107 protein-coding genes, 17 tRNA genes, 3 rRNA genes and 1 pseudogene (2 of these 128 cut by a window edge) are annotated in these 115343 nt (G+C 40.8%); 37 read left to right on the top strand and 91 right to left on the bottom strand.

Going from position 1 to position 115343, the window contains the following annotated elements; translation table 11 throughout:
• From AC0VYC_RS04915 to AC0VYC_RS04900, 4 genes are all read right to left on the bottom strand, one after another.
• A protein-coding gene (locus AC0VYC_RS04915; RefSeq protein ID WP_113767243.1) for a coproporphyrinogen III oxidase crosses the window boundary here: on the bottom strand, nt 1–318 show its beginning. Its footprint begins 1182 nt before the window's first position; only the first 318 of its 1500 coding nucleotides appear in the window; its start codon is at nt 316–318; the stop codon falls past the left edge of the window.
• A gap of 113 nt (nt 319–431) precedes the next feature.
• On the bottom strand, nt 432–1298 hold the full coding sequence (locus AC0VYC_RS04910; protein ID WP_008348923.1) for a Cof-type HAD-IIB family hydrolase: 867 nt from the start codon (nt 1296–1298) through the stop codon (nt 432–434).
• A gap of 446 nt (nt 1299–1744) precedes the next feature.
• Nucleotides 1745–2101 carry a YlbF/YmcA family competence regulator gene (locus AC0VYC_RS04905; protein WP_008348927.1) on the bottom strand — a complete coding sequence of 119 codons (357 nt, stop codon included), beginning with the start codon at nt 2099–2101 and terminating at the stop codon, nt 1745–1747.
• A gap of 122 nt (nt 2102–2223) precedes the next feature.
• Nucleotides 2224–3357, bottom strand: coding sequence for a DUF445 domain-containing protein (locus AC0VYC_RS04900; protein WP_475389575.1), 1134 nt, complete (start codon nt 3355–3357; stop codon nt 2224–2226).
• 213 nt (nt 3358–3570) lie between these two features.
• Between AC0VYC_RS04900 and AC0VYC_RS04895 the strand changes: the two genes are divergently transcribed.
• The 7 genes from AC0VYC_RS04895 to AC0VYC_RS04865 all read left to right on the top strand — a co-directional run bounded on the left by AC0VYC_RS04895 (nt 3571) and on the right by AC0VYC_RS04865 (nt 9819).
• The gene (locus AC0VYC_RS04895) at nt 3571–4677 is read left to right on the top strand and encodes a YheC/YheD family protein (protein ID WP_475389574.1); all 1107 of its coding nucleotides are present in this window, start codon (nt 3571–3573) and stop codon (nt 4675–4677) included.
• Nucleotides 4634–5992 carry a YheC/YheD family endospore coat-associated protein gene (locus AC0VYC_RS04890; RefSeq protein WP_475389572.1) on the top strand — a complete coding sequence of 453 codons (1359 nt, stop codon included), beginning with the start codon at nt 4634–4636 and terminating at the stop codon, nt 5990–5992. Before AC0VYC_RS04895 ends, AC0VYC_RS04890 begins: the two co-directional genes overlap by 44 nt.
• A 145-nt stretch (nt 5993–6137) precedes the next feature.
• Nucleotides 6138–6347, top strand: a complete 210-nt coding sequence (locus tag AC0VYC_RS04885; protein ID WP_008348933.1) for a YheE family protein — start codon at nt 6138–6140, stop codon at nt 6345–6347.
• Nucleotides 6348–6367: 20 nt separating this feature from the next.
• Nucleotides 6368–7243 carry a helix-turn-helix domain-containing protein gene (locus tag AC0VYC_RS04880; RefSeq protein WP_039167591.1) on the top strand — a complete coding sequence of 292 codons (876 nt, stop codon included), beginning with the start codon at nt 6368–6370 and terminating at the stop codon, nt 7241–7243.
• Between the two features lie 137 nt (nt 7244–7380).
• Nucleotides 7381–8487, top strand: coding sequence for an ABC transporter ATP-binding protein (locus tag AC0VYC_RS04875; RefSeq protein WP_024719977.1), 1107 nt, complete (start codon nt 7381–7383; stop codon nt 8485–8487).
• Nucleotides 8488–8713: 226 nt separating this feature from the next.
• Complete coding sequence (locus AC0VYC_RS04870; RefSeq protein WP_008348940.1) at nt 8714–8917, top strand: alpha/beta-type small acid-soluble spore protein; 204 nt, start codon at nt 8714–8716, stop codon at nt 8915–8917.
• 284 nt (nt 8918–9201) lie between these two features.
• Nucleotides 9202–9819: an NAD(P)-dependent oxidoreductase gene (locus AC0VYC_RS04865; protein WP_427243906.1), complete on the top strand. Its 618-nt coding sequence runs from the start codon at nt 9202–9204 to the stop codon at nt 9817–9819.
• A gap of 111 nt (nt 9820–9930) precedes the next feature.
• Here the strand turns inward: AC0VYC_RS04865 and AC0VYC_RS04860 are convergent, their stop codons facing one another.
• The 3 genes from AC0VYC_RS04860 to bmrC form a co-directional block, all read right to left on the bottom strand.
• The gene (locus AC0VYC_RS04860) at nt 9931–10584 is read right to left on the bottom strand and encodes a hypothetical protein (protein WP_274661008.1); all 654 of its coding nucleotides are present in this window, start codon (nt 10582–10584) and stop codon (nt 9931–9933) included.
• A 255-nt stretch (nt 10585–10839) separates the two neighbouring features.
• Nucleotides 10840–12855, bottom strand: a complete 2016-nt coding sequence (locus AC0VYC_RS04855; RefSeq protein WP_335350246.1) for an ABC transporter ATP-binding protein — start codon at nt 12853–12855, stop codon at nt 10840–10842.
• Nucleotides 12852–14609 (bottom strand): multidrug ABC transporter ATP-binding protein BmrC, encoded by a 1758-nt coding sequence (gene bmrC, locus AC0VYC_RS04850; RefSeq protein ID WP_024719974.1) that lies wholly within the window; start codon nt 14607–14609, stop codon nt 12852–12854. The genes AC0VYC_RS04855 and bmrC overlap by 4 nt, the downstream gene beginning before the upstream one ends.
• Before the next feature lie 559 nt (nt 14610–15168).
• On the opposite strand from bmrC, the gene AC0VYC_RS04845 reads away from it, so the two are divergent.
• Nucleotides 15169–15675: a universal stress protein gene (locus AC0VYC_RS04845; RefSeq protein WP_035392544.1), complete on the top strand. Its 507-nt coding sequence runs from the start codon at nt 15169–15171 to the stop codon at nt 15673–15675.
• Nucleotides 15676–15885: 210 nt separating this feature from the next.
• Here the strand turns inward: AC0VYC_RS04845 and dat are convergent, their stop codons facing one another.
• Nucleotides 15886–16740: a D-amino-acid transaminase gene (gene dat, locus AC0VYC_RS04840; protein WP_326113004.1), complete on the bottom strand. Its 855-nt coding sequence runs from the start codon at nt 16738–16740 to the stop codon at nt 15886–15888.
• Between the two features lie 295 nt (nt 16741–17035).
• Between dat and AC0VYC_RS04835 the strand changes: the two genes are divergently transcribed.
• A complete protein-coding gene (locus tag AC0VYC_RS04835; protein WP_138278339.1) occupies nt 17036–17890 on the top strand; it encodes a polysaccharide deacetylase family protein in 855 nt (284 codons plus the stop codon).
• A gap of 38 nt (nt 17891–17928) precedes the next feature.
• Here AC0VYC_RS04835 and AC0VYC_RS04830 read toward each other — a convergent pair whose 3' ends face one another.
• The 3 genes from AC0VYC_RS04830 to AC0VYC_RS04820 all read right to left on the bottom strand — a co-directional run bounded on the left by AC0VYC_RS04830 (nt 17929) and on the right by AC0VYC_RS04820 (nt 20044).
• Nucleotides 17929–18660, bottom strand: a complete 732-nt coding sequence (locus AC0VYC_RS04830) for an NAD-dependent protein deacylase (protein WP_026050067.1) — start codon at nt 18658–18660, stop codon at nt 17929–17931.
• A gap of 29 nt (nt 18661–18689) precedes the next feature.
• On the bottom strand, nt 18690–19778 hold the full coding sequence (locus AC0VYC_RS04825; RefSeq protein ID WP_017360337.1) for a mechanosensitive ion channel family protein: 1089 nt from the start codon (nt 19776–19778) through the stop codon (nt 18690–18692).
• A 164-nt stretch (nt 19779–19942) separates the two neighbouring features.
• On the bottom strand, nt 19943–20044 hold the full coding sequence (locus AC0VYC_RS04820; protein WP_017360338.1) for a YhdX family protein: 102 nt from the start codon (nt 20042–20044) through the stop codon (nt 19943–19945).
• Nucleotides 20045–20350: 306 nt separating this feature from the next.
• On the opposite strand from AC0VYC_RS04820, the gene AC0VYC_RS04815 reads away from it, so the two are divergent.
• Genes AC0VYC_RS04815 through AC0VYC_RS04805 form a run of 3 tightly spaced genes read left to right on the top strand, consistent with a single transcriptional unit; the run spans nt 20351 to nt 21834 of the window.
• Nucleotides 20351–21067, top strand: a complete 717-nt coding sequence (locus tag AC0VYC_RS04815; RefSeq protein ID WP_100325438.1) for a glycerophosphodiester phosphodiesterase — start codon at nt 20351–20353, stop codon at nt 21065–21067.
• Nucleotides 21067–21468: a fluoride efflux transporter CrcB gene (crcB, locus tag AC0VYC_RS04810; protein ID WP_034647784.1), complete on the top strand. Its 402-nt coding sequence runs from the start codon at nt 21067–21069 to the stop codon at nt 21466–21468. Before AC0VYC_RS04815 ends, crcB begins: the two co-directional genes overlap by 1 nt.
• Nucleotides 21469–21834, top strand: a complete 366-nt coding sequence (locus AC0VYC_RS04805) for a CrcB family protein (RefSeq protein ID WP_007497111.1) — start codon at nt 21469–21471, stop codon at nt 21832–21834.
• On the opposite strand, the gene AC0VYC_RS04800 is transcribed toward AC0VYC_RS04805, so the two are convergent.
• On the bottom strand, nt 21831–22223 hold the full coding sequence (locus tag AC0VYC_RS04800) for a hypothetical protein (protein ID WP_017360342.1): 393 nt from the start codon (nt 22221–22223) through the stop codon (nt 21831–21833). The two genes, AC0VYC_RS04805 and AC0VYC_RS04800, sit on opposite strands and share 4 nt — an antisense overlap.
• An 89-nt stretch (nt 22224–22312) precedes the next feature.
• Nucleotides 22313–23695 (bottom strand): hemolysin family protein, encoded by a 1383-nt coding sequence (locus AC0VYC_RS04795; protein WP_025207018.1) that lies wholly within the window; start codon nt 23693–23695, stop codon nt 22313–22315.
• Nucleotides 23696–24030: 335 nt separating this feature from the next.
• Between AC0VYC_RS04795 and AC0VYC_RS04790 the strand changes: the two genes are divergently transcribed.
• Together AC0VYC_RS04790 and AC0VYC_RS04785 are read left to right on the top strand one after the other, a co-directional pair.
• Complete coding sequence (locus AC0VYC_RS04790; protein ID WP_076821966.1) at nt 24031–24471, top strand: MerR family transcriptional regulator; 441 nt, start codon at nt 24031–24033, stop codon at nt 24469–24471.
• 58 nt (nt 24472–24529) lie between these two features.
• Nucleotides 24530–25861 carry a hemolysin family protein gene (locus tag AC0VYC_RS04785; protein WP_007497105.1) on the top strand — a complete coding sequence of 444 codons (1332 nt, stop codon included), beginning with the start codon at nt 24530–24532 and terminating at the stop codon, nt 25859–25861.
• A 39-nt stretch (nt 25862–25900) separates the two neighbouring features.
• Here the strand turns inward: AC0VYC_RS04785 and AC0VYC_RS04780 are convergent, their stop codons facing one another.
• Nucleotides 25901–26503: a lysophospholipid acyltransferase family protein gene (locus tag AC0VYC_RS04780; RefSeq protein WP_017360344.1), complete on the bottom strand. Its 603-nt coding sequence runs from the start codon at nt 26501–26503 to the stop codon at nt 25901–25903.
• Nucleotides 26504–26889: 386 nt separating this feature from the next.
• Here AC0VYC_RS04780 and AC0VYC_RS04775 point away from each other — a divergent pair, with 386 nt between their 5' ends.
• Genes AC0VYC_RS04775 through AC0VYC_RS04765 form a run of 3 tightly spaced genes read left to right on the top strand, consistent with a single transcriptional unit; the run spans nt 26890 to nt 28710 of the window.
• Nucleotides 26890–27381 (top strand): sigma-70 family RNA polymerase sigma factor, encoded by a 492-nt coding sequence (locus AC0VYC_RS04775; RefSeq protein WP_008348979.1) that lies wholly within the window; start codon nt 26890–26892, stop codon nt 27379–27381.
• A complete protein-coding gene (locus AC0VYC_RS04770; protein WP_008348982.1) occupies nt 27374–28432 on the top strand; it encodes an anti-sigma factor in 1059 nt (352 codons plus the stop codon). Before AC0VYC_RS04775 ends, AC0VYC_RS04770 begins: the two co-directional genes overlap by 8 nt.
• Nucleotides 28420–28710 (top strand): hypothetical protein, encoded by a 291-nt coding sequence (locus AC0VYC_RS04765; RefSeq protein WP_008348984.1) that lies wholly within the window; start codon nt 28420–28422, stop codon nt 28708–28710. The genes AC0VYC_RS04770 and AC0VYC_RS04765 overlap by 13 nt, the downstream gene beginning before the upstream one ends.
• A 44-nt stretch (nt 28711–28754) precedes the next feature.
• On the opposite strand, the gene AC0VYC_RS04760 is transcribed toward AC0VYC_RS04765, so the two are convergent.
• Both AC0VYC_RS04760 and AC0VYC_RS04755 read right to left on the bottom strand, forming a co-directional pair.
• A complete protein-coding gene (locus AC0VYC_RS04760) occupies nt 28755–30155 on the bottom strand; it encodes an amino acid permease (protein ID WP_024719963.1) in 1401 nt (466 codons plus the stop codon).
• A gap of 456 nt (nt 30156–30611) precedes the next feature.
• On the bottom strand, nt 30612–31442 hold the full coding sequence (locus AC0VYC_RS04755) for a C40 family peptidase (RefSeq protein ID WP_007497097.1): 831 nt from the start codon (nt 31440–31442) through the stop codon (nt 30612–30614).
• A 354-nt stretch (nt 31443–31796) separates the two neighbouring features.
• On the opposite strand from AC0VYC_RS04755, the gene AC0VYC_RS04750 reads away from it, so the two are divergent.
• Complete coding sequence (locus AC0VYC_RS04750) at nt 31797–33161, top strand: alkaline phosphatase (protein WP_041507529.1); 1365 nt, start codon at nt 31797–31799, stop codon at nt 33159–33161.
• A gap of 50 nt (nt 33162–33211) precedes the next feature.
• Here AC0VYC_RS04750 and AC0VYC_RS04745 read toward each other — a convergent pair whose 3' ends face one another.
• Together AC0VYC_RS04745 and AC0VYC_RS04740 are read right to left on the bottom strand one after the other, a co-directional pair.
• Nucleotides 33212–34636, bottom strand: coding sequence for a SpoVR family protein (locus tag AC0VYC_RS04745; protein WP_007497093.1), 1425 nt, complete (start codon nt 34634–34636; stop codon nt 33212–33214).
• A 67-nt stretch (nt 34637–34703) separates the two neighbouring features.
• Nucleotides 34704–35903, bottom strand: a complete 1200-nt coding sequence (locus tag AC0VYC_RS04740; protein ID WP_335350247.1) for a globin domain-containing protein — start codon at nt 35901–35903, stop codon at nt 34704–34706.
• Between the two features lie 183 nt (nt 35904–36086).
• Between AC0VYC_RS04740 and AC0VYC_RS04735 the strand changes: the two genes are divergently transcribed.
• Together AC0VYC_RS04735 and AC0VYC_RS04730 are read left to right on the top strand one after the other, a co-directional pair.
• A complete protein-coding gene (locus tag AC0VYC_RS04735) occupies nt 36087–36518 on the top strand; it encodes an Rrf2 family transcriptional regulator (protein ID WP_041507532.1) in 432 nt (143 codons plus the stop codon).
• Nucleotides 36519–36678: 160 nt separating this feature from the next.
• Entirely contained in the window at nt 36679–38154 is a 1476-nt protein-coding gene (locus AC0VYC_RS04730) for a catalase (protein WP_024719958.1), read from the top strand.
• Nucleotides 38155–38199: 45 nt separating this feature from the next.
• On the opposite strand, the gene AC0VYC_RS04725 is transcribed toward AC0VYC_RS04730, so the two are convergent.
• Nucleotides 38200–38583, bottom strand: coding sequence for a YqzG/YhdC family protein (locus tag AC0VYC_RS04725; protein WP_135009104.1), 384 nt, complete (start codon nt 38581–38583; stop codon nt 38200–38202).
• A gap of 128 nt (nt 38584–38711) precedes the next feature.
• On the opposite strand from AC0VYC_RS04725, the gene AC0VYC_RS04720 reads away from it, so the two are divergent.
• Nucleotides 38712–38960: a YhdB family protein gene (locus tag AC0VYC_RS04720; protein ID WP_008349000.1), complete on the top strand. Its 249-nt coding sequence runs from the start codon at nt 38712–38714 to the stop codon at nt 38958–38960.
• A gap of 157 nt (nt 38961–39117) precedes the next feature.
• Here the strand turns inward: AC0VYC_RS04720 and AC0VYC_RS04715 are convergent, their stop codons facing one another.
• The 11 genes from AC0VYC_RS04715 to AC0VYC_RS04665 form a co-directional block, all read right to left on the bottom strand.
• Nucleotides 39118–39768 (bottom strand): response regulator, encoded by a 651-nt coding sequence (locus AC0VYC_RS04715; RefSeq protein ID WP_007497084.1) that lies wholly within the window; start codon nt 39766–39768, stop codon nt 39118–39120.
• Nucleotides 39765–40910 carry a GAF domain-containing sensor histidine kinase gene (locus AC0VYC_RS04710; RefSeq protein ID WP_041507534.1) on the bottom strand — a complete coding sequence of 382 codons (1146 nt, stop codon included), beginning with the start codon at nt 40908–40910 and terminating at the stop codon, nt 39765–39767. The genes AC0VYC_RS04715 and AC0VYC_RS04710 overlap by 4 nt, the downstream gene beginning before the upstream one ends.
• Nucleotides 40911–41061: 151 nt before the next feature.
• Nucleotides 41062–42807 (bottom strand): phospho-sugar mutase, encoded by a 1746-nt coding sequence (locus AC0VYC_RS04705; RefSeq protein ID WP_047946630.1) that lies wholly within the window; start codon nt 42805–42807, stop codon nt 41062–41064.
• A 144-nt stretch (nt 42808–42951) separates the two neighbouring features.
• Nucleotides 42952–44613 (bottom strand): glycerol-3-phosphate dehydrogenase, encoded by a 1662-nt coding sequence (gene glpD, locus AC0VYC_RS04700; RefSeq protein WP_475389560.1) that lies wholly within the window; start codon nt 44611–44613, stop codon nt 42952–42954.
• Nucleotides 44614–44752: 139 nt separating this feature from the next.
• Complete coding sequence (gene glpK, locus AC0VYC_RS04695; RefSeq protein WP_268372505.1) at nt 44753–46249, bottom strand: glycerol kinase GlpK; 1497 nt, start codon at nt 46247–46249, stop codon at nt 44753–44755.
• A gap of 15 nt (nt 46250–46264) precedes the next feature.
• Nucleotides 46265–47080, bottom strand: a complete 816-nt coding sequence (locus AC0VYC_RS04690; protein ID WP_475389557.1) for an MIP/aquaporin family protein — start codon at nt 47078–47080, stop codon at nt 46265–46267.
• Nucleotides 47081–47295: 215 nt separating this feature from the next.
• Entirely contained in the window at nt 47296–47853 is a 558-nt protein-coding gene (locus tag AC0VYC_RS04685; protein WP_017360356.1) for a glycerol-3-phosphate responsive antiterminator, read from the bottom strand.
• 163 nt (nt 47854–48016) lie between these two features.
• On the bottom strand, nt 48017–49354 hold the full coding sequence (locus AC0VYC_RS04680; protein ID WP_047946631.1) for an aspartate aminotransferase family protein: 1338 nt from the start codon (nt 49352–49354) through the stop codon (nt 48017–48019).
• A 241-nt stretch (nt 49355–49595) separates the two neighbouring features.
• The gene (locus tag AC0VYC_RS04675; protein WP_047946632.1) at nt 49596–51188 is read right to left on the bottom strand and encodes a PucR family transcriptional regulator; all 1593 of its coding nucleotides are present in this window, start codon (nt 51186–51188) and stop codon (nt 49596–49598) included.
• A 28-nt stretch (nt 51189–51216) separates the two neighbouring features.
• On the bottom strand, nt 51217–52134 hold the full coding sequence (locus AC0VYC_RS04670; RefSeq protein WP_007497064.1) for an AEC family transporter: 918 nt from the start codon (nt 52132–52134) through the stop codon (nt 51217–51219).
• Nucleotides 52135–52217: 83 nt separating this feature from the next.
• Entirely contained in the window at nt 52218–52634 is a 417-nt protein-coding gene (locus AC0VYC_RS04665; protein WP_024719950.1) for a VOC family protein, read from the bottom strand.
• Between the two features lie 166 nt (nt 52635–52800).
• Here AC0VYC_RS04665 and AC0VYC_RS04660 point away from each other — a divergent pair, with 166 nt between their 5' ends.
• On the top strand, nt 52801–53217 hold the full coding sequence (locus AC0VYC_RS04660; RefSeq protein WP_326242517.1) for a hypothetical protein: 417 nt from the start codon (nt 52801–52803) through the stop codon (nt 53215–53217).
• A 45-nt stretch (nt 53218–53262) separates the two neighbouring features.
• Here AC0VYC_RS04660 and AC0VYC_RS04655 read toward each other — a convergent pair whose 3' ends face one another.
• From AC0VYC_RS04655 to AC0VYC_RS04645, 3 genes are all read right to left on the bottom strand, one after another.
• The gene (locus AC0VYC_RS04655) at nt 53263–54801 is read right to left on the bottom strand and encodes a bifunctional GNAT family N-acetyltransferase/carbon-nitrogen hydrolase family protein (RefSeq protein WP_007497061.1); all 1539 of its coding nucleotides are present in this window, start codon (nt 54799–54801) and stop codon (nt 53263–53265) included.
• Between the two features lie 14 nt (nt 54802–54815).
• Nucleotides 54816–55481 (bottom strand): HAD family hydrolase, encoded by a 666-nt coding sequence (locus tag AC0VYC_RS04650; protein WP_326377410.1) that lies wholly within the window; start codon nt 55479–55481, stop codon nt 54816–54818.
• A gap of 307 nt (nt 55482–55788) precedes the next feature.
• Nucleotides 55789–56130 carry a DUF5365 family protein gene (locus AC0VYC_RS04645; protein ID WP_100325448.1) on the bottom strand — a complete coding sequence of 114 codons (342 nt, stop codon included), beginning with the start codon at nt 56128–56130 and terminating at the stop codon, nt 55789–55791.
• 108 nt (nt 56131–56238) lie between these two features.
• Between AC0VYC_RS04645 and AC0VYC_RS04640 the strand changes: the two genes are divergently transcribed.
• Nucleotides 56239–57141, top strand: coding sequence for an RluA family pseudouridine synthase (locus AC0VYC_RS04640; protein WP_047946635.1), 903 nt, complete (start codon nt 56239–56241; stop codon nt 57139–57141).
• A gap of 34 nt (nt 57142–57175) precedes the next feature.
• Here the strand turns inward: AC0VYC_RS04640 and AC0VYC_RS04635 are convergent, their stop codons facing one another.
• From AC0VYC_RS04635 to AC0VYC_RS04625, 3 genes are all read right to left on the bottom strand, one after another.
• The gene (locus AC0VYC_RS04635; RefSeq protein WP_160758337.1) at nt 57176–57742 is read right to left on the bottom strand and encodes a class D sortase; all 567 of its coding nucleotides are present in this window, start codon (nt 57740–57742) and stop codon (nt 57176–57178) included.
• A 32-nt stretch (nt 57743–57774) separates the two neighbouring features.
• The gene (locus AC0VYC_RS04630; RefSeq protein ID WP_475389552.1) at nt 57775–60681 is read right to left on the bottom strand and encodes a 5'-nucleotidase C-terminal domain-containing protein; all 2907 of its coding nucleotides are present in this window, start codon (nt 60679–60681) and stop codon (nt 57775–57777) included.
• A gap of 82 nt (nt 60682–60763) precedes the next feature.
• Nucleotides 60764–64126: a CheR family methyltransferase gene (locus AC0VYC_RS04625; RefSeq protein WP_427243923.1), complete on the bottom strand. Its 3363-nt coding sequence runs from the start codon at nt 64124–64126 to the stop codon at nt 60764–60766.
• Nucleotides 64127–64270: 144 nt separating this feature from the next.
• Here AC0VYC_RS04625 and AC0VYC_RS04620 point away from each other — a divergent pair, with 144 nt between their 5' ends.
• Nucleotides 64271–64915 (top strand): spore coat protein, encoded by a 645-nt coding sequence (locus AC0VYC_RS04620; protein ID WP_039169240.1) that lies wholly within the window; start codon nt 64271–64273, stop codon nt 64913–64915.
• A gap of 29 nt (nt 64916–64944) precedes the next feature.
• Here AC0VYC_RS04620 and AC0VYC_RS04615 read toward each other — a convergent pair whose 3' ends face one another.
• Both AC0VYC_RS04615 and AC0VYC_RS04610 read right to left on the bottom strand, forming a co-directional pair.
• The gene (locus AC0VYC_RS04615) at nt 64945–65820 is read right to left on the bottom strand and encodes a hypothetical protein (protein ID WP_138278319.1); all 876 of its coding nucleotides are present in this window, start codon (nt 65818–65820) and stop codon (nt 64945–64947) included.
• 154 nt (nt 65821–65974) lie between these two features.
• Nucleotides 65975–66481, bottom strand: a complete 507-nt coding sequence (locus AC0VYC_RS04610) for a YhcN/YlaJ family sporulation lipoprotein (protein ID WP_008349054.1) — start codon at nt 66479–66481, stop codon at nt 65975–65977.
• A 153-nt stretch (nt 66482–66634) separates the two neighbouring features.
• Here AC0VYC_RS04610 and AC0VYC_RS04605 point away from each other — a divergent pair, with 153 nt between their 5' ends.
• Nucleotides 66635–67051: a hypothetical protein gene (locus AC0VYC_RS04605; RefSeq protein WP_045034826.1), complete on the top strand. Its 417-nt coding sequence runs from the start codon at nt 66635–66637 to the stop codon at nt 67049–67051.
• Nucleotides 67052–67085: 34 nt separating this feature from the next.
• Here the strand turns inward: AC0VYC_RS04605 and AC0VYC_RS04600 are convergent, their stop codons facing one another.
• Nucleotides 67086–67466: a hypothetical protein gene (locus tag AC0VYC_RS04600; RefSeq protein ID WP_024719939.1), complete on the bottom strand. Its 381-nt coding sequence runs from the start codon at nt 67464–67466 to the stop codon at nt 67086–67088.
• 94 nt (nt 67467–67560) lie between these two features.
• Here AC0VYC_RS04600 and AC0VYC_RS04595 point away from each other — a divergent pair, with 94 nt between their 5' ends.
• Nucleotides 67561–68652: a GGDEF domain-containing protein gene (locus tag AC0VYC_RS04595; protein WP_058337544.1), complete on the top strand. Its 1092-nt coding sequence runs from the start codon at nt 67561–67563 to the stop codon at nt 68650–68652.
• Nucleotides 68653–68863: 211 nt separating this feature from the next.
• Nucleotides 68864–69064: a cold shock-like protein CspB gene (gene cspB / locus AC0VYC_RS04590; protein WP_008349061.1), complete on the top strand. Its 201-nt coding sequence runs from the start codon at nt 68864–68866 to the stop codon at nt 69062–69064.
• Between the two features lie 112 nt (nt 69065–69176).
• On the opposite strand, the gene AC0VYC_RS04585 is transcribed toward cspB, so the two are convergent.
• The 9 genes from AC0VYC_RS04585 to queG form a co-directional block, all read right to left on the bottom strand.
• The gene (locus AC0VYC_RS04585; protein WP_017360371.1) at nt 69177–69536 is read right to left on the bottom strand and encodes a hypothetical protein; all 360 of its coding nucleotides are present in this window, start codon (nt 69534–69536) and stop codon (nt 69177–69179) included.
• A 13-nt stretch (nt 69537–69549) separates the two neighbouring features.
• Complete coding sequence (locus tag AC0VYC_RS04580; RefSeq protein ID WP_135009116.1) at nt 69550–70074, bottom strand: NAD(P)H-dependent oxidoreductase; 525 nt, start codon at nt 70072–70074, stop codon at nt 69550–69552.
• 17 nt (nt 70075–70091) lie between these two features.
• Nucleotides 70092–71711, bottom strand: coding sequence for a DHA2 family efflux MFS transporter permease subunit (locus tag AC0VYC_RS04575; protein ID WP_024719937.1), 1620 nt, complete (start codon nt 71709–71711; stop codon nt 70092–70094).
• A gap of 39 nt (nt 71712–71750) precedes the next feature.
• Nucleotides 71751–72383, bottom strand: coding sequence for a biotin/lipoyl-containing protein (locus AC0VYC_RS04570; RefSeq protein ID WP_007497037.1), 633 nt, complete (start codon nt 72381–72383; stop codon nt 71751–71753).
• 362 nt (nt 72384–72745) lie between these two features.
• Nucleotides 72746–73909 (bottom strand): sporulation protein YhbH, encoded by a 1164-nt coding sequence (gene yhbH / locus AC0VYC_RS04565; protein WP_056705062.1) that lies wholly within the window; start codon nt 73907–73909, stop codon nt 72746–72748.
• A gap of 140 nt (nt 73910–74049) precedes the next feature.
• Entirely contained in the window at nt 74050–75945 is a 1896-nt protein-coding gene (locus AC0VYC_RS04560) for a PrkA family serine protein kinase (protein WP_017360374.1), read from the bottom strand.
• Between the two features lie 443 nt (nt 75946–76388).
• On the bottom strand, nt 76389–76862 hold the full coding sequence (trmL, locus tag AC0VYC_RS04555) for a tRNA (uridine(34)/cytosine(34)/5-carboxymethylaminomethyluridine(34)-2'-O)-methyltransferase TrmL (RefSeq protein ID WP_003211950.1): 474 nt from the start codon (nt 76860–76862) through the stop codon (nt 76389–76391).
• Between the two features lie 43 nt (nt 76863–76905).
• A complete protein-coding gene (locus tag AC0VYC_RS04550) occupies nt 76906–77808 on the bottom strand; it encodes an amidase domain-containing protein (protein WP_056705061.1) in 903 nt (300 codons plus the stop codon).
• A gap of 61 nt (nt 77809–77869) precedes the next feature.
• Nucleotides 77870–79018 (bottom strand): tRNA epoxyqueuosine(34) reductase QueG, encoded by a 1149-nt coding sequence (gene queG / locus AC0VYC_RS04545; RefSeq protein ID WP_041093435.1) that lies wholly within the window; start codon nt 79016–79018, stop codon nt 77870–77872.
• An 83-nt stretch (nt 79019–79101) separates the two neighbouring features.
• On the opposite strand from queG, the gene AC0VYC_RS04540 reads away from it, so the two are divergent.
• Complete coding sequence (locus AC0VYC_RS04540; RefSeq protein WP_082515502.1) at nt 79102–79698, top strand: hypothetical protein; 597 nt, start codon at nt 79102–79104, stop codon at nt 79696–79698.
• Nucleotides 79699–79794: 96 nt separating this feature from the next.
• On the opposite strand, the gene AC0VYC_RS04535 is transcribed toward AC0VYC_RS04540, so the two are convergent.
• The 12 genes and pseudogenes from AC0VYC_RS04535 to AC0VYC_RS04480 all read right to left on the bottom strand — a co-directional run bounded on the left by AC0VYC_RS04535 (nt 79795) and on the right by AC0VYC_RS04480 (nt 89061).
• Nucleotides 79795–79868, bottom strand: a tRNA-Gly gene (locus tag AC0VYC_RS04535).
• Nucleotides 79869–79995: 127 nt separating this feature from the next.
• A complete protein-coding gene (locus AC0VYC_RS04530; protein WP_047947127.1) occupies nt 79996–80676 on the bottom strand; it encodes a hypothetical protein in 681 nt (226 codons plus the stop codon).
• Nucleotides 80677–80755: 79 nt separating this feature from the next.
• Complete coding sequence (locus tag AC0VYC_RS04525) at nt 80756–81037, bottom strand: hypothetical protein (protein ID WP_008349089.1); 282 nt, start codon at nt 81035–81037, stop codon at nt 80756–80758.
• The gene (locus AC0VYC_RS04520; protein WP_138278312.1) at nt 81034–81939 is read right to left on the bottom strand and encodes a PqqD family protein; all 906 of its coding nucleotides are present in this window, start codon (nt 81937–81939) and stop codon (nt 81034–81036) included. The genes AC0VYC_RS04525 and AC0VYC_RS04520 overlap by 4 nt, the downstream gene beginning before the upstream one ends.
• On the bottom strand, nt 81923–83389 hold the full coding sequence (locus AC0VYC_RS04515; protein ID WP_019743966.1) for a hypothetical protein: 1467 nt from the start codon (nt 83387–83389) through the stop codon (nt 81923–81925). Before AC0VYC_RS04515 ends, AC0VYC_RS04520 begins: the two co-directional genes overlap by 17 nt.
• Nucleotides 83367–84113, bottom strand: a complete 747-nt coding sequence (locus AC0VYC_RS04510; RefSeq protein ID WP_008349096.1) for an ABC transporter ATP-binding protein — start codon at nt 84111–84113, stop codon at nt 83367–83369. The genes AC0VYC_RS04515 and AC0VYC_RS04510 overlap by 23 nt, the downstream gene beginning before the upstream one ends.
• Nucleotides 84114–84228: 115 nt before the next feature.
• Nucleotides 84229–84441, bottom strand: coding sequence for a hypothetical protein (locus AC0VYC_RS04505; protein WP_003211695.1), 213 nt, complete (start codon nt 84439–84441; stop codon nt 84229–84231).
• Between the two features lie 541 nt (nt 84442–84982).
• Nucleotides 84983–86125 (bottom strand): FMNH2-dependent alkanesulfonate monooxygenase, encoded by a 1143-nt coding sequence (ssuD, locus tag AC0VYC_RS04500; protein ID WP_047947124.1) that lies wholly within the window; start codon nt 86123–86125, stop codon nt 84983–84985.
• 14 nt (nt 86126–86139) lie between these two features.
• Entirely contained in the window at nt 86140–86928 is a 789-nt protein-coding gene (locus tag AC0VYC_RS04495; RefSeq protein WP_277519285.1) for an ABC transporter permease, read from the bottom strand.
• Nucleotides 86929–86972: 44 nt separating this feature from the next.
• Nucleotides 86973–87961: pseudogene (locus tag AC0VYC_RS04490) on the bottom strand (aliphatic sulfonate ABC transporter substrate-binding protein).
• 14 nt (nt 87962–87975) lie between these two features.
• Entirely contained in the window at nt 87976–88743 is a 768-nt protein-coding gene (locus AC0VYC_RS04485) for an ABC transporter ATP-binding protein (RefSeq protein WP_475389541.1), read from the bottom strand.
• 162 nt (nt 88744–88905) lie between these two features.
• Nucleotides 88906–89061 carry an FbpB family small basic protein gene (locus tag AC0VYC_RS04480; protein WP_096881167.1) on the bottom strand — a complete coding sequence of 52 codons (156 nt, stop codon included), beginning with the start codon at nt 89059–89061 and terminating at the stop codon, nt 88906–88908.
• 265 nt (nt 89062–89326) lie between these two features.
• On the opposite strand from AC0VYC_RS04480, the gene AC0VYC_RS04475 reads away from it, so the two are divergent.
• A complete protein-coding gene (locus tag AC0VYC_RS04475; RefSeq protein WP_019743963.1) occupies nt 89327–90619 on the top strand; it encodes a homocysteine synthase in 1293 nt (430 codons plus the stop codon).
• 42 nt (nt 90620–90661) lie between these two features.
• On the opposite strand, the gene lepB is transcribed toward AC0VYC_RS04475, so the two are convergent.
• Both lepB and ltaS read right to left on the bottom strand, forming a co-directional pair.
• On the bottom strand, nt 90662–91228 hold the full coding sequence (gene lepB, locus AC0VYC_RS04470) for a signal peptidase I (RefSeq protein ID WP_017360387.1): 567 nt from the start codon (nt 91226–91228) through the stop codon (nt 90662–90664).
• A gap of 156 nt (nt 91229–91384) precedes the next feature.
• On the bottom strand, nt 91385–93328 hold the full coding sequence (gene ltaS / locus AC0VYC_RS04465; protein ID WP_007497007.1) for a lipoteichoic acid synthase: 1944 nt from the start codon (nt 93326–93328) through the stop codon (nt 91385–91387).
• 534 nt (nt 93329–93862) lie between these two features.
• Between ltaS and AC0VYC_RS04460 the strand changes: the two genes are divergently transcribed.
• The 5 genes from AC0VYC_RS04460 to AC0VYC_RS04440 all read left to right on the top strand — a co-directional run bounded on the left by AC0VYC_RS04460 (nt 93863) and on the right by AC0VYC_RS04440 (nt 96657).
• Nucleotides 93863–94666: a DUF2262 domain-containing protein gene (locus tag AC0VYC_RS04460; protein ID WP_251211252.1), complete on the top strand. Its 804-nt coding sequence runs from the start codon at nt 93863–93865 to the stop codon at nt 94664–94666.
• A gap of 18 nt (nt 94667–94684) precedes the next feature.
• Complete coding sequence (locus AC0VYC_RS04455; protein ID WP_047947338.1) at nt 94685–95374, top strand: DUF1963 domain-containing protein; 690 nt, start codon at nt 94685–94687, stop codon at nt 95372–95374.
• 64 nt (nt 95375–95438) lie between these two features.
• Nucleotides 95439–95732 carry a hypothetical protein gene (locus AC0VYC_RS04450; protein ID WP_047947339.1) on the top strand — a complete coding sequence of 98 codons (294 nt, stop codon included), beginning with the start codon at nt 95439–95441 and terminating at the stop codon, nt 95730–95732.
• Between the two features lie 117 nt (nt 95733–95849).
• On the top strand, nt 95850–96041 hold the full coding sequence (locus AC0VYC_RS04445) for a hypothetical protein (RefSeq protein WP_008349128.1): 192 nt from the start codon (nt 95850–95852) through the stop codon (nt 96039–96041).
• A 70-nt stretch (nt 96042–96111) separates the two neighbouring features.
• The gene (locus AC0VYC_RS04440) at nt 96112–96657 is read left to right on the top strand and encodes a histidine phosphatase family protein (protein ID WP_178897233.1); all 546 of its coding nucleotides are present in this window, start codon (nt 96112–96114) and stop codon (nt 96655–96657) included.
• Nucleotides 96658–96699: 42 nt separating this feature from the next.
• Here AC0VYC_RS04440 and AC0VYC_RS04435 read toward each other — a convergent pair whose 3' ends face one another.
• The 23 genes from AC0VYC_RS04435 to AC0VYC_RS04325 all read right to left on the bottom strand — a co-directional run bounded on the left by AC0VYC_RS04435 (nt 96700) and on the right by AC0VYC_RS04325 (nt 106955).
• Entirely contained in the window at nt 96700–97404 is a 705-nt protein-coding gene (locus AC0VYC_RS04435) for a hypothetical protein (protein WP_335350450.1), read from the bottom strand.
• A gap of 116 nt (nt 97405–97520) precedes the next feature.
• Nucleotides 97521–98315 carry a phosphotransferase gene (locus tag AC0VYC_RS04430; protein ID WP_047947342.1) on the bottom strand — a complete coding sequence of 265 codons (795 nt, stop codon included), beginning with the start codon at nt 98313–98315 and terminating at the stop codon, nt 97521–97523.
• 415 nt (nt 98316–98730) lie between these two features.
• Nucleotides 98731–99156, bottom strand: coding sequence for a hypothetical protein (locus AC0VYC_RS04425; protein WP_041093294.1), 426 nt, complete (start codon nt 99154–99156; stop codon nt 98731–98733).
• 277 nt (nt 99157–99433) lie between these two features.
• A tRNA-Leu gene (locus tag AC0VYC_RS04420) sits at nt 99434–99515 on the bottom strand.
• A gap of 37 nt (nt 99516–99552) precedes the next feature.
• Nucleotides 99553–99641 (bottom strand) — tRNA-Leu (locus tag AC0VYC_RS04415).
• Nucleotides 99642–99655: 14 nt separating this feature from the next.
• A tRNA-Cys gene (locus AC0VYC_RS04410) sits at nt 99656–99726 on the bottom strand.
• 5 nt (nt 99727–99731) lie between these two features.
• Nucleotides 99732–99806, bottom strand: a tRNA-Gly gene (locus AC0VYC_RS04405).
• A 7-nt stretch (nt 99807–99813) separates the two neighbouring features.
• Nucleotides 99814–99885, bottom strand: a tRNA-Gln gene (locus AC0VYC_RS04400).
• 9 nt (nt 99886–99894) lie between these two features.
• Nucleotides 99895–99970 (bottom strand) — tRNA-His (locus tag AC0VYC_RS04395).
• 24 nt (nt 99971–99994) lie between these two features.
• Nucleotides 99995–100068 (bottom strand) — tRNA-Trp (locus tag AC0VYC_RS04390).
• 13 nt (nt 100069–100081) lie between these two features.
• Nucleotides 100082–100166 (bottom strand) — tRNA-Tyr (locus tag AC0VYC_RS04385).
• A gap of 15 nt (nt 100167–100181) precedes the next feature.
• Nucleotides 100182–100254: transfer RNA gene (locus tag AC0VYC_RS04380), tRNA-Thr, on the bottom strand.
• Nucleotides 100255–100260: 6 nt separating this feature from the next.
• Nucleotides 100261–100336, bottom strand: a tRNA-Phe gene (locus AC0VYC_RS04375).
• A 19-nt stretch (nt 100337–100355) separates the two neighbouring features.
• A tRNA-Asp gene (locus AC0VYC_RS04370) sits at nt 100356–100432 on the bottom strand.
• Nucleotides 100433–100447: 15 nt separating this feature from the next.
• A tRNA-Met gene (locus tag AC0VYC_RS04365) sits at nt 100448–100524 on the bottom strand.
• A 15-nt stretch (nt 100525–100539) separates the two neighbouring features.
• Nucleotides 100540–100615: transfer RNA gene (locus AC0VYC_RS04360), tRNA-Val, on the bottom strand.
• Between the two features lie 32 nt (nt 100616–100647).
• Nucleotides 100648–100722, bottom strand: a tRNA-Glu gene (locus AC0VYC_RS04355).
• A gap of 17 nt (nt 100723–100739) precedes the next feature.
• Nucleotides 100740–100830, bottom strand: a tRNA-Ser gene (locus tag AC0VYC_RS04350).
• A gap of 4 nt (nt 100831–100834) precedes the next feature.
• Nucleotides 100835–100909, bottom strand: a tRNA-Asn gene (locus tag AC0VYC_RS04345).
• 9 nt (nt 100910–100918) lie between these two features.
• Nucleotides 100919–101034: ribosomal RNA gene (gene rrf / locus AC0VYC_RS04340) — 5S ribosomal RNA — on the bottom strand.
• A 109-nt stretch (nt 101035–101143) separates the two neighbouring features.
• Nucleotides 101144–104074, bottom strand: a 23S ribosomal RNA gene (locus AC0VYC_RS04335).
• A gap of 182 nt (nt 104075–104256) precedes the next feature.
• Nucleotides 104257–105805 (bottom strand): 16S ribosomal RNA (locus tag AC0VYC_RS04330).
• Together the 16S, 23S and 5S rRNA genes with 16 tRNA genes alongside form the textbook arrangement of a ribosomal RNA operon.
• A 271-nt stretch (nt 105806–106076) precedes the next feature.
• Entirely contained in the window at nt 106077–106955 is an 879-nt protein-coding gene (locus AC0VYC_RS04325) for a nucleotidyltransferase-like protein (protein ID WP_025206981.1), read from the bottom strand.
• Between the two features lie 189 nt (nt 106956–107144).
• Here AC0VYC_RS04325 and AC0VYC_RS04320 point away from each other — a divergent pair, with 189 nt between their 5' ends.
• A complete protein-coding gene (locus tag AC0VYC_RS04320; RefSeq protein ID WP_007496750.1) occupies nt 107145–107492 on the top strand; it encodes a YgzB family protein in 348 nt (115 codons plus the stop codon).
• Nucleotides 107493–107527: 35 nt separating this feature from the next.
• Here AC0VYC_RS04320 and perR read toward each other — a convergent pair whose 3' ends face one another.
• The gene (gene perR / locus AC0VYC_RS04315) at nt 107528–107965 is read right to left on the bottom strand and encodes a peroxide-responsive transcriptional repressor PerR (protein WP_003217782.1); all 438 of its coding nucleotides are present in this window, start codon (nt 107963–107965) and stop codon (nt 107528–107530) included.
• A gap of 159 nt (nt 107966–108124) precedes the next feature.
• Complete coding sequence (gene bcp / locus AC0VYC_RS04310; protein WP_007496746.1) at nt 108125–108592, bottom strand: thioredoxin-dependent thiol peroxidase; 468 nt, start codon at nt 108590–108592, stop codon at nt 108125–108127.
• 129 nt (nt 108593–108721) lie between these two features.
• Here bcp and AC0VYC_RS04305 point away from each other — a divergent pair, with 129 nt between their 5' ends.
• A complete protein-coding gene (locus AC0VYC_RS04305; RefSeq protein WP_007496744.1) occupies nt 108722–110017 on the top strand; it encodes a glutamate-1-semialdehyde 2,1-aminomutase in 1296 nt (431 codons plus the stop codon).
• A gap of 247 nt (nt 110018–110264) precedes the next feature.
• Entirely contained in the window at nt 110265–111338 is a 1074-nt protein-coding gene (locus tag AC0VYC_RS04300; RefSeq protein ID WP_058336540.1) for an FUSC family protein, read from the top strand.
• Between the two features lie 29 nt (nt 111339–111367).
• On the opposite strand, the gene AC0VYC_RS04295 is transcribed toward AC0VYC_RS04300, so the two are convergent.
• From AC0VYC_RS04295 to AC0VYC_RS04280, 4 genes are all read right to left on the bottom strand, one after another.
• A complete protein-coding gene (locus AC0VYC_RS04295; protein WP_008341942.1) occupies nt 111368–112264 on the bottom strand; it encodes an ABC transporter permease in 897 nt (298 codons plus the stop codon).
• An 18-nt stretch (nt 112265–112282) separates the two neighbouring features.
• A complete protein-coding gene (locus AC0VYC_RS04290; protein ID WP_007496737.1) occupies nt 112283–113284 on the bottom strand; it encodes an ABC transporter permease in 1002 nt (333 codons plus the stop codon).
• 61 nt (nt 113285–113345) lie between these two features.
• Nucleotides 113346–114932 (bottom strand): ABC transporter substrate-binding protein, encoded by a 1587-nt coding sequence (locus tag AC0VYC_RS04285; RefSeq protein ID WP_268383794.1) that lies wholly within the window; start codon nt 114930–114932, stop codon nt 113346–113348.
• Nucleotides 114907–115343, bottom strand: the 3' end of a protein-coding gene (locus AC0VYC_RS04280; RefSeq protein WP_080688153.1) for an ABC transporter ATP-binding protein. It continues 541 nt past the right edge of the window; the window shows 437 of its 978 coding nt (coding positions 542–978); its start codon lies beyond the right edge, outside the window — the gene reads right to left on this strand; its stop codon occupies nt 114907–114909. Before AC0VYC_RS04280 ends, AC0VYC_RS04285 begins: the two co-directional genes overlap by 26 nt.

Below are 115343 nucleotides of genomic sequence, written 5' to 3'. Positions count from 1 at the left end.
TTGCGTCATTCCTGTATATTCCTGAAGCAGATGTAAATAAACAGACAGCACAGTGTTTTTGATTTGCTTCCAGCGCTCTTTATCGTTCAAGCCCTCCGGCATCTCTCTTGTAAAACAACTCGTCATATCTGATCCAGCAATATGGCCAGAAGCCTCCACCATACCGCCAGTTTCTTTCCAATCAAACACCATGACCAGGCCATCGTTCGCTTCACCTGAATCAAACAGCACTTCACTATCTTCCTCGAATAAATTGGCTATATTGACAAGCGGTCGATGAAATCGTTCATTAGACAGCCCTTTAACTAAAATTCGCATCGTATCACCTTTATCTTCAAACTTGTTTCATTTTACAAAATTCATCTAGGAAAAGCAATGAAGAGAACAGATGAAGGCCCTGCCATTTCTTAATAGACAGGGCCTTCACTATATTATCGTTTAATATCAAATTGATGTAAAAAACCTTCCCTTTGCTGCATTCTAAAGTATTCTTTGATCATATAAGCAACACCCTGTTCATCATGAGAACGTGTCACCCAATCGGCTTTACGTTTGACCGAATGAGGTGCATTCCCCATCGCAACGCCTAAGCCAGCTAACTCAAGCATCGGGATGTCGTCTGTCCCGTGACCGATCACGACCGTATCTTCTAATGTAAAACCTAGTGCTGAGGTTAAAAGAGAAAGTCCTGCTTCTTTCGATACCCCTTTGCATACAATGTTCATTTTCTCATCACTGATCTTAATCAGATCAACAGATGGGAATGCTTGTTGAATGGTTGTGTGGATTTCAGGCTGAAGTGCTGCCGTCGAATACACTTCAATGACAGGTGTGCTAACCGGTTCATCCATGAGCATATCACTTAATGATTCAACAAATTGAACGGGATAGAAAATGGGATCAGACGGATGAATCAACGTTTTTCCCATCAGTTGAGACTGTGTTTTTTTCCGATTGCCGATTGAGAATTTTTCATGTAACAAGCGAACATTACAATCAAAGCTTTCAAGGATCTGCACAAGATTAAATGTTTTCTCTTCCGTTAATTTCTTCACATGGAGCGGCTCATCAAGCTTATCAGCGATAAATGCACCACTATGCGTCACAAGAGTTGAAGTTGGTATTTTCAACGCCTTGGCGATTTTTTGTGCAGATCGAAAATGACGGTTGGTGACAATCGTCACGTAAACCCCTTTTTTCTTAACATATTCCACAGCTTCTTTTGTAGCGGAATGGATTTTCCCATTGGAACGAAGCAACGTTCCATCTATATTGAGTGCAAGTAGCTTTTTTGACACTGAGGCATCCCCCTTCTTGATGACTGTACTTACGATGAGGATATGCCCTAGCTTATCGCTTTAGAACATGCAGTTGAAGCAGCCCTTGTTTTATGCCTCAATCGCAAATAAAAAAAGCCTACCCCTAGGCTTTTTTTTATGTATGGTTTGGATGCGTAACAATGGCGTGATGAAGCTCCCCATGATCCCCTCATCTTTCACACACCAAAGCATTGCTTATATCATATCCCCTTATGCTTTGCTTTTCTCCCAGAAGCGCTTCTCTCTCATTTGGCTCATCGCCGTAAATCCAAAGTGGAACGCACCCAATTCATCACGATAGCGCTTTTTGAAAGCACTTTCAATAAGTATTATCGCAGAATTTACGAGCTTCGACAACCCTTTTTTTAAAGATATACAAGCGGCGATATGAATGAAAAAAAGGGCGAATATGATCGCCCTTTCAATTAATTTTCTTCAGTATTTCCATAAAGCTCTTCAAGAGGCTTCATGATAATTTTATTTAATTCACCGATGAGAACACTTACGCGTTGTTCTGCTTCCATCAACTGAGAGATTTTATCGTGCTGCTGCACAAGTGCAACCGTTTTTTGCGCTTGCTCTACTTCTTCTTGTGTAATCTCTTGACCAGTCATTTGTTTTTGTTGAAGGTTTACTTGAATGTCACGGAAGTTCTCAAACATTCTTTTAGAGGATTCATCCCCGTTTACCTCATCATAAAGATTTCTTAACGCTGAATATTCTTCGCTATGACGCAGTGCTTTTTCAAGGTCATATGCAACATCATAAAGATTTACAGACATGTTATGTCTCCTTTCTATCCGTTATCACCGATATGGATCGGCGGACACCACTCCACTATAACAAACTATGGCTTTCGTTTCACATATATACAATAAATTCATCGAAATTTCTCGATCTTGCCTTAGAATAAGGTGACAAAAATCGCTTGGACAGCACCGATCAATCCACCTAAAAGACCGCCTAAAAATGTGATCATCTTCAGCTCCTTATTAGATATGCTGATCACAAGCTCTTCCATTTTTTCAAGCGGGAAAAGTTCAATTTGTTCACGAATAATTTCTTCAAATTGGAGCTTTGCGAGCAGTCCCTCAAGCGCATTAGATGCGGCTTCAATCCCTTTATCAATGAGAGATGGAGCAAATTTGGTCTTAAGATCATCCGCTACTGCACTGATGTAAACTCCTACTGTTCTATCTAACAGCACCTTTGTAGAAAAATGTGAAAGCAATTGCTTTTTCACACTAAATAGAAGCTCCTTCACATTCCATTTTTTATCAAGCTCATGTAAAGAAAATTGCTTTACCTTGTCCCATTCATGAACAAGTAAATCTGATAAAAACCTTTTTGTCTCTGCATTCTTTAAGAACTTCATCATTTCAGGATGCACGCGATCAATTAAGCTTGAATTCCCTAAAAACATTTGGACCATACTGCCAAGCATTCCTCGTTCTTTTAAGAAATCATCTATCATATGACCGAGTCTTGCTTTTCCCTCATCACTTTCAAAATAATGAATGCCTCTCTTTAAAATATAATCTGCGGCATCTGGAATTTTTGATGCAAGCTTATTTTCTACATCCTGTGGCAACAGCTCAGACAACGTTTGCTGATCATACTTTTCAAGCAGTGAGTGGAGCTTATGATCAGTCCACTGATGAAGCCATGCGTCAGCTTTAACGTCAGCCTGTGAAAAACCGTATTTTTCTAACATGGAGAAAACCGTCATTTCCATATCAGCACCTTTATCAATATATCGGTGCACTGTCCGCAATATCTCTTGCTTTGCCTCTGATGATTCAAATCGTTTTTTAATGCCCTCTGGCGTTAGTAAATGCTCCATCACCATGACGCCAACCTGCTTGGCTACTTCATCTCTTCTTTTAGGAATGAGGCCCGGTGTAAATGGGAGCTGCTTCCCAAATAAATAATATGGCTTATACGGACGAAAAAGCATTTTAATCGCGAGATGGTTTGTTGCTGCCCCTATCACTGCACCTATCACAATCATAAAGATAAACGTTGTGAATATATCCAAAGTCGTCATCTACCTTTCAAACAACACCTGAAGTTTATTGTTTTTATCTATACGTATTATAGTTGTTGTCAAGAGTCCAAGCAAATGAAGCATTCAATGTGACATATGAGACAACGATTGTCGTAATGATATAGGAACGCCAAGTTTATGTAAAATCAACAAAAAGTGTTTTTCAGATGTTAAAAAAAGAATTTGAAAAGTAGGTGTTGTTTCATGACGTCAACGCTTGGCATTGTCACTCTTTCTCCGAAGCATGAAGAAGCATTCACACATCAGCTTGCCAAAGCAGCCTCTTCTTTTGATTTAGAATTTGTTCGTTTTTCACCTCTAGATTTAAAGCCTGCTTCAAATGTCATTCACGGTCAAAAATTTAAGACTGGCAAAGGATTTGAAGCGTCAGAATTTCAGATTCCTGACTTGATTTATGATCGTTGTCTTTATCAGCACGACGCACAATCTAAAAAAGCAAAACCTATCATGAATTGGTTAAAAAAGTATCCAAAAACCGTTTTTTTCAATACTGGAATTTCAAATAAAATGCGGCTATTTGAGCAGCTCCGTCTCCTCCCTTCTTTACAACCATACTTACCTGTCTGCTCTCTATTGACAGAGCCTTCAGACCTGCTCAACTTGGTCAGAAAGGGCGGATATTGTAAAATACAGCCGCTTTCTCAACAGCACGCAGTACCCTCTTGCTTCATTTCTTTAAAAGACAAATCACTCATTACTGTGCAGCTAAACGCTAAGCAAATCATCACCTTTTCACATTCAGCAGAGGTTGAACGCTGGTGCAAAAAGTATATCGGCCGATCTTTCCTTCAATTTTTTAACACGAATGATCAAAAAGACGTTATATTCAATGAAATTAGGATTTTTCTTATAAAAAATTCACAAAATCAATGGAATAGCATGGGGATTCATACAAAACCACCAGTAGAAAACAGCCTTTTAAGCAATACACAAAATTCCATTCATGTGGTAGCCTTTGATCACTATTTAAACTCATTAAAGCCACACATCAAGGAGCTGTTGTTAGATGATATTGCCTCCATTCAGTCATCTCTTCCAGCGTTTATAGACAAAACTTTCTCACCGTGTATTGAATTCGCTATAGACTTGCTTCATACAAATGAAGGCAGACTTTTCATCTCAAATGTAAGATCAAAGCCAGGACGATCCTCTTTTTTAAAAGCTTACCCTGAGAGGGAGAATCAATTGATTCAGACCATACTTGAACATGCCAAATCGATGATGGCTGAAGAAAAGGAGGTTCCTTATGAAGAGAAAACGCTACATCATCGCTCCTCATTCAGCAAGTGAAAAAACAGTATATCTCCCTGCTCAGTTTAAAGAGCAGGAGGCAATTTTATCTATTGCTTTAGGTTCTTGTTTAGTAGATGATTTCACCATTTCCTATCATCATCAATCACAAAGGATTTTATTATCAGAAGACCTTTATCGCGCTTTACTCATTCCATACAAAACGAAAGCTGATGTCATATTAGTTCAACATACACTCTATATAGGACCTCTCATCGGCATTTTCACTGCAGGATTCGAACAAAATACAGCACCTTTAGGCGCAAGATCTTCCTATTTTATGAAATTGCTGCAATCTTGCAGGCAGCATGCTGGTTTTGCATATCTTTTTGGTACTCATTCTATCGATTGGGATAAAGGAATAGTAGAAGGTTTGCTTTACCAAGAGGAGCGCTGGGTAAAAAAGCAGATGCCCCTCCCATCCGTTGTGTATGACCGGCTGCCTAATAGAAAGGCTGCTCAGTCGGCATTCATTCAAGAAACAAAACGAAAACTCACTCAAGACTACGATATCCCTTGGTTCAACCCTTATTTTTTTAATAAATGGGACATTCATGAGCAGCTATTAACAGATGAAAAAACAAGCTCTTTCTTACCACATTCTATACGATTAGATCCTGTTGATGCTTTAAATAAAATAGAAACACTCCTTCATATGCATCATGTCATTTATTTAAAACCAACAAACCGCAGTCACGGAGACGGGATTTATCAGTTAAAGAAGACGGAAAACGGGGTCACTGTCTGCTCAAATAAAGGGAAATCCACTTCATATCATTCCGTAGACCATTTCGTGAAAAAACTGCGGGAAGATTGTGCAATTCAAGACTTGATTGCACAACAAGGCATTGAGCTTCTTCAAATAGACAATCAACCACTGGATTTTAGAATTCATACGAATAAAAATAAGTATGGTCATTGGACTGTTACAGCCGCTGCTGGAAAAGTTTCAGGAGATCACACTGTCACAACCCATCAACTGCATGGTGGTTCAGTAAAAACACTATATGATATCTTTCCTGATGCAGAGAAACGTTTGAAGGTTTTGCAAGAGCTCTCTGATACTGCCCTCGCTCTTAGTCGTGTGATAGATGAAAAAATGCCTGGTCTGATTGGGGAAATTGGTTTTGACTTAGGTATTGATCACTTAGGTGCTATCTGGATGTTTGAAGCCAATTCTCGTCCAGGCCGCGAGATTTTTCTGCATGCACCATTGAAAAACTCAGAATGGCTGATTGGGAAAAGAATCGTTGAATACGCATCTTACCTAACACAAATGGCTCTTACTCCTATAGACCATGCAAACGCCTACTGATGTTTTCTTTTCATGTCTCTGAAATCTGTGCTTTCCCTATGCTCTTTTCATCAGATGAGATACAATAAAACCAAGTCCAAGGTTGTTTCCGTATTGTCGTGTGTATTTATTGTTTCATCAATAAAAGCAAGGAGGCAATGATGATATGATTTCTCATTTTCAATGGAAACCTCTCTTTAAAAAAGCGCAATTACCTGGCTGGAAAATATCCTTTTTTCATAATGGTTCACACTATGAAGGCATTTATCACAAAACGGGTGATATTGAATGGGGCTCTCAGCTTCCGCCTCATGAAGTTGAACCAACCTTAAAAGAAGAAATCCACGAATTAATGCTATTCCATGTGTATGATTAAACTGTTTAAGGAGCCTCGCCATGTTAGAAAAACTAAAACTTGTTTACGGACACCATATCATCAGTTCACCAACAAATGATAAACAAATTCTCTGGTATCAAACAGACGAAGGCGAAATTTTCGGAGTAAACAAAACGGAGCTAACAGAAAGGGAAGCGCTTCTTCTCAATTCATTCCTCACACCAATTGATGTACCTCATACGCAGGAAACGGAAGAAGAACAGAAATGGTACAGCTATCTCTTTGAAAACAAATCAATCACCATCGATCAATCCGTCCGTGTTCATTTTTTCAAAATGGATCACCAAGCAGAACAAAGGCAGCAAATAAAAGAGGCTGTGAACAGCAGCCTCGAACATATTCATTTCATATGGACAGGCACTGAAACAGCTATGCTCATTCAAACAAACGCTACATCAGAAAATGGTCAACTTGAACAGCTACATGATTTGTCTCAAGCCATCACAAGTGATTTTTTAACAGACGTTGTCTTCATGCAAGGACAGCTGCATTTGCCGAATGGAAATTTAAAAATGAGATTATTAAATGAACATCAGCTCTTTTTATGGCATCTGAAGCAAGGAAAACTTAGGTCAGGGGTTGCAACATTTTATCAATGTCTACCTGCTTTCATTCGCCATGATACAGACATGGTTTCTGCCGCTATTTCAGATGCATTTATAGAAACAATCTTTGATCGTGACGTTTACCGGACTCTCACGACCTATATGCAGTGTAATTTAAATGCATCGCAGGCAGCAAAAGCGTTATATGTTCATCGAAACAGCCTCCAGTATCGGATTGATAAATTTATTGAACGGACAGGACTAGATATACGGCATTTTCAAGAAGCGTCAGCTGCTTATTTCATGATGAATCTTCTCGATCTTTCTTAAATGATCCTAACATGAGCACCTTGCCTAAAAATGAAGATAAGATGTTGTGCACGTTGTCCATTTACAGACACCCTTCCTTTTTATACACTTCATTTATAAGTAAAGCGCTTTCAAAAAGGACTGGGAGGCTACCACCTATGGCTGAAATGATGCTGAATCAAATTTATAAAGTGTACGATAACAAAGTAACAGCAGTAGATAACTTTAATCTACATATTGAGGATAAAGAATTTATTGTGTTTGTTGGTCCATCTGGGTGCGGAAAATCAACAACCCTCCGCATGATTGCAGGCCTTGAAGAAATTTCACAAGGAGATTTTCTATTAGACGGCAAGCGAATGAATGATGTGGCACCAAAAGATCGGGATATTGCGATGGTTTTCCAAAACTATGCCTTATATCCTCATATGAATGTGTACGATAATATGGCTTTTGGATTAAAGCTTCGAAAATTTCCTAAAGCAGAAATTGATGAGCGGGTACGAAACGCTGCAAAAATATTAGGGCTTGAACAATACTTAGATCGAAAACCTAAGGCATTGTCTGGAGGTCAAAGACAGCGTGTTGCACTTGGAAGGGCCATTGTACGCGATGCAAAAGTCTTTCTTTTGGATGAACCTCTCTCTAACTTAGATGCTAAACTTCGTGTTCAGATGCGTGCCGAAATTTCTAAACTTCATCAGCGGCTGCAGACGACATTCATCTATGTCACACACGATCAAACAGAAGCCATGACAATGGCTACTCGGCTTGTTGTCATGAAAGATGGCTTTATTCAGCAGGTTGGCGCACCAAAGGATGTGTATGAAAACCCAGAGAATGTCTTTGTAGGAGGATTTATTGGCTCTCCAGCGATGAACTTTTTTACAGGAAAACTGTCTGACGGAGCCATTGCCATTGGGAATACGCACATTCGTGTACCAGAAGGAAAAATGAAAGTATTACGCAGTCAGGGCTATATCGGAAAAGATGTGATTCTAGGCATCAGACCAGAAGATTTCCATGATGAGCCTGTGTTTATAGAGGCTTCTGAAGGAACAAAAATTGAAGCAAACGTAGAAGTGGCTGAATTAATGGGAGCGGAAACGATGCTTTATTCTTCTCTCGCTGGTCAAACGTTTATTGCACGTGTTGATTCTCGCACAGATATTCAGGCAGGTCAGACAATCCCTCTTGCCATTGATATGAATAAAGCGCACTTCTTTGATACAGAGACTGAGCTCCGCATCCGCTCAGCTGAATAAGAAGACGTTCCACAAACCATCACCATTGGGTGGTGGTTTTTTGTATATGAAAACAACATTTACCATGTTCTTTTTCCGTATGTTTTTTTCGTAGCGAACCATAATATTTAGTACAAAGCAGTTACCGCATTGGGTTTCGCCAAGTGGCAAATGACTTGGTCATTTCGCTGGTGCGACTCCAGCAAACCCAACCAAAAAAATCATATATAAAAAGGAGATTCACATCATGGCAAATTCTAATAGTTCAAATCAATTACTAGTTCCTGGAGCAGCGCAAGCAATCGATCAAATGAAATACGAAATCGCTTCTGAGTTTGGTGTAAACCTTGGAGCAGAAACAACAGCTCGTGCTAACGGTTCAGTTGGTGGAGAAATCACGAAACGTCTTGTATCTTACGCTCAGCAAAACCTTGGCGGAACAAAAGCTTAATTTCATATCTGGATCATAGAAGGCACCTCTTATGGTGTCTTCTTTTTTTGGTTTTATCCCTCACCGATTCCTTTTGAATTCATATGATGTATTAGAAAGGAGCGGATCTTCATGGACATTATTTCAGGTGTGAATTTTGAACTTCTACAATTTGTCGGTCTCTCTCTATTATGTGAATATGCTCATAGTATTCGGTCCTTTCATCTTTATAAAAAAAGCATGACATAAAACTGTACCATTTTAAGTTCTTTTCACTTATAGTATGTAGTGGAGGGATCGATCAGATGAAAATAGCTCTTTTCGGTGCTCATGGACGTGTAGGACAAGCATTTCTTCGTTTCGTAAAAGAAGATGATCGTTACATGGTTCGCTCGTTAATTCGGACAAACCGGGAAGAAATGCTTGCGGGTATGTTTCAAGTCACCGGCAATTCCAGAAATCAAGAGGATGTGCTTGAAACAATTAAAGGATCAGATATTGTCGTGAGCTGTCTATCAACAGATGGTGATGATACTTTATCTGTTTCAATGAAGCATATCGTACAAGCCATGAAGCAAACAGGAACATCAAGAATTATAACGATTGGTACTGCAGGGATTTTGAAAGCAAGGCAGCAGCCTGAGCTTTACCGCTTTGAAACAAATGAATCAAGGCGAACCACTTCCCGAGCTGCTAAAGAACATGCCAAAGCATTTGAAATTCTACAATCAACTGAACTAGATTGGACAATCATTTGTCCAACCTATTTACCAGATGGAGAAGTGACACGGTCATATCGCTATGAAAAGAATTTTCTCCCTATAGATGGACAGAAAATTTCAGTTGAAGATACCGCACACTTTTTGTATCAGCAGTTAAACTCAAAAGAATTTGTGCATCAACGTGTTGGTATCGCCTATTGATGGAAACACACCCAATGTAGCCAGAGAAATTCAAAAAGTCGAGGTGAAAATCACCTCGACTTTTTAATATGAGTATAAAAATAGATTAAATTGAACATTCCAAAAAATCAATTAAAGAGTAATCCAGCCTGACTTTGAATGAACTCTTTTTACTACACCTTTTCCTGTAACAAATCTAATTCTTTTTCCTTTTACTTTGTACTCAATGAAAGGCAATTGAACATCTATAAGATCATATTTTTTATTCTTAGTTAAAAAGTCTTCTAAATACCCCATTTGCCAATATCCATTATATACCATATTTTTAAGAGTACCTCGAGCACTAGGAGCTAAGGTAGTTATTAAACCAGACACTCCCGCAACTACTCCTGCAGGTGTACTAGTTACAAATACCAATCCAAGTACAGTCGCACTTGTGCCTAGTGCATCTTTTAGCTTGCTGTAATCTTTTTTATTAAATCCTTTATCAAAAATATTACGCTGAGCAGATGTCATTTTTCTAACTTGGCTTAAATTAAGAGTAACCCTTGCAGCATATTCTGAAGAATCAATATTACCTAAAGCATGAACTTGTCCAACCTGATTAGCAGTCTTAAATGATTGAATTTGTGATGATAAATCAGTTTTTGTCTCGACTACTTGTTTCTTTGGTACTTTTTGTTCAGCTGCTGATGCAGATGATGTAATTTCACTAAATCCAGAAATAATTAATGTTGTTGCAGCAATCAAGATGACGTTCTTAAATAACCTTTTTCTACTCTTCATATTCAATCCTCCTGTTTTTTGATACAAGAATATAATATCACAAATAAGAGAAAATCATATATTTTTGGATAAAAAAACTAAAAAATATATATAAAAATTCATTAATTAACCATTTTACATATCTTATTTCACATATGTGATATTGATTCATAATTACAAAAATATATATTCCTATTAATATTAAAGTTACTTGAGTTTCACCACTGAGAAAAGCCTCTTTCAGTTGAAAGAGGCTCTCTATATTAAAATACTTAATCAGCCGCTCGTCACAGCTCCCTTTTGTAATTCGTACATTTGCGCATACAGTCCGCCTTGCTCCATGAGCTCTTCGTGGGTGCCGCGCTCGACAATCTCACCCTTTTCTAACACCAAAATCATGTCAGCTTTCTTAATAGTAGATAATCGGTGTGCAATGACAAAAGTGGTTCGTCCTTCTTTGACGACATCCAGTGCCCGCTGAATGATGGCTTCTGTTTCTGTATCAATGTTAGCCGTCGCTTCATCTAGAATTAAGATCGCTGGATCGTATGCCAGTGCACGGGCAAATGAAATCAATTGACGCTCCCCAGAGGAAAGAGTACTCCCCTTTTCAACAACTGGTTCATCAAAACCTTCAGGCAAATGCTTTAATAGTTCTGCTGCGCCCACTTGCTTTAACGATGTTTCAATCGTTTCTCTTTTAATGTCTTCATTTCCCAAACTGACATTGGATGCAATCGTTCCAGAAAATAAATAAGGATCTTGCAGTACAATGCCCATTTGTTTACGCAGCGTTTGGCGCGACTGATCATAGATGCTTTCTCCATCAATGAGGATATCCCCATGCTGAATATCATAAAAACGTAGCAGCAAATTCATGATCGAACTTTTCCCAGAACCGGTATGTCCAACGAGTGCCACCGTCTGACCTTTTTTCGCCTCAAAGGTGATGTTCTTTAATACATTTTTCCCTTCATTATACGCAAAGGTAACATCCTGAAATTGGACGTGTCCCTCTAGTTTCTTCTGAATTGGTTCTTCCACTTCAGTACCTGGCTCATCTAATAATCGAAAGACCCGTTCAGATGAAACCCTGGCTAATTCTAATCTAGAGAATTGATTCACAATGCCTGTAATCGGCTGGAACAAACGATTTAAATAATCGACAAATGCATAGAGCACCCCAATCGACACAATGCCCGTCGCACTTAAGGACGCGCCGCCAAAATACCAAATGAGTGCGACATATGCTAAGTTCCGAAGCAGATTCACCAAGTTATGTGAAAGCAGTGAATTTAAATGAAGCATCTTTCGCTGATATCGAAAGTGATTGTTATTCAGCTCATCAAATTCTTCTTTCGTTGCTTGTTCATGTCGAAATGCTTGAATAATCGTCATTCCTTGAATGGCTTCATTTAGCTTGGCATTAATTTCACTGATGATGGATCGAATGCGATGATTGTAAACTGACGCAAACTTTCGGTAAGTCATCGACCATAGGAAAATAATCGGAACAGCCACTAAACAAATAAGGGCCAGCTTCACATTTAATAAGAACATGGCGATATAAATTCCAACCATGTAAATGGCACTTGTGACGAAATTAGCGAGTACTGTGACATATAAATCACGAATGGTTTCTGTGTCATTCGTAATCCGGGCGACAACCTTTCCAGCCGGTAAATTATCAAAATACCGAATCGGAAGCGTTTGAATATGTTCAAATACGTCCACTCGCATTTTTTGAATAATGCGATTTGCAATACGCTGGAGTAAATAGTGCTGCCCATATTGAAAGAAAATCGCAATGACGAGCATCCCAAAATAAAATAGAACAAGCTGTACCAAACCACTGATTTCCGGCTGATAAAAAGCAAAGATTTCCTCTTTGGATAACTGCTGTACCTGATACGTCTCACGCTCGCTCCCATTTTCAATGGTGAGCTGATCCCCTTCTATTGTCCGGCTCCCGTCAAATCGAATCGGTTCATTCACAAAATAGTACCCAAATCCGACTTGCACGACATTGATCTGCTTTCCAGCTTCATTTTGATTCTGTAGCCGGTCACTTCTTATATAGTTATTTCCCTGGTAATAAACCGTTTTATCTGTTTTTTCATTTACCTCAACATACGGTTTTTCTACACCTAAAATATGATCATCAATCATTTTTTTCCCAATGAAAGGTCCTGTCAACTCAGCACCAACTGCAATGATCAGAAAGATCAAAGCAACAGACAATACTTTTTTATATAGGAGTGCATAGGCAAGAAGTCTTCTCCCTGTTGTCATGCCTCATCCCCTCCTTCCAGCTGATTTGTCAGCTGCTGACGCAGAAATTGCTCTTTATACCATCCATCTTGCTGAATAAGCGCTTGATGGGTTCCCTTTTGAACAATACGTCCTTCTTCCATGACAAGAATGAGATCCGCATGCTCTACAGCTGATAGACGGTGGGTTGTAATAAATGTCGTTTTTCCATGACGATTTTGTCTTAAATTCTCTAAAATAGCCGTTTCTGTTTTTGCATCAACTGCAGATAAAGAGTCATCCAAAATCAAAATGTCTGGATCAATTAATAAAGCACGTGCAATGGAAATCCGCTGCTTCTGTCCTCCTGACAGCGCCACTCCCTTTTCTCCAACCATGGTTTCCAAGCCTTCTGGTAAAAGGCGTAAATCCTTTTCAAAGTAAGCATCTTTAATCGCTTGTGCTAATTCAGCTTCTCTCGCGTCTCTATGACCGAAACGCATATTCTCTTCTACACTTTTTGAGAAAAGGACATGATCTTGCGGAACATAGCCAATCCATTGAAACAGTTGATCCAATTCAATGTCCTCAATTGGAACACCTGAAAGCAAGATCTTCCCATCACCTGTCGGATACTGACGAAGAAGCTGTTTGACAATCGTTGTTTTTCCGCTTCCCGTTTTTCCTGTAATACCAATCGTTTGCCCTTTTCGTACAGTAAAGGAGACATCCGTTAGATTATCTTTAGAGGAAGTTGGATACCTAAATGTCACATGTTCAAATTGAATATCGCCAGGCTCTTGTAATCTTTTTGGCTTGGCTGCGTCAGTTACATCCGGTTGATAACTGAGTGTATGATTCAACCGGTCTAATGAGGCATTTCCTCTTTGCATGATATTAATCAATTCACCAATGGCAAACATTGGCCAGATCATCATCCCCAGATAGACGTTAAATGCGACAAGCTCACCAATGGTTAAATCACTTTGGAACACAAGATATGCGCCGTAACCGATACCGATTAAATAACTGATCCCCACAAGCAATTTCACCGTCGGCTCAAACAATGAATCAATGATCGCTACTCTCATATTTTTTTGAAAGACATCGTCTGTCATTTCTCGAAAGCGATTCACATCTTGTTTTTCCTGCACAAAAGACCGAATCACCCGAACGCCGGCAACTGATTCTAATACACGATCATTCATATCACCAAATGCATCTTGAGCGACTGTAAAGCGTTCATGAATTTTACTGCCATAAAACGCTATTAAAATCGCCATCAACGGCATCGGGATAATAGCCATTAAAGTTAATTTCCAGCTGATCGTCAGCCCCATCGTAAAAAAGATCATGAGCATGTAAGCAGTGGAATCGACTAATGTTAAAACGCCAAAGCCCGTTGTTAAAGCCACAGCATTCAAATCATTTGTACCTAGCGCCATTAAATTTCCGGTTTTTTTCTTTTCATAAAAGGTGGGTGTCATCTTCAGTAAGTGGCGCATTAATTTTCCGCGCATCACACGCTCCATGACATTCGCGCCACCAAATAACTGATACATCCAAAAGTAGGTGAGTGCATAGACACTGACACCAAGTAAGCAAAAAATGGTTACGTAAAATAAGATACTGGATGTTGTAAATTGACCAGACCGAATGTCATCAACTGCTTGACCTAGATACCTTGGTGGCAGCATTTCAAGCACATTCACAATGAGCAGCAGCGTAATGGCGATTGTATAGCGCCTCCACTCTTGTTTAAAGAACCAGCCTAATTTCACAAATACTGAAAACATGTTTGTCTCTCCTTTTAAAGCTAGCCGCTTTCTATATTTTCCTGATTGTCACCTTGTTTCGTTTTTTGAACTTTTGTCATTTGTCTTGCCTTTGGCATGTTCACATGCTTTCACTCCTCTTCATTTAGTTGTTGATGCATTCCATTATTTCGAGATACGAAATGTATACAACAAAAAAAGAGGCAACCAGCTAACTGGTACGCCTCTTTTATACATGATAAAAAGGCGCATGTTGACAAATACGCAACATACGCCTTGATTCATCCGATCAATTGGAACATACGAGTCCCTTTTCAATGACCAATGAAGGTGTAATTGTCACGTGAATCAACCCATTCATGCAGTTTGATTTCATTCTTCCAATGATGTTGCACATGACATTTCCTCCTTTTGGCTCTTGAATCTTTTTTTATCTTATAGTGGCTGTCACCATTTTGTCAATAAATATTTTTCAATAAATGAAATTTTCTAACAAAAACACAATCGTTTTCATGTGTATCTTTTTCTCATAACGGGTATACCATGAACGTATAGACTCCTTTTGAAAGGAATGAGGACATTGTTTCAAGCTGATCGGATGGTCGTTGCGTTTGATGGACATGAAGACAGTAAGAAAGCATTAAAGAAGGCAATCGCTTTAGCCAAAACGTTGCATGCCAAGCTGACCGTTGCCTACGCTCATGATGGAAAATCCAGCAGACAGGTGTTTGATGCACCTCGCCCAATGACTGGCGGCGCTTATATCGGAGGCGGCATGGCAGACCTTCAAACACCCCCTGTGTATGTACCTCATGATGAACAGCAAAGTCCCTTGATTTTTGAAGATCATACAGAAGAGGTCGTTGCAGAAGCAAGAATGCTGTTAAATGAAGAGCAGTTTGAAGCTGCGATTGAAATTGTTGAAGGGGAGCCTGCAGAAGCGATTATCGAATACGCTGAAAAGATTTCAGCAGACCTCATCGTCATGGGAGCACGTGACCAAAGCAGATTGAAAAAAATGCTCTTTGGCAGTGTGAGTGAAAAGTTATCGTCCAAATCAGATATACCTGTACTGATCGTGAAATAAATATGAATCACAAAAGGCTAAAATGAACTTTATTTTAGCCCTTTGTCTTCTTTTCAGCGTGATAGAAAACCTTTGCAGTCTAGGATGGACGAGTACTGGCGCGGAGCGAATTTGTCATTCGTGAGCACCAGCACGCAGGACTGACAAAGAATGCGAGGGTTTGTCTACACGCTGAAAGGCTGTAAACATTGGTTTACAGCCTTTTTCTTCTTACGAAGAAATAGATGCTTCGCTTTCATGCTTAATTTTTTTCTGGAACCCTTCCTGTACACGCTTCGTGATCTCTCCTGGAACACCTTCCCCAACTGGCTGACCATCTATCTCTACAATTGGAATCACTTCAGCTGTCGTTGAACTGATGAAAATTTCCTGTGCATGCAAAAGTTCGTCTTTACTCATGCGGGTTTCTTCCACACGACATCCTTCTTCCTGACAAACCTCTAGCAGCTTTCTACGTGTAATGCCGTTTAAAATCAGGTTATTTGCTGGGTGTGTACGAATGACACCGTCAATGACGGCATATACATTCGAGGACGTCCCCTCTGTCACAAAGCCGTCTCTTATTAAAATCGCTTCAAACGCACCAGCTTCAGACGCTTTCTGCTTTTCCATGACGTTATATAAAAGGTTTAAGCTTTTAATATCACACCTTAACCAGCGAAGATCTTCAGACAATAGAGCTTTCACACCAGCTGTCTGCTCTTGAATAGGCTTTTTCACTTGAAATGTATATGCCGTAATCTGAGGGGTAAGTACACCATATTGATGTTTACGAGGTGCGACGCCTCGCGTGACTTGAATATACACGCCGCCATCAATCACTTGATTATCTGCGACTAGCTTCTTCAAATTCTCTTCCATATCGGATACTGTACCTTGCAGATGAATGCCGATTTCCTTTGCACTCTTGAATAGACGCTCAGTATGCTCTTTTAATGTAAACAAAGTCCCATTATATACGCGGATGACCTCATAGACTCCGTCGCCAAATTGATAGCCTCTGTCTTCAATATCAACATGTGCATCTTTTTTTTCAATAAAATCCCCATTGTACATTACTTTCATATGGAATCTCCCCTTCGCTTTGCTTAATGGTTGAATCTGATGCTATCTTAGCGGATAAATGTAAACGTTTCAATGATTATTCAGAATTACTTCATATCCATTTGACTGGATAACCTTCTATTGTAACAAATATAGATTCATAACCAAAAAGATTCCAATTTTTTAGCATCTTCTATATTCATAGGCTCTTTTTTCCTGTATACTTACTCCATATGAGCATGACAAAAAACAGCGAAAAAAGACAGAATCCACTACATGATTCGACACAAACTACTGATTTATTGGAGCGATTGTAATGCAACGGGTTACGAAAAAACAGACACCTTCAAACACGATGCTGCTCTCAAAGGCGATTGGTCTAGTCATTCTGACATTGATCCTTTTTTTCATTTGGGATATGTCTAAAACCAATATGCAGGCAGCAGATCAACTGAATGAAGTGTCTGCGAGCAGTCCATTTCGAGACACAAGTACAAGTCTGAAAGCAAAAGATGATTCGCCAAAAACATTAGATGCACATTTTAAGATCAATCCAAACAAACATGTAACGGATCAAACGATCTTTTTGACCTTTGATGATGGCCCTTCTGCTACATCAAATCAGCTGTTAGATGTGCTAAAGTCACAGCAAGTGAAGGCCACATTTTTTATGCTCGGGCCGCAAATCAAAGAACACCCAGCAGCTGTGAAAAGACTTCATCAAGAAGGTCATCAATTAGGGCTTCATGGCATCACACATGATGTGAAACGCTTTTATCAAAAAAGTGATTCTCCTGTAAATGAGATGAAAGAAGATCAGCGCATATTGGCTTCTGTTACTGGTGAATATACACATCTTGTGAGAACACCTTATGGCAGTTCACCAAACTTAACAGACCAGCAAAAAACACGTTTAAAACAAAAAGGCTTTGTATACTGGGACTGGACCATTGACAGTCTTGACTGGAAATATAAAAGCTCAAAATATGTACCAGAAGTATTAAATCAGCTGCAAGTGCTTGAAACCAAGTACCCGAAAGAGCCAAAAATCATCTTAATGCATGATCAGCCAGCTACCGCAAAATACTTAAACAGTCTGATCACACAATTAAAGGCGAAGGGCTACACATTTGAAGTCCTTGATGAAACAATGAAGCCACTACAACAATAAAGCAAACCCGCACCTATTGGATGCGGGTTTTTTATGATTTATAAAGCATTCACAAGCTCGCCAATTCGTTCGTGAAAGACAAGATCAAACAGCGGATCGAATTCCGTTTCACTTAAATTCATCATGACCTTAAAGATGGAAGGATGATGAGCAGCATCTTCTGGAATATATCGGGCTGGTGCCACTTCTAAGGAAGTTCCCATGACGAGTAGCATGTCCGTTTGCTGGAGCGATTTCTCCACTTGATCAAAGTGCTTCACCATGTCCCCAAAAAGGACAACATCTGTTTTAAGTACTCGTCCACATGTACGGCCGTCTGATGAGATCCGCTCACAAACCGGTACCTCTTCTTGTAATAAATAAGGCAGTTCGTATGTTGACCCGCATGATGGACATGTAGCTGTTTGAATGGAACCATGCAGTTCATACACATGCTGGCTTCCCGCTTTTTTATGCAGACCATCGATATTTTGCGTGAAAATATCCACGCGTTTTCCTTGCTTTTCTAAATTGGCTAAAAAAGCATGTCCAGCGTTTGGCTCGTACTCTCCACTCATCTTCATTTGAAACAATTCTTTGAATTTCGGCCAAAATTGATGAGGATGTGATAAAAAGTAGGACCGGCTCATTGCCTCCATGCGAGAAGTATCTTCTGTCCATAGTCCACCCGTTGATCTAAAATCGGGAATTCCCGATTCTGTGCTCATCCCAGCACCTGAAAGGACTGTAATATGTGAGGCCTTTGATAATCTCTCTCTTAGCGCTGCCACTTTTGTTTGATCCAACCACCATTCCTCCTTTATTCACCGAGCTGTTTCTCACCTTTTTGTTTCATATAAATGGTCTGTCCAGGGAAAGCAAATTCTACCCCTTCTTCATGGAAGATATCAATAATGCGATAGTTAATATCCTGCTTAATATCCAGGTTTTCAGACCAAGCCGTTGTGTTTGTATAAAAGTTAAAGAATAAGTTTAAATAGCTGTCTGCCAGCACATCGAAATTCACCATAATCGTTTCCTTATGAACCCCATCATGCTCATAAAGCATTTGCTTCAGACGTTTGATGCACTTATCAATGTTTTCTTTCGGTGTATTGTAAGATACGCGAACGGAGAACGTAATTTGACGTTTATTCATTCTCGTCCAATTTGTGATCGGCTCCTTTGAAAGGGTCGAATTTGGCACGGTCACCACCGCTTCAGCAGGTGTTCTAAATTTTGTGCTTCGGAAGGTAATGTCCTCTACAGTCCCAAGTACACTTGGAGTCTCTACAAAATCGCCCATTGTAAAAGGCTTCTCTGTAATAATCACAATTCCTCCAAAAAAGTTCGCCACTGTATCCTGCGCAGCGAGCGCAAAAGCAAGACCACCTAGGCCAAGCCCTGCCACAAGTCCGTTCACATCATAATTAAATTCTTGTGCAATGACGCTAATACTCAGTGCAATAATAATAAACCGAAGAACCTTTGATAAAAATGGGGCTAAAATATCATCCATCTCTAATTCAAATTTTGAATTCACTTTTTGAAATAAGAAGGAAGAAGCTGCGGTTAGATTACAAAGCCCCCACGTCAGCATCAAAATAATAGAAGATCTATACAATTTGACAATGACATCCATATGGTGCTCAAAGTATGGGGCTTGTCTTAACGCAAAATATAAACCTAGTGCCACAAAAAACAGTCTCGCAGGTTTTTCAAACGCCACGACAATTTGGTTAATGACTTCGGTTTTAGACCGATTTGTCAGCTTAAAGAGCAGGTGAAACAAGTATTTCGTAAATACTTTTCGAAGTAATAAAAAAAGCAATAAAATACAAAGGCTAATGCCTATTTGGATCGCAATATCGACTGTAAAATATGTATCCATCCATTTTTGTGTAAACATCTCTGTCTCTCTCCTTTAAAACAATCCTCTCTAGTTTATAATATAACCTTCGTTTATGTCCTCTCTTAAATGTCTGACCTCTATATAAAAAGCCTCGGGACCTATCCCGAGGCATGATGTTCAATTATGAAATTTTGGCTTGAGACATATCGACGGGCAGCAAACTACTTTTTCTTCTGAGCCTGATCAAGGAGAGTCGCTTTAAACATTTCAGCATCCGTTTCGGCCTTAATACGTTCTTCCACTCTAATTCTCCCTTTACCCAATCATCTCGCCTCCTTTTCATCATTATAAAACATCAGAATTTTCAGTCAACATGACGAAAGCACTAATATTTTGACGAACGCTGACGATTTGGACAAAATTGATCGAAGAAAAATTGATGTAATTCAGGTTTACTCAATCAAAGCTTGCTCTATTCCTGTAAATTTTTCAAAATGATACATCAAGCTTTTTCGGTACATGAGGTTCCATGATAATACGGCGCTCTTCTTCTCCATATAGTAAAGAAGGAAAACCACCAAAGCATTTGATATGATAAGACCAGAACTTATGTCAGGGAGCTGGAGCAAGTGTATATTATCGCACATAGAGGGTCATCAAGCGCAGCCCCAGAAAATACAATCGCTGCGTTTGATGTAGCTGTCGAGCAAGGAGCAGATTATATTGAATTAGACGTACAAATGACAATGGATCAGCACGTCGTCGTCATCCATGATGATACCGTTGAGCGAACGACGAACGGAAACGGCTTAGTCAAAAGCTATACACTTGATCAGTTGAAAAAACTGGACGCAGGAAGCTGGTTTGACCAACAGTATACGAATGAACGAATTCCAACATTACAAGAAATTCTTGAAAGATACAGTCAGCGGATTGGGATATTGATCGAGATCAAACACCCAAAACGGCAGATAGGAATCGAAAAGGCCGTTGCCCGCATCATCAATCGGTTTGCCTATTCTCGTCATATCATCATTCAATCTTTTGATGTTCATGCACTACAAAGAATCAAAGCATTCGCCCCTTCTCTTCGCACAGCTTTGATTATCAAGCCTGATGCATTTAAACTAACGAAACGAAAGTTAACGACATACAGCTCGTTTGCAAATTGTCTTAATATGAAGAAAACGATGATCAATAGATGGTGGATAGACCGCATCCACACATTCGAGATGGATGTGTTTATATGGACTGTAAAAGATCAAAAAACAGCGGATCGAATCAAAAAATATCCAATTGATGGTGTGGTAACCGATAACCCGCTATTTTTTCAAAAGGAGAAATGATGCAGATGAAAACTTATTTCGCCGTTTTTATCGGTGGATTGATTGGTACACTTTGCAGATATGAACTAAGCCAAACTGTCATCAGCCAGACATTCCCCTATGCAACGATGATTGAAAACATTTCCGGCAGCCTGCTTCTTGGTTTTGCGACAGGATACTTTCTATTTCAGAAAGGAAAAAAATATCTTGCAGCTTTGATTGGAACAGGGTTTTGCGGCGGGTTTACGACCATGTCCACCTTTTCTAAAGAGACAGTTCTTCTGTTACAGGCAGGGCAGTTCAATTTAAGTATGATGTACATCCTGCTCTCAGTCATTGCTGGAGTAGCCGCTGCTTTAGCAGGCCTGATCCTTGCTGAACGGCTCTTTCATCAAAATAAGCAGCAGAAAGGAAGCAGATAAATGATTGTTTTTTGTACAGCTGTAGCTGGAGGGATCGGTAGTGCATGTCGTTTCTTCATCAGCCAAACAATCCAGAAAACTCCATCCCATGCCCTTTTCCCGTACAGTATTATTTTCATTAATTTATTAGGTGCAGCCGGTTTAGGTTTTCTCACAGGCGCTGTAACGTCCAATCATCCACTGCTAGTGATCATAGGAACTGGTTTTTTTGGCGGCTTTACCACATTCTCTACGTTTAGTGTAGAATCTGCGACGATGCTGATGCAGCGTCAAATAGGAAAGCTTGCTGCCTATTTACTTGTGACAATTATCGGCTCTTTATGCCTTTTTGCGGCGTTTTATCAAATAGGACAACTTCTGTTTTAAATATCTGTGATGGCAGCTAGGCTGATGAGCAGTTGATCCATCAGCTGGCGCTTCATTAAAAATAGTGTCTTCTCACTATAGCCGATTTCGATTGCACATTTTGCCATGCGCCAATCTCGAAAATACTTATAATCAATGAGCTGCTGCTCTATTTCATCCAATTCTTTTAAAGCCGTTTCAATACAAGCAACAATCAGTTCATACTGACTTTTCTGCTCTTCTAATTTTTGACGTGCCATATGATGATGTTGGAGAGAACTTCGCTTTTCAAGCTGTCTTTCAATATTTAAAATGGCTGCTTGATAGTTCTTGAAATTTTTTAAATGAAACTCAATACGTTTCATTGAGGTTTTTTTCTCCGTGATACTTGCTGTTTCATACCAGAGCATGTCCATCCCCCTTTTACGAACGTTTGTTCTCATTATATACGAACATACATTCTCAAAAAAGAGGCTAAATACCTAAAAAAACCTTGAGCTTATTTTTCGCTCAAGGTCATTTCATTTACTAACAGCGGCTCTTTTATATCAAGCCCTGTGCGTGTATTTTCTTTTTCAGATGATGTGACGCCTTTTTTCAGGTCGATCTTTTTCACATAGCGTCCATCCATCTCCAAGACCTTCATCCGAATATCATCAAGATAAATGGATTGTCCTTCTCGGATATCAATGTTCTCATTTAAGATTAGCCCGCCTATCGTATCAATTTCTTCATCATGATATGACATTTCGATCAAATCTTGAACTTCCTCTAATCTCACTTTTCCATCTAATATATAATGATGCTCCGCTCTCTTTTGAATGACAGGCTGCTCATCTTCATCGAATTCATCTCGAATGTCTCCAACAATCTCTTCTAAAATATCCTCCGTTGTGACAAGTCCAGATGTCCCGCCATATTCATCCGTTAAAATCGCCATATGCATTCGATCGCGCTGCATCTTGACGAGAAGCTCTTGAATTGGAATCGTGTCAATCACTTCAATCACTGGATAAATATAATCTTGAAGCTTCAGTTGATCTTTTTCTCCTAGATACACAATATCTGCAAAGAGCTGCTTTTTGTTGAGCATGCCAATGACATGGTCTTTATCCCCTGAAAACACGGGGAAACGTGTGTACTTTTCCTTTGTCATGATCGCCAGTATTTCGTCTAACGGCATATCTTCTGGAATTGCACAAATTTCTCTTCGCGGTATCATAATTTCTCTTGCGATTCGATTATCAAAATCGAATATCTTGTTCATATAATTATACTCTGATGAGTTGATTTCCCCATTTTTTAAGCTTTCAGATAATAAAATCTTTAATTCCTCTTCGGAATGGGAATGTTCTTTTTCAGACCCCATATCGATACCCATCATTTTCGTTAGCACACGGGCTGACCCGTTCAACACATAAATGAAAGGGTACATAAGGATATAAAATGCATGCAGCGGTCCTGACAGCCAAAGCGTCATTTTTTCTGCCTTTTGTATGGCAAGTGTTTTTGGTGCAAGCTCGCCAACAACTACATGCAAAAAGGTAATAATAGAGAACGCAAGTGTTGCTGAGATCAGGCTGATTGCTGAATCAGGAATGTTTGTCAAACCAAAACCTCGAACTAAAAGTTCTTTTACTGCCGGTTTACCGATCCACCCTAAACCAAGGGATGTCACTGTAATACCGAGCTGACAGGCTGACAAATATTCATCTAGCCTTGATGTCACCTTTTTCGCCATGATAGCCTTTTTGGACCCTTCGGCAACAAGCTGATTAATTCTTGAACTTCTCACCTTTACAATGGCAAATTCAGATGCAACAAAGAAAGCTGTTAAAGCAATCAAAACTCCGACTATACTCAGATTAACAATATCGTCCATTTAACCTTGCTCTTTCTTAGAAGAACAAGGAGTCACCTCCTGATTGATGATGTTGTCTTTTGCAAAACGGTTAACTGATTAAATAAGACTACTTTGAGGGCCCCACTTAACCACCTCCGGTTCACGTAAAATCCGTCTCTCTACATATATATGAAACGGTATTCATTTTATCTTACCATAAATAATCTGAAAATTCCTGTATCGCTACAGTATTTTAGAGATGACAACCTAAATTGATGGAAATGCCCTTTGTTTCTTCATATTGGCAGGAAATCTGAACAATTATCTTGTATTTCAGACTCGAATTATATTAAACTATTTTCATAAACTATAACGTGACGGTTAGGAGGAGATGTTCAGATGGGGCTGAGAAAAAGTATCGTATTGGTGAACTAGCACAGATTGCACAGGTGACGAAACGAACTGTAGATTATTATACGAATCTAGGGTTGCTTGCGCCTGTTAGATCTTGCTCTAATTATCGTTATTACGATGAACATGCTTTAAAACGATTACAATTAATCGTTCTTTGCAAACAGCAGAGATTGGCTCTTTCTGACATCAAATCCAGATTAGATGAACAATTCCCTTCTCAAAAGGAAGAACATGACGAACTTGTCCATTTAACCTCTGATATCGATCGGATGAATGAGCATATGGACCGCATTTTGGCACGTTGTAAGCAGCTTCAGCCAGAACAACGTGAAAAACTAAAAGAGCAGCTTACTCCTGAAAAAATGACGGCTGTCCAATCATTTTTACTGCTGTTAAGTTAAAATTTTTACTAAACAGGAGGTGTTACCTTCGTTCTCAAAGTCAGAACGAAGGCCTTAATTGGACATAGTTAATTTACTTATAGTTGCTTTACTTATAGCTTTAACCGCATTTTTCGTTGCATCAGAGTTTGCGATCATTCGCTTAAGAAGCTCAAGAATTGATCAGTTAATCGCAGAAGGTAATAAAACAGCAGTTGCTGTCAAGCATGTCACGACTCACCTTGATGAGTATCTGTCGGCCTGTCAGCTCGGTATTACCATTACCGCCCTTGGGATTGGTTGGTTAGGGGAAGAAACGATTGCGCATATGCTTGCTCCACTATTTGTAGAGCTGTCGATTCCTCAATCAGCCAGTCATATTGTCACTTTTATTATTGCGTTTAGTATTATGACGTTTTTACACGTCGTGGTTGGAGAGCTTGCACCGAAAACACTCGCCATTCAAAAGGCTGAGCAAGTGTCCCTTCTATTTGCTAGACCGCTTATGATTTTTTACAAAGTGATGTTCCCTTTTATCTGGGTATTAAATGGATCTGCTCGTTTGTTAACAAAAGCGTTCGGTCTTCAGCAAGTTTCTGAGCATGACATGGCGCACTCTGAAGAAGAATTGCGGATTATTTTATCTGAGAGCTATAAGAGCGGCGAGATTAACCAGTCTGAATTCAAATATGTGAATAAAATTTTTGAATTTGATGACCGTCTGGCGAAAGAAATTATGATTCCTCGTACCGAAGTTGTCAGCTTCCCTCATGATATTACCATTGAGGAAATGCTGAAAGTGACCAAGGTCGAGAAATATACACGTTATCCAATTGAAGATGGCGATAAAGACAACATCATCGGTGTTGTGAATATTAAAGAAGTACTCACTGCATGTATTAGTGGTGAATGTTCCACAAGTGATACGATCGAACATTTTGTAAACCCGATTATTCATGTAATTGAAACAGTTCCTGTTCATGATCTACTGCTTAAAATGCAGCGTGAGCGTGTACACATGGCCATTTTATCAGATGAATATGGCGGTACAGCAGGACTTGTAACAGTTGAAGACATCCTTGAAGAAATCGTCGGTGAAATTCGTGATGAATTCGATATTGATGAAATCAACGAAGTGCGTAAACTGGGAGAAGACCACTATATCTTTGATGGAAAGGTCCTTGTAGATCAAGTTAACCTGCTACTAGGTATTCAGCTTGATAACGAAGAAGTCGACACAATCGGCGGCTGGTTCCTTACACAAAAATATGAAGTCGAGAAAAATGACGCGATTCGTGAACAAGGCTATGAATTTATCATTAATGAAGTCGATGGACACCATGTGGCATACATCGAAGTCAAAAAACTAAACGAACAACTATTAGAAGCAGCTGAAGAAGGCGCTTCTTAAGAAAAAAACGACCCTTGCCTTAGCAAGTGGTCGTTTTCTTTATCCCTTTTCGATTAACTTAGCTTCAAGTTCTTTGATTCTTGTGTTTAATACTTCTGTCATCGCACCTAATCTTTCTTTTGGCGGCAGATGATCAAATTCAGACAGCTCAATCGGTTCACCAATGATTAAGCGCATTTTCCCCTTCTTAAAAAGGCTTTTTGCATTAGAAGGTCCTTTGTACGCTGCTGGAACGATTGGTGATTTGCCGAGCTGCGCAATCGTAACGGCCCCTCTTTTTAAAGGAACATCTTCCGTTGTACGTGTGCCGCTTGGAAAAATCCCCACAATCTTTCCCTCTTTTAATAATTTAATGGGCGTTTTAATACTGCTTGGCCCAGGATTCTCTCGATCAACTGGAAAAGCATGAATCTTCTTTAAAAATCCGCCGATCCATTTATTTGCAAACAATTCTTTTTTCGCCATATAGTGGATCTCAAACGGAAGAATTCCTGCGCCTAATGCAAGAACATCCACAAAACCCTCATGCGTACAAGCAATGACAAACCCCCGGTCTGTTGGCAGATTCTCTTTTTGATATACTTTGATTCCGCCTCGGAGAGCAAAAAATGCTTTGACGGTATAGCCTGAAAATTTATACATAGTGCACTTCCTTTGTTTGAAGAATGAAGGATTTGTATCTATTATAACAAATTTTTTATTACCTGGTACTAAAAATTTTCTCCTGCTGATAAAATAGAGACGGTTCACTAAAATCATCTTTTCACTTAAGATGACCGCTCCTTCTGTATTCAAGCATGTGTTTTTAGGAGAGAATAGAGGAAGAAATGTGTCCAAAATTGTCGTTTTTTGAGTTTTTTTCCTGATTTGTTCTATTGAAAACACTTTATAAATGATGCAAATTTCGCTATGATAAGGAGAAATGATTTTGATTCGGTGAAAGAGAAGAGTAATGTACGGCCTATGAGAAGTTTCGTGCAACTTTATGCCTTTCTTATGCGTGTATAACATAGAGGGGAGAAAAATCAGTGACGATCGATGAAATTTATCAAATGTATATGAACGATGTTTACAGGTTTCTGCTCTCCATGACAAAAGACAAACATTTGGCAGAGGACTTATTGCAGGAAACCTTTATGCGTGCTTATATACATATTCATTCCTACGACCATAGCAAAGTGAAACCTTGGTTATTTCAGGTGGCACGAAATGCTTTTATTGATTATGTCAGGAAACATAAAAAAGAAGTGACCATATCGGATGATCTCATTGGCGGCCTTTTACAAACGTCTGTACAAAGTCCTGCTGAACAGATTGAAATAAAAGAAGTTCTCAACATGTATTTGGAGCAGCTTCCAGATAACTACAAGGAAGCGTTGACATTGTATTATTTAAAAGAACTGAATTACAAAGAAGCATCCAAGGTCATGAATATTACTGAAGCAAATTTTAAAAGTGTTTTATTTCGTGCAAGGCAGCGCCTAAAAGCACTATATAACAGAGGTGTTAATGATGAATGAAGAGTTTAATAAGCGATGGGAACAATATAATAATGGCGAGATGAATGAAGAAGAAATGATGGCGTTTGAAGAAGAGCTCGAAGAAAATGAAAAACGCTTAAGCCAAGAACTGAATGACTCAGATTGGACAGACTTCTCCATCAGTCCTGAAAAACAAAAAGCCATTTTACAATACGGAAAAAGAAAGTCCTATTTACGTATTTCTGTGCTTGCTGTCATATCTACACTGATTATTTTACCGCTTTGTACACTAGGTAGTTATCTATACTACGGCGTTGGCGGAGCAGACAGTAAAGGCAATCATTTTATGGAAACGGCCGCTGTAACAGTCGCCCTAACAAAACCGAATGTCGCCATTGATATGAAGGATTTAAAAGGGCAAGTCAAACTGTTTGGTATGAACACAGAACTTAAGCTACAAAAACAAATTGGCAATAAAACAGAAGCCATCGGCAGTGAACAAATCGAAATGTTTTTCGATAAATTAAAGCAGCCTACGATCTCTTATTATGGAGACAGCGCACGTAATACGGAGGATTTCTTTACGCACCCTTCGTCTCAGGCAGATACATCTAAAAAACAAACACTCACTACTCTAGACAAGCTACCTGAAGGAACAGTGAGTGAAGTGTATGTATCCTATGACAAAGCATACACACCGAAAGACGTGTATTCATTTGCTAAAAAATATGATATGAAAGTGCTTTGGAATGCGATAAAAACAGAAGATTCATTAAGTGGAAATCAGCGTCCAATCGGTTTTCCCGGGAAAGACTCTGAATTTTTAAAAGAGCTTCAGCACACATCAAAAACAGAGGTTGATCAGTTCAAAGATGCCCTCGCTTATGTCAACCAGCATCCAACCTGGGCAAAAACGATCTCTGGCAGACCTGAACTTGACCTCTCTAACCGAATACGCTACATCAATCAAAATGGTGTCAAGGTTTACGGTTCTGTTGTCACAGGTCCTTCTAAAGAAATAGAGAAATTTGTGAAGACAAAACGCATTAAAACGGCCAAAGTGAGCGAGGTGGAATTATGGAATTGGTAAGAATTTTTAAAGAGCATAATGTGTTTGGCTGGATTTCGGTCGGCACCGCTATTTTATCGCTGCTCATGCTGAACCTCGCCATTATTAGCAATGTGACATTTTATTCGTTTCAAATGCTTCCTTTTGCAATGGCCGCAGTTCCATTCGGTGTGATTGAACTGTTCATTAAAAAAGGCCGCACTGGACCAGGTTTCCTAGGCGTCGTTCTGAATATTTTTGTCATCGTTTGTGTCTATGCGATCGTCTCCATTGATGTCGATCTTCAATTAGGTTTTTAATACTAAAAAGCCAGTCATACTTGACTGGCTTTTTCTGTACACTCTTATTTTTTGTTTAATTCGGAGTGCTTTCTTGAATATAAGAAATAGACAACAAGTCCAATGGCAAGCCAGATTAAGAAACGAACAAATGTGATGGTGCCAAGCTTATAAATGAGCAGTCCGCAAGATAGAATAGCCAAGATTGGAATGAGCGGCACTGCGGGGCATCTGAATGCTCTCGGTAAATCAGGCTGTGTTTTTCTCATGACAATGACAGCAACTGAAATCAAAATGAAAGCTGAAAGTGTTCCGATGTTCACTAGACTTGCCAACTCATCAAGCGGAATGAATCCACCCATTAATGCTGACAATGTCCCAAAGAAAAGAGTATTGATATAAGGTGTTTTATGTTTTGGATGAACCTTTGAAAGAACCTTTGGTACCAAGCCATCACGAGACATGGCAAACATGACACGTGTTTGGCCGTACAGCATGACAAGCATGACCGTGGTCATCCCTAAAATCGCCCCAACATCTACAATACCCGCCACCCAATTTTGACCGGCTACTTGTAAAACAAGAGACACTGGATGGGATACTCCCTCAAAGTTCATAAATGGAACAATGCCTGTCATGATGGCACTGACTACCACATACAACATGGTACAAATCAATAAGGAAGTGATGATTCCTCTTGGCAAGTTGCGGGATGGATTTTTTGTTTCCTCTGCCGCAGAAGCAACTGCATCAAATCCGATAAATGCAAAGAATACGAGAGCTGCTGCACTTAACACGCCTGAAGTTCCAAAAGGAACGAATGGTGTCCAGTTTTCAGGTTTTACATATTTCACAGCGACTAAAATAAAGAGCAGAATCACCGCAATTTTCATAATGACCATGATGTTGTTGACTCGTTTTGATTCTTTAATACCGAAGTACAGCAAGAAGGTGATGATCATTAAAATAATAAATGCAGGAAGATTAAAATATGTCACTTGACCCTTTAAACCACCTGGTGCTGCTGTTAATTCAACCGGTATATGAATCCCTATCCCATTTAAAAACGACACAAAGTAGCCTGACCAGCCTGCTGAAACGGCACTAGCGGCTAGCATATATTCTAATATCAAATCCCAGCCAATGATAAACGCTAAAAATTCTCCCATAGATGCGTACGTAAATGTATACACAGAACCTGATACTGGCACTGTGGATGCGAATTCCGCATATGACAATGCCGCAAATAAACAAGCAAGGCCCGCAATTACAAATGATAAAACAAGTCCTGGACCTGCTGTGACGGCGCCTGTACCTGTCAGAACAAATATCCCTGTTCCGATAATCGCCCCAATGCCAAGCATCGTTAAATCAAATGATCCTAATTCCTTTCTTAACGCTTTTTCTCCTTGTGTTGCCGCAATTAGCTCTGAAATGCTCTTCTTTCTAAACAACGAATTGCTCATACCATCACTCCCAAAACTTAGTATCCGTCTAAAGACGCCACCACTTCGTAATTCACTTTATTTTCTGAATATTTAGATTTAATTTAGCGCAATAAATTGGTGGCGTAAAATTATTATATATGAAAATTAAAAAATGAAAACACTTTTTTTAAAAATAGAGTGAAAATTCTTATTTATCAACAAAATACTTGTCAATATTCATGGTAGATTTTCTTCAATCTTTATTCAAATCATAGCTTGGCCTCTTCTATTTATTATACAACATACAAAATTATACTTTTTTGATATAATTTTTATAAAGTGAAAATAAAATTATTCTTTTGATAACTTGTCTTCACTTTTGCTTATTTAAAAGCCTTTAGACTCATAGAGAGCTATGATAAAGGACTGTTTTAGCTGCGCAAACGATATACAAAAAAAGAGACTGCCTAGTAAGCAGTCTCTTAAGATCCATTATTAATTTACAAATGTCTTTGCGCCAAGGTAAATTGGCTTCCAATAGCTTGAAGTCATATCGCTGATCGTCACACCATCAGAAGCAGCGTGGATAAACTTGTTGTTCCCAAGGTAGACACCCATGTGAGATGGGCCAGATTTATAGGTTGTAAAGAAGACAAAATCTCCAACTTTAGGTGTTGAGACGCTTTTCATTGATCCCCAAAAACCTTCAGTTGTTTGTCTTGAAATCTTTGTTTGTTTGTTAATGATATACCACATAAAACCGCTGCAATCAAAGCCTTTCGGTGTCGTTCCACCCCATTTATATGGTGTACCGTTTTGTGCTTTCGCATCTGCTACGAGTTTAGACGTATTTAAAGAAGAAGTAGCAACTGTTTTTTCTTTGACAGGTGTTGGTTTCACTTTGGACGTCTTTTTCACTTTCAGCTTTTGTCCAATTTTAATCAGATCTGTTTTGAGTTTATTTAACGATTTCAGCTCTTTCACTGTCATTCCATATTTTTTGCCGATTTTAGATAAAGTATCACCTTTGACAACTTTATGAGTGGCTGTCGTTGAAGACGCTTTTACTTTTGTTGTTGTTTTTGATGTTTTCGTTACCTTTTTTGAAGAAGTACCATTCACTTTTAAGGTTTGTCCAACATAAATCGTGTTAGATTTCAGTTTATTGTCTGATTTAATCTTACTCACGGTTGTTTTGTATTTTTTCGCTAGAACAGAAAGAGAGTCACCTTTTTGAACCTTTACTGATTGTGCTGAGGCAGCTCCGGCAAATAATGTCGTCCCAAGTAGAACTGCACTTGCAGCTGTGATCAATTGTTTTTTCATTTGTTCCTCCTGTATGTATCTATCGTGATCCGAATTTTTATCTACTTTCTATTATAAGGATCGAATACCAGAAGAAATAGTCTTGACTTCCTACGACATTATGCTTATTAATTCGGCAAAAAATATTTTTTTTTAGGGTTCTTTTTATTTCATTTTTATTACACAATCGTGACAAAACAAATGCATCTTGTCATAGATAAATCATACATTCATTTCTCTTTTTGGTTCATTCTATGTAAAGTGGACCTTTACAATTTTAAAGTGAACTTTACGGTGCTGTCATTTGGAATCCACACTTCTGTTCTACCATTGTAAACGTGAGAGCGATACATAAACAATGAGGAGGCAAAATGAATGAGTGTGTTGAAAAGCTCGAAAACGAAAATAGCTGCAATCGCAGCCGCATCAGTGTTATCGATTGGTATTTTTTCAGGAATTGAATTTGGACAGGCTGACAAAGCTGAGGCTAAAAAGAAACCAAAAAATGACGTACAAAATGTGATCGTGCTCATTGGAGATGGCATGGGAACACCTTACCTTTCAACTTACCGCTCATTTAAACACAACGGTGATCTTTCCAAGCAAACAGCGTTTGACCCTTACCTCACTGGCATGCATAAAACATACCCTGATGATTCTAAAAGTAACATTACTGATTCAGCAGCAGCTGGGACAGCCATGGCAACTGGTCAAAAGACATACAACAACGCCATTGGTGTAAACAAAAATGGCAAAAAACTAAAAACAGTATTAGAAGAAGCAAAACGCAAAGGAAAGTCTACTGGTCTCGTCGTCACATCTGAATTAACCAATGCGACACCTGCTGCGTATGCCGCCCACGATGTTTCTAGAAAAAACACAGCAGCCATTGCTGATGATTTCTTCGATGAGAAAATTGGCAAACAGCATACAGTCGATGTCATGCTTGGCGGAGGACTGATCGATTTTGTCCGCAAAGATCGTGATTTGACGAAAGAATTTCAAAAAGCAGGTTATCGTTACGTAACCAATAAAGCGGACTTACAAAAAAACAAACAGCAAAAATTGTTAGGCATTTTTGCTGACGGTGGTCTCGATAAAGCAATTGATCGTGATAAAACGACCCCTTCATTGCAAGACATGACATCCTCAGCCATCAAACAGCTGTCTAAAAACAAAAAAGGATTTTTCCTCATGGTTGAAGGCAGTCAAATTGACTGGGCTGGACATGACCACGATATTGTCAGTGCAATGAGTGAGATGAAAGATTTTGAAAAAGCATTTGAAGAAGCCATTCGTTTCGCAAAAAAGGATAAAAATACGTTAGTCATCACGACAGCAGATCATTCAACTGGCGGCCTTTCCTTCGGGGCAGACGGCTCGGGCAGCTGGGATTATCAGCCTGTCAAAGCAGCAAAAAAGACACCTGATTTCATTGCAAACAAAATTGTTGGGGGTATGACGGTCGAGACTGCGCTCAAACAATACATCGACCTTGATTTCACAAAAGAGGAAATCGCCTCTATTCAAAAGGCAGCTGAAACAAAAGATCCTGTTCAAATTGATGATGCCATCGAAAAGGTCATCAATACGAGGTCTCATACAGGCTGGACCACATCGGGTCATACAGGGGATGAAGTACCATTTTATGCTTATGGACCAACAAGCGAACAGCTAAAAGGGCTTATGGAAAATACAGATCAAGCGAAACACATTTTCAAACTGCTGAAAAACCAATAAAGTGCTAATCACAAAAAAAGATGTCTAGTCGTAGACATCTTTTTTGATCATTAAGTGAGATACTTCCTATGAACCCCTTTTCCATCGTATGAAAACATCACTTCTTTTCCTTCAAGAACTGACTCGATGTGCACACTTCTTCCCCATAGCTGATACAAATATGGAAGCACCTTTTCTAAGTATTTGAGATCAAGCTCAATGCCTTCATACCAATGTTTAATATAGAGTTCGTTGTTTTTTAAATAGTCGCCATCGATGACTGTCAAATACGGAAAGCCGCCATTGACCCTCATACTGACTAGCTGATCACGGACTGCCTTCCATTCTTTATCAATGACTTTATAGTCTCTCCCCTGCTTTTGAAACAAGTACAAATCTTCCCTCATCACAAGGTCTTTCGTTAAGTAATTTCGAATAAAAGAAATGTCTGATTCAATTTCCCGCACTTCAAACATTTTGCTGCGACCCGACCCTTCCGTCACTCCTGCTTTTTTTAATTCCTCGCATGGATGATCGTAGCGCTCTTCAATATCTTCAAAAATCTTCAGCCCTAAATAGTAAGGATTGATTCCTGTCTTAGATGGCTGCACGACACCTGCATTTAATTTGGCAAATTCAATCGATTCACTTGAATCTAAATCAAGTTCACGCATAATCCGCTGGTGCCAATACGATGCCCAGCCTTCATTCATGATTTTCGTTTCTAGTTGTGGCCAAAAATAGAGCATTTCCTCTCTCAGCATCGTCAGCACATCCCGCTGCCAAGGCTCTAGCTCCCGGGAGTGTGCCTCGATAAAGAGCAAAATATCTTTTTCTGGCTTTGGGGGGAATTGCTTGATCGTTTTCTTTTTCTCACGTGTTTTCGGTTCATCCATTCCCCACAAATCATCATATGGCGTTTGACGTTTTGGTTTGTCCTCTTCATATTCATCTTCATCGTCGAGATTCCAGCTTAATTTTGAACGAACAAGCGACGGATCAATATGCTCCTGCAATGCCAATACAGCATCTAAAAAGGACTCGACTTCTTTTGTACCGTGGATATGTTCATATTCTTTAATTCGCTCTGCTGCCGCTGACATACTTTCCACCATATCTCGTTTTGTGTTTTGGAAACGGCAGTTGTTTTTAAAGAAATCGCAGTGTGCCAGGACATGAGCCACAATTAGTTTATTTTGAACAAGCGAATTGTTATCAAGGAGAAAGGCATAGCAAGGATTTGAATTAATCACCAGCTCATAAATTTTGCTTAATCCTAAATCATAATGAAGCTTCATTTTGTGAAATTGCTTTCCAAAGCTCCAGTGGCTAAATCGTGTTGGCATGCCATATGCACCAAATGTATAAATAATCTCCGCGGGACAGATTTCATACCTCATCGGATAAAAATCCAGACCAAATCCTTCTGCAATTTCTGTAATTTCATCAATCGCTCTTTGTAAAAGACGCTTTTCAGATACGCTCAAGGAAACCATCCCTCCTCATCGGACTTATCCCTACTATATGAGCGTATCTAATAAAACATGATGTTCAGCCAGTTGTTTAGACGACTTCCATCTCTTTCATGGACTGCCCGCCGAACGCTTCAAAATGGATATTCTCTTCCGGAATGTCCAACGCTTTTAAAATAAGGATCATCTCTTGAGTAAATACTGGGGAACCGCAAACATAAAATTGCCCTTTTCCTTCACCAATGACTGATTGAAGGAAAGGTCGGTCAATCCGCGTAGCCACCTTCTCAACCATCTCACTCTTTACACTCTTTTCAAATTGTTCGTTACAAAGGATAATACGCCCCTCTGGAGATGAAGTGAGAACGTGTTCAAACTCTTGTTCAAAAGCAGTTACATCCTCTAGTCTGTCTGCATGAATCATCGTGAATGGCTGATTGTTATGCGACGCTGTTTTCACTAAACCAATCATTGGTGTGACACCAGAACCAGCACTAATCAAATAAACGGGTTCTTTTGTATCATCTTGCAAACAGAACATTCCCTGCGGCATACTCACGTGAAGAACATCGCCTTCTCTCATTTCATCATGCAGGAATGTGGAGACATGCCCATCTCGTTTCACGGTGATGCGATAGTAAGATGGGTGATATTGATCTGATAAACTGTATTGTCTGCTACATACATAGGCTTCACCCGGCATATCTACCTGCACCGTAATGTATTGACCAGCTTCATACATTGGTAGCTCAGATTCATCCTCTGGTACTAAATAAAAGGAAATGAGTGATGGAGATTCTGGTTTCTTTTTCTTCACAATAAACGGTTTGACATCTGCCCATCCACCAGTTTGTTTCACATTTTCAGCCATCATTTCTGCCTCAATGGTGATGAATATATTCGCAATGATGTCATATGCAGCCTTCCAAGCCAACAATGTGTCATCTTCCTCTGATAACCCAAATACCTCTTTCATTGCTTCAAGAAGGTGATATCCGACGATTGGGTACTGCTCTTTTTTCACCATGACACTGACATGCTTATGGGCAATTTGTTTCACAGCAGGAAGCAAGTCTGCCAAGCGGTCAATGTGCAGTGCAGCTTGATAGAGTGTTGCGGCAAGCGCCTCTGGCTGGCTTCCATTCATGAGATTTGTTTTATTAAACTGATTGAGTAGCTCTGGATGCTGTCTAATCATATTTTGATAAAAAACTGTCACAAGTTTTGTTCCCTCAGCTTTTAGAAGAGGGGCTGATTGTTTAATGGCATTCATTTGATCTGTGGATAACATCGTTATTCCTTCTTTCAAAAGATGTATTTTAAATACATCTTTATCGTAATGGAAGACAACGTATAAAAGCAATATTTATAATACATGTTTTAAATGTTGTCACATTTAGCACTTTCTCGAACAGTTTTTGTCTAAAATGTGTTACGATGATACAAAACTCTATTAGGTTTAGAGGTCGTCCAAATGAAACTTACGAATTATACAGATTTCTCATTAAGGGTACTCATTTATTTAGCTTCGAGAGAAAACAATGAACTGTCAAATATTCAGCAGATTGCCGATATTTATGGCATTTCGAAAAATCACCTGACAAAGGTAATTTACCATCTAGGAAAACGTGGTTATGTAGAAACGATCCGCGGAAGAAATGGTGGGATTAGGCTGGGGAAAAGCCCAGAAAGCATTAATATTGGTGAGGTTGTCCGCTATACAGAGGATGATTTAGTCATGGTTGAATGCTTTGATCCGAAGAAAAACAGCTGTATTATCTCCCCGATTTGTTCATTAAAGCACGTACTTCATGAAGCACTTACTGCTTATTTACGCGTTCTTGACCAATACACATTAAATGATTTAACACAAAACAAAGATGCTCTAAGAGAGCTTCTGCTCTAAGGCGAAAGAATTTATTTCTTTCGTCTTTTTCTTTACCTCCTTGTAATAATAATTTATTTAAAATTATTATAAATAAATATTGACTATCATGTTTGATTCAATATAATTAGGGTATATAGATTGCTAGAAACCATTTTTTGTTTACAGGAGGAGAAAAAGAATGACAAATTCTAATCATAAAAATTTGACAACGAATCAAGGCGTGCCAGTTGGCGATAATCAAAACTCTAGAACTGCTGGTCACAGGGGACCTTCATTTCTTGATGATTACCATTTGATTGAAAAACTTGCACACTTTGACCGTGAACGCATTCCAGAGCGTGTCGTTCATGCAAGAGGCGCCGGCGCTTATGGTGTATTTGAAGTAGAAAATAGCATGGAGAAACATACAAGAGCAGCCTTCTTAAGTGAAAAAGGAAAACAAACAGACGTTTTTGTCCGTTTCTCAACGGTTATTCATCCTAAAGGTTCACCTGAAACATTACGTGACCCTCGCGGCTTCGCAGTCAAATTTTATACAGAAGAAGGCAACTATGATCTAGTTGGGAACAACTTGCCGATCTTCTTTATTCGTGATGCACTCAAATTCCCTGATATGGTTCACTCTCTCAAGCCAGATCCTGTAACAAACATTCAAGATCCTGACCGTTATTGGGATTTTATGACGTTAACACCTGAATCCACTCATATGCTCACATGGCTCTTCTCTGACGAAGGTATTCCTGCGAACTACGCTGAAATGCGCGGTTCTGGTGTTCATACGTTTAGATGGGTAAACAAATACGGAGAAACAAAATATGTGAAATATCACTGGAGACCATCAGAAGGCATTCGCAATTTATCAATGGAAGAAGCTGCAGAAATTCAAGCAAACGACTTCCAGCATGCGACAAGAGACTTGTATGATCGTATTGAAAAAGGAAATTATCCAGCATGGGATCTTTACGTTCAGCTTATGCCGCTCAGTGATTATGATGAACTAGATTATGATCCATGTGATCCGACGAAAACGTGGAGCGAGGAAGATTATCCGCTTCAAAAAGTGGGCCGCATGACACTGAACCGCAATCCAGAAAATTTCTTTGCTGAAACAGAGCAAGCTGCTTTCACGCCAAGTGCCCTAGTACCAGGAATTGAAGCATCTGAAGACAAACTGCTTCAAGGTCGTCTGTTCTCTTATCCTGACACGCAGCGTCACCGCCTAGGTGCAAACTACATGCGCATCCCAGTGAACTGTCCTTATGCGCCTGTTCACAATAACCAACAGGATGGCTTTATGACAACAACTCGTCCAAGCGGTCATATTAACTATGAACCAAACCGTTATGACGATCAGCCAAAAGAAAACCCTCACTACAAAGAAAGTGAACCGGTTCTTCACGGTGACCGTATGGTGAGACAAAAAATCGAAAAACCAAACGATTTCAAACAAGCTGGAGAAAAATATCGAAGCTACTCTGAAGAAGAGAAACAAGCATTGATCAAAAACCTGACAGCTGACTTGAAAGATGTAAATGAAAAAACGAAATTACTTGCGATCTGCAACTTCTATCGTGCAGATGAAGATTATGGACAGCGTTTAGCGGATTCACTCGGTGTGGATATTCGCTCATATCTTCAAGGAAGCATGAAATAAATCTTCTTTTCAGCTGGAGCACCTCTTTTTAAAAGAGGTGCTTTTTTATAGCCGAAATACGTTAATACTAATCAAATGACCCGTCACCGGATGAAAGTAAATTTCTGCATGTGCTGCAAATCGTGTGGAGCCTTCCTTCACGGTCACGCGAAACACATCTTTTGTTTGTTCTTCATTCACTTGTGTACGTCCAATGTAATGATAATCGTTTAAAGCGGCGCCTTCATATTCATCTTGGAAGGCAGTATACGCAAGTCTTTCCCAATTCTCTGCCGGCTGCACAGCTGCTTGTGAAGATGGATGAATCATCAGACTGCCAAATAAAACAATTCCTGCTGCAAAAAGCATCCATAATTTCGGGTGCATGATATCAATATTCTCACTTTCATGTCTATTTTGTTTAGGTTTTGCTGGTTGATTCTTTTTCATACATCAAGCATTTATTCAGCCTATAATTCCCGGTACCCTGTTTATGCAGACACCAACTTTTCCCCTGAAAAAGTCGATCTGATCCGAGCAAACTAAGTAAGACTTCTCAAGGGAAAGGAGAAGGTTTAATGAATGTGGCAGATTATGATAAGGCACTTTATTATACGCATCGCTCGCAATGGGATAATTTACTTATTCTTATGGTCCGTACGCAAGATGATTTGCTCTCGAAACGTATTGAGCATTTCTTACATGCGTATCAATTTAACCGGAACGATGCAGATGTTGAAAAATGTTTATATGGACTCCTGCAGTATATCGACCATGCTTCAGAAGCTGCCGTTGCTGAAGCATATGCTGAACCAATGTACACATAAAGAAAAAGGCTGATTTTCTTTCAGATTGTTGACATAGGGCTAGAATGAACTTTATTTTAGCTCTTTGTTTTCACCCTTTTACTGACCGCCTTTCATAAAGAAGAAAAGACTTCATGATAAATACTCATGAAGTCTTTTGAAATGTCCACCATGACTGTTACAACAGCTCTTTCGGCTGATTTTTTTGATAATCTACCGCATATAGAGCGGCCTGAGTTCGATCTGCCAGCTCTAACTTTGATAACACATGAGACACGTGAGTTTTCACAGTCTTTTCAGAAATAAAAAGCGATGAGGCAATTTCTTTGTTACTTTTCCCTTTCGCAATCTCAAATAAAACATCACGTTCCCTATTGGTCAACTCGTTCATCAGGGCCCATTTTTGCTCTTTAGGTTCAGTTAGATGCTGGACAAGAAACGCTGTAATATGACCATCTAGCTGGTACGTACCATTTTGCACCTCAATCATTGTCGTGAGAAGCTTTTCAGGTGCTACATCCTTGAGCTGATAAGCCTTCGCTCCCGCTTGGATAGCAGGGATCACATAGTCCTTATCTGCATAGCTTGTCAGAATGACAATGCGGACATCCGGCATATCCAGCGTCATTTGCTTTGTCGCCTCAATCCCATTCATTACAGGCATAGAGAGATCCATCAAGACAATGTCAGGCTTTGTCTGCCTCACTACCTGTAGTGCCTCTTCTCCATTGGATGCTTCACCAACGATGTCCACATCTGGCTGGGTTTGCAAGAAAAAGACCAGCCCTTTTCTGACAATGTGATGATCATCTGCAATGACTACCCTCATGACAATCCCTTCCTTTCTTGAGAAAATGGTACTTTCACATCAATCGTCGTTCCCTTCCCTAGCTCAGAATTGATGCAAAATGTACCTCCTGCTCTTCGGATACGGTCAGCCATCCCTTTCAGCCCAAATGAAGGAAGACTCATTTGTTCATCATACTGAAATCCCTTTCCCTGATCGATGATTTTCATACCAAACGTATCTCCTGATTGCTCCAGTTTGACCTCTACTTTCTCAACGCCCGCATGCTTTTGGCAATTATTTAGAGCTTCTTGGCATACGCGAAATAAAGTCTCGTGCTTTGAATGATCTATTTCCATACAGCCTGATAAAGACAATGAACAATTTAAACCTAAAAGCTGTGCATACTCTTCAATCGCTGTTGTAAATCCTTTTTCAAGCCCTTTTGGTCTTAACTGCCAGATGAGTGATCGCATTTCAATGAGGGCATCTTGTGATAAATGCTGAATAAAATCAATCATCTCACCTAATTTTTGATCACTTGTCATTTGACGCGCTGCCTTTGCAGTCAAACTCACGGAAAACAGCATTTGATTCACAGAATCGTGTAAATCCTGCGCAAGCCGGTTTCGTTCTTCTAAAAGTGCATGCTGCTGCTCATTTTGCACAAGTTTCATGCGCTGAATAGCCGTACCAATTTGCAGTGCAATACTTTCAAGCAGATTCAGCTCCTCCTGTGTAAATGTGACCTTCCCTTTTGCCGCCACATTTAATAAGCCAAACGTACGCTTACATGCTTGGAGCGGAACGGTTGCATGATGGGTAATTCCTTCTGTATCTCCAAGCTTTTGCTCAATGGCCGTTTCAATCCGTTTACAATTGATGATATTGGTAGCTGATTGCAGTGAGCCTTTCGTGTAGCGGTTGATGCAATAGCAATCGTTTTGACACATCAATTGCTTTCGATCCTTTGCCAACGCTTCAGGTAAGCATACTTCTGCCATTAGTTCATACGATCCGTCTTCTTCTATAAAATAAATCCATGCTGTTTGAAAGCCTGTCACTTCCATAAGCATATGAAGCACTTCATGAAGCGTTTCCTTCATTTCCATCCCTTCATTTAGCTTTTCAGCAATTTCTTTTAACGTTTTTAATGTTTTGACTTTTTCTTGGTAATCTCCCATCGTGTGTACCCCCGGCTTTTACTACCTCTCTTATCAATATGTTGATTATACCATGAGCATCTGTGCGGCTCTTTCTCAAAAAGGATGATTTTTTCTCATCCTTTTGACTGAGAAAAAGCCATCATGCATGACATGATGGCTTTGTGATATTTTATTTAGCTGTTTCTTCCACAATGTCATAGACGACTTTCATGACTTCTTCTGATAAGTGTTTCAGCTTTTCTTCGCTGTCTGTTAACGATGTGCCTTTGACTGCAATATAAAATTTGACTTTAGGCTCCGTACCAGAAGGTCGTAAACAAAACCATGAGCCATCTTCAAGGAAATATTTCAGGACGTTTGATTCCGGCAGATGAATCGTTTCTTCTTTCTTTTCAGCCACAAGGTGCCTTTGACTTGATTGATAATCCTCAATGACCGTAATGCGCTGACCGGCGATAGAAGCTGGCGGGTTTGATCTAAAGGTATGAAGAATAGCAGAAATCTGCTCTGCTCCTACTTTCCCCTTTAAGGTTAATGACTTTAACCCTTCTCTGTAAAATCCAAATTCCTTAAAAATATCAACAAGCGCATCATATAATGACTTCCCTTGTTTCTTATAAAAGGCTGCGACTTCAACTGCTAATAACGCCGCTTGAACTGCATCTTTATCTCGTGCAAAATCACCGATCAAATAGCCGTAGCTTTCTTCATAGCCAAATTGAAACGTGTATTCTCCGCTTTCCTCGAACTGCTTGATTTTTTCTCCGATAAATTTAAAGCCAGTGAGCGTATCAATCGTGTCAGCTCCAAATGCTGAGGCAACAGCACGCCCAAGCTCACTTGTCACAATCGTTTTCATCACAACAGGGCGAGGCGGCAGCTGACCTAGTTTTTGTTTTTCAGATAATAAATAATGAAGTAGTAAGGCGCCTGTTTGGTTGCCGGTCAAAACGGTAAATTCACCATCATGATTTTTCACAGCGATACCTAATCGATCTGCATCTGGATCTGTCGCAATCAAAATATCAGCATTTTGCTTTTCGCCAAGCTTGATGGCGTATTCAAAAGCGGCATGCTCCTCTGGATTTGGAGAAGTGACCGTCGAGAATTGCGGATCTGGTTTTTCCTGTTCAGGTACAACCGTCACATGCTTATAACCAAAGGCCTGAAGTCCGTTTCGGACAGGTTTATTCGCCGTCCCGTGAAGCGGGGTAAACACCACTTTGACATCGACTTCTTTTGCAAGCTCAGGGTGCACACGAATCGTTTTTAATTTTTCCATATACGCTTGATCGATTTCTTCACCAATCATGCGGATCAAACCATTTTGCTTCAATACTTCTTCTGATTCCACTGAAATGGCTAATTCATTTTCGATGGCATCTACTTCTTTAATGACTTGATCTGCTTCAAATGGGGGCATTTGGCCTCCATCTTCTCCATAAACTTTATAGCCATTATATTCTGGCGGATTGTGACTTGCTGTCACAACAATCCCTGCAAAGGCATTCAGTTCTCGAACTGCAAAAGAGAGTTCTGGTGTCGGACGCAGTTCGTCAAATACGTATGTTTGAATGCCATGTGAAGCAAGTGTTTTGGCCGCTTCCATCGCAAATTCAGGAGATTTATGGCGTGAATCATAGGCAATGGCGACGCCTCTTTTTTTTGCATCCTCTCCATGTGCTGCAATATACGCAGCAAGACCAGCAGATGCTTTTCGAACAGTGTAAACATTCATTCGGTTCGTTCCAGCACCAATTTCTCCGCGCATTCCTCCAGTACCAAACTCAAGGTTTTTGTAGAAGCAGTCTTCAAGCGCTTGATGATCATCTTGATGTGCCTCCAGCCATTCCCTTAGCTCAGTATCCAGGTGCTTCTCATTGATCCAACGCTCATAATTCGTATTCCAACTCATGGTCGTCCTCCCAGCTCTTATCATCAATAAAATAACATCTACTGTTATTTTATATGGAATTATCCTTCATGTCATGTTATATCATGAACATATGAAAAAACGATGAACAAAATAAAAAAAGCCGATACACGATCGGCTTTTTACTTATTCAGCATCAAGCGGTACGACTGCTTCATGGAATAGTCGGTCTAATTCAGTTTGATGTTTCTGTTTTGTCGCTTCATCCCAGCCAAAACGATCTGCCATATAGTCAACAACAGGCTGTGCATACGTTTTTGCCCAATTGATATTAAATAATAGGCTGCCTGTTCTTCTCAAGAAGAAATCGACAGGTGTAACAGCCAATTCTTCTTCGATCGCATAGACAAGTTCAGCCAACACATATGCGGGAATATTTCGTTTGTCTGCTTCCCCTTGAAGCTGCTCTACACGCTTGAAGACATTGCTGACGTTTGAGCCATATTTCTCAGCTAATTTTTGTGCAATCGGTTCTGTCAAACCAACGGATGCTCCTTCTGCCGTTTTCGCTTGAACAAAGGATGCCATATTTTTTGAACCGCCTACATGCCCGCCTGAAATTGGCATATGTTTCGTTTTACATGGTCCGAAATCTTTTCCAGTTTCCTCTTTAAGTCCATCATGTACAAGATTCACAATGTGTTCAGCCATTTTACGGTAACCTGTTAATTTACCGCCAGCAATCGTGATTAAGCCTGAAGATGATGTCCATACCTCATCCTTACGAGAAATTTCTGAAGGATCTTTGCCTTCTTCATGAATGAGTGGACGAAGACCAGCCCAGTTAGATTCAACGTCTTTCTCTGTAATGTTAAGATCTGGGAACATATATTGAATGGCTTTGATCACGTAATCACGATCTGCTTTTGTCATACGCGGATGTTCCAGCTGTTTTTTGTAAACGGTATCTGTTGTTCCCACATACGTTTTTCCTTCTCTTGGAATCGCAAAGACCATTCGTTTATCAGGTGTGTCAAAGTAGATTGCTTGTTTTAATGGGAAAACAGATTGGTCAAATACTAAGTGAATTCCTTTTGTATGTTGTAAATGTTTCCCCTCTTTTGAGTGGTCCTTGTCTCTTAACTGATCGACCCATGGACCTGTCGCATTGACGATTTTTTTCGCATATACATCGTATGTTTTTTGCGTCATCACATCTTCAATGACAACACCGACAACTTTGCCTTTATCATAAATAAATTCTTTTACTTTCGCATAGTTGACCGCTTCTGCCCCGAATTTCACAGCCTCTTTCATGACTTCAATTGTCAGGCGTGCATCATCTGTACGGTATTCAACATAGTAGCCCCCGCCTTTTAAGCCATCCTTTTTCACAAGCGGTTCTTTTGCAAGTGTCTCTTTCGCACTTAGCATACTTCTGCGTTCACTATGCTTAACGCCAGCTAAAAAGTCATATACTCTAAGTCCGATTGAAGTTGAAAACTTACCGAATGTCCCGCCTTTATGCATCGGAAGAAGCATCCATTCTGGCGTTGTCACATGAGGACCGTTTTCGTATACGATGGCACGCTCTTTACCGACCTCTGCGACCATTTTCACTTCAAATTGTTTTAAATAACGAAGTCCGCCGTGTACAAGTTTCGTTGAGCGGCTAGACGTACCTGCTGCGAAGTCCTGCATTTCCGCAAGACCGACACGCATTCCGCGTGAAGCCGCATCAAGTGCTGTACCAGCGCCAGTAATACCCCCACCAATGATAAACACATCATATGGTTTTTTTGTCATGTCCTGAAGCATTTGTTCTCTTTCGAAGCTAGAAAAAGTCATCTCTTGTTCCTCCCATGTTGTACGGTAAAGAAAAAGAGACCGCAAACACCCAAAGCGTATTTCTACACTTCGGTGCTTGCGGTCTCTCCAGTTCTCCAACCGTTCTATTAACTTACTTGAAGTATACCATACTTTTTGTTTATTTGAAAGCTTGAGCTGCTTTTACAGCCTTTTTCCACCCGCTGTATAACGAGTCACGGCTGTCTTCTTCCATTTTAGGTTCAAAGCGCTTGTCAAGGTTCCATTGTTTTGCAATGTCTGAACGGTCGTTCCAGAAGCCAACTGCTATTCCCGCAAGATAGGCCGCACCGAGTGCCGTCGTTTCATTAATTTCTGGACGTTCTACTGGTACATCGAGCAAATCACTTTGGAAGCCCATTAAGAAATCATTCTTTACAGCCCCGCCATCGACACGTAATGTTTTAAGTGAGATGTTTGAATCTTTTTCCATCGCATCTAAAACATCTTTCGTTTGATAAGCAAGTGATTCTAACGTTGCACGAACAAAGTGCTCTTTAGAAGTACCGCGTGTTAAACCGAATACAGCGCCTCGGACATCACTATCCCAGTATGGTGTGCCTAAACCAACGAATGCTGGTACGACATATACGCCGTCTGTTGACTCAACGCGCTTAGCATAAGCTTCACTGTCTTTTGAGTCTTTAAACATTCTAAGTCCATCACGCAGCCACTGGATCGCTGAGCCAGCAACGAAAATACTTCCTTCTAAAGCATATTCAACTTTGCCGTCAATGCCCCATGCAATCGTCGTTAACAATCCATGATCTGACTTAATTGCTTTTTCCCCTGTATTCATCAACATGAAACATCCTGTACCATATGTGTTCTTCGCCATTCCTTCTTCAAAGCAAGCCTGACCGAATAACGCAGACTGCTGATCTCCTGCCGCTCCTGCAATCGGAATATTTTTACCGAAGAAGTGATAGTCTGTTGTTTCACCATAAATGTGTGATGATGGTTTGACGTCTGGCAGCATGGAAGCTGGAACACCTAAAATATCAAGTAGTTCTTCATCCCATTTCAGATCGTAAATATTGAACATTAACGTTCTTGATGCATTTGAATAATCTGTCACGTGTGATTGACCGCCAGTCATTTTCCAAATGAGCCATGTATCGATTGTGCCAAACAGCAAGTCACCATTTTCTGCTTTCTCACGAGCACCTTCGACATTGTCTAAAATCCATTTCACTTTAGTACCTGAGAAATAAGCATCAATGAGTAGACCCGTTTTATTTCTAAACGTTTCATCGTGCCCTTGCGCTTTTAGCTCATCACATATACCAGATGTTTGTCGTGACTGCCAAACAATTGCATTGTAAACGGGTGCGCCTGTATGTTTATCCCAAACGACAGCTGTCTCACGCTGGTTCGTAATTCCGATACCGGCGATTTGATCTGCTTCAATTCCTGATTCGATTAAAGCAGTTGAAATAACTGATAGAACAGAGCTCCAAATTTCATTTGCATTGTGTTCTACCCAGCCTGGGTTCGGAAAATATTGATTGAATTCCTTCTGAGCTGTATGGGCAATTTTACCTTCTTGATCAAATAAGATCGCTCTTGAGCTTGTTGTCCCTTGATCTAATGCGAGAATATATTTTTCTTTTGCCATGATGTTTTCCTCCCCTTACATACTTTCATTGACAGCATTTGTCTGGTTTTTCGTAGAAACATAGAGTCCTAACAATACCACAACTAAAATAACGCTTACAATCCAAAAGGCTGGTGTGACGTTCGCTTTAAAGGCTGCATTATAGAAAACACCGCCAAATGCACCGCCCAAAATTGGACCAACAACAGGAACCCAAGCATATTTCCAATTTGATGGACCTTTACCTGGAATCGGCAGAATGGCATGTGCGATTCTTGGACCTAAATCACGTGCAGGGTTAATTGCGTAACCAGTTGTACCACCTAATGAAAGACCAATTGAGACAATTAAGAAACCAACAATCAGCGGATTGACTCCGTCTGCAAATTTATTTGCACCAATCGCTAAAATTCCTACCACCAATACAAATGTACCAATGACTTCACTGAGCACGTTTGCAAAAGTATGCGGAATCGCAGGACCAGTTGAGAATACGCCTAGTTTTGCACCTGGATCGTCTGTCGCTTTCCAGTGTGGTAAGTAATGTAAGAAGACAATAATAGCTCCGAGTAATGCGCCAAGCATTTGACCGACAATATACAATGGAACATCAGCCCAAGGAAAACTTCCTTCTAATGCAAGACCTATTGTCAGCGCCGGGTTTAAATGTGCACCGCTAATTCCTCCAGTGGCATAAGCTGCAATCGCTACTGCAAATCCCCATCCGAAAGCGATTACAATCCAGCCGGACTGGTAAGCGAGCGATTTCTTTAAACTGACTGCCGCACACACACCGCCTCCGAAAATAATCAGAAGCATTGTACCAACGACTTCACCCCAAAATGGTGTCATGAAAAATTCCTCCTCTGGTTCAGTTGCCATCCCCTATAAATGTGTAGAAAAGATAAAGAAAAAAGATCCACAACAAACATACTTTACATCAGGGTCATTTGTCACCTAGTAAAGCGTCGTTGTGGATCTCCGTTTCTCCATCACATGATATTAACTTAGTGCTATAGTAACAGAGGATGAAAACGTTGTCAATCAATTTTCACATTTTATCTTTTTCACTTTTGGAACGCTTTCCAAAGCTCTGTATTCGATGTGGTGACAGCTGTCGCCCCTGCTGCAAGTGCCCTTTCTACATCTTCTTTTGTTCGGATAAATCCTCCTGCAAATATTGGTATTCCAGCTCTTTCGCGCACTTCTGTAATTAAATCTGGCACGACACCCGGCAATACTTCAATAAAATCTGGACGATGTTTCCCGACAAACTCCATGCTTTTTTCCATCGCACTTGTATCAAGTAAAAACATTCGCTGGATGGCATATACCTTTTTCTGCTTGGCTTTTACTATGACAGAAGACCTAGTAGAAATAATGCCAGCTGGTTTCATTTCCTGACAAATAAATTCCGTTCCGTACTCATCATGTTTGATTCCGTGAATGAGATCGACATGGACAAACATTTTTTTATGATGCGCATTCGCCTCATTCATGATGCCCTTAAGCCGCCCTAAGTGAACATCCAGTAAGACCCCATATGTAAATGGACTTTTTAAAAATTCCTCAAATTGCTTCATATTGCGAACAGCAGGTAGAATGGGTTGATCATGAAAACTCATATGCCGTCTCCTTCTCGTGTGTATTGGTTCTATCTTCTCCTTACAGTAATAGAATCGCATGTTTTTTTCAATACACCTAGTGTACCCATTGACCATTCAGCCTAGCAGATCGATTCAGACCTGATCCTTTCAGGGCATAGAAAAAAGCAGAGAAATCTCTCTGCTATAATTGCGCCATGCTTTCTTTTAAAGTATGAATAATGAATGAGGCGTCTTCATCAGTGATATTTAGCGGTGGTGCGAGCTGTGCCACGTTATTATAGCCAGCCACTGTATCGCCATTTTTCCCGATGATCAATCCTCGTTTTTTACATTCTGCAATCAATTGACCGACTACACTTGGATCAGCTGGCTTTTTTGACGCCTGATCCTGCACAAGCTCAATCCCAAACAGCAGGCCTTTTCCTCTCACATCACCGACAAATGGATGCTCTTTTAACTCTTGCAAACGTTCGAGCATGTCTTGGCCAAGCGTGCCTGACCGCTCCACTAATTGCTCGTTTTCCATGATGTCTAGGTTAGCAAGTGCCACCGCACAGGAAGCAGGGTGACCGCCAAATGTATTCACATGCCGTAGCCTGTCATACGTATCTTCTCCTGCATACGCTTCATAAATGTCTCGTTTCACGCACGTTGCAGATAGCGGTAAATATCCACTTGTGATCCCTTTTGCCATGGTGATGATATCTGGCTTCACTTCCTCATGCATAAATCCAAACCGCTTTCCTGTCCGGCCAAATCCGCAGATGACTTCATCTACAATGAGAAGCGCTCCATGGGCTTCACAGATATCTTTGACCTTCTTCAAATACCCTTTTGGCGGCATTAGGATACCTCCGCCCGTAATGATCGGCTCCATAATGACCCCAGCTATCGTCTCACTTAGTTCCCACGTCATGGCCTGATCTATTGCCGCAGCACTCGCCAGATTCTCTTGATCCTCAGGATGACGATACATATCAGGCGGTGCGACATGGATAAACCCCTGCCCTAACGGTTCATATTTGTACTTACGCTGCGCTTGACCCGTTGCGGCTAGAGCTGCTGCTGTGTTGCCATGATACGATCGATATCGGGAAATAAATTTTGTGCGTGTACTCTCTCCCTTTTGCGCATGATATTGTTTGGCAATTTTAAATGCCGCTTCATTCGCTTCAGAACCACTGTTAGAAAAGAAGATCACATAGTCCCCGTCTAGCCATTCATTGAGCTTCTCAGCCAGCTGAATCGCTGGCACATGGCTTTGTGTCAGTGGGTAGTAAGGCATCGTATTTAATTGCTTATACGCCGCTTCTGCAAGCTCTTTACGTCCATATCCGGCATTTACACACCACAGTCCTGACATTCCGTCTAAATAACGATTTCCATGAATATCTGTCACCCATGCGCCTTCTGCCTCATGAATCACCATACTTTCATTTTCTTTGTTTGTCCCTTTCATATGATGCCAAATGAACTGATCATCTTTCGCCTGAAGATCTTGTGCGTTATGTGTTTTCATCTTCCCACGCCCCCATGTATCCGTTTTCATCATAAAAGAAACTTAAACCGGTCCTGCATATGACCTCTCCATTCATTATATGGATAAAAAGTGAGGCATATGAAACTGAAACAAGACCGCTCGTGTCGTTACTCTCATTATAAAAAAGGGGCCAGACACATTACATTAGACAGATCGTCAACTGATTGAAAAGAACCATGAGACACTCTACTTGATCCCTTAGCAAATCTAACATATACCATTAATGGCGATTCCCCTGTAAAAATTCATAAGCAAGGATCGCAAATTCAAGCGCTTGACGTTTTGGCGCTTGCATCATATCCTCACCAAGTAAAGCATGAAGCTTATCCAATCTGTGATAAAGCGTCTGCCTCACAATATAGAGCTGGCTTGCGGTTTCTTTTTTAGAACCGTTTGTCTGTAAAAAGATATTCAGCGTCTGATAGAGCCTGCCGCTATTTTGTTTATCATATAAAATCACCGGCTCTAAATACTCTTTCACCATGCATTCTAATAACCCGCTTTCTTTCATGACAGGCATCAACCGAAGCATATGTAAATCTTGATAAAATGGGCTTTTTATCCGTTGCGGCATCACTTTCTTTAAATGCAGCACTTCTTTCGCTGCTTGAAAACTTTTTCTCATGCGCTGAAATTGCTCACAATATGAACCGATTCCATAATTGATGGCTGCCTCGCCGGGCTTCTCACGGTCATATAATTGCGTGATGTCGTTTGCCGCTTTTTCTGCACGCTCTTTCCAGTCCTCAACTTTTCTTGTATTCAATAAAATAAATAAGGTTTGTCCTTGATGCTCGTACACAATCAAATAGAAACCAGCACGCTGAAAAATAGAACGGCAAGAGACAAGAAAATAAAGATTCCCTGCGATTTCTTCTATTTGGTGGTTTTTTTGAAAGAGCATCACCACACAGCCGGTCGGTTTTTTCAGTCCTTCTGTTTCCTCAAGGTGTTCTATGATTTCTCTTTCTGTATGCTCTTCATGAAACCATTTTTGCAGCCATTCATTCTCTTTTGTCTTCTTCAGCTCTTCTGTATACAGCTCTCTTAAAGTTTGCTGGGCAAGGGCATTCGCTCCTTTATCCATCACAAGCAGTTCAAATTCCGAGAGCGTGTTCGATTGATGAATGAGGACGAGGTCTGCAAAGGTTTGTTTGAGTGCAAGGACTTGTTTTTGCGTCACTTCATATCCTTTTGGTAATGAAGCATACTGCAAATAATTCATCACAAGCTCTTCTGTTTGTTTGGATGAATCACATAAAATAATCGGCTCACCTTGAACAGGGATCAGCAGTAGTATCCCTCTCACGTGCTGATACACTTGATCCAAAATATCCATCTGCGGATGAGGAGTCAATAAAAGCTCATTCAACTTGGACGACAGTGTTTCTAAATCCGCCATCATCTGATACTGACGCTCAATCATCATCGTATGGAGATGCTGTGTAATATTGACGAACTTCACTTCTTTTGTAAACAGAATAAGCGGAAAATCACGTTCTTCTGCATAAATAATCAGTTCTTCCGGTACATCAAACCGGAGCGGTACAAATTCAATACATAGTCCAGCCGCACCTGAGTCAATCAACTGCCTTAAAAACGCCTGAAAGACTTCCAATTGATCATGGAAGCCTGCGGCCGTCGTTAAGATCAGCTCGCCTCCATTTAACAAATCCTCTACAGCAGGCACTTCAAGTACATGTACCCATTTTACCTGCCGAAACAATCCCTTTTCCCCAGCTAACACTTTCGCATGCGTAAAATGCTTCGTTTTTAACACATCACTTACTTGAAAATGAACATCTACATTCATTCATAAGTCCCCCTTTGTTTGCCGTCCCCTATCCCAGAGGGTGCATGGATAAAATCCATAATAAAACAGGTAAAGTCACAATACTTAAAATCGTACTGAGAAACGTCGTGCTTGAGACAAACTCAGGCTTCGTTCGAAATTGCACAGCCATCAGTGTTGTATTCGCCGCTGTCGGCATCGCTGCAACTAAAATCATAATTTGTTTCACCAAATCATCTACAGGTAAAATAAGTGTAAAACCAAAGGCGATGAGAGGTGAAATAAACAGCTTGAGCAGCACCGCATAGGAAATATTGCGATAATCCACTTGTTTAAAAGAAATCACTGCGAGCTGCATACCTAAAATCAGCATAATCGTTGGTATCGCTGCATCCCCGACCAGCTGAACACCTGTCATAAGCTCTTTAGGTAATGAAAGGTCAATGAGCTGAAATAATAAACCAAGAAGAGCCCCGTAAGCAACCGGCATACGCAGCACTTTTTTTAGAACGACCTTCAAGTCTCCCGCGTCCTCTCCACCTTTTGCTGCATAATACATGCCGATCGTACTCATGACGAGCTGCTGAAGGACCATTAGCACAATCGCAATATCTAAACCAGCTGCTCCAAAAACAAGAAGGACAACAGGCGTGCCGTAATTTCCATTATTCATAAATGCTGATGACAAAATCATGGCACAATACGTTTCATTCGAATACCCGTAAATTCGAGATAAAATGAAGACACATAAAACAAGTGAAAGACAAAGCCCTACGACAAATATAGATAAGTACACATAGTCCATCGATACTTTATTTTGATAAAAGGTTTCAAACGCAAGAAAAGGTGACATTAAATATAAAGACATTGATGAGAGCGTATGTATATCAAAACCAATTGTCTTCTGCCCAATATACCCTATAAGGAATATGCCGAACACTGGCATTAAGACAAGTAAAAACTCCATGCAGCACCTACTTTTCTCTAGATGAATTCCTTATTTTTTACCCTCTTATCATACCACTGATCATCAATAAAAAAGAAGCACCCTTATGAAAGGTCGCTTCTCTCCTCATCCATATAAAACACTTCCCATAAATGACCATCACGATCCTGAAAGCTCCAGCCATACATGAAATCATGGTCTTGTTTTTCCTTAAACGGTGAACCACCAGCTGCGATCGCACGCTCTACAAGCTCATCAACCTCTTCCCTCGTCTCGACCTGTAAAGAGATAATGACCTCTGCGCCATTTCTGGCATCTACCAATTCCTTCTCTGAAATGGATTGGAAATGCTTAAGTGATAACAGCATGACTGTGATCGTCTCATTCATCACAAAACAAGCAGCATGTTCATTCGTCAGTTCTTGTTGAAAGTCAAAACCTAGCTGTTCAAAGAAATCCTTTGACTCATTTACATGCTTAACCGGCAAATTGATATACAGATGTTTAGATTCTCGCCCCATATCCCTCTCCCTTTGTAAAACATCATTTCCATTCAGTATATTCGTCTTTTCATTTGGCATCCCTTTGTCGCATGAAAAAATAAGCGGTAAGCCCCATTACCTTATTTTAACAAAAATGTATAATAAATCTCGTGCACAATACTAAATGAACTAGGAGGTTTTCTTAATGAAAACAATCGCAAAATCTTTGATGCTCTCCACCTCTGTCCTTTTATTCGCTTCACCTATTACACAAACAGCTGATGCTGCATCTATTCAAACGAAGCAGGTGACAGCAGAAAGTGATTTTCAGCTTCCTTCAACAACAGACACCATTAAACAAAACATCGAACAATCTTTCCAAAAACAAGAAAAGTGGCTACAAAAATTAGAAGTGATTGCCGGACAAGAAAAACGCGAACAATTTGAACAGTTTTTCAACCAGCATGTAGGACCTGATTTAAAAGATCTTTTAGAAGAGCCTGCTCTTACATGGAAACAAGTAGAAAAAACGATTTATCAATCTCTTGTCAAATCAGACGTTCCATTTTTAGCTGCCAAAAGCATTGCCCACTTTGCTACACTCGCATTAAAGAAAATGTAAACATAAAGAAAAGCGCCTCGCATAATTGCGGGGCGCTTGTTTTGGTTATTTCTTATATTCAATATGGTACACGTCTCTTCTTCGGTCTTTCAGCTGACGAACCGTCCCATCTTGACGCTGCCTTCTTAATATTTCTAAGTCGACATCACCGACAACCACCATTTCAATATTCGGGTTGCATTCCCCTACAATGCCATCTCTTGCGAATTCAAAATCAGATGGTGCAAAGATTGCTGATTGTGCATATTGGACATCCATGTTTTCTGTTTGCGGAAGGTTTCCGACCGTTCCAGAAATGACCGTATATATCTGATTTTCAACCGCTCTCGCCTGCGCACAGTAACGTACTCGTAAATAGCCTTGACGGTCTTCTGTACAGAATGGAGTGAAAATAATTTTCGCTCCTTTGTCAGCTGCAATTCGAGCAAGCTCAGGGAATTCAATATCGTAGCAAATTTGGATCGCAATTTTCCCGCAATCCGTATCAAATACCCGGACTTGGTCACCAGCTGAAATCCCCCACCATTTTCTTTCATTCGGCGTGATATGCAGCTTATATTGCTTTTCAATCGTTCCATCACGTCTAAATAAATAGGCGATATTATAGATTTTCCCTTCCTCTTCAACGAAATGAGAACCACCGATGATATTAATGTTGTACTTGACCGAGAGATCTGTAAACAAATTGATGTAGTCCTCGGTATATTCTGTGATCCGCTGCACTGCTAGACTTGGTGATCTCTCTTCTAAATATGACATAAGCTGCGTTGTAAAGATTTCCGGGAAAACGGCAAAGTCAGCTGACGCATCTGATGCCACATCCACGTAATACTCCACTTGATTCATAAACTCTTCAAAGGAATGAATTTGCTTCATTGCATATTGAATGACACAAATTCGTACTGGGAACGCCGATTTATAATATCTTTTCGATTGCGGACGATAATCGACATTGTTCCATTCCATTAGCGTTGCGTATGTACTGGAAGCTTTATCATCCGGCAAGTAATTCGGATTGATCCGCATCAGGCTAAATTCATTTAACAGCTGAAAAGATAGCACAGGATCATAAATTTGGTGTAGCATGACTTGCTCTACATATTGGCGAGGCGTCATTTCCTCTTGATATTTATGATAATTCGGGATACGTCCGCCAATGATGATGCTTTTTAAATTTAATCTTCTCGCTAAGTCTTTTCTTGCTTCGTATAAACGATGACCGATTTTCATCCGGCGGTACTCAGGACTGACCATTACTTCAATTCCGTACATATTCATCCCATCTGGATTATGGTTTGTGATATATCCATCATCTGTGATGTCCTGCCACGTGTGACGATCATCGTATTCATCAAAGTTAATTAATAAACTTGAACATGAGCCAATGATTTCTCCCTCGAATTCCGCACAGAACTGGCCTTCTGGGAAATGTTCAAGGTGGCTTTCAAGGTGCTCTTTTTTCCAAGGGTCCATGCCTGGAAAGCATACCTCTTGCAATGCAATGATTCGGTCGATATCTTCTTCTCTAATATTTCGAATCACCATTCTTTTTTCAAATCGCGTTAAATCTAGTTTTTCTGCCATGATGTATTGCCCCCTTACTGATCCTCTTTTTCAAGCTGATGGAATAGCTGGAGCAATTCGATTTCAGCCATGGATTCTAATCTAACATCATATTCTTCAAACTGCAGTGTGCTCGTCACTTTATTTGGCACGATGACACATTTCATGCCCGCTCGTTTGGCAGCGGTTGACCCATTCACAGAGTCCTCAAATGCCACGCAATCTTTTGGCTCAACGCCTAAGCATTGTGCGGTTTGCAAATAAAGTTCTGGGTGAGGTTTCACTTCTTCCACATCGTCTGACGTGCGGATACATTCAAAGTAATCGAAAAGTCCAATTTGCTTCAGGTGATCAGACACCCATTTATAATCTGAGCTGGAAGCAAGTCCAATCTTAATTCCAAGCTCCTTTGCCGCTTCTAAATAAGCTTCTACACCAGGTCTTGCTGCTTCGTCCTTCATTCTCTTTTGAAAACGTGAACGCCGGTCTTCTGTGAGTGCCTCATGATCTAATGTCTTTCCTAACTGCTCTTCCAAATATTCAAAAGGCTTAAAACCTGCCTGCGTTCCAATCACATTTCCCCATACAGACAGAGGCAACTCCGATTCATGCTCCGCAAACATTTCCTGCAGAACCTCATATTCATGTGTTTCTGTATCTAAAATTAATCCATCAAAATCAAATATAATCGCCTTTACCAAAGAGGCCACTCCTTTTTTCCGAAAGTCTGAAATATCTTCCATACTGCTATCATATCGTGAATAAAATTGACTTTCAAAGATGAATGTCTGCTAAAATGATTATGTATAAAAGGAGCCTGCTTCGTTTTGTCAGGCTCCTGTCATGTTCGATTCTTTCTGCAAGAGATCCAAGCGCTCCGATTCGTGGAGAATAGACATTGTTGAAAAAGAGCGGAATTGGTATTACAGATCTTGAAGGTTTCTCCGTTCCCTTAAAAATAGTATGTGCGACGACCTTGTAAGTTAACAAGGAAGTTCACACCAACTTTTACGCATTTTGAAGGTGACGGCCTGCAAAATCATCTAAATCAAACGGGAAAGAAAAGCCGCACACATTAACTTGTTCACGGTTGAGTTCAAATAACTCACGATCTCGTTTTGTGATATGTCTCTTCGGCTTTAAAATAATGGTATGTAATAGCTGAAGACCTGATAAGATACGAAAAGCATCATCCATTGTCCCGTTATACACACCATCAATGAATGTAAGCGGGGGGTGTTTTTCCTGCGCTTCTCCATTGACAGAATGGGATAAAAGATCTTCAATTTCCTTTGATACTTCTTCAATTGCCTGCTCTTGAAGGTCTGTCGCAGCTTTCATTAATCTCACGTGGCATCTACCTCTCTGTCGTTATTACTCCATTCAGAATAGCACAGAAAAAAAGTCATTCGCTAAGGTAAGTGTTTCCTATATATACCCAAAGAGAGGACGAATATCATGATCATAAAAGGACACACGCTCTCCCTAAAAGTAGGTGAGCAGCAAAATGGCATTTCCTTAAGTCAATTTTTAAAAGACGAAGTGTCTGCCTCTAGACCGATTATCCATTTTTGGATGGAGCACCAAAAAGTCCGTCTCAATCAAAAACCTGCCCACCATGCTGCAAAAGTGAGTACAGGTGATCAGATTATCATTGATTTATTTGAGACGGAAGAAAGTGATGTGACGCCAGAATACGGTGAATTAGAGGTACTCTTTGAAGACGAGCATTTATTAGTTGTCCAAAAGCCTGCTGGAAGGCCGACGCATCCAAATGAAAAAGGACAAACAGGTACGCTGGCGAACCTAGTCGCTTTCCATTTTCAAGCAAATGGAGAAGAAAAGCGGGTCAGACATATACATAGGCTTGATCAAGATACAAGCGGCACCGTCATTTTTGCCAAACACAGGTTGGCACATGCTGTACTCGATCAAATGCTTTCAAAAAAAGCGATTAACAGAACGTATCTTGCCATCGCACAAGGACTGTTTAAGAAAAAGAAAGGAACGATCCAAGCAGCCATTGGACGTGATAAACACCATGCCGTCAGAAGGAGGGTTTCTCCTACTGGTCAAAGCGCCAAGACTCATTATGAGGTCTTCCATCTCAATAAACGTTTACAGATGACGGCCGTTAAGCTGCGATTAGAAACAGGCAGAACGCATCAAATTCGGGTCCATCTTAGCAGTCTCGGGCATCCTTTAGCTGGCGATACATTATATGGCGGGAAGCGTGACCTGATAAACAGGTGCGCCCTTCATGCCAAACAAGTAGACATGAACCATCCATTCACAGGTGAAAAGCTGACGATAGAAGCACCGCTTCCACCTGATATGGCTGAATTAATGGACAATATGTAGAAAAAAGAGCCTGATCATACAGGCTCTTTTGACGTTAGACAGATGCTCTTTTCGCATAAATAATGTACCGCTCTGGTGCGTTGCCGACAAAATGAAATGGATAGCATGTGGTTAACACAAGCTCTTCCTTTTTATTTTGTAAGGTAATAATGGATGTATCGTGCTGATCCACAATTTTCGTATGCGTGATTTCATAAACAAACTCACCATACGGTACAGTGATTTTCAGCTGATCCCCAATATCCAGTTCACCAGTCCGGCGGAAGACCGTATCCCTGTGTCCCGACAAAACGATTTGTCCATTTTGATCAGGGTAATAACTGCCTTTATAATGACCGACGCCTTTGGCAAGGTCGTCCGCATCTGTCCCTTCAACAATCGGCAAATCGGCTTTTAATTTCGGAATGGTCAGGATGCCAGAGGCTTTCCCCATTTCAGGTGAGAATTTTTCCTTTGTCATCCCTTGATCAGTTTCTACGACCTTTTTTGCTTCCTCTAAAGAATGTGCTGTTTGTATGTGAGTAGAAGCCATTTGCCAGATTCCCCAGCCAAGCACCACAATTCCCGCTGACATGACAATCACTGCAAGCCATTTTTTCATGCGTTAACTCCTTTGTCTTTGCTGATGATTCTTTAGCTTGCTGCTGCCTTTTCTTCTTGTTTCGCTTGTTGAATTCGGCCCTCTTTTTGATACACAATAGAAGCTCCCTCGAAGCTCTTTACAAAAGCGACCGTTGCTTCTAAATCTTCTGGGCCTGTTTCCGGATTTTTCCCTAGCCGCCCAATCGGTGAATACTTACTTCCAGTGGCAGTCGCCATGAAGTTGTTCACTGTGAGTGTATACGTTTTATCGAAATCAACGGAAGAACCATCAGGCAGTTTTAAGTCGACTACTTTATATGTTAACGGATTGTACGAATATGAAAAGCCTGAAATGCTATAATCCGGTCCAAATTGAGGAGATATTTGAGCTTCAATGATATCAACTAAATCTTTCCCCTTAATGTCCAGCTTCACTAACACATTTCCAAATGGCTGAATATTAAAGAGGTCTCCCCAAGTAATGGGTCCTTTTTCGAGATTTTGTCTGATGCCGCCACCATTCATCATGGCAAAGTCACTTTTCATTGAATATCTCATGCCATCCGCAATGAGATTGCCAAGTGGTGTATCACCATCATTTGAATAGCCGCCCTCCATCTTGACCCCTGCTTCTCCAACCACCTCACTAATAATCGTCTCCACTTCTTTTCCGTAATGGTCTAAAATGTCCGCTGCCTCCTGATCCTTTTCAATACCAGCCTGATCCACATACTGAATGTTTGCACTCTTTTTGACAATATCTTTTGTTTTCCGGTCAAGTGTGACATTGACTTCTCCAATTGCCTTTCCGTATTCAAAGGCTTGGACAATTAATTTTCCATTTACCTCTCCATTGACCACTTCGTGATTATGGCCAGCGAAAATGACATCAATTTCGTCATCACCTTCTTTGGCAAGCCTTGCACTTTCTCCAGTAATGGTATCACCATTTTGAGAGGCGGTCATATGAGCCAGAACCGCGATCGCTTTAATCCCTTTTTGCTTTAATTCCTTCGCTGCTTCATTGACAGCTTGGACTTCATCAGTAAATTGAATGTCTTTAATTCCTTCTGGCATGACCATACCTGCCGCTGATGTTGTCACAACCCCGATAAAAGCCACAGGAATTCCTTCGACATCCATGATTTCATAGGCCGGTAAAAGTGGTTTGCCAGTATCCTTGTATTCACAGTTTGCACAAACAAGCGGGAAGTTCTGCCCATCGTATCCTTTTGTGCCTTTCGGGTGATCTCCACCTTTTAAGATTCGTAATAGTTCGTCTACACCTTCATCAAACTCATGGTTGCCAACTGTCCCAACGTCAAAGCCGATGTTCTCCATTAGTTCAACCGTTGGTTCATCTTGTAAAAGAGACGATATTGGCGAGCTTCCGCCTATCATATCTCCTGCATGAACTGTCAGTGTATTTTTTTGCGCAGCTTGCTTTTGTTTTATATAAGCCGCCACATAATCCATCCGTCCATATGTTCCTTTACTGCCATCACCTTTTACATCCAGCTCATATTGCTGATCAATTTTCCCATGCAGATCATTCATGCTTAAAATGGTTAATGGGACTTCACTGGATGATGCTGACGCCTGATATCCAGCCTGCTCTGCTTCTTCTTTAGAAGCAAAAAAGACACGTTTATCTACATCGATCTCATTCCAGCTGTCAGGTGATACGTAGGTTTTTGCAGATGAATCCCCCACATAACGTGTGAGCCCTTTTTTCTGCTCGCGTGCTCTAAATTCAAACGGCTGTTCTAACAGAGGATCTTCTTCATTCCAAATACCCAGCCCTTTTTCCTTGGCATCTTTCACTGCTTGCTGGAACATCTGATACTCTTTTTCATCTCCAACAGGCCAGATGAAATAAGTAGGGGCATATCCTTTTTTCACAAGCTCTAGGTTCGTATTCAGCCCTTTTTTGGTTTTGACTTGAGCTAAAAGACGTCCATATCCATCCTTTGCTTCCGGGCCAATCTTTAATGTGACTCGATCACCACTTGAAAGAAGCGTTTTTAAATAATCCGTCGCTTTTTGTCCAAAGCGCAGCTGGTTTTGATCTAATTCATTTTTTGGCTTGTGGTAGGTTTCTGGTGTGTCCATATTCACGAAGCGTACCTTTGTTGTGCCAAGCACAGGCTTCTTCAAATGAATGGTATCTCCATCCACAACACGATCTACCGTTGCCTCATATTCTTTTTTGATTTTTGGCGGCTTTGGCTGGTACTTCAGCAATTTGACATCGGTTTTGTGTCTTGGAAGTACTTGCAGCGTATCATATCTGCTTAAAACGCCAGTAAACTCATACCATTTTCCGGTCTTCACTTGATCAATGGCACCCGTATCAACCATGACTCTAAGGACTGTGCTATGATATTTTTTATCGATGATGACCACATTGTATCCACCGCCAGCTGGCTGATCTGGCGCCTGTTCTACATAGCCTTTTACCTTCACTAATCTTCCTTCATATTTGCTTGCTTGATCCGATTCCAATTGTTTAATGGAAACTTTCTTTGGCGAAGGCAATGGCTGATTCACAGCCTCTATCTTCAGACGATCTTGATCTGGCACAATTTCAACGAGTCCTTTATAAGTCGTCACCTTGCCAGTCACCGTGACCTTCATGCCTGCTTTCAGTTCTGGAAAATTCTTAGGCTGCGCAGAATAAATATTGAGACCAGCTGTTTTGTCTTGAATATATGTTGATAGTTTCCCATTCCCTATAGCGGATTGATCTGCTGTTACGATTCCGCTCACCGTTACCGTTTCTCCTATCAGTTTTCGGGCTTTTTTTATGTTCATCGGCTTTGTTTGTTTCCATAAAGTCTCCTTTTTCTCAGAAGAAGAAAACGCCTCAGCTGTCACGATACTAGCCAGTAAAGATTGCAGACTAAATATCACCAAAATCAAACAACAGACCATTCGAATAGATTGTATACGTTTCATTAGATTTCTCCCCTTTGAACTTCATCTCTTCTAGTGTACAAAGCAATTATTAAGACTGGATGGATTTCATGTAAAACTGATCTCAATTACTTGGAAACGTAATAATCACACGTGTCCCTTCAAAGCTTTTGCTCTCAAAACGAATGGTACCGCCATGGCTTTCAATAATCTTAATGGTCATCATTAATCCAAGACCCGTGCCTTTTTCTTTCGTTGTGTAAAAAGGTTCACCTAATTTCCCAATCTCATCTTCTGGTATGCCCTTTCCTTGGTCTTCAAATATCAGCATCATTTGGTCGTTTTTCAATAATGAAGTCACTTGGATCACACCTGTTACTCCATCCATCGCTTCAATTCCATTTTTAAGAATGTTAAGGAACACTTGTTTCAATTCATTTGGAATGCCTTGAATATGTGGCAGTGAGGGCGCCAGATTCTTTTGAATCGACACTCCTTTTAAGACCGCCTGAGATTCAACGACCATAATGACTTCTTCGAGGAGAAGATTCACATTCACCGGTTCAAATTTAACAGATTTGCTTCTAGAGAGCACAAGGAATTCGTTAATAATAGACTCAAGCCGATTAAACTCTGACATCATCACATCGGCATAATCCTTCTGATACTTTTTACTTTGAATCATTAGCTGTAAAAAGCCTTTTAACGACGTAAGTGGGTTACGTATCTCATGGGCAATACCAGCTGCAAGCTGTCCAACTGCTGACAGCATTTCAGACTTCATCAGCATTTTCTCAGACTGTTTTTGACTTGTAATATCCTCTGAAATCCGCATGACAGTAGACTGCATTTTGTCAGGGTCATCGATTCGGTGTAAAGAGACTCTTTCCCATCGCTCACGCCCTGATAAGTCCTGAAAATACAGCTCACCTGTCCAGCTGCCCTCTCTTAAACACACGTCCCATTGTTTCACTAGATCATCACATTGACACAACGCATAATAGACAGAAAAAATATCTTTTCCGATCAAGTCATATTCATGCTGTTGTACAAACTGACAAAAGCGCTGGTTGACACACTGAATGACACCTTCTCCTGTTGCAACCACAATATGAATATGGCTGTTATCAAGTGCTGTCACCGCAAGATGAAGAGCCTGCTTCAATTTTGTCATTTCGGTCATTTTGATCCAGGTCATCACTGCTCCCTCGCGATCTTGATCATAGAAAGGCGTCATATGAACCGTGAATTGTTCTCCTTCGTTCGTTTCAATTTCACGTTCGATCACGCGCCTATCTGAAATGACAGATTGAATATCATGATAGAGCATTTCCTTCGATAACTTCTTCACCATCGACTGAAACGTTTGCTGGTGCCGGGTTTGAGCTGAAGTGAATAAAGAGGTAGCTGTAGGAGTGTGATAGCGAATATTCATTTCCCGGTCCACAAACAACGTGGCAAGTTCTGGCTTCACAGACGGCCGGTACAGTTCTTCTCTTGTCACCTTTAAATTGTTTATGATATTTATAAAATGCTCGTTTGTTTTCTCGCGCACTTCTATTTGCTTGTTTTTTTCTTTTAATTGAGCCCTTGCTTCTTGCTCCTTTTGTTTGACCTCATTGAGCTCGTTTTCTAAATCGACAATTCGCTGTTGATAAACCGAATTCTGCTCTGACATCCCTTTGTCCCTGCCGTTCTTTTGATTTTTTCCTCTCTCACTCATCCGAATGAGAATGACGTATACTCCTTTAAAACGGCGATCAAAATGTTTCACTGTAAAATCTGCATACTGCTTTCTTCCATTTTCCGAAATGAGGACATGTTGAAAGACAACCTCAGTCTCTTCAGTCCACACCTTTTGAAAGCTTTGACTTAGTATCTCTTTCATATAATCAGGGGTTACATATTCACATAATTCATCTGAGACTTCTGCATGCGCTAAGAAAGAATAGGCACCGTTTGATATCGCGAGGATTTTCTCGCAATCGTCTATGATGAAACATGCATCATACTCCTGCTCTACTTCTTTCATATATTGGACAGCTCGTTCTTTTAACTCCGCATGACCTGCATTGTATTTAGGAACGTTTGAGTGGGTGTAAATGTTCCACTTTTCATTTAACAAATGAAATAAACGAGGGATATTGGGTACCTTTTCATTCGGCCCTAATATCAACATCCCTTGATCCTTTAGTGCATATTGGAATCGAGATAAGACTCGTTTTTGTACTTCTGGCTGGAAGTACATCAGAACATTTCGGCAACTGATAAAATCGAGGTGGATAAAAGGTGAATCGATCAATAAATTGTGAGGAGCAAAGACTATATGTTTTCTAAGCGACTGCTTCACAATAAAAGCGTCACCTTTTTTTTCAAAATATCGCGCCCTCCATTTTTCTGGCATCCGTGCCATAGACTCAAGCGAATAAACACCTTTGCTTGCACTTTGGATGGCTTTCCGATTGATGTCTGTTGCAAACACTTGAAGTTCAATGGACACTTGTCTTCGTTTCATTTCTTCTAAAAATAACATCGCAAAAGAATAGGCTTCTTCACCTGTAGAACATCCTGCAATCCAAATGCGGCATCGAGATTTCCCATTTTTCATTGTATTATCAATGATCGACGGAATGATGTGATGTTCACATACTCGAAAGGCTTCCATATCTCTAAAAAAGGAAGTCGTGCCGCTTAAAAGCTGTACATGCAGACGATCAAGCTCATCTGGTTCTCTCTCTAATAAACGATCGTACTCGGACAATAAGGAGATCGATTGGTTCGCACTCCTCATTCTTTTTTGAATGACAGAGAGCAGTCTGCGCTTCTCATAGGTTGAAAATGCAATTCCTTTATGCATTTCAAGACGTTCAATGATTCTGATCAAAACAGGGTCTGCAACATCTGTATGCGGAACGTTGATGATGTTGGCTATATATGACGCAAGTGCAGAAGGGTCTTGAAATGTTTGATGATACATACGATCAAACCCACTATTTGTCTCACTGCACGATATGGCTGTACCGCCTTGCTCAACGATTTGAAGCAAACCACTTCCTACACAATAGCCTTTTTGAAAAAAGATCGCATAGGCCTCTTCCTTTTGCACATTGGCAAGTGACTGAAACAACGAATTTACAGCACACACCTTGTTCGTAGGATGTTGCTCTGTTATGTGTAGCCGTTTGTCTTCTGTCAATGTCACAGCTGCATGCTGCGGACAAACATAAATCGTATTTTTCATGACTTTCTCACCATGCTTAATCGGCTTTGCCCGGTAGCCAATCGGTAAAACAAGTGCTTCCAAATCAGTTACACAATCGCCTGTCACATGATTTTGCACAACAATAAAAGAGGCATTTAATTCATGCGGAAATGATTGAAAAAAAGCCTCAAGATGATGCTGTTCAAACGGCGAAACACCGATGCCAATCACTGGTGCCTGCACATGTTCGTCTTCTATCAAACGATTAATGATTTTGTCCTGCATCTGGTACCCCCATGTTCATTCGTCTGATACATTTTTTCGACAAAAAGGAAGAAAACCCTCTAATTGTAAATAATGTTTTTTGCATGAAAGGAGGAAAACTTCCTCACATTAAAACAGACTGTATAAACAGAAGGAGGATTCTTTATGCAAAACGATCAGCAACCAAACGTTCAAGGACATGTCCAGCAGCCCCAATTCAATCATGGCGGGCATGAGTTATTTGATTTACATGAGGTATTAGCAGGGACCATTAATATTTTGGATCAATACATGATCTTTCGACAATTTATCCAAGATCCCGCATTATCCGACATGTTAGATCGACAATATCAATTTGTATTGTCCCAGTACAACGTCACGGTAGATTGCTTTTCTACTGGTCAAAAGCCTAGTGAAGAAACATCTACTTATATGATGAAAGAACAGACACAGGTGACATACGGAATAAAACCATCTCAGCCTAAGAAGCCAAATCAATCAATACAGGATGTAAAAGATGCGGGAATTACAGGGCATATGCTTGGTCTCGTGAAATCTCATGCTGGATTACTCTCAATGACTGCATTAGAGGTCACAAACCCTGTGGTGCGACGTGTGCTTGCAGCGCAAATCCCGAACTTTATTGAAATGGCGTATGAAATTTTCTTATATCAAAACAAACATAGCTATTATCAAGTTCCGCAGCTTACAGCGCAAGATATGCAGGCGATGACGTCTACATTTGCCCCTATGCAGGGACAAGTGCAGATGCCGCCAAGCAAAGCCACTCAGCAAAAACCGCTTCATTAACCAAAAACAACGGCCGCCCTATTTACAGGTCAGCCGTTGTTTCTTTGATAATTCAGTTTAAATTGCTCTTCAAAATCTGTGAGACGTTGTCCTGTCGCTTGTTCAAATCCTCTATCAAAACGACTAGTTTTCGCCGTTTCCTCCATGATCTCATGTATGACATCTCGTCCATAAAGCTGCACAAGCTCATAGATCATATAGTAGCTTTGTAAATAAACATCTGTCTCATACGTCGTGCGAGATTCTTGCCAGTCTTGATCAGAATAAAGAGATTTAAAAGGAATGACGTCAAACCGTTCAGACGTGGCGTTCAGCACATCATAGGCCGTCCATTCTGCTGTTCCTTCATGGAACCAAAGGGGAAAGACGACTGGAGATACATTGTATGCATGCACCTTTTCATAGAAAACAAAATGGGCATACTCATGAATGAATAACGTGTTGAAAAAGTATAAAGGCAGTGTCTCTTTCTTCAACAATTCTTCCCGTTTATCTGGGTATAATCCAATCATATGATCAACATCAGAATAAAAACCTGTAATATGCTTGATACCGGCAAATTGCTCAATCGTCTCTTTATCATCAAAATAAATGATATCTAACGGTTTGTCAGCTTCATACTGAAACACTGACATCGTTCTCTTCTTTGCCTGTTCCAGCGCTTCTATGGTCAAATCGACAAAGGCGCCCTCATCCTTTGCATAGTAGATTCGAATATGTTCATAGACTTGCTTATTGAGTCCTTCCGTTAAGACCGTTTTAGGCGAAGAATGCTGCTCTAGATATTGCTCTGCCAGCTGGAATCCTACATAAATCAAGTACGCAGTGAACGCATAAAAAATCAAACCTGCTGCAATCATTCCGCTTACAAGTTTTTTATGAATTAATGACGGTTTTGCTTTCATTTACTCCCCACCTGAATTCATCCTGCAACCTCTTTCTCTCTATGAAAAAACAAAGATCAACAAGAGGTGATATATTTTTTACTTTATGCAGTCAGGTGCGCAAGGTGCGGTTCCAAACAAAAAAGCCGCATATGACATACGGCTTTTGTCGTAGCTATTTTGATTCAGGGAAGACACGTCGAACCGTTTCAGTAAACTCGTCGAAGAATCCTGAAATTGGCTCTCCACTTCTAATACGTTTTCCGTACCCTGCCATACGATCGACAAAGTCTGGATTAGCAGATACATACACATTATCAATTTGTTGATCCGTCGATTTGACTTTGTCAGAAATTTTCTTTTTCAAATCGTCTGTTACATCTCCGCTTTTATTGCCTTCAAGCACGACAGCAACAAATGCATTTTTCCCTGTGACAAGTACGTTCGCTGTTTTCACTTCAGACATGTTGGCAACAAGCTCTGATGCCTTATCTGCCACTTTCACCTTCTGAGGTGTTTGCACATTTGGTTGATCCTGTCTCATGTTGTCGTTCTTATATGTGACATTTTCGTACTGTCGTTTCATTGTTCCTCTTCGTTCATCGCCTTGGTTGTTCATTCCACACCCAGCAGTGATCAATGTTGGAACGAGTAATAAAGATAGCATCCATTTCTTATTCATCAATTTATTCCCTCCTTTTGCTCATAGGTTTTTCATCCAGCAGACTTTTTATGCACACATCCTCTATTTCAGCAATGAATTCATAAATCAGCCTTGATTGGTCATCCTAAACATGATGAAGAAGTATCATCACGATCAAATGGAGGGATTCGTTTGTTTAAAAAGAGAAAAGGTATGAGTACTGGTGCAATGATCGCAGCATCAACAGCCATCATTGCATTGTTTTCACCACTATTACGGAGAAGACTAAGCAGCATGACTCAAATGAATTTGTCCTCAACGATGAAAGGCAAAGATCAACACCATCATGAGTCATCTCGTCATGAGTCCCATTCACATTCACGTAAAGACTCAAAAGGCACAGCTGAAGTAGGACAAATGATCAAGCAAGCATTCACCGCTGTCCAGCCTAATGAAACAAGCCAGCATCAAACATCATCAAAAACATACCAAACTCATCAGCCGCCGAGAGAGTCTTACGCCCAGTCTCTTCACATTGATGAAAGTGTCATGAATGTAATGGATGATGAATCTATTCAGCAAGTACTCAATGACATCGAGCACAAATAACTAAAACAGGAGCCTTTTTTCAGAAGGCTCCTGTTTATTCTCCTGAAAAATGCTCTTTCACCATAATGCAGAAGGAAGGCAAGAAGGTGATTTCGATCGTGATAACAAACCGCTCCACACCATCTAATAGTATCAACAGCTCTTTTTCATGTTGCCGATCCTTTTTTATTTCTACATGTCGCACAGTTTTAAAGGCATATACTCCTAAAACGGATGCGTCCTTTTTTCGAACAGCCTTCAAAGAAAATTCTTGTACTCCAAGAGACATCGTCACCACAAATCGCTCTACCTCATTCTCAAACCGAAACGTTAGATCTTGATATTCAATGGGCATATCTCGTTCAAATCCTTCATCAGGCCACGTCTCAAAAAAAGAAAGCCAGTCCGTTCGATCTGGAAATTGTTTTCTCCTCATTTTAAACCCCTCATAAGTGAAATTTTTATTAATTATCTTGTTTCCCCTTTTCTTTTGCAACAAATTTTAGTAATTTTAAAAAGGTGATTTTATTTTGCTAAGAGACCTCTTTATTAATTTAACAATTCTTGTCACTTTCCATTATTTATTGATGCTTGTGTTTAAAGAGAATTTTTTAAAAAAGGAAGACACCCTGCTCAGACAAATATATAAAGGAATGATTTCTGGGTTACTCGGTGTCCTCTTAATGTTTTTCTCTATTAAAGCAGGACCAGCCATCATCGATTTAAGACATATCCCCCTTATTTTAACGGCATTTTATGGAGGCATTGCACAAACGTTCATTGCAGCCTGTGTGATCATTATTGGCCGATTATTAATCGAAGCCAATGTCGCTTCTTTCATTAATATTTTTTCCATGATATTTATCGCCACAGCTTCTTTTTTAATTGCTGAGCGTCATATCAATCACGTCGTAAAAATGCTGTTATCTATTACCATGAGCAACGTCATAGCGACGATTTTATTTATCATCATCGTCAATGAAAGATCATTTGAACTGCATGCTGCCTATTGGATGTTCTCGTATATTGCCGGTTTATTTAACTTTTATGTCATTGAGCATCAAACAAAAGCGTATCAGATGTTAAATTTGTATAAATTCCAAGCTCATTATGACTTTTTAACTGGTGTTTTAAATAAACGGAAATTCGATGAGATATTAAGTGATGCTTTTTCTCTGAACTTAAAGCAACCTATCCATCAAATGTCCTTGATTTATCTAGACATCGATTATTTCAAAACCATCAATGATCAGTATGGACATCATGAGGGAGATATCGTTTTAAAAGAAATCGGAACAAGGCTAATTAAAAACACAAGAAGCTCTGATTATATTGGGCGAATCGGCGGTGAAGAATTTGCTGTGCTTTTACCGAATTGTTCCGTTGAAAAAACATGGCAAATTGCGGAACGTTTACGAAAAAAAATGGCGGATCAGCCAATTTATTTACAAAACGGAACATCGATTCACATTACGGTGTCAATTGGATGTGCTTATGATGCAGGAACAAGTGAAAACATGAAACAATTACCGATTATTGCAGACCAGGAGCTCTATAAAGCGAAGCAGTCAGGCAGAAACCAAGTGAGCTTTTCTGGACGAAAAAGAGAACACTTAATATAGGCTTTTTCCTCAATTTGTTAGCGCTAATTATTTTTAAAAAAGTTTTCGTATAACAGTTGTTTTTTCCCGCAAACACTGGTAAAGTAAAGGTAATTATTTTTGTTCGTATCATCTTTAAGAAGAAAGTTTTGAAAGAGTTTTCGTCTTTGAAGTTTGTGTAAGAGCAAGAATAGTGAATTTAAGCGTTAAGATCGCTTTAGGAGGAAATTTCATGTTAGAAGGTAAAGTAAAATGGTTCAACTCTGAAAAAGGTTTCGGATTCATCGAAGTAGAAGGTCAAGACGATGTATTCGTTCACTTCTCTGCTATCCAAGGCGAAGGCTTCAAAACTTTAGAAGAAGGTCAATCAGTTTCTTTCGAAATCGTTGAAGGTAACCGTGGACCACAAGCTGCTAACGTTAACAAAGCGTAATTTAAGAGCATCTGCTCTTTTAGCACTTTATAGAGTGAAGGAAAACCGCTCGGCTTTTATGCCGGCGGTTTTTTTGTGCAATAAAAAGAGAACCTGACGAAAGGTTCTCTTTTTATTTGTCCTTCTGCTTTAGTTTCTGTAAAGCAGAACGATACATATCATCATTCATTTTCGTCTCTGGTTCTTCTTCTTTGACAGGTGGTTCTGGCTGCTTAAACTTTTGAAGCGCCTGTCTATAGAAATCATCACCTGACGGAGCATCATCTGTCTGAGAAGGCTCTGACGCTTTTTCTTCCACTTCAGGCTCTACAGGTCTCGCCGCAACTTCTGGCTCGCTATGCGGCACGTCAGGATGATTCGATACATCTTCTTTGATCTCTTCCTTCTCGGCCGAAGCGTGTCTGACATTGAACGCTACTAATCCGATAATGACTAGAACAGCAGCTACTAACGCTACAATAATCGTCGCCAAAAGAACCCTCTCCTTATCGCTTAAATGACGCAGTGACTGATGCTACACGTCTTCCTAATGCTTTCCCCAGCTCAATGCCTTCTGCAGAAATCACTTCATCAGAATCAATCGGGCACGTCACACCTGCTCCATAATAAGAGCCGTATAACGCATTTTCTGGAACATTTCCAGGAAGGCCGACCACAAGCATCCCTTGATGGAACATTGGCGTAATCAAATTATGCATCGTCATTTCTAATCCGCCGTGTGTTGTTGCAGTGGTACAGAAAACGGCACCGACTTTATCGATGAGTTTTCCTTCTGCCCATAAATACCCAAGACGGTCAATCCATGTCTTTAATCCAGAACTTATGGTACCAAAGTGACCAGGGCAGCCCCAAATAATTGCATCCATTTGATCAAGCTTGCGGATATCCGCATCTTTCACATGATCAATGAACACTTCAGCGTGCTCTGTTTCACCTGCGCCAGCTGCAATCGCTTCTGCAAGTGCTTTTGTATGGTCACCTTCACTATCGTATACGACATAAATTTTCATGTACGGTCCCTCCACACTTATCTTGCATCTTGGTTTGCTTCCTTAGGTGCTGGAAGCAATGTCATTTCTTGTTTCTTATCCTGCTTTTCTTTTCGCTTTTTATCCTTACGTACATCTCGCAGGAACAAGCTGAGAATCACACCCGCTGCACAGAATAATGTCACCCACATGTAAGCATCATTGATGCCCATCACATTGGAATCAACTTGTGCTTTCGTAAAGAGCTGGGTCGACACATATTTTTGAGCAGCTTCTGCTGTCATGCCCATATGGTGCATCACATTAGAGACAGCCGCCTGGAATGAATTCATAAAGAACGGGTCAGCTGTATTCGTTTGATCTGCCATATTGGAATAATGGAATGTCGTGCGATTTGTATAAATCGTCGTGATCAAACTCGTACCGATCGAACCACTGATTTGTCTCAGTGTGTTTGACATCGCTGTACCATGACTGTTTAAATGCTGCGGTAATTGGTTCATCCCAGCAGTCATGACTGGCATCATCAAGAGTGACATACCAAAGGCACGTACTGCATACATGAGCACAATGTGACTATAAGATGTATCAATCGTCAGCTGTGTAAACTCGTATGTGGTGACAACCGTAATCAGCATCCCCACAATGGCAAGCGGACGAGGTCCAAATTTATCAAACAAGATCCCTGAAATCGGGGACATAATGAGCATCGCAAGTGCCCCTGGAAGCATTAATAGCCCAGATTGCAATGCCGTAAACCCAACGAGGTTCTGCAAGTAGATCGGTAGTAAGAACATCCCAGTGTATAAGGCAACGGTAATAATAATGTTGATAACACTTGATAATGAGAAAATGCTGTATTTAAACACGCGGAAATCAAGCATCGGATTATCCGCTTTTAGCTGTTGGAAAATAAAGAGAATGATCGCAATCGCACCAATGATAATCGTAGATAAAACGATTGGATCTGTCCAACCATCACTTCCCGCTTCACTCACTCCGTATAGAAGCGAAGCAAAACCAACGATCGACAGAATCGCGCCAAGAGTGTCCAGCTTGATTTTTTTAGGCTCTACAATATTTTTAAACATAAAGAAAGCCGCGATAATGACAATCGCACCGATTGGTACAAGTCCATAAAACATAATACGCCATGAATAATGTTCAATAATATAACCAGATAACGTTGGTCCGACAGCTGGCGCAAACATCATCGCAAGACCAAAAATCCCCATTCCTTTCCCTCTGTTTTCTGGAGGGAAAATAAAAAGGATTGTTGTCATGACGAGCGGCTGTAAGATACCGCCACCGACTGCCTGAATCAAACGACCAATCAGCATCGTAGAAAAGTTTGGCGCAATACCGCAAATAAAAGTCCCTAGTGTAAATGAAATCATCGCCACGAGGAATAAGCTGCGCTGGCCAAAACGTGTGATTAAAAACGCAGATAACGGAATGAGCACACCGTTGACAAGCATGTAACCTGTTGTAAGCCACTGAATTGTCGTCGCACTCACATTAAATTCAGTCATTAAATGGGGCATGGCTACGTTCAAAAGCGTTTGGTTTAAAATCGCTACGAACAAACCGGCCATTAAAATGATCAGTAAAGACAAGGAGCCTGCTCCCTGTTTTGTCGCTGCAGGTTGATTTGCCATCTCAGACAACCTCCTTTCATTTTTTGATATCAGTCATCATTAAGAAGAAATTTTGACAGAAGCATTCATACCTGGAAGTACTTTGTCAGATGGATTTTTAATTGAAATTTTCACTGCTACTTTTTGTGTCACTTTCGTGTAGTTACCACTTGAGTTTGTTGCTGGCAGCATATTGAATGTTGAGTTTGTTGCATAACCAATTTGTTCAACTGTTCCTTCAAATGTTGTATCAGGATCGCCGTCTACAACGATGTCCACTTTGTCACCTTTTTCAATGTTCTTAATGTCTGTTTCTTTAATATTCGCTGTAATGTAAAGCTTGCTTAGGTCAATCGTTTCACCAAGAACTGTCCCAGGCTGCACTTGTTGGTTGTTTTGTACTTCTTTTTTGACTAATGTGCCATCAGCCACTGCTTTAATGTTTGTTTTTGCTTCTCCTTCAACTTTTGCAACTGTGCTGTCTTTTTGCACTTCGTCACCTTCATTGATGTCCCAGCCTTTGATTTGTCCAGCTGCTGGCGCTGTAATTTGGTACATGTCACCTGTCACTTTTGCTTCATCTGTTTTTACGAAGTTTGTGCTTTCGTAGTAGTAATAAGCACCTCCGGCAATAATGGCAAGAATCACAATAAGGCCAATAATATTCGTTAGCAATAAACGCCCTCTGTTCATGTTTTGTTTCTCCTTTCATGTATAAAAATATAGTGTCATCTGCTTTAGCAAACTTAGAATGCCCATCATCTGACAGATTATGAAACAAGCTCATAGAGCTGCCTGTTTCCCCTTTTTCTACTCCGCTGAAAATGGTGTGCAGCCCATTTATACTTATTGTTCACTTATGAGCAAAAAGCAGAAAAAGAAGAAAAGACAATCGGCATCTTTTTTGAAAAACTTATATTTAACAAGATTAAATATTAATAAATGAAAATTGAAATGTCAAAGAGAAAGTTTTACTTTTTTTCTGGTGATCCCTTCCTTCTCCACACAAAAAACCTTTCAGCCCTTATGCTGAAAGGTTTTTTTGAATGTTCTCTTTAAGAAAGAACTTCTTCCTGCTGAAAAAATTTTTTTAATGCGAGAAAAACGTCTGATTTTTGCTTCAAAATATAATGCTTAAATTTCTCATCCTGAATATGTTTATATGCTGACATTAACGTAGAATGCCGATTATATTGATTCACTTCACCATAACAAAATAAATTGGCTTTTTTCATAATTTCAGAAACGAGCTTCACGCACCGTGCATTATCTGAGGTCAAATTGTCACCATCAGAAAAATGGAAAGGATAAATATTATATCGTGACGGAGGATATCGTTCGTCTATGAGCTCTAGTGCCTTTCGATAGACAGAAGAACAAATGGTTCCCCCGCTCTCTCCCCGAGAAAAGAAGTGCTCCTCGTCTACGACCTTCGCCTCTGTATGGTGGGCAATGAATTCGATCTCGACTGTCTCATACTTTGTCCGCAAGAAACGTGTCAACCAAAAGAAAAAGCTTCTCGCCATATATTTTTCCCAAAGCCCCATACTTCCGCTCGTATCCATCATCGCTAGGACAACCGCTTTTGATTCTGGTTTGGTGACTTCATTCCACGTCTTATACTTAATATCCTCTGGATAAATGGGATAAAAGGAAGGGCTTCCTGTCATGGCATTTCGTTTAAATGCTGACAGCATTGTTCGTTTTTTATGGATATTACCGGTTAACCCCGTTTTGCGAATATCATTAAACTCAATTTCCTCGACAACGATATCATCAAGTTCCTTTTGTTTAAGATTTGGTAACTCCAGCTCACGAAACAGCGCTTCCTCTAAATCCATTAATGAGACTTCTGCTTCGTAATAATCATCACCGGCTTGATCTCCAGCACCTTGCCCCTTTCCCTGCCCTTGCTTACTGTCAGATCCATCCCGAGCGACCACATCGCCAACCTGGCTGTCTCCATCCCCCTGACCTACATGCTTATTCTTATCATAGTTGTACCGAATTTTATATTCATCTAAAGAACGGATCGGAATTTTGACCACATCTTTGCCATTAGACATGATGATGCTTTCCTCTGTGACAAGATCCGGCAAATTGTTTTTAATCGCCTCTTTGACTTTTTTCTGATGACGCTGCTGGTCATCAAAGCCTTTTCGATGGAGGGACCAGTCTTCCTGAGACACAATAAACTGACTTTTTTCTTGCCGGGACATCCATCCCCCTCCTCACCTTTTTGGACAATTCTTGTACCCATCGATTCCATTATCGTATGCTGCTCGTCAGCGAAATGACGACGATTTCTAAAAAAGACATTACCGGTGCTAGTTTGCGCCAATAATGCCTCCTTCATTTATTAACGATTCAGAAGACTACCTACATATTTTAAGAGTTCGTTTGCACTTGTGGAATTATAGCCATGCTCATCAATCAATCGCGCCACTACTTCATTGACCTTTTTCAACTGTTGCTCATCCGGCGTTTTTGTCGATGTCGTAATTTTCACGACATCTTTCAAATCGGCAAAGAGCTTCTTCTGAATAGCTTCTCGTAATCTCTCATGAGAATTATAATCAAAGCGTTTGCCCTTTCTCGCATAAGCAGAAATCCGAATAAGGATTTCTTCTCTGAATGCCTTCTTGGCGTTTTCAGAAATGCCGATCTGTTCCTCAATTGAACGCATGAGCTTTTCATCAGGATTCATTTCTTCACCTGTTAACGGATCACGCAGTTTGTTTTTATTGCAGTACGCCTCGACATTATCTAAGTAATTATCCATGAGAGTTTTCGCAGACTCCTCATAGGAATACACAAATGCCTTTTGAACTTCCTTCTTCGCCATATCGTCATACTCTTTTCGTGCGACAGAAATAAAATTCAAATAACGTTCCCGATCTTCACTTGAGATCGATGGATGCTGATCGAGTCCTTCTTTTAAGGAACGGAGGACATCCAGTGCATTGATGGATTCCATGTTCTTTCGAATAATAGTGGATGAAATGCGGTTAATGACATATCTCGGGTCAATTCCGCTCATTCCTTCGTCATGAAATTCCTTTTTCATCTCATCAATATCAACAGATTGGAAACCTTCGACACTTTCGCCATCATACAGTCGCATTTTTTTCACCAAATCGATATCAGACCGCTTCGGCTCTTTCAGCCTTGTCAAAATAGAGAACATCGCAGCTACCTTTAGCGTGTGCGGTGCAATATGAACATCTGAGACATCACTTTCTGAAATCATCTTATGATAAATGCGTTCTTCTTCTGTCACCTTTAAATTATAAGGGATCGGCATCACAATAATTCTTGAGTGTAAAGCCTCGTTCTTTTTATTTGAAATAAATGACCGGTACTCCGTTTCATTCGTATGTGCAACAATCAATTCATCCGCACTTATCAACGCAAAACGCCCCGCCTTAAAATTTCCCTCCTGCGTTAATGAAAGAAGATGCCATAGAAATTTCTCATCACACTTTAACATCTCCTGAAATTCCATCATTCCACGGTTCGCTTTATTGAGCTCTCCATCAAACCGGTACGCACGCGGGTCTGACTCTGAACCAAATTCAGCAATCGTTGAAAAATCAATACTTCCTGTTAAGTCAGCAATGTCCTGAGATTTCGGATCCGACGGACTGAAAGTACCAATGCCGGTCCGTTTGTCCTCTGAGAAAAAGATTCGTTCCACTCTCACATCCTCAATGCGGCCGCCATATTCCTCTTCCAGCCTCATCAAGTTCAAAGGTGATAAATTCCCCTGCACACGTATGCCATATTCTCTATAGAAATCCTCCCGCAGATTTTGCGGAATGAGATGAAGCGGATCTTCATGCATTGGGCAGCCTTTAATCGCATAGACTGCGCCATGATCTGTTAGTGAATACTCTTCAAGCCCTCTTTTCAGCCTTGTGACAAGCGTCGATTTCCCGCCGCTGACTGGGCCCATTAATAATAAAATACGCTTTCTGACATCTAAACGTTTAGCCGCAGGGTGAAAATACTCTTCCACTAGCCTTTCCAATGATTCCTCTAAACCAAAAAGCTCCTGATCAAAAAATTTGTAGGTTCTGACCCCATTCTCCTCTTCAATCCCGCTGTCCTTAATCATATGATAAACGCGAGAATGAGCAGATTGAGCGACAAGTGGATTTTCTTTAATAATATCTAAATATTCGCTGAAGGTGCCTTCCCATTTCAGTCGCTGCTCTTCTTCTCTGTGCTGTTCAATTTTCTTTAAAATATCCATATGAACCTCCTCTTTCAAGATTGAAGCTAGAAATCAGATACTGTTTTACAATCTATGCGGAGGCGTCCTATTACATGCTTTCGTTCTTCAAAATGACGAATTGGCAAACTGAATTGACAACCATCCGCAAGACCCTTCATAATAAAGGAAAAACAGGAGAAAAATGATCTTCATCTCCTGCTTTTCAAGGCGAACTTCACAACATATGAAACCGGCAACGAAGGAACAAAGGGATAAGGGGGAGCTTATATGAGAACGGTCATTATGATGGGCGTCATCATTACGTTTTTAGTATCCATTTTCACAGCTGGCTACGAAGGCAAGCCTGGTAAATGAAAAAAAGGATGTTCCATCAGCGGAACATCCTTTTTCATTTCGTTCATATTTTCAGCACTTACATATTCACTGAAAGCGAGATGGGATCTCGGCTTTTTATCATGTTCTTATATCAAATCTCGGTATTGCTGCTGGCGAAGCGCCTCATACACAAGAATCGCTGCCGTATTCGATAGATTCAGTGAACGAACATGCTCTGTCATTGGTAAACGTAGACAGCGATCCATATTCCGTTCAATCAAATCTTTTGGCAATCCACTCGTTTCTCTGCCAAATACGAAGAAGTAGTCTTCATCTAGCTGCGAGTAATCGAACGTTGTATGCGGCTTTTGCCCAAACTTTGTGATATAGAAAAATTGCCCCTTCGGATGAGCCTCAAACAATTCATCTAATGAATCATGATAGACGACATTGGCATATTTCCAATAATCGAGTCCTGCACGCTTCAGCATTTTATCATCTGTCGAAAAACCAAGCGGACGAATCAGATGAAGTGTTGTATTTGTTGCTGCACATGTTCGCGCAATATTTCCAGTATTAGCTGGAATTTCTGGTTGATATAAAACGACATGAAGTCCCAAAAAAGTTCACCTCTAATTTTCTTTTCCGCTCAACATTATACCATTAACTATCCTTCGGAGCATCGTCCAAAATGTGAAAAAACGTATAACGAATACTAGGTGTATAAGCCGTTGAATCTTCATACGACCAGTAACGCATACGACTGTCATACGTTTGTGCATTCACAAGAGGCATTCCGCCTTTATCATGATCAACGACAATGGTTGTATGATTATACCTACCGTCACCCTCAAAATCGTAGCAAATAACATCACCTATTTGAAGCTCCTGCGGCTCCTTGAGCTTCTTCGCTCTCAACCCCGCTTTGGAATTCGTTAAATAATTTTTCATCGAATGTGCCACCGTCCAGCTGTAGCTCCATGTATGTGGACGAACCCACCAGCCAGATCCACGGTTCGGATATCCTCTCGTTGGTGCATTCCCTGCTTTTAGACATTGTGAAATAAAATTCGTACAGTTATCTTCAAAATTTTTATAGGCTGGATTCCGTTTATTCCAATACGTCTCAGCATATTGAACAGCTGCACGCCGGTCATAGTGAAAAGCTCTTCCAAATTGGTCTTCATTTTGGAAGCGCTCATCCACCTGACCTTCCTTTTGTCGTTCTTCTAACATCATCCGATCTTTCACAAGCATGTCGTTATAAAGAAACGCTTCTCTTTTCTCAACCTGTTCCTCTAAATAAAAAGAATCGTCTATATCCTTACAGACATAAGTGAGGTGCGCGAGATATTGTACTTGCTGAGCTCCATCATCTTGAATAGCTGAATCGAGAAGTTTTGCTTTTGCTTTCGCCTTGACAATCTCAACTTGTCTTCTTGCAAACAGCTCTTTCTTTCGCTCCACAGCGTCCACATCAGACATCAGCTGGGGTTGTTTGATCGTACTGCCATTTAATAAATATGCCAGTCTGTCTTCTAACGTTTGTTCTAATAATTGTTTCACACAGACACCACCAAACTTTTTTTAACATCTCTGTTTGGTTCATTCTATGTTCAATGGGAGGTTATTTAGTATTTAAAGGTGTTTGTAACAATTCAATCCCTTTGATGATCTCTTGTTTTGCTTCTTCATCACTTTCCCGCTCAAGGGCTTTTTCCAGTTCTGAAAGCTGCTGACCATCGCCAATTTTACCGATTGCCCAAGCAGCCGTGCCTCGAATGACCGGTCTTGGATCTTTATGCATCAGGTCAACCAAATCTGGCAAAGCAGATGCATCTTTAAAGTGAGCAAGTGCCAAAATGGCATTCCGCTGAATAGGCTTTTTCCCTCGCCATGATCCAGAAACATGACCATACTTCTCTTTAAACTCACGATTGCTGATTGTCAGCAGTGGCTTTAAGAGCGGCTTTGCAATTTCAGGGTCCGGCTCCATTTCAGGATGTAGATGAAAGTCTTTCCCTTTATTAATTGGGCAGACCGTTTGGCACGTATCACATCCATACAACCGATTCCCTATTTTCGAGCGAAATTCGTCAGGTAAAAACCCTTTTGTCTGTGTTAAAAACGAAATACACCTTTGAGAATTGAGCTGGCCTGGATTCACAAGAGCACCCGTTGGGCATGAATCCACACATTTATTACAAGTTCCGCACTGGTCTTCTATTTTCTCATCCGGTTCAAATGGAACATTTGTAATCATCTCAGCCAAATAGACATAAGATCCGAACTCTGGTGTGATAATCATACAGTTCTTTGCACTAAAGCCAATGCCAGCACGTTCGGCTACAGCACGGTCAGACAATTCACCTGTGTCCACCATTGATTTTGTCCGAATATCTTCGTGTTTACTGCGCAAAAATTCTTCAAGCATGTCGAGCTTTTTTTTCAGCACAACATGATAATCAGTTCCCCATGAAGCCCTGCAAAAAATCCCTCTTCTGGCATCCTTTGTACTTCGGGGAGCATCTTTCATTTTGGAAGGGTATGCGAGCGCAATGGCGACAATTGATTTTGCTTTTGGAAGCAGCAAAGCAGGATTTGTTCGTTTTTCGATATCAGGCTCTTCAAAACCGGACAAATACCCTAACGATTCATGTAAGATGAGGCGGTCCTTTAATGAATCAAATGTATCAGCACTTGCAAATCGAATTTTATCGACACCAATTTCATTCGCATATTGAATTAACTCTTCTTTTAATTGTCCAACATGAATCACCTTGCAAACCTCCTTTCTTTGTTTCTTCAGTTGTTTTCAGTATAATACGAGTGTATCATGACCGATTGGAGTGAGTCACTGTGAAGATACAAATGAAAATCTCCCAACCTCAAAGCCCGTCTATCCATGTTGGACAGATTGAATATTCACATATTGAGATAGGAAAATCCCCTCAAATGTTAAAAGGCCGACTGCGACTGTTTCAAGAATCTTTGTTTTTTGAATATGAAGATCAAACTTTGGAAGAAGTACCAGCGATCAAAGAATGGACGAATCTTCTAGAAGGTGTCCCCTTTCTTCCGCTTCTTGCTGATATTCAAAAAGAACAATTTATTGACTCGACCAATTCCGTACAGGATTTGTCGATATTTTTTTCATTAAAATATTTCTTGCCTATCCTTACATTAGATGCCGATCAATTGAAAGGGCCTCTTTCATTATCCAAAAATGAAACTGGTCATATTGAATGGCAGGATGGCGCAGAGCTTAAAGGGTTATTTTCTCAAGCAAGTAAAGCTCAAATTTCTCAAGACACAAAAAGCATTCTTCAAATCATTCTCTTCCCACCAGCTATTTCCCGGGAAAAGAGTGAGGCACTTATACAATCCTTGACGAAGATGTTTATACAAATACATGGTGGAGAAAGTAAATATGAACTCATTGAAAAAGCACTGTAGGTCACAGTGCTTTTTACATTATACTGACATAATAAAAAACGCAACACTTCGTTTATCTATGAAACGAAATACTGCGTTATAAACAAAATTATGTATTGGAGCGGGTGATGAGAATCGAACTCACGACATCAGCTTGGAAGGCTGAGGTTTTACCACTAAACTACACCCGCATCAATCTTTTAAAGACAACATCATTGCGTTGACTTTTATTATGTTACAACTTTCTTAACAATTCGTCAAGAGAATATGAAGATTTTTCGTCAAAAAATTTCATATTCTCCATATATATTACGATAGTTATTTGTCTAGCTGCAAATACACCAAATAAGCCTGCTTCACATCTTTTAATTCCTCTTTCAGATTCTTTTCAGAACCTGTTAAACCAGAAAACTCATGGTTCAATCCAGTTGTGATGGTAGTAGAAATTAATTTTTTCTCTCCAGGAGACATGTGAAAAAGATCTGAAGCTGATATCGTTGTGTTTCCTCCCACGTCCTGTTTGAAATCCATGCTAGTCGAGAGTTTCGTTAGTTCGCTTTGCTCTTTATCTTTCCATAAGCTATACGTTACTTTTAACAGATCATCTTTTTCATCTTCTAGCTGGTAGATAAAATTCACACTGTTATCGACGCCATTTTGATGAAGCTCAATGGTGATTTTTTTTGTATCGTCTTTTAATAATTGTCCATCTTTGTAATGCATACCGATCAAGGATACACTTTTATTACTGCCTTTTAGTCCTTTCACTGTCATCGCTTCAAACGGCTTATCTGATAATGCTTCCAAAAGACTTTTTTCATTTTTTGTTAGTTTCATAGGTTCGACAGTTACTTCATCGTGAGTTGCTGTTTCCTTATTTTTCTCTGTTGCAGGTTTTTCTGAGACCGTTTTCTCTGTCGTTGTTGTTTCTGCAGCCTTCTCGCCGCATCCTGCTAATAGAAAAACAGTAAATAAAAGAATGCTCCATTTCTTAATCATTGATATCCCCTTTAGTATTTTTATTCTTTATTATACTAAAATTTGGTTGATTATACAAAAAAAGATTAGGAGTATTCTCCTAATCTTTCGCTTTTTTCTGTTTCATGGCTGATAGGAATGCCACAATGAGAAAACTGACAGCAAAAATGACAACCATATAAATAAAAAAGTTTGGTTTGATTTGGAACGTAAATGCAGACGAACCTTCCATCTCAAAAGCAAGACTGTTAAATAATAATTCATTATTTGTTTTTGATTGAAATAAGTGATAGAACAGAACACCAATGGTCAGCATCGGAAAGCCTAAGAAACCTAGGAAACTACCAACAATTGCACCTTGTTTCATTGCCTGAACGTTCATGATCGTTGTCCTCCCATTCCACCAAGCAATAACTGCTTCATAATAGACTTACCATCCCCCATAAACGGAAGAAGGTAGAGCAATTGAATAAAATACGTGATTGAAAAAATGAAAAACCCTGTCGAAATTGGATTTTCTTTTAGAAATAAAACAGTCACAATGATTCCGGCTGCGCCAATGAGCCCCGGCAAAAGCGGACCAAGCAGTGTAATCCACACCTGTTTTTTCTGAAACGGATCTAAAACAGGCCTCACAAATTTCACAGACATCATATCGCTCGCAAAAAAGCCTTGAGGACCATCCCGGCCGGCGAACTTCCGATGTGCATACCCATGTGCCGCCTCATGCAAGGCAGTTCCAGTAATTAATCCAAAATAAATAATCGTAAAATAAATCGCAATGGCTGCAATCGATGGATCAGGCATAAATAAAAAGGCGATTCCCGCCATGATCATAAAGAGCACCCAGAAAAAGATGATTTTGCGCGTCACCATCAGCAGAGCCGTACCCAATATGTGAAGAAATGAATGACCCGTGCAGTCAAATCGCTCTTTCATCTTTACTTGATACTGCTTAAAAAATTGACAGAAGGCTGTGACAGTCCGATATGGCGATTGATAATGAATCGACAGCAAGTGATGCTGATTCAGCCCCATCATCAATTGATAAAAATCGCGGGCAATCACAGACTCATCGACCTGAAACAAATCGGCGAGTTCTGCCGTAATACTCGCCTCTGTCCTTTGACCATCCACTTTCGTTAACATATGATATGCACTTTCGTTAATTGGAAGTGAGCTTCCGTACTGCGTATCAGTCAAATGCCTTTTTTGTAAAGTCACATATGGCCCAAGTGCCGGCACCCGCTCAATCTTTAGCTTATTGTTAAGAAGTTGAATCATGTGAATACCTCCATGAAAAACCTTTATATATGGCAAAGATGAGCAGACATTCAAATCCTGCCACAAGCAGCCACTGAAGCATTTGACTCGATTCCCCTATCACATAATTTCCAATAAATACAATCGGAATCATGATTAAAATAAGCGCTCCAAACGAGAAAATACCTGTGTAAGGATTATTTCGATCAAGGGGTAATAAAATACCTACCACATAAAAGAGAGCCGTTGCATTACACAAGACAGCAGCGCCAATCAACACGATCCATATCTGATCCGGGAGCGTCAGTGTTGTGATCATAAATAAAACAATTTGGATCACACCAACGAGCAAAAGTCCGAGAAACTTATAAAGAGCCACTTCCCACGGCCTTAGACCAAACGTTTTATACATCCCAAGCATACGTTTGTCATTGCCAAATGAATTAAAAGCTGTTAACCCAGCTAGCGCACATAAGACAAAAAAAGCTTCTCCTTCAAAGCGGAAGGCAAACTGATAACGGACAAATAAAATGACAATAAGGAGGATGAGAAAGTTTAAAATATTTTCTTCATTTCTCACTTGTGACTTTATTTCCTTTACAATGAGTGACCACTTTTTCGAAGATGAAAATGGTAGTTTGTGCAGAAAGGTTAACGCTTTTTTCTCAGCCATAATTGGCATTAAAGCAAGAGAAATAAATGCGCCTCCCGCAGATAATAAGATGAAGAGGATCAAAATCGCATAATTCACCCCGTCAGGAGACATCCCTTGTGCCGCTAAGAAAAACGGCGCTGTAAAATACATCAAATGATAATCAAACTGTACATATGATTGCTGTATTTGATTGATGTCGAAATGTGTCATTCCATACGCTACAACTAGCGCTAATAAAACAAATATCGCTGCAAATTTTTGCAACGGTAATTTTAATTTTAGTACGAGTAAATAAGTCACGTTGTAAATGAGCTGAAGCAGTGTTAAGACAAAGAGCGATTGCAAAAGCACCATCAAAAAGAATGTAAGAATAAAGAAAATACCGATCCCTTGTGCAATAAAATTAGGTAAAAGCAAGATCCCGATGAAAAATAAAACAAGCCCTGTCACGACTGTCACCATCGGAATGAAGTAACCAAGACTTTTTTGAAAGGTAGACAGCGGAAACCAGCTGAGCTGCATAGAAAAACGATCTTGTTCAGGTGTTCTGACTTTGATCAGCACAAATAACAAGCTTGTAAAAATGGATGCATTGATTGCCATCGACACAACCAACAACCCAAGTGAACGTTCATCTCCATTTAAGAAAGCCTTCATAAAGACACCCGTAAAACTGTATCCGATGATGGCTCCCATTGTGACTGCAAACAAAAAGAATAAGACCACAATGATTCGCTTCGTTTGAGTATCAAAGAGCTTATACATCTCCTGCTGCCACATTTTAAGCATCATTTTAGAAATGATTAATGATTTCATCAAAATGTGCACCCCTATCACTTAACATTGAAGCTTTCAGAAACACCTGTTCCAATGTGCTTGATTGATACTTTTCTTTTAAGGCTGAAACCGTCCCTTCATCCATTTTATTTCCTTTAGAAATAATGGCGATCTTGTGGCACAGCTCTTCCGCTGAAAGCATATCATGCGTTGAAAGCAAGATTGCACCATGGTGCTCGGCATAACGTTTCATCAGTTTCTTTGTGTTTATAACCGCTTCAATATCAAGTCCTCTAAAGGGCTCATCCATGATCACTAATTGACTCTCAAGCATAAAGGCAGCAATCAGCTGTGTCTTTTTTTTCATTCCATGGGAATAGGTTTCAATCGGTCTTGATAAAGCTGATTCCATATCAAACAATTCAATTAGTTGATTTCTTCTTTGAATTGTTTTACATTCATACATAGAAGAAACAAAATCTAAATATTCAGCACCAGTCAATGCTTCAGGGAGCAGCAGATCATCTGGAACATAGGCGACTTGTTTTTTAAAGGATGGATCATCATTTGTGACATCCTTGATATGAATGGTTCCTTCTGTATGCTTAATGATGCCGAGTACACAGTTAATCATCGTTGTTTTACCGGATCCATTTGGTCCAGCCACAGCAACGATTTGATGAGGGGCAATTTTCAAATGAAAATCATTGACAGCAGTCACGTTATTTTTATACGTCTTGGTTAAATTCTCGATCGTAAACATATAACCTCCAAGTGTCTGCATATTCTTTAAAAACAGATCAGGCTAAACCGCCCGCCACAGACGGTTTAGCCCTGGTGTCTTATCTAAGAAGTAAAAAGATGAATCCTAAGTATAGCTACTTACATTCAATTTGGACTTTTAAGCCACTTTCCCACTGAACGGCTCCTGTAAAGCTACCCTTGCCGTTTGCTAAACACCAAACTGCTGCTCCTAGAACAACTGTTGCTCCCAATCCAAGAAGGACAGCAACAAATACTAAGAACCAAGCTTGGTCCATAATAGCAGGTTCCATAGTGGAATAGTCAACTTGCGGCGCTGCATAAGTCATACTTTTCACCTCCCAGCTTATGATGATCGTATCATAGGCGTCACACTCCAAACATCAACAGAAGATCCCATTTTTGACCGAACGTATTTTCGTGTAAAATGTGACTTTTTATTCAATTATTCATGTTCAACTGTATAAATACTCCCTTTTTTACTATTTTTCACCACAACATAAGAACCACAAAACCCATATATTGTCAATAAATCCATCTTTTTTCTGCCTTTTTTCAAATAGTTCATTTTCATCATCTCTTCTATTTAATCTTTCATTTTTTTGAGATAGAAAGAATTCCCCCGATATATCAGATATAAAAGTCCTAATTATATGTCGTTAACACATCAAATACGACATATTAACTGATAATTCCGACAAAAGAGTGAGCATATTTTCCTTCTTCTCTTGTCTCTTAAAATATGTATATACAAGAAAAACTGTTGGGAAAAAAGCCCTTGCCTTCTTCCACAGCACATATCATTTTACTTGCTTCTCTTTCTATAAAAAAAGCAAAGCAGCCCGACAAGTATGACTGCTTTGCTTTCATTTATGAGGAACTTGCAGCAGAGGCTGTATCAGGAAAGTAATTGTTCCCAATAATTTCACCAGCAGGAACGTGTGGTCCTGCATCACCATTTCTTTTAAATGGGAGAAGCGGGAAAACAAGTTCTGCTAAATAATAAGATTCTTCTAAGTGCGGATAACCAGAAAAGATAAATGTATCAATACCTAGAGACTGATATTCTATTATACGTTCTGCTACTGTATGCGGGTCCCCGACGAGCGCTGTTCCTGCCCCGCCTCTAACTAAGCCAATGCCCGCCCAAAGATTAGGGCTAATTTCAAGCTTCTCTTTATTCCCTTGATGTAATTCAACCATTCGTTTTTGCCCTACTGAGTCCATCCCTTGTAAAGTCTTTTGCGCATCATCAATAGTCTCTTGATCTAAATGACGAATCAGATGTTCCGCTGCCTGCCAAGCTTCATCTTCCGTTTCCCTCACGATCACATGAAGTCGAATACCAAACCTCACCGTTCTTCCCTCCTTTTCAGCCTGCTTTTTCACTTGTGCGATTTTCTCTTTTACTTGTGCAGGCGGCTCGCCCCAAGTTAAATAAACATCTGTATGTTTTGCAGCGGCTTGAATGCCTGCTTCTGATGATCCTCCAAAAAAAACGGGTGGATGTGGTGTTTGAGCTGGTGGAAATAACAGCCGTCCATTTTGTGTTTGCAGATGCTTCCCTTGAAACTGAACATTCTCTCCTTTCAATAACCTCTTCCAGATGGTCAAAAATTCTTCTGCTGCCTCATAGCGTTCATCATGAGAAATGAATAGCCCGTCTCCTTCAAGTTCTTCTTTACTTCCTCCCGCTACAACATTGATCAGCAGTCTCCCGCCTGAAAGCCGATCAAATGTGGAGGTCATTCTAGCAGCAACAGATGGCTGCATCAACCCTGGCCGAAGAGCCACAAGAAACTTTAAATGGGTTGTTTCTGCAGCTAAAGCGGCCGCTGTCAGCCATGGATCTTCACAAGATCTACCAGTAGGCAGCAAGACCCCTGTGTACCCAAGCTGATCGGCAGCTTGAGCAATTTGTTTAAAATACGGATAGTCTGCCTGTCTTGCCCCTTTCGAAGATCCTAAATAACGCCCATCCCCATGCGTTGGAATAAACCATAGAATATTCATCATATCGCCTCCTATTATTTTTCACCTTGATAACTTGTGCGCCATTTGAGCAGTCGCTTTTCTAACAGCCGTACAAATGAATCAGTCATCTTACCAACTACCGCAAAGATGATAATCCCTACAAACACTTTATCCGTTTGCGAGAATTGTCTTGCATCCATAATCATGTAGCCAACTCCACTACTCGACCCCATCAATTCAGCCACCACTAAACCAAGCCAGGCAATGCCTAATGAAAGCCTCACGCCCAGAAGAATATGAGGAAGGGCAGCAGGTAAAATGAGCTTTGTGATATTTTGATACAGATTAAACTCTAAAGCGCGAGCCACATCGAAAAGCTTGTTATCTACACTGCGAATTCCTAGAAAAGTATTGATATAGATCGGAAAAAAAGCCCCAAGTGCAATCAATAAAATTTTCGCTGATTCATCAAAACCAAACCAAAGAATAAATAAAGGAGTCACCGCTAAATGAGGAACTGTTCTCAGCATTTGCAAGGTCGGATCTACATACTGCTCGGTTTTCCTAGAAAAACCGACACACAGACCCATCGCAAGTCCTAAACCTCCCCCAAGTAAAAACCCGCATATTGCTCTGTAGAGACTGATGTAAAGATGGCCAAACAGCTCACCGGAACGAATCAACTCACGAAAAGATTCCGCAATGACAGTGGGTGCAGGTAGTACAGTAGAAGAAACGATTTGGGAAGCAGCAGCTCCCTGCCAAATCGCAATGAGTAAAGTAGGTAATACAAGTCCTTTTAACATGATGAAGGATGAAGCTTTTCTCCTTTTTTTCTTCATTCGCTCAGTTTTAGTCACAAGGGCTGGGTTAGATGCAGCTTTCATCAACTCTTCTCCTCTTTCAGCATTTTTTCAATAAACGAATTATCTACCACCTGATTGACATCAATCTTCCGCTGAATCGCCTTTGTTTGATATTGAAAATCAGCTGTATGCTGCTGAGCGTTTATGATCTTCTTAGAAATGGGCTCATTGAGCGGCTCTGTATTGTTTAATACTTGTGTCACCACCTTCTGATCTAATTGTTTCAAACGAGCATAAAGTGTAATGGCTTCCTGTTGATGGTCTTTCTGCCATTTCACCGCTTTGTCATATACTTTTAAAAATTGCACCACTAGTTCAGGGTACTCATCGGCAAACTTGGATCTGACAAGTGTGAATCCAGGTGAATATAAATCGGTCGCTTCTCCATTAACCAGTAGCTTTGCTCCCTTTTCTATCGTTTCAAGTGATAAGAACGGCTCCCAATCGACCAAGCATCAACTGATCCATTTTCAAACGCAGATATTGCCTCATCCGGCTGAAGCTGAATGATCTGAACATCCTTTGCAGATAAACCAGCCTGATCTAATACTTTGTATAAAAAGTCAAAACCACTGCTTCCTTTGGCAACGGCGATTTTTTTTCCTTTTAAATCTTCTACTTTTTGAATCTCACTGTTCTTATTCACTAAAATCCCATTCGCCTTTAACCCATCCTGAGATAAACCAATTTCCTTAAAATCAATACCTGCTGCCTGACCAGCTATAACAGGTGAATTACCAACCTGTGAAAAATCTAATTGATTGGCGGCGAGTCCTTCGAATTGGGGAGGACCACTTTGGAACTCCACCCACTTGACTTTCACACCTTCTTTTTCAAATGATTGCTCAAACCACCCTTTTTCCTTTGCTAAAAGAAGTGGGCTTAGACTTTGCTGAATCCCAATCCGAATCTCTTTCGGCTTGTCTTCTGATCCATTCGCTGCTTGACCACACCCAGCTAATACAAGGAGGATACCCAGAAAGAGAACGATCCTTTTTTGCCTTTTCATTCAATTTGACCTCCTTAAATTCCTGAGCCATTCGTCAGTAACAGCTCATCTGTTTTATCAAATTCTGAAAGCACCTTTTGTCTTAAGCTCTGAAAAGCTGTTGACGTTCTATTCCGCGGGAATGGTAAGTTCACGGGAAGGATTTTATGAATTCGACCGGGTCTTGCTTGTAACAGCACAATTTCATTGGCTAAATAAATGGATTCGTCAATATCATGAGTGACAAGCACCATCGTTGTTCTTTTCTCCTGCCAAATATCCAGCAGTACATCCTGTAAGTGTTTCCGTGTAAATGCATCTAGCGCACCAAAAGGTTCATCAAGCAATAAAATCTCCGGATCACGCAGGAGTGCTCTTGCAATAGCAACACGTTGTGACATCCCGCCTGAAAGCTCATGTGGATAGGCGTGTTCAAAACCTTTTAACCGAACAATTTCAATTAATTCATCCACTTTGCGGCGAACAGACGCCTGTTTTAAATTGAAATTGGCAGCGATATTTTCTTCGACCGTCAGCCATGGAAACAAGCGATGCTCTTGAAAGATAAAGCCCTGTTTCATTCCTGGTTCTACCACACGCCTTTCTCCTATCACGATCTGCCCATCATAATCTGTATCAAGGCCTCCAATCATCTTCAGCAATGTACTTTTCCCGCATCCGCTCGGACCAATCACCGTCACGAATTCACCAGGAACGATGGTGAGTCTTACGTCTTCAAGCACTTGAATGGTTTGTTTGTCTTTCCAAAAAGACTTATCCACAATATCAATGGAAATAGTCATTGCAAGTTCACTCCTCTTGTCATCAGATAAATACACAGAAAAGCCCTTATCCCAAAAGAGAGATAAGAGCCTTCGTGTTGTCCGATCAGCTATTCATATTGAGTTGTTAGCACCATCCTAAATCATATTATTCCTATAAATCAACTATATTTTATAAAATGGTTATTTCGACCTTGTATGCTTTTCATCAATACGCTCGTAAATTTCTTCTATTCGTTCTTGATTGCTGTAAATCTCATATTTGTTCCGCTCAATCAAAATGTCTAATGTGATATCCAAATGTTTTCTGTATTTTTTTCGTTTTTTCTTTTTCTCCATCTTCAGCTTCCCTCCTGATTAAAATAAAAAAAGGCCCTTCACTCATGCCTGAGTGAACGAGCCTTCGGTTGACCGATCAGCGATTCTTGTTGGTATTTTCAGTATGCTTATGTTAATACATACTATTCCGACATGTCAACTATATTTATTGTTTTTTCAGATTTATCTAAAAAATGATTGACCGGGCAGTAAACAAGATTTATAGTCTTATTAAATATTTCTTATTAAAGTAGTTGGTTTTATCTAACAAAAGGAGGATACACACATGTCAGAAGAACTTCAATTTCGTTTAGAAACAAAAGCAATACACGCAGGTCAAGAACTGGATTCAGCCACCTATTCAAGAGCTGTACCTATTTACCAAACAAGCTCTTTCGGTTTTAGAGATAGTGAGCATGCGGCGAATTTATTTGGACTTCAGGAACCCGGTAATATTTATTCACGTATTATGAACCCGACAAATGATGTGTTTGAAAAACGGATCGCTGAGCTTGAAGGTGGAATTGGTGCACTTGCTGTCTCCTCAGGACAAGCAGCGACCACTTACTCCATTTTAAACATTGCAGGAGCTGGTGACGAAATCGTATCCTCCAGCAGTCTGTATGGCGGCACATATAATTTATTTGCGCATACCTTGAAAAAGCTTGGAATAACAGTAAAGTTTGTGGATTCCTCAAACCTTGAAGAACTTGAAGCAGCCATTACAGATAAAACAAAAGCAGTGTATGCAGAGAGCATCGGAAATCCAAAAGGCGACATTTTACATATTGAAGCCGTATCAGCCATTGCACACAAGCACCACATCCCTCTAATTGTGGATAATACACTTGCCAGCCCTTATTTGTTAAGACCGATTGAATTTGGCGCAGACATTGTCGTCCATTCAGCGACGAAATTCATCGGCGGCCACGGCACATCCATTGGCGGAGTCATCGTCGACAGCGGTAAGTTTCCTTGGGGTGATAGCGATAAGTTCAAAGGCCTGACTGAACCAGACCCAAGCTATCATGGCCTGACGTATACGGAAGCAATTGGCGAAGCGGCTTATATCACAAAAGCACGTGTACAGCTCTTACGTGATCTAGGGGCGGCTTTATCACCATTCAACTCATTTTTACTCTTGCAAGGCTTAGAAACATTGCACCTTCGCCTTGAACGCCACAGTGAAAATGCATTGAAGACAGCACAATTTTTACAAGATCATCCTCTTGTAGAATGGGTCAGTTATCCAGGTCTTGAAGGCCATGAATCCTTTGAGCTGGCTCAAACTTATTTACCAAAAGGACAAGGTGCCATCCTCACATTCGGCATTAAAGGTGGCAAAGACGCAGGAAAAAAACTCATTGATTCAGTTCAGCTTTTCTCACATCTTGCAAACGTAGGCGACTCTAAGTCACTCATCATCCATCCTGCCAGCACAACGCATCAGCAATTAAGTGAAGCAGAGCAAAAAGCCACAGGGGTGACACCAGAACTTATTCGTTTATCTGTTGGAACTGAAGCGATTGAAGATATTCTGGCAGATCTAGAACAGGCGATTTCAAAAAGTCAGTCTTAACCAAACAAAAAAAGCACACGCCTGTGTGCTTTTTCTTATTGATTAGTGATTGATTAAGCGAATATCTTGGAAGGGATAAAACACGAATGATGTTGTCCCTTGAATGTCACTCTTTGTAAAAAGACCTAAACCATTGCGACTGTCCATTGAGTTTTGGCGATTGTCACCCATGACAAAGTACTTTCCTTTAGGGACTGTAAGAGGACCAAAATCAGGTGTCAACAAGGTGCCATCTGCGGCAGCTTTCTTTTTGTTTGATGCTAAATAAGGCTCCGCCACTTTTTGACCGTTCACATATAGCTGGTCATTTTTCATTTCGATTTTATCACCAGGTAAACCAATCAATCGTTTCACATAGTGAGTACTGCGGTCTTCCCCATCAAGAACAATGATCTGTCCGCGTTTATAATCGCCGAAGTAATCGACTGTTTTATTCACAAACACCCGCTCTGTATTATGCAGTGTCGGTTCCATAGAAGTCCCCTTCACAATATACGGTGCGAATAAAAAGTTACGAATGATAAAAACAGCAATAAATGCGATTAAGATGGCTTTGATCCAGCCCCATAATTCTGATTTCTTTTTTTGTGTTTTTGTATTTGTTGTCATAAGCTCCTCCTGAAATCCCCTAGGACAAAATGAGTTATCGCCAGCTGACCGCTGACGCCACGCTTGTTTCCCCCTAAATATAAACATATTTTGCCAACAAATCAAGCTGTAAGAGAGAAAAAGGCAAGCACCTTTCTGTGCTTGCCCAAAACTCAGTTAGTTAGCAGAAGAATCCGCTTCTGTCTCTTTGTTTGTTTTACCATAGAAATAATCAGATGGATTCACTGGTTTAAAATCAGATAGCTTATGGAATCGAAGAAGATCCCTGTACAGTACTTTATCTGACAGGCTTAACTGATTATCAACACGGGCTTTAATCGCTTCTGTCTTTTTGTTTTGTTTCACCACTTTACCCGTTTTTGTATCGTAGACCGTATTATCTACAAGGGTATATTTTGGTGTCACATAGTTTCCGTTACGGAATGCAACAGTTTGATCATGCTTCTTAGAGAATAAATCTGTTCCAAAATTCACGTACTCATTTGAATCAATACCTTGTAAGTGAAGAAGCGTTGGCATCACGTCTACTTCACCGCCATACGTATGATTCACGCCGCCTTGTTTCCCAGGGATACGAATCATGAGCGGTACACGCTGATTTTGTGCATTTTGATATGGCGTAATTTCTTTCCCTTGAATCTCACTCATTGCACGGTTATGGTTCTCAGAAATACCGTTATGGTCACCATATAATAGAATCACTGAGTCTTTATACAGACCCGATTTTTTCAAGTCCTTAAAGAATTGTTCTAATGACTCATCCAAGTATCTCGCTGTTTGGAAATAATTATCCACTGTTTTATCGCCAGTTGTTGCCTTAGCGATTGTCGCATCTTTCTCATCTAAATTAAATGGATAATGGTTGGTCAATGTCATTAAGTGTGCATAAAATGGCTTTTTCATTGATTCTAACATTGGGATTGATTCTTTAAAGAATGGTTTATCCTTCAGACCCATGTTTACAAGGTTTTCTTCATCCATGTTGTAATAAGATGCATCGAAGAATTGATCAATTCCCATATGTTTATAAATCGTGTCACGGTTCCAGAAAGATTTATAATCCCCGTGAAGCACTGCACTCGTATAGCCTGCTTTTTGATCTAAGATGGCAGGAAGTGATTGGAAGGTATTTTCACCTTTTGTCACAAACGCTGCACCCTCTGGCAAGCCAAACATACTATTATCCATCATGAGCTCAGCATCAGAAGTCTTCCCTTGACCAGTCTGGTGGAAGAAGTTATCAAAATACGTAAAATCTTCTTTTCCATGAGCTAGTTTGTTTAAAAACGGCGTCACTTCTTCTCCATTTAACTTGTAGTCAATTAAAAATGACTGGAAGCTTTCTAAATGGATTTTGATGATGTTTTTTCCTTTTGCTTGACCAAAGTATTCTGCATTTGGTTTCGCATAGTGAGAGGTCGTATAGTTCACGACATCCGTTAAATCATCACTGCTCGCATTTGCTACCTGCGTTGCATTTTGTGCGGTTTGCACGCCGTCATAAATCGCATAGTTATAAACACCTAAATATTTCACAATATACTTATGATCAAATGTTCTCGTCAATAATTCTGGACGATCTTTTTCAGCTAAGTGTAGGTTAACGAAGAACAGTCCAACACCTGCAGCCACAATCAGCAGTGCGAAAGTTTTTTTCATTTGGAACTTCTTCACTTCTGGTCTCCAAATGACAATGGCAATTAAAATGATGATATCAAGGAAGTACAAAAGGTCATGCGGCTTAATACTTGCTAACACACCGCCGGTCATACCTCCCCCAAGATTACCGGCTTGTTTCATTGTCGGGAATGTTAAAAAATCATCAAAGAAACGATAGTACGCTACATTCGCATATAAAAGTGCGGTCATAATAAAATCAATGACAATTAAAACAATGGCCGATTTACGCCCCTTCAAAAAGAGAGCAAGTCCTAAAAACACGATGGCTGAACTAAATGGATTTAATAAGAGAAGACCCTCTTGAAAAGATCCCTTCACTCCTAAATTAAAGTCCATTTTGTAGGCTGTGTACGATTTTGCCCAAAATAGAAGAACAGCCAAAACAAAAAAGCTATATTTGTTCGCAAATATTTTTTTCATAAAACCTCTTCTTTCTTATTTTCGATCTGATATAAATGAAATCATAAAAAATTTACATTGATTTTGCAAATGTAAATCTTCTGCACCAAGCATTCCGATGCTCTTTTCTCCGCAGGTTACATGTGCTCCTTTAATATAACGAATAAGAAGCATCATAAGTTTCAAAAAAAATACGAGTAAATAAAAGGAAAAATATCCATTTACATTAAATTTACTGCCTCTACATGTTTCAGTGAATGATGAAGGTTTTGTAAATCACTCAGTACTACTTTACTTTTTTCATCTAATCGTGTCAAAGTAATTATAAAGAAAAGGAAGAATCACCTAGGCTTTTCGACTCACTTAGCCAAATTTATACAAAATCCGAACCGATTTGCTTTTTTATTGTGACTCAACCTCCTACAATCCATGTATCCTCTCTGCTGCCACATACCTAAAAAACAGTTTTAAATAAAAAAAGCTTGATTTCCCCTGCCAATGTACGGTGTGATAAAGGTATAGCTCCATCAAATAAATCAAGCTGGGGGACATCCTATGAAATCAAACAAACAAATCAACATATTTGAACAAAGATTCTCAGAAGAAGTGATAGACATCATGGCTGTTACAGGACCTTCTGGAGTCGGCGCAGGAAAAGCAGGAAAAGAGACTCTTTGGACTGCTTCAATCCCGCTCATTGCATGGAAGGAAAAAGAACGCATCATAACCGAAAAAGTGAGACTGTGCTGGTTAACAGATGAAAAGGGATTACGAGAAAAACAAGCGCAATTACATAAAGAATCTATCGTCACACTTCAAGTACGTAAAGGTGAAGATGAATTCATGCTCGTTTCACTTGTTGATACAGATACTGAAGATAAGGAACTTCAAGAAATATTAGAAGAAGCTCAACAACCTATCTTTTACCACGATGACAAGCTGGGTACCTTTGAATTAGTGAAAGGACTAGACTTATTTGAAACAACCATCAAGTGGGGCAATGAGGAGTGCCTTCTTTACTTCAATCTTGAAGAAGAGGAAGAAATGAATGACTCTCTGAAAACGGCTAGACAACTCGTAGAAGAGCAGACAACATGGGATGCCTCCATGAAGTCATATGCAGCAAATCAGCTGATTGAACTAGCAAAAGATTGGCAGGAACAAGACGACTCCGCTGAACATTCAGAAGAGGTCACACCGGATCAATTTATCAGCCGCATCTCTCTTGAAAGCCTCCATGCTTATCCAAATGGAGAATTCGAAGCCTACTATCATGACGGAGATTTATTTTGGGGACATGTCATCATTGTCTCTGGCAATATGAATGGAACGTTTCAAGATGCACACATTGCTGGCTAAAGAATGGAGGATGGATAAATGAAGATCAAAGCTTTTGACGAATTAAATCAACTAGGAAAAACACCTATTGTAGCCAAAATAGGCGGGTTTCGCCCTGATCCTTCTAAGTACAGCTGGTTTGCTGGTCATTTTTTCATCCAACGTGATAAAGGGTGGCCGGCAGATCAAGATGGAGCTATGATTCCCATTTTACAAATGTATTTACCCGAAGTACCAGGGGGAATGAACGGCTTTGATGAATGTAAGATGATTCAAATTTTCATCAACAAGAAAACCCTTCCGATCGATATCGCCAAAAACGGTGATGGCTGGAAACTCATTGAATATTCATCAATGGAAGGATTAGAAATCGCTGAGACCCCTGAAGAAGTGAAAGGAATTAAGCCTTTCCAGATAGAGTGGCTCGAAGGGGAACAACCGGATTATCCATGCTGGGAGGAAGCTTGGTCATACGTTGACTTATCAGAGGTTAATGAAAGTGAAGAAGCGACAGATCATTTCTTCGAGCATTACTCAAACTACTCGTTCACAAAAATCGGTGGATACGGAGCTTACATCCAATCTCCTCCCCACCAGATGTCAGGAGAATTCATGCTACAAATCGCTTCAGAAGAAAAACCTCGGTTCATGATTGGTGATAACGGCACGATGTATTTCTATTACGACAAAGACAATAAAGAATGGTTCATGCACTGGGATTGTTTTTAAAACCAATTGTATGGAACCATTCCCCTTTCTAAACGTAATAAACGATATGAAGGGGGCCGGTAATATGGGATTCATTTTAGACATCTTCAATCTTGCTCTGTATATCCCTTTTTTACAGGTAGATGAAGATGATATATCACGAAATGCAGCACAGCTAAAAAAATACAGCTGGTTTCAAGCGTTATTAAATGATCAAACGAGCAGAGAGCTGATCATTTATGATCAAGGAGTCCGCCGTGTAATTGGTCAATTTAAGACGAGTAAACTCCATAAGAAACCATACAACATCAGATGCGAACGAAAGGTACAACAAGCCATACACCGTGCCATGTCAAAACACGGAAAGATCCGCACTTAGCTGTGGCTCTTTCCGTACAAATGTAATAAATCCTTTTGAAGAAAACAATTGACGCTCGGACAACTCTCCCCGTATATTATGTATAAATCCATCTTTTTTTAGAAAAGGGGGCCTCACATGCGCTTGTTTAAGAACTGGAGAAAAAAGCAGCACAAACAGCCGATTACTTCAGATACGCAAGAAGACAGCATCCCAATTAATTTTTCCACCCTTCCCTTTGGCACAGACACCGTAGATGATTTTTTGTTCAACTTAGACCTAACCTCCAAACTGATAGATCCATACAAAGAAGCAGACACGAACAAATAGAACCTAAACTTTCGTGAACCCTCATCCAATATTGGATGATTTTTTTATACTTAGAGGAAGGTGTCCCCCTATGAAGACATATTATTTCGTCAGACACTGTCAAGCAGATGGACAATCCGAGGATGCGTCTTTAACGCCTCAAGGCATCACACAATCGCATGAACTCGCACAGTTTTTTTCCGGCATTCAGCTCAACCAGATCATCTCAAGTCCTTATAAACGAGCGATTCAAACCGCTGAGCCCCTTGCTTATGCCAAACAGATCAAGGTACAAATGGATAAGCGTCTCTCTGAACGTAGGTTAAGCAGTCAACCAATGGAAGATTGGTATGAAAAACTAAAGCTCAGTTTTTCGGACTTGCATATGACCTGTGAAGGCGGAGAGTCGAGCCTAGAAGCGATGAATCGTATTGTAGAGGCACTCTATGAACAAATAAAATTAGGAAGAGATCATACTTTATTCGCCACTCATGGCAATATTATGAGCCTGCTTCTAAAACACGCCGATCCTGCAATTGGATTCAAGGAGTGGGAACAACTAAGCAATCCAGATGTCTACATCCTGAAATATTTTAAACCAGACCATGTAGAAATAGAAAGAATATGGCATAAATAAAAAAGGCAGGGTTGACCCCTGCCTTTTTCTTATGAAAAACAACTATTGGTGATAGTAAAATGTCTGTACCCACTCATAGGGCTTCTTACGATCCGCACACCATTTCACAAAACCTCTTGTCTGCGTCTGCTGAAATTCCTTCCAGTCCGATAAAAGCTGGTTATAGTAGACTGCTAGTTTTTCAACATTGCTTTGAACATTTTTATCTTCGATCAGTTTCATGACATCTTGAATCCCTTGAATTCGCTCATGATCTTTCTCATAGGTGCTTAAATAAAGATCTTCATGTATATGATGAAACGAATACCACAAAGCCGAGATATAGGTTTCGCAAATTTGAACAATCACTCGCTGCTCTTTGCTGCCTCCCATCTCTAATGCCTTCAATAAATAGGGCAGCCCTTCCCCCTGATGCACAAACAAGCCTTGCCAGCGATACGGTCTCACATCCGTTGGATCAATATTTTCCCACTCTCGAAGAACAGGGTGGATCATCCCATGTACCAATGGATACACAAGCAAATGATGACCATTCTCAAAACGTTCAATGTAATCAAACAGCCAAACAACAAATGAACGCCGTGCTGTAAATTCGTTCTTATTCATCTCTTCAACAAAAGACTGAAGAACCTTTAACGCATCTTTACGCAGACCCTGTTCTTTCCTTACACAGTACTGTCTAAAAAGCGGATAATCATGTGATCGCTCATCTTCAATAATAGTCTGTAATATCGTCTTCGTTTGCAAGATAACAACTCCGCCTCTTTACATTCAATCTATTGAACTATTATAACCAATTGTAACATCCACAAGAAACTAGTAAAAAGATAAGTTGTCCTTTTTTTATAAAACCCTTGGCATCCTCAAATCCATTCTTTTCTGTGTTCATGAATGAATTGTATGTCTATTTGATAATGCTCAAGGTGCCCCTCATGAATCATTTTTTGAAAGGCTCTATCCCCTTCATTCGCTTTTCGCTTCATGTATTGACATAAACCTTCTAAACGCAGCAACACCATGTCCACATAATCTTCTGGTATTTCCTCACCATAAGCTTCAAAAAACAGTTTGACTCTATACTTTATATGGGCTGCATGCTCTAATGAATGATAATTTACGACCTCCCCTGTTTCAGTACGAAAAAACCTACTGAGAGGGACACAAGTATAGAGAGTATATGCAATATCCCAAAGCCTTGGACCAGGGGCAGCTACATCAAAATCAATGATTCCCACTGGGTTTTTATCTTTGAAAATGATGTTGTACATCGCAAAATCATTATGGCACACAACCTCTATGTTGTTAGGGGTATTGTCCATTCGTTCCCAATCGTCTGAAATGGGAAAATCACTAACAGCATCATGATACAGTCTAAGCATTCTCGCTATTTCTTTTAAAGCATTGTGAGAGCACATGTATTCTTTTAAGGGATCATGACCGGCCACACCTTCAATGAAGGACAAGATCTCTCTACCTTTTTCATCAACCCCTAAAAACTTTGGAGCATAGGAGAAATTCTTTTTTTCTAAATGCTTTAGCAGCTTTTGTATATTCATATTATCTGACTTTACCTCTCTGCGAACCGTATCTCCCGAACGATATACGTTGGAGACATTTCCACCTGTCAATAACTCTTCATGATCATTTTGTTTTTTCATAAATTCTCCCCCAAACTGGGTCACAATGATGATGCCAGCTAAAGATGTGTATGTACCCACAAATATTCATTTAGCTACACAAAGGTAGTTCACTGTTTTATGTGAATGCGCTACTCCATTTTGTTTCCTTATATGGTTAAATGTATCGTACCAAATGTTGCAAATCATCTAAAGTTTATTCTGTTAAAAGTAGTACATGCTCATTCTCTTCTAATAGGATTCTATTTTCATCTAAATAACTCATTTAAACCACAAAAAAACGTTTCACCACGAGGGTGAAACGTTGGGTTCACGGTAAAAACCAAACTTTTAATAGATACCGGTGGCCGGAGTCGAACCGACACTCCGTGATAAATGATTCCAAAAAGGCAAGGTATACCCTCTTAAAGTAAAGCAGCCGTTAATGAAATAAGAATTAAAGTTCTTCTTGATATATTGCTGATTTTATCGGCTTTAAAGTCAAAGGAATTTTAAACTCATGAATACTTTCAATATGATTAAAAAAATGATCTATATCGTCATAATCCATTGACCATTCTTCTACCACCTTTAACTTTTTTAACTCACTTGTTGGTTTAAATAAAAATTCACAGTGCAGTTGTTCCATGTGAGAATAATCATCTTCTTCATAAATTGTAAACTGACGTACAAAATCAAGATGAAATAGTTCCTCTCCTGTAAAATCATAGACACCACACTGAAATAAAATTTCTTTATCTTCTTCGCCCTCAACGGTCTCCTTTGAAAAAGCCTTAAATGTTTCCCAAACCTTATTTATCTCATCGGTATCTTCACCGATGCTATCTTTAAGATAACTTTCAGCATTTTTAACCGTAATCATTACAACACCTCCTATGTACAATTGATCCAATCCATCTTCAATTGTCCTGCCCCTTTAGTTTAATCATAAGGTAACCATCAATAAAGTAAAAGTCAATCTCCTTAGAATGGCCCTCAGCAAAAACCGTTTTTTCACCATTTGAAGTAATTTTGTCATGTGAAAAACTAGCTAAAACAAATAAAAAACGCCTCTCTACAATCTGTAGAAAGACGTTTTAAACGTTAATATTCTTTAATTTTTCTGTAATTGACGATAATAAAGAATATCTAAAACTAGATACCGGTGGCCGGGGTCGAACCGGCACTCCGTGAGGAACACGATTTTGAGTCGTGCGCGTCTGCCAATTCCGCCACACCGGCATGATCATTAAAGAGCGCAACTTATAATAATAAAAAATGGTGCCGAGGGCCGGACTTGAACCGGCACGGTAGTCACCTACCGCAGGATTTTAAGTCCTGTGTGTCTGCCAATTCCACCACCCCGGCAGTCTTTTCAAAAAAGGCGACACCCGGATTTGAACCGGGGATAAAGGTTTTGCAGACCTCTGCCTTACCACTTGGCTATGCCGCCATAATTGGAGCGGAAGACGGGATTCGAACCCGCGACCCCCACCTTGGCAAGGTGGTGTTCTACCACTGAACTACTTCCGCATATCAACTGGGCTAGCTGGATTCGAACCAACGCATGACGGAGTCAAAGTCCGTTGCCTTACCGCTTGGCTATAGCCCAATAATAAAATGGGGCGATTGATGGGAATCGAACCCACGAGTGCCAGAGCCACAATCTGGTGCGTTAACCACTTCGCCACAACCGCCATAGATGTTATGAATCATATAATTGGCAGGGGCAGTAGGAATCGAACCCACACCGGAGGTTTTGGAGACCTCTGTTCTACCGTTAAACTATGCCCCTATGAAAATAAAAATGGTGGAGGGGGGCGGATTCGAACCGCCGAACCCGGAGGGAGCGGATTTACAGTCCGCCGCGTTTAGCCACTTCGCTACCCCTCCACATTTGAAAAACAGTGCCGGCAAGAGGACTTGAACCCCCAACCTACTGATTACAAGTCAGTTGCTCTACCAATTGAGCTACACCGGCAAATAGTGGTGGCTCGGGACGGAATCGAACCGCCGACACACGGATTTTCAGTCCGTTGCTCTACCAACTGAGCTACCGAGCCAAGTATTCTTTTTAAAAAATGGCGGTCCGGACGGGACTCGAACCCGCGACCTCCTGCGTGACAGGCAGGCATTCTAACCAACTGAACTACCGGACCAATAGAGAAAAAATTTGGTTGCGGGGGCAGGATTTGAACCTGCGACCTTCGGGTTATGAGCCCGACGAGCTACCGAACTGCTCCACCCCGCGACGATATAAAAGATATGGTGGAGGATGACGGGCTCGAACCGCCGACCCTCTGCTTGTAAGGCAGATGCTCTCCCAGCTGAGCTAATCCTCCGAATAAAATGCTGGTATGTATTTCTATAAAAATGGTGACCCGTACGGGATTCGAACCCGTGTTACCGCCGTGAAAGGGCGGTGTCTTAACCGCTTGACCAACGGGCCCTTTATTATGTAAATTGTGGCGGAGAGCAAGGGATTCGAACCCTTGAGACGGGGTTACCGCCTACACGATTTCCAATCGTGCTCCTTCGGCCACTCGGACAGCTCTCCAAATTGGCTCCGCAGGTAGGATTCGAACCTACGACCGATCGGTTAACAGCCGATAGCTCTACCACTGAGCTACTGCGGAATGAAGAAAGCCTGGCGATGTCCTACTCTCACAGGGGGAAACCCCCAACTACCATCGGCGCTGAAGAGCTTAACTTCCGTGTTCGGTATGGGAACGGGTGTGACCTCTTCGCCATCATCACCAGACAATTTAGTGACAAAAGATATTATACTATGTATTACAAATAAATCAAGAGATTTTTGAAAAATGTTCTCTCAAAACTAGATAACAATGTTCATTTTTCACATTAGAATATAGGTTAAGTCCTCGATCTATTAGTATCTGTCAGCTCCACGTGTCACCACGCTTCCACCTCAGACCTATCAACCTGATCATCTTTCAGGGATCTTACTTCCTTGCGGAATGGGAAATCTCATCTTGAGGGGGGCTTCATGCTTAGATGCTTTCAGCACTTATCCCGTCCGCACATAGCTACCCAGCGATGCCCTTGGCAGAACAACTGGTACACCAGCGGTGCGTCCATCCCGGTCCTCTCGTACTAAGGACAGCTCCTCTCAAATTTCCTGCGCCCGCGACGGATAGGGACCGAACTGTCTCACGACGTTCTGAACCCAGCTCGCGTACCGCTTTAATGGGCGAACAGCCCAACCCTTGGGACCGACTACAGCCCCAGGATGCGATGAGCCGACATCGAGGTGCCAAACCTCCCCGTCGATGTGGACTCTTGGGGGAGATAAGCCTGTTATCCCCGGGGTAGCTTTTATCCGTTGAGCGATGGCCCTTCCATGCGGAACCACCGGATCACTAAGCCCGACTTTCGTCCCTGCTCGACTTGTAGGTCTCGCAGTCAAGCTCCCTTGTGCCTTTACACTCTGCGAATGATTTCCAACCATTCTGAGGGAACCTTTGGGCGCCTCCGTTACATTTTAGGAGGCGACCGCCCCAGTCAAACTGCCCACCTGACACTGTCTCCCTGCCCGATAAGGGCAGCGGGTTAGAAGGTCAATACAGCCAGGGTAGTATCCCACCGATGCCTCCACCGAAGCTAGCGCTCCGGTTTCCAAGGCTCCTACCTATCCTGTACAAGCTGTACCAACATTCAATATCAGGCTGCAGTAAAGCTCCACGGGGTCTTTCCGTCCTGTCGCGGGTAACCTGCATCTTCACAGGTACTATAATTTCACCGAGTCTCTCGTTGAGACAGTGCCCAGATCGTTGCGCCTTTCGTGCGGGTCGGAACTTACCCGACAAGGAATTTCGCTACCTTAGGACCGTTATAGTTACGGCCGCCGTTTACTGGGGCTTCAATTCGCACCTTCGCTTACGCTAAGCGCTCCTCTTAACCTTCCAGCACCGGGCAGGCGTCAGCCCCTATACTTCGCCTTACGGCTTCGCAGAGACCTGTGTTTTTGCTAAACAGTCGCCTGGGCCTATTCACTGCGGCTTCTCGGGGCTTTAACACCCTAAGAAGCACCCCTTCTCCCGAAGTTACGGGGTCATTTTGCCGAGTTCCTTAACGAGAGTTCTCTCGATCACCTTAGGATTCTCTCCTCGCCTACCTGTGTCGGTTTGCGGTACGGGCACCTCTCACCTCGCTAGAGGCTTTTCTTGGCAGTGTGGAATCAGGAACTTCGCTACTAAATTTCGCTCGCCATCACAGCTCAGCCTTCACGGGAAACGGATTTGCCTATTTCCCAGCCTAACTGCTTGGACGCGGATATCCAATACCGCGCTTACCCTATCCTCCTGCGTCCCCCCATTGCTCAAATGGTGAGGAGGTGGTACAGGAATATCAACCTGTTGTCCATCGCCTACGCCTTTCGGCCTCGGCTTAGGTCCCGACTAACCCTGAGCGGACGAGCCTTCCTCAGGAAACCTTAGGCATTCGGTGGACGGGATTCTCACCCGTCTTTCGCTACTCATACCGGCATTCTCACTTCTAAGCGCTCCACCAGTCCTTCCGGTCTGACTTCACTGCACTTAGAACGCTCTCCTACCACTGTTCGTAAGAACAGTCCGCAGCTTCGGTGATACGTTTAGCCCCGGTACATTTTCGGCGCAGAGTCACTCGACCAGTGAGCTATTACGCACTCTTTAAATGGTGGCTGCTTCTAAGCCAACATCCTGGTTGTCTAAGCAACTCCACATCCTTTTCCACTTAACGTATACTTTGGGACCTTAGCTGGCGGTCTGGGCTGTTTCCCTTTCGACTACGGATCTTATCACTCGCAGTCTGACTCCCAAGGATAAGTCATCGGCATTCGGAGTTTGACTGAATTCGGTAACCCGGTAGGGGCCCCTAGTCCAATCAGTGCTCTACCTCCGAGACTCTTACCTTGAGGCTAGCCCTAAAGCTATTTCGGAGAGAACCAGCTATCTCCAGGTTCGATTGGCATTTCACCCCTACCCACACCTCATCCCCGCACTTTTCAACGTGCGTGGGTTCGGGCCTCCATTCAGTGTTACCTGAACTTCACCCTGGACATGGGTAGATCACCTGGTTTCGGGTCTACGACCACGTACTCATGCGCCCTATTCAGACTCGCTTTCGCTGCGGCTCCGCATCTTCTGCTTAACCTTGCACGGGATCGTAACTCGCCGGTTCATTCTACAAAAGGCACGCCATCACCCGTTAACGGGCTCTGACTACTTGTAGGCACACGGTTTCAGGATCTATTTCACTCCCCTTCCGGGGTGCTTTTCACCTTTCCCTCACGGTACTGGTTCACTATCGGTCACTAGGGAGTATTTAGCCTTGGGAGATGGTCCTCCCGGATTCCGACGGAATTTCACGTGTTCCGCCGTACTCAGGATCCACTCTGGAGAGAACAACATTTCAGTTACAGGGCTGTTACCTTCTTTGGCGGGCCTTTCCAGACCTCTTCGCTTATATCGTTCCTTTGTAACTCCGTATAGAGTGTCCTACAACCCCAAGAGGCAAGCCTCTTGGTTTGGGCTGTTCCCGTTTCGCTCGCCGCTACTCAGGGAATCGCATTTGCTTTCTCTTCCTCCGGGTACTTAGATGTTTCAGTTCCCCGGGTATGCCTTCTCATACTCTATGTATTCAAGTATGGATACTACTCCATTACGAGCAGTGGGTTTCCCCATTCGGAAATCTCCGGATCAAAGCTTGCTTACAGCTCCCCGAAGCATATCGGTGTTCGTCCCGTCCTTCATCGGCTCCTAGTGCCAAGGCATCCACCGTGCGCCCTTTCTAACTTAACCATTTCTTACTTTAGAAAGAATCACTATGTGTGATGAACTTTGCATTGCATTCAATGTGAATGTATTACTTATTGTTATCTAGTTTTCAAAGAACAATCCTGTCTCGCTAGAGACATGTTTGAAGGAATGATCCTTCAAAACTAAACAAGACGAAAAACGTACGCTGCTCCATATATCCTTAGAAAGGAGGTGATCCAGCCGCACCTTCCGATACGGCTACCTTGTTACGACTTCACCCCAATCATCTGCCCCACCTTCGGCGGCTGGCTCCATAAAGGTTACCTCACCGACTTCGGGTGTTGCAAACTCTCGTGGTGTGACGGGCGGTGTGTACAAGGCCCGGGAACGTATTCACCGCGGCATGCTGATCCGCGATTACTAGCGATTCCAGCTTCACGCAGTCGAGTTGCAGACTGCGATCCGAACTGAGAACAGATTTGTGGGATTGGCTAAACCTTGCGGTCTCGCAGCCCTTTGTTCTGTCCATTGTAGCACGTGTGTAGCCCAGGTCATAAGGGGCATGATGATTTGACGTCATCCCCACCTTCCTCCGGTTTGTCACCGGCAGTCACCTTAGAGTGCCCAACTAAATGCTGGCAACTAAGATCAAGGGTTGCGCTCGTTGCGGGACTTAACCCAACATCTCACGACACGAGCTGACGACAACCATGCACCACCTGTCACTCTGTCCCCGAAGGGAAAGCCCTATCTCTAGGGTTGTCAGAGGATGTCAAGACCTGGTAAGGTTCTTCGCGTTGCTTCGAATTAAACCACATGCTCCACCGCTTGTGCGGGCCCCCGTCAATTCCTTTGAGTTTCAGTCTTGCGACCGTACTCCCCAGGCGGAGTGCTTAATGCGTTAGCTGCAGCACTAAGGGGCGGAAACCCCCTAACACTTAGCACTCATCGTTTACGGCGTGGACTACCAGGGTATCTAATCCTGTTCGCTCCCCACGCTTTCGCTCCTCAGCGTCAGTTACAGACCAGAGAGTCGCCTTCGCCACTGGTGTTCCTCCACATCTCTACGCATTTCACCGCTACACGTGGAATTCCACTCTCCTCTTCTGCACTCAAGTTTCCCAGTTTCCAATGACCCTCCCCGGTTGAGCCGGGGGCTTTCACATCAGACTTAAGAAACCGCCTGCGAGCCCTTTACGCCCAATAATTCCGGACAACGCTTGCCACCTACGTATTACCGCGGCTGCTGGCACGTAGTTAGCCGTGGCTTTCTGGTTAGGTACCGTCAAGGTACAAGCAGTTACTCTTGCACTTGTTCTTCCCTAACAACAGAGCTTTACGATCCGAAAACCTTCATCACTCACGCGGCGTTGCTCCGTCAGACTTTCGTCCATTGCGGAAGATTCCCTACTGCTGCCTCCCGTAGGAGTCTGGGCCGTGTCTCAGTCCCAGTGTGGCCGATCACCCTCTCAGGTCGGCTACGCATCGTCGCCTTGGTGAGCCGTTACCTCACCAACTAGCTAATGCGCCGCGGGTCCATCTGTAAGTGACAGCCGAAACCGTCTTTCATCCTTGAACCATGCGGTTCAAGGAACTATCCGGTATTAGCTCCGGTTTCCCGGAGTTATCCCAGTCTTACAGGCAGGTTACCCACGTGTTACTCACCCGTCCGCCGCTAACATCCGGGAGCAAGCTCCCTTCTGTCCGCTCGACTTGCATGTATTAGGCACGCCGCCAGCGTTCGTCCTGAGCCAGGATCAAACTCTCCGAAAAAGTACAAAACCGAAGTTTTGCTTTTCGCCAGTTTGACTGACTACCTATGATGTATCATAGGATTTTTTTATAAAAACTCGAATTAACAGGTACGTTTTGTCTTGTTTAGTTTTCAAAGATCATCTTCGTTATCGCTCAGAGGCGACTTTCTTAATATAACATTTGAGCATCGTGTGCGTCAAGTGTTTTTCTGAATTTCTTTTTGTCCGCTTTTCTTTAAAAGCAACTCAGTTGCTCATTAGCGACGTTTAATAATATACCATCATAATATTCATACGTCAATATCTTTTTTAACAAAATATCCTCGATGATAGATTTTTTGCCCCTTCGTCTCAATTGGCTCTACTAGCACAATTCCTTTTTCCACAAAGAAATCAATCATCACACTAAGATCAGGTGTGAAATGTTTGAGATCAGGATGTGCAAGAAGCTCGCCAAACAGCCAAATATCCTGCTGTTCCATGACATGACGCAAATGAGCCGCACCAATTTCTGCTTTTGAATGAATCAAGAAATCATTCGCTAGGAATAAAAGTTCTAACCGTTTATGAAGACTTTCGTGGCTTTCAATCAACTCTGAATAAAGTTTATATACTTCCGGCTCCATATGACGTACTTGATTCCAAACGGTCACTTCTGGGTGGAAGCCTTTATCAATCACTTCAATACGCGCCAGATGATGCAGGGCATGCACAATGGAATTATATGCATCGAGGAATTGATTTGATTCAAAAAATGCTTTTCCTTCTATATATCTGCGAATGAGCTTGCCATATTCTAAACCAATTTTGAGCTTACGGTTAGAAAACGGGAATGTACTCAGTTCATCAATCAAGTTGAAAATATATTCATTTCGATCAAACAGGACTTTTCCGTTTAAAATCCAATCAATAATCCGCCTGTTGGTACCTAAGGTAATCCATTCCTTCAACTGATCATCTGTGACAACATTTAAAGAAGCTGTCTGATGATCGGATTCATAGTGCTTAATAAATAAAGGTTCTTCCGCATCCTTTACGATAACTAGAAGCGCTGCATCAAAGTTATCCGTCTCAGAAGATACTTTATGCCTTCTTTCTACTATAATCACAGCTAATGTATCTGGATGACTTGCTCTCTCTTGATAAATAGGACGGAGAAGATTTTCCATAGTGATTCCTCCAATACTCGGGTGTAAGGTTCTTCTCTAATGCTATGTATTTCTCCTCATAGAATCAAAATTCCTTCAATACATGAAAAAAGATCGTTGAATCATTATAAGCAATTTATTCACAAAACTCTATAACTAATTCAAACAGAAAGGTAAAATGTGCTATATTGGAGATAAGGGGGACTAGGGATGGCGAAATACTCCAGTAAGATTAATAAAATCAGAACATTTGCACTTAGTTTGGTTTTTGTTGGTTTTTTGATCATGTATATCGGTGTGTTCTTCAAGGAATCGGTCTGGCTGTCGACCTTCTTTATGCTACTCGGCGTGTTATCGATTGGATTGAGTACAGCCGTTTACTTTTGGATCGGTATGCTTTCTACGAAGGCAGTCCGGGTCGTATGTCCAGGCTGTGAGAAGGAAACAAAAGTGCTTGGGCGGGTGGACATGTGCATGCATTGCAGAGAGCCACTTACACTCGATCCAGCATTAGAAGGCAAAGAGTTTGATGAATCCTACAATCGAAAAAAGTCATAAAAATAAGCTGACCATTCAACTGGTCAGCTTTTTCATTAATGATTTTCTTTTTTTGCACATTCTTGACAAGTGCCATAGATCTCCAAGCGATGATGACTTACTGTAAAACCTGTCACATGGGATGCAAGCTGTTCTACTTCATCAAGGCCAGGATAGTGAAAGTCAACGATCTTTCCGCAGTTTTCACAAATCGCATGGTAATGGTCAGATGTCGCAAAATCAAATCGGCTTGAGGAATCCCCATACGTTAATTCTTTTACTAATCCAGATTCCCGGAAGACTCGTAAATTGTTGTAAACCGTTGCTACACTCATATTAGGAAATTTTCCTTCAAGTGCCTTATATATATCGTCCGCGGTTGGGTGTGTCATAGAATTTACGAGAAACTCCAAGATGGCATGGCGCTGCGGAGTAATTCGAACACCGGTTTCTTTTAGAGCATCTAAAGCGTCTTTTAGTTCGTGAGCAGCCATTTCATCATGCACCTCTCTTTTCAAAAATATTCTTATATTATAATCTTTATAAATAGTGTACCCCCAGAGCCGAAACTTTGTCAATTACAATCCTCTTTTTTACCTATTCTTCTATACAAAAAAGACCGGCACGACTGCCGATCTCATCTCGTCAACATATTAAGCGTGAGCTTTCAGTTCCTCAAGCGCTTCTTCCACATGATCTTTCACCTTTACTTTACGCCACTCTTTCACAAGCTTTCCTTCTTTATTAATAAGAAACGTTGAGCGTTCAATTCCCATGTATTCCTTACCAAAGTTCTTTTTCAGCTTCCATACACCGAAAGCTTCAGACAATTTTTGTTCGTCATCTACAAGAAGCAGGAAAGGTAAGTCATGTTTTTCTTTAAACTTTTGGTGCTTGTCTTGACCGTCTGGGCTTACGCCGATGATGACAGCATCTAATTCGGCAAAGCTTTGATGGCGGTCACGGAAATCACAGGCTTCCGTTGTACACCCTGGCGTCATATCTTTTGGATAAAAATAAAGGACAATGTGTTTCCCTTTAAAATCAGAGAGCTTTACTTTCTCTCCATTATCACCAAGTAATTCAATATCAGGTACTTGCTGCCCCACTTCGATTGTCATGATACAATCCCTCCAACCTATTTTTTCATTAGCCTATCCAATTTCGAGAAGATATTCAACTAAGGACGCTTGCATCGGCATGTTAAAATAATGATAGACGACGTGATACGTTGAGATAGGAGGCTATTTATGAAATTCACCGAATCAGAAAAATTACATCAAGAGGCGCTGGAGCATATTGTTGGAGGGGTTAACAGCCCATCTCGTTCATATAAAGCAGTTGGCGGCGGGTCACCTGTTGCAATGGAAAAAGGAGAAGGCGCTTATTTTTGGGATGTTGACGGAAACCGTTATATCGACTATTTAGCGGCATACGGTCCAATTATTACGGGACATGCTCATCCTCATATTACAAAAGCCATCACGAAAGCAGCCGAGACGGGTGTCCTTTACGGAACACCAACGAAGCATGAAGTCACTTTTGCTAAGATGCTGAAGGAAGCGATGCCTGCTTTGGACAAAGTTCGTTTTGTCAATTCAGGTACAGAAGCTGTGATGACGACAATCCGTGTCGCTCGCGCTTATACAGGTAGAACAAAGATCATTAAGTTTGCCGGATGTTACCACGGTCATTCTGATCTTGTGCTAGTTGCGGCCGGCTCTGGACCTTCCACTTTAGGAACACCAGATTCAGCGGGCGTGCCTAAAAGTATTGCCAATGAAGTCATTACCGTTCCATTCAACGATATAGACAGCTACAAAGAAGCATTAGACCGCTGGGGTGATGAAGTAGCAGCTGTTCTTGTTGAGCCAATTGTCGGGAACTTTGGCATCGTAGAGCCTAAAGACGGTTTCCTGCAGCAGGTTAATGACCTGACTCATGAAAAAGGGGCTCTAGTCATCTATGATGAAGTCATTACAGCTTTCCGCTTTATGTATGGTGGTGCACAGGACTTGCTTCAAGTAAAACCTGACCTCACCGCATTAGGTAAAATTATCGGCGGCGGTCTTCCAATCGGCGCTTACGGCGGCAAAAAAGAAATTATGGAGCAAGTCGCCCCGCTTGGACCAGCCTACCAAGCTGGTACGATGGCAGGTAATCCCGCCTCCATCCTTTCTGGTATTGCATGCTTGGAAGTGTTAAAACAAGACGGGGTGTACGAACGTCTTGATCAGCTCGGGGCAATGTTAGAAGAGGGAATTTTAGCCCACGCAAAAAAACATCAAGTAGATATTACAGTGAATCGCTTAAAAGGTGCTCTCACCATTTATTTTACAAAAGAAACGATTGTGAACTACGAGCAGGCTGAAAATACGGATGGTGAAATGTTTGCCCGTTTCTTTAAATTCATGCTCGCACAAGGTATTAACCTCGCGCCTTCTAAATATGAAGCTTGGTTCTTAACCATTGCACATACTGAAAATGATATTTCTGAAACGCTCAAAGCAGTAGATCATGCGTTTGAACAACTGAAACAATCATAATGAGGAGAAAAACAGACGTAAATTCATGCGTCTGTTTTTTTATTTACCAGCTCTTGATTGTCAAAAGCGAGTGAATCTGTTACATTTTTTCTCAATACCTTCTTTTGATGTTTTCATGAACTTTCAAAAATCACTTGAATATTTCGGAAGACCGCTGTATATTACTTAGTTGTTTCATCAAAATATTTATGATATATGACAAGTGGTCATCTATTATCGAAAAGAAAGGAATGCAGGGACAAAACCAATGAAACTTGGAGCCCGTATTTTAAAAACTGGTATTGCCATTGTACTCGCGCTTTACCTGGCAACATGGCTTGGGTTGCCGACACCCGTCTTCGCGGGAATTGCAGCTGTATTTGCTATCCAGCCATCTATTTATCGATCATTTTTAACGATTGTTGATCAAGTGCAAGCCAATATTATTGGAGCAGCACTTGCCATTACGTTCGGTCTGCTTTTTGGCACAGGACCAGTCATCATCGGCTTAACTGCCGTCATGGTCATTGCGATTAATTTAAAGCTGAAGATTGAACACACGATTCCGATTGCACTCGTAACCGTCATCGCGATTTTAGAAAGTGCAGGGGATCATTTCCTTTCCTTTGCCTTAATTCGAACAGCAACTGTGGTGTTAGGCGTACTTTCTTCATTTTTAGTGAATTTGATTTTCCTGCCGCCAAAGTATGAAACAAAGCTTGTTCATCACATTATGGAAAATACGGAGGAGATTTTAAAATGGATCCGTCTGAGCTCCAGACAGTCTACTGATCATTCCACTTTAAAGGATGACATCGATCAAATAAAAGAACGTATGATCAAATTAGATCACATTTACTTGTTATACAAAGAAGAACGAAGCTATTTAAAGAAAACGACCTATGTCAAATCTAGAAAGCTTGTTTTATTCAGACAGGCAATCATGACGTCTAATCGAGCGCTGTACTTGCTAAAAAAGCTTCATAAACTAGAAAATGAAATTCATTTGATGCCGGAGCATTTTAGAGACAGCTTAACAGATGAGATTGATTATTTACTGTATTGGCATGAACGTACCTTAATGAAATTTGTTGGGAAAATGAAACCGCAGGACGATGATTTTCAGAATGAATGCTCTCTTCGTCTTGAAGCATTAACGAAATCATTTATTCAGCACCAGCAAAATCAAGAAAACGACTTGCTAGATTACAATATGCTGAATGTGATGTCGAGTATTATTGAATACCGTGATGAATTGGAGCATCTAGATACTTTGATTACAAGCTTCCAAACGTATCACCCAAAAGATAGTGAGATTGAGACAGAAGAAAAAGAAGCTTAAATAGAAAAGACCGATTCTTAGAATCGGTCTTATTTTATTTTCTTCATTTTAGGATCAAGGGTGTCTCTTAATCCATCTCCCATCAAGTTAAAGCCAAGAACCGTCAGCATGATCGCAATCCCCGGGAAAAATAAAGTCCATGGCGCTTGTACGAGATAAGGTCTCGCATCTGCAAGCATTTTTCCCCACTCTGGGCTTGGCGCTTGTGCACCTAATCCTAAAAACCCCAAGGCGGCCGCTTCGATAATGGCTGTACCAATCGCAAGCGTCGCCTGAACGATCACCGGCACCATACTATTTGGTAGAATGTGACGAAGAACAATACGGCGGTGTGACATCCCGACTGCCTTTGCTGCTAAAACATATTCTTCTTGCTTAATGCTCAGCACCTTTGAACGAACCAGCCGGCCAAATGTGGGGACGTTAATAATCGCTATGGCAATAAGGGCATTTTGTAAGGAAGGTCCTAAGATGGAAACAATCGCAATCGCTAATAGAATGCTAGGAAAAGCGAGTAAAATATCAAATAGTCTTGAGATGACAGCATCCAGTAATCTACCGCCGTAACCTGCCATCAATCCAAGCAATGTCCCTAAAATAACCGACCCGAGAACGGAGAAGAAACCCACCCATAATGAAATCCGAGCTCCATGCACGACTCTAGAAAATATGTCTCTCCCGAAATCATCTGTTCCAAACCAATGCGCAGCTGAAGGGGCACTAAATCGTTCGCCTAGTGACTGCTCGTTGATTCCATAAGGAGCAATGAGTGGTGCAAAGATTGCTAGGATCAGAAATAAAAAGACAATCACAGTGCCAATGACCGCCAGCTTGTGCTGAAAGAACAGTTTCATCGATTCAAGAATCAGTGATTGAGAGCGTTCTTCCTTTTGTTCAGGTGCTTGAAGCTCTTTTTGCGCTTCCATGTCGTCACTCTCCCTTCTCTAGTATTTAATCCTCGGATCAATGACTGCATACAAGATATCCACAATGAAATTGATCAGCACAAATATGAGCGCAACAACAAGAATGCCAGTTTGAATAACAGGATAATCACGATAGCTAATTGCATCGTAAATATACCGCCCAATTCCCGGCCAAGCAAAGATCGTTTCTGTTAAAATGGCTCCGCCTAGCAAGAGACCTGTTTGAAGACCAATAATCGTTAAAATCGGAATGAGCGCATTTTTCAGCCCATGCTGATAAATGATGAAAAATGAACGTACCCCTTTTGCTTTTGCTGTTCGAATAAAATCTGAATGAAGAACTTCCAGCATACTTGCCCTCGTAATCCTTGCAATAATCGCAGCAGGAATCGTTGCGAGAGCGGTACTTGGTAAAATTAAATGCTTGATGCTGTCAAAGAATTGATCAAATCGTCCTTGCAAAAGCGTGTCCAGCGTATGAATATAGGTAATCGACTCTACCGGATTTCTTACGTTTTCTCGTCCTGTAGTCGGCAAAATACCTAATTCAATCGAGAATAGCCACTGTCCCATTAAGCCTAACCAGAAAATCGGCATGGACACCCCAATGAGCGCAATAAACATGGCCACATAATCAAAGAATGAATGTTTAAACCACGCACTAATGATTCCGGCATTCACACCGACAATAATCGCTAGCAACATAGCGAAGAATGTCAATTCTAATGTAGCGAATAAGTAAGGCTTCATTTCCTGGGCAATAGCCGCTCCTGTTCGTATGGAAGTCCCTAGATCACCTTTTAAAAGCCCCAGCATGTAGTGACCATATTGTACGTACCACGGCTGATCTAAACCAAGCTGAATCGTCAATTGCTCTACCGCTTCTTTCGTTGCCCGCTGTCCTAAGATGACCTGCGCCGGATTTCCAGGGATAAACCGAATAATAGAAAATACAACTAAGGTCATTCCGATCAGTACTGGAATGAGCATTCCTGCTCGCTTCATACAATAAGCAAACAAACAGCTTTCACCGCCTTTTCATTGTTTGGATAAGGGAGATCGAACGATCTCCCTTATTTGCTTATTCGAAATATACGTCAGTCAATGCTTCGGAACCAGTCGGATGCGGCTGGTAGCCTTTTAAATCTTTAGATGCGGCGAGCATTGGAATTGAATGGACTAATGGGATCCAAGGCGCTTCATCATGAATGATTTCTTGAGCTTCTTGATATAATTCATTTCGCTTCTTTTGATCTGTATCGGTCTGCGCTTCAATGAGGATGTCATGCATTTTATCGTTTTGGAAGAATGTATAGTTGTTACCGCCAATACTGTCTTTATCTAATAATGTATAGATGAAATTATCAGGATCGCCATTGTCCCCTGTCCATCCTAATAAGAACACATCTGCTTCGCCTTTACTTGCTTTATCTAAATAAGTCGCCCAATCATATGTGACGATTTCGGCTTTGACACCAACTTTTTCAAAGTTTGACTGAATGACTTCAGCTACCTTCATCCCGTCTGGCATATATGGACGCGGCACAGGCATTGCCCAAAGCTTGATGCGAAAACCGTCAGGGAAGCCTGCCTCTTTCAATAGTTCTTTTGCTTTTTCCGGATCATATGGATATGGCTCAATCTCGTCATTGTAGCCTTCTAATGACGGAGGAAGTGGATTTTTTGCTGGTTCAGCAAGTCCTCCATAAAACGACTCGATGATTGATTCTTTATCAACTGCATAATTGAGTGCCTGACGAACCAACTTGTTATCAAGCGGCTTTCTAGTCACTGTCAGCCCGATATAACCTACGTTCATGGATGGTCTTTCAATCAGCTGGAGCGCTTTGTCTGTTTTAATGCCATCTAAATCGGACGGATTGACGCCATCCATTAAGTCGATTTCGCCTGTTTTAAGCGCATTTAAACGAGCAGAGTTTTCAGGAATAGAGCGGAAGATGATTTGTTTCAGTTTTGGTTTATCTTTTTGCCAGTAATCTTCGTTCTTTTCTAAGACAATACGGTCGTTCTGCTTCCATTCTTTAAACTTAAATGGTCCTGTGCCCACTGGGTTTTCTCTAAATGAATCACCGCTTTTTTCAACTGCTGCAGGACTAGCGATACCAAATGGTGACATGGCGATGTTTTTCAGAAATGTTGCCTGCGGGCGTTTGAGTTGAAATTCAATTTCATGCTCTCCTTTGACGATGATGTCTTTAATGACATGCCCTTTATCTTTTTTATAGCCGCCAAACATGCCGTAGTAAGGAAATTTTTCGGCATCTCCATTCATCCAGCGGTCAAAGTTGAATTTCACTGCTTCTGCATTAAAATCTGTGCCATCGTGAAATTTCACACCTTCTCTTAAGTAAAACGTGTACGATTTTCCGTCCTTTGCAACATCCCATTCTGTTGCGAGGCCTGGATGGATGGTCGTGTCTTTTTCACCGTAATTCAAAAGCTTTTCAAACATATTCTCTGTGACCTTGAAGGTTTCGCCTTCTGTTGTTGTAATCGGATCAAGTGACGTAGAGTCCCCTCCTCTGCCGAATACGAGAGTGTCTTTTGTGGCTTTTTCTTCTGATGTTGATGAAGATGTACAGCCCCCTAAAAATAACGCAAGTGCCAGCACAAAAATGAAACTACTGAATAACCATGTCTTCTTCATTGTGTTCCTCCTTTTGATATAAATAGCACGCAGCTGCATGGCCTGTTTCCTCCTCATACAAAGGCGGAACAGCTTGCAAGCATTGCGCCCACCTTTTTGGACATCTTTTATAGAAAGGACAGCCATCTTCTGACACCAGGGTGGATTCTTCCGCTGACACATCCTGCGTTTCCAGCACGTGATCCATATGTGGAATGGATTTCAGAAGAAGCGATGTATAAGGATGAAGCGGCTTGTGAAATACGTCCTCCGCAGGACCCATTTCTACAATACGGCCAGCGTACATCACTGCAATTCGATCGCTCATATACTTGACAACGCCTAAATCGTGAGAAATAAACAAGTACGTCAGAGAAAGCGTCTTTTGCAATTCGAGCATTAAATTCAATATTTGCGCTTGAACCGATACAT

The sequence above is a fragment of the Bacillus sp. iso_77 genome, assembly GCF_056173625.1.
This window is presented reverse-complemented; position numbering and strand designations above follow the sequence as displayed.

Coding starts and splice junctions, on each gene's coding strand:
- AC0VYC_RS04905 (WP_008348927.1), bottom strand. CDS start 2,101: ATGTCTGTAAATCTTTATGATGTTGCATATGACCTTGAAAAAGCACTG.
- AC0VYC_RS04895 (WP_475389574.1), top strand. CDS start 3,571: ATGACGTCAACGCTTGGCATTGTCACTCTTTCTCCGAAGCATGAAGAA.
- AC0VYC_RS04890 (WP_475389572.1), top strand. CDS start 4,634: ATGAAGAGAAAACGCTACATCATCGCTCCTCATTCAGCAAGTGAAAAA.
- AC0VYC_RS04885 (WP_008348933.1), top strand. CDS start 6,138: ATGATTTCTCATTTTCAATGGAAACCTCTCTTTAAAAAAGCGCAATTA.
- AC0VYC_RS04880 (WP_039167591.1), top strand. CDS start 6,368: ATGTTAGAAAAACTAAAACTTGTTTACGGACACCATATCATCAGTTCA.
- AC0VYC_RS04875 (WP_024719977.1), top strand. CDS start 7,381: ATGGCTGAAATGATGCTGAATCAAATTTATAAAGTGTACGATAACAAA.
- AC0VYC_RS04870 (WP_008348940.1), top strand. CDS start 8,714: ATGGCAAATTCTAATAGTTCAAATCAATTACTAGTTCCTGGAGCAGCG.
- AC0VYC_RS04865 (WP_427243906.1), top strand. CDS start 9,202: ATGAAAATAGCTCTTTTCGGTGCTCATGGACGTGTAGGACAAGCATTT.
- AC0VYC_RS04860 (WP_274661008.1), bottom strand. CDS start 10,584: ATGAAGAGTAGAAAAAGGTTATTTAAGAACGTCATCTTGATTGCTGCA.
- AC0VYC_RS04855 (WP_335350246.1), bottom strand. CDS start 12,855: ATGACAACAGGGAGAAGACTTCTTGCCTATGCACTCCTATATAAAAAA.
- bmrC (WP_024719974.1), bottom strand. CDS start 14,609: ATGTTTTCAGTATTTGTGAAATTAGGCTGGTTCTTTAAACAAGAGTGG.
- dat (WP_326113004.1), bottom strand. CDS start 16,740: ATGAAAGTAATGTACAATGGGGATTTTATTGAAAAAAAAGATGCACAT.
- AC0VYC_RS04835 (WP_138278339.1), top strand. CDS start 17,036: ATGCAACGGGTTACGAAAAAACAGACACCTTCAAACACGATGCTGCTC.
- AC0VYC_RS04825 (WP_017360337.1), bottom strand. CDS start 19,778: ATGTTTACACAAAAATGGATGGATACATATTTTACAGTCGATATTGCG.
- crcB (WP_034647784.1), top strand. CDS start 21,067: ATGCAGATGAAAACTTATTTCGCCGTTTTTATCGGTGGATTGATTGGT.
- AC0VYC_RS04805 (WP_007497111.1), top strand. CDS start 21,469: ATGATTGTTTTTTGTACAGCTGTAGCTGGAGGGATCGGTAGTGCATGT.
- AC0VYC_RS04800 (WP_017360342.1), bottom strand. CDS start 22,223: ATGCTCTGGTATGAAACAGCAAGTATCACGGAGAAAAAAACCTCAATG.
- AC0VYC_RS04795 (WP_025207018.1), bottom strand. CDS start 23,695: ATGGACGATATTGTTAATCTGAGTATAGTCGGAGTTTTGATTGCTTTA.
- AC0VYC_RS04780 (WP_017360344.1), bottom strand. CDS start 26,503: ATGTATAAATTTTCAGGCTATACCGTCAAAGCATTTTTTGCTCTCCGA.
- AC0VYC_RS04770 (WP_008348982.1), top strand. CDS start 27,374: ATGAATGAAGAGTTTAATAAGCGATGGGAACAATATAATAATGGCGAG.
- AC0VYC_RS04765 (WP_008348984.1), top strand. CDS start 28,420: ATGGAATTGGTAAGAATTTTTAAAGAGCATAATGTGTTTGGCTGGATT.
- AC0VYC_RS04760 (WP_024719963.1), bottom strand. CDS start 30,155: ATGAGCAATTCGTTGTTTAGAAAGAAGAGCATTTCAGAGCTAATTGCG.
- AC0VYC_RS04755 (WP_007497097.1), bottom strand. CDS start 31,442: ATGAAAAAACAATTGATCACAGCTGCAAGTGCAGTTCTACTTGGGACG.
- AC0VYC_RS04750 (WP_041507529.1), top strand. CDS start 31,797: ATGAGTGTGTTGAAAAGCTCGAAAACGAAAATAGCTGCAATCGCAGCC.
- AC0VYC_RS04745 (WP_007497093.1), bottom strand. CDS start 34,636: ATGGTTTCCTTGAGCGTATCTGAAAAGCGTCTTTTACAAAGAGCGATT.
- AC0VYC_RS04740 (WP_335350247.1), bottom strand. CDS start 35,903: ATGTTATCCACAGATCAAATGAATGCCATTAAACAATCAGCCCCTCTT.
- AC0VYC_RS04735 (WP_041507532.1), top strand. CDS start 36,087: ATGAAACTTACGAATTATACAGATTTCTCATTAAGGGTACTCATTTAT.
- AC0VYC_RS04730 (WP_024719958.1), top strand. CDS start 36,679: ATGACAAATTCTAATCATAAAAATTTGACAACGAATCAAGGCGTGCCA.
- AC0VYC_RS04725 (WP_135009104.1), bottom strand. CDS start 38,583: ATGAAAAAGAATCAACCAGCAAAACCTAAACAAAATAGACATGAAAGT.
- AC0VYC_RS04720 (WP_008349000.1), top strand. CDS start 38,712: ATGAATGTGGCAGATTATGATAAGGCACTTTATTATACGCATCGCTCG.
- AC0VYC_RS04715 (WP_007497084.1), bottom strand. CDS start 39,768: ATGAGGGTAGTCATTGCAGATGATCATCACATTGTCAGAAAAGGGCTG.
- AC0VYC_RS04710 (WP_041507534.1), bottom strand. CDS start 40,910: ATGGGAGATTACCAAGAAAAAGTCAAAACATTAAAAACGTTAAAAGAA.
- AC0VYC_RS04705 (WP_047946630.1), bottom strand. CDS start 42,807: ATGAGTTGGAATACGAATTATGAGCGTTGGATCAATGAGAAGCACCTG.
- glpD (WP_475389560.1), bottom strand. CDS start 44,613: ATGACTTTTTCTAGCTTCGAAAGAGAACAAATGCTTCAGGACATGACA.
- glpK (WP_268372505.1), bottom strand. CDS start 46,249: ATGGCAAAAGAAAAATATATTCTCGCATTAGATCAAGGGACAACAAGC.
- AC0VYC_RS04690 (WP_475389557.1), bottom strand. CDS start 47,080: ATGACACCATTTTGGGGTGAAGTCGTTGGTACAATGCTTCTGATTATT.
- AC0VYC_RS04685 (WP_017360356.1), bottom strand. CDS start 47,853: ATGAGTTTTCATGATCAACCCATTCTACCTGCTGTTCGCAATATGAAG.
- AC0VYC_RS04680 (WP_047946631.1), bottom strand. CDS start 49,354: ATGAAAACACATAACGCACAAGATCTTCAGGCGAAAGATGATCAGTTC.
- AC0VYC_RS04675 (WP_047946632.1), bottom strand. CDS start 51,188: ATGAATGTAGATGTTCATTTTCAAGTAAGTGATGTGTTAAAAACGAAG.
- AC0VYC_RS04670 (WP_007497064.1), bottom strand. CDS start 52,134: ATGGAGTTTTTACTTGTCTTAATGCCAGTGTTCGGCATATTCCTTATA.
- AC0VYC_RS04665 (WP_024719950.1), bottom strand. CDS start 52,634: ATGGGGCGAGAATCTAAACATCTGTATATCAATTTGCCGGTTAAGCAT.
- AC0VYC_RS04660 (WP_326242517.1), top strand. CDS start 52,801: ATGAAAACAATCGCAAAATCTTTGATGCTCTCCACCTCTGTCCTTTTA.
- AC0VYC_RS04655 (WP_007497061.1), bottom strand. CDS start 54,801: ATGGCAGAAAAACTAGATTTAACGCGATTTGAAAAAAGAATGGTGATT.
- AC0VYC_RS04640 (WP_047946635.1), top strand. CDS start 56,239: ATGATCATAAAAGGACACACGCTCTCCCTAAAAGTAGGTGAGCAGCAA.
- AC0VYC_RS04635 (WP_160758337.1), bottom strand. CDS start 57,742: ATGAAAAAATGGCTTGCAGTGATTGTCATGTCAGCGGGAATTGTGGTG.
- AC0VYC_RS04630 (WP_475389552.1), bottom strand. CDS start 60,681: ATGAAACGTATACAATCTATTCGAATGGTCTGTTGTTTGATTTTGGTG.
- AC0VYC_RS04625 (WP_427243923.1), bottom strand. CDS start 64,126: ATGCAGGACAAAATCATTAATCGTTTGATAGAAGACGAACATGTGCAG.
- AC0VYC_RS04620 (WP_039169240.1), top strand. CDS start 64,271: ATGCAAAACGATCAGCAACCAAACGTTCAAGGACATGTCCAGCAGCCC.
- AC0VYC_RS04615 (WP_138278319.1), bottom strand. CDS start 65,820: ATGAAAGCAAAACCGTCATTAATTCATAAAAAACTTGTAAGCGGAATG.
- AC0VYC_RS04610 (WP_008349054.1), bottom strand. CDS start 66,481: ATGAATAAGAAATGGATGCTATCTTTATTACTCGTTCCAACATTGATC.
- AC0VYC_RS04600 (WP_024719939.1), bottom strand. CDS start 67,466: ATGAGGAGAAAACAATTTCCAGATCGAACGGACTGGCTTTCTTTTTTT.
- cspB (WP_008349061.1), top strand. CDS start 68,864: ATGTTAGAAGGTAAAGTAAAATGGTTCAACTCTGAAAAAGGTTTCGGA.
- AC0VYC_RS04580 (WP_135009116.1), bottom strand. CDS start 70,074: ATGAAAATTTATGTCGTATACGATAGTGAAGGTGACCATACAAAAGCA.
- AC0VYC_RS04575 (WP_024719937.1), bottom strand. CDS start 71,711: ATGGCAAATCAACCTGCAGCGACAAAACAGGGAGCAGGCTCCTTGTCT.
- AC0VYC_RS04570 (WP_007497037.1), bottom strand. CDS start 72,383: ATGAACAGAGGGCGTTTATTGCTAACGAATATTATTGGCCTTATTGTG.
- yhbH (WP_056705062.1), bottom strand. CDS start 73,909: ATGTCCCGGCAAGAAAAAAGTCAGTTTATTGTGTCTCAGGAAGACTGG.
- AC0VYC_RS04560 (WP_017360374.1), bottom strand. CDS start 75,945: ATGGATATTTTAAAGAAAATTGAACAGCACAGAGAAGAAGAGCAGCGA.
- AC0VYC_RS04530 (WP_047947127.1), bottom strand. CDS start 80,676: ATGATTAAGAAATGGAGCATTCTTTTATTTACTGTTTTTCTATTAGCA.
- AC0VYC_RS04525 (WP_008349089.1), bottom strand. CDS start 81,037: ATGAACGTTCAGGCAATGAAACAAGGTGCAATTGTTGGTAGTTTCCTA.
- AC0VYC_RS04520 (WP_138278312.1), bottom strand. CDS start 81,939: ATGATTCAACTTCTTAACAATAAGCTAAAGATTGAGCGGGTGCCGGCA.
- AC0VYC_RS04515 (WP_019743966.1), bottom strand. CDS start 83,389: ATGAAATCATTAATCATTTCTAAAATGATGCTTAAAATGTGGCAGCAG.
- AC0VYC_RS04510 (WP_008349096.1), bottom strand. CDS start 84,113: ATGTTTACGATCGAGAATTTAACCAAGACGTATAAAAATAACGTGACT.
- AC0VYC_RS04505 (WP_003211695.1), bottom strand. CDS start 84,441: ATGACTTATGCAGCGCCGCAAGTTGACTATTCCACTATGGAACCTGCT.
- ssuD (WP_047947124.1), bottom strand. CDS start 86,125: ATGAATATTCTATGGTTTATTCCAACGCATGGGGATGGGCGTTATTTA.
- AC0VYC_RS04495 (WP_277519285.1), bottom strand. CDS start 86,928: ATGAAGAAAAAAAGGAGAAAAGCTTCATCCTTCATCATGTTAAAAGGA.
- AC0VYC_RS04485 (WP_475389541.1), bottom strand. CDS start 88,743: ATGACTATTTCCATTGATATTGTGGATAAGTCTTTTTGGAAAGACAAA.
- AC0VYC_RS04480 (WP_096881167.1), bottom strand. CDS start 89,061: ATGGAGAAAAAGAAAAAACGAAAAAAATACAGAAAACATTTGGATATC.
- AC0VYC_RS04475 (WP_019743963.1), top strand. CDS start 89,327: ATGTCAGAAGAACTTCAATTTCGTTTAGAAACAAAAGCAATACACGCA.
- lepB (WP_017360387.1), bottom strand. CDS start 91,228: ATGACAACAAATACAAAAACACAAAAAAAGAAATCAGAATTATGGGGC.
- ltaS (WP_007497007.1), bottom strand. CDS start 93,328: ATGAAAAAAATATTTGCGAACAAATATAGCTTTTTTGTTTTGGCTGTT.
- AC0VYC_RS04460 (WP_251211252.1), top strand. CDS start 93,863: ATGAAATCAAACAAACAAATCAACATATTTGAACAAAGATTCTCAGAA.
- AC0VYC_RS04455 (WP_047947338.1), top strand. CDS start 94,685: ATGAAGATCAAAGCTTTTGACGAATTAAATCAACTAGGAAAAACACCT.
- AC0VYC_RS04450 (WP_047947339.1), top strand. CDS start 95,439: ATGGGATTCATTTTAGACATCTTCAATCTTGCTCTGTATATCCCTTTT.
- AC0VYC_RS04445 (WP_008349128.1), top strand. CDS start 95,850: ATGCGCTTGTTTAAGAACTGGAGAAAAAAGCAGCACAAACAGCCGATT.
- AC0VYC_RS04440 (WP_178897233.1), top strand. CDS start 96,112: ATGAAGACATATTATTTCGTCAGACACTGTCAAGCAGATGGACAATCC.
- AC0VYC_RS04430 (WP_047947342.1), bottom strand. CDS start 98,315: ATGAAAAAACAAAATGATCATGAAGAGTTATTGACAGGTGGAAATGTC.
- AC0VYC_RS04425 (WP_041093294.1), bottom strand. CDS start 99,156: ATGATTACGGTTAAAAATGCTGAAAGTTATCTTAAAGATAGCATCGGT.
- AC0VYC_RS04325 (WP_025206981.1), bottom strand. CDS start 106,955: ATGGAAAATCTTCTCCGTCCTATTTATCAAGAGAGAGCAAGTCATCCA.
- AC0VYC_RS04320 (WP_007496750.1), top strand. CDS start 107,145: ATGGCGAAATACTCCAGTAAGATTAATAAAATCAGAACATTTGCACTT.
- perR (WP_003217782.1), bottom strand. CDS start 107,965: ATGGCTGCTCACGAACTAAAAGACGCTTTAGATGCTCTAAAAGAAACC.
- bcp (WP_007496746.1), bottom strand. CDS start 108,592: ATGACAATCGAAGTGGGGCAGCAAGTACCTGATATTGAATTACTTGGT.
- AC0VYC_RS04305 (WP_007496744.1), top strand. CDS start 108,722: ATGAAATTCACCGAATCAGAAAAATTACATCAAGAGGCGCTGGAGCAT.
- AC0VYC_RS04300 (WP_058336540.1), top strand. CDS start 110,265: ATGAAACTTGGAGCCCGTATTTTAAAAACTGGTATTGCCATTGTACTC.
- AC0VYC_RS04295 (WP_008341942.1), bottom strand. CDS start 112,264: ATGGAAGCGCAAAAAGAGCTTCAAGCACCTGAACAAAAGGAAGAACGC.
- AC0VYC_RS04285 (WP_268383794.1), bottom strand. CDS start 114,932: ATGAAGAAGACATGGTTATTCAGTAGTTTCATTTTTGTGCTGGCACTT.